This is a genomic window from Nonomuraea marmarensis (genome assembly GCF_043197025.1).
In the GTDB taxonomy this organism is placed as follows: Bacteria; Actinomycetota; Actinomycetes; order Streptosporangiales; family Streptosporangiaceae; genus Nonomuraea; species Nonomuraea marmarensis.
The window spans coordinates 1-97,344 of sequence record NZ_JBICRM010000039.1 but is presented as its reverse complement, the minus strand read 5'-3'; the positions used below and the strand labels follow the sequence as shown (position 1 = coordinate 97,344).

The 97,344-nt window shown below is 69.6% G+C and carries 90 protein-coding genes, 1 tRNA gene and 8 pseudogenes; 43 read left to right on the top strand and 56 right to left on the bottom strand.

Features of this window, described 5'->3' with window-relative positions; translation table 11 throughout:
* Positions 1 to 180: 180 nt before the first annotated feature.
* The 8 genes from ACFLIM_RS42040 to ACFLIM_RS42005 all read right to left on the bottom strand — a co-directional run bounded on the left by ACFLIM_RS42040 (position 181) and on the right by ACFLIM_RS42005 (position 6,211).
* Positions 181 to 867, bottom strand: coding sequence for a tyrosine-type recombinase/integrase (locus tag ACFLIM_RS42040; RefSeq protein WP_393174877.1), 687 nt, complete (start codon positions 865 to 867; stop codon positions 181 to 183).
* Positions 864 to 1,865, bottom strand: a complete 1,002-nt coding sequence (locus ACFLIM_RS42035; RefSeq protein WP_393174875.1) for an IS3 family transposase — start codon at positions 1,863 to 1,865, stop codon at positions 864 to 866. Before ACFLIM_RS42035 ends, ACFLIM_RS42040 begins: the two co-directional genes overlap by 4 nt.
* On the bottom strand, positions 1,862 to 2,158 hold the full coding sequence (locus ACFLIM_RS42030) for a transposase (protein WP_393174872.1): 297 nt from the start codon (positions 2,156 to 2,158) through the stop codon (positions 1,862 to 1,864). The genes ACFLIM_RS42035 and ACFLIM_RS42030 overlap by 4 nt, the downstream gene beginning before the upstream one ends.
* 12 nt (positions 2,159 to 2,170) lie before the next feature.
* On the bottom strand, positions 2,171 to 2,818 hold the full coding sequence (locus ACFLIM_RS42025) for a tyrosine-type recombinase/integrase (protein WP_393174870.1): 648 nt from the start codon (positions 2,816 to 2,818) through the stop codon (positions 2,171 to 2,173).
* Positions 2,819 to 2,978: 160 nt separating this feature from the next.
* Positions 2,979 to 3,380: a tRNA (N6-threonylcarbamoyladenosine(37)-N6)-methyltransferase TrmO gene (gene tsaA / locus ACFLIM_RS42020; protein WP_393174867.1), complete on the bottom strand. Its 402-nt coding sequence runs from the start codon at positions 3,378 to 3,380 to the stop codon at positions 2,979 to 2,981.
* 577 nt (positions 3,381 to 3,957) lie between these two features.
* The gene (locus ACFLIM_RS42015) at positions 3,958 to 4,194 is read right to left on the bottom strand and encodes a hypothetical protein (protein WP_393174865.1); all 237 of its coding nucleotides are present in this window, start codon (positions 4,192 to 4,194) and stop codon (positions 3,958 to 3,960) included.
* Positions 4,191 to 4,532: a hypothetical protein gene (locus ACFLIM_RS42010; protein ID WP_393174863.1), complete on the bottom strand. Its 342-nt coding sequence runs from the start codon at positions 4,530 to 4,532 to the stop codon at positions 4,191 to 4,193. The genes ACFLIM_RS42015 and ACFLIM_RS42010 overlap by 4 nt, the downstream gene beginning before the upstream one ends.
* Positions 4,529 to 6,211, bottom strand: coding sequence for an MDR family MFS transporter (locus ACFLIM_RS42005; protein WP_393174861.1), 1,683 nt, complete (start codon positions 6,209 to 6,211; stop codon positions 4,529 to 4,531). The genes ACFLIM_RS42010 and ACFLIM_RS42005 overlap by 4 nt, the downstream gene beginning before the upstream one ends.
* A gap of 216 nt (positions 6,212 to 6,427) precedes the next feature.
* Here ACFLIM_RS42005 and ACFLIM_RS42000 point away from each other — a divergent pair, with 216 nt between their 5' ends.
* Complete coding sequence (locus ACFLIM_RS42000) at positions 6,428 to 6,892, top strand: hypothetical protein (RefSeq protein ID WP_393174859.1); 465 nt, start codon at positions 6,428 to 6,430, stop codon at positions 6,890 to 6,892.
* A 241-nt stretch (positions 6,893 to 7,133) separates the two neighbouring features.
* Here the strand turns inward: ACFLIM_RS42000 and ACFLIM_RS41995 are convergent.
* Positions 7,134 to 7,703, bottom strand: a pseudogene (locus tag ACFLIM_RS41995) (transposase); the annotation flags it as partial.
* Positions 7,704 to 7,906: 203 nt separating this feature from the next.
* Here ACFLIM_RS41995 and ACFLIM_RS41990 point away from each other — a divergent pair.
* Positions 7,907 to 8,407 (top strand): DinB family protein, encoded by a 501-nt coding sequence (locus ACFLIM_RS41990; RefSeq protein WP_393174857.1) that lies wholly within the window; start codon positions 7,907 to 7,909, stop codon positions 8,405 to 8,407.
* A gap of 865 nt (positions 8,408 to 9,272) precedes the next feature.
* On the opposite strand, the gene ACFLIM_RS41985 is transcribed toward ACFLIM_RS41990, so the two are convergent.
* Positions 9,273 to 10,133, bottom strand: a complete 861-nt coding sequence (locus tag ACFLIM_RS41985; protein WP_393174855.1) for a phosphotransferase enzyme family protein — start codon at positions 10,131 to 10,133, stop codon at positions 9,273 to 9,275.
* Between the two features lie 339 nt (positions 10,134 to 10,472).
* On the opposite strand from ACFLIM_RS41985, the pseudogene ACFLIM_RS50395 reads away from it, so the two are divergent.
* A pseudogene (locus tag ACFLIM_RS50395) lies at positions 10,473 to 11,052 on the top strand (Tn3 family transposase); the annotation flags it as partial.
* A gap of 513 nt (positions 11,053 to 11,565) precedes the next feature.
* Here the strand turns inward: ACFLIM_RS50395 and ACFLIM_RS41970 are convergent.
* From ACFLIM_RS41970 to ACFLIM_RS41960, 3 genes are all read right to left on the bottom strand, one after another.
* Positions 11,566 to 12,435 (bottom strand): alpha/beta fold hydrolase, encoded by an 870-nt coding sequence (locus ACFLIM_RS41970; RefSeq protein WP_393174853.1) that lies wholly within the window; start codon positions 12,433 to 12,435, stop codon positions 11,566 to 11,568.
* Between the two features lie 127 nt (positions 12,436 to 12,562).
* Entirely contained in the window at positions 12,563 to 13,036 is a 474-nt protein-coding gene (locus tag ACFLIM_RS41965) for a cupin domain-containing protein (protein WP_393174851.1), read from the bottom strand.
* A 26-nt stretch (positions 13,037 to 13,062) separates the two neighbouring features.
* On the bottom strand, positions 13,063 to 14,103 hold the full coding sequence (locus tag ACFLIM_RS41960; RefSeq protein ID WP_393174849.1) for an alpha/beta fold hydrolase: 1,041 nt from the start codon (positions 14,101 to 14,103) through the stop codon (positions 13,063 to 13,065).
* A 290-nt stretch (positions 14,104 to 14,393) separates the two neighbouring features.
* Here ACFLIM_RS41960 and ACFLIM_RS41955 point away from each other — a divergent pair, with 290 nt between their 5' ends.
* From ACFLIM_RS41955 to ACFLIM_RS41925, 7 genes and pseudogenes are all read left to right on the top strand, one after another.
* A complete protein-coding gene (locus ACFLIM_RS41955) occupies positions 14,394 to 16,625 on the top strand; it encodes an ATP-binding protein (protein WP_393174847.1) in 2,232 nt (743 codons plus the stop codon).
* Positions 16,626 to 16,739: 114 nt separating this feature from the next.
* Positions 16,740 to 17,420, top strand: coding sequence for an alpha/beta fold hydrolase (locus ACFLIM_RS41950; RefSeq protein ID WP_393174845.1), 681 nt, complete (start codon positions 16,740 to 16,742; stop codon positions 17,418 to 17,420).
* Positions 17,421 to 17,447: 27 nt separating this feature from the next.
* A pseudogene (locus ACFLIM_RS41945) lies at positions 17,448 to 17,630 on the top strand (WhiB family transcriptional regulator); the annotation flags it as partial.
* Positions 17,631 to 17,875: 245 nt separating this feature from the next.
* Positions 17,876 to 20,623, top strand: coding sequence for a helix-turn-helix transcriptional regulator (locus ACFLIM_RS41940; RefSeq protein WP_393174842.1), 2,748 nt, complete (start codon positions 17,876 to 17,878; stop codon positions 20,621 to 20,623).
* A gap of 84 nt (positions 20,624 to 20,707) precedes the next feature.
* Positions 20,708 to 21,472 carry an alpha/beta fold hydrolase gene (locus tag ACFLIM_RS41935; RefSeq protein WP_393174840.1) on the top strand — a complete coding sequence of 255 codons (765 nt, stop codon included), beginning with the start codon at positions 20,708 to 20,710 and terminating at the stop codon, positions 21,470 to 21,472.
* A 25-nt stretch (positions 21,473 to 21,497) separates the two neighbouring features.
* On the top strand, positions 21,498 to 22,298 hold the full coding sequence (locus ACFLIM_RS41930) for an alpha/beta hydrolase (protein ID WP_393174837.1): 801 nt from the start codon (positions 21,498 to 21,500) through the stop codon (positions 22,296 to 22,298).
* 76 nt (positions 22,299 to 22,374) lie between these two features.
* Positions 22,375 to 23,160, top strand: a complete 786-nt coding sequence (locus ACFLIM_RS41925; RefSeq protein ID WP_393174887.1) for an oxidoreductase — start codon at positions 22,375 to 22,377, stop codon at positions 23,158 to 23,160.
* A 252-nt stretch (positions 23,161 to 23,412) separates the two neighbouring features.
* Here ACFLIM_RS41925 and ACFLIM_RS41920 read toward each other — a convergent pair.
* From ACFLIM_RS41920 to ACFLIM_RS41910, 3 genes and pseudogenes are all read right to left on the bottom strand, one after another.
* Positions 23,413 to 24,378 (bottom strand): annotated as a pseudogene (locus ACFLIM_RS41920) (recombinase family protein); the annotation flags it as partial.
* Positions 24,260 to 24,958, bottom strand: coding sequence for an alpha/beta hydrolase (locus ACFLIM_RS41915; RefSeq protein ID WP_393174835.1), 699 nt, complete (start codon positions 24,956 to 24,958; stop codon positions 24,260 to 24,262). The gene ACFLIM_RS41915 and the pseudogene ACFLIM_RS41920, both read right to left, overlap by 119 nt.
* Before the next feature lie 42 nt (positions 24,959 to 25,000).
* Positions 25,001 to 25,945 carry an NADP-dependent oxidoreductase gene (locus tag ACFLIM_RS41910; protein ID WP_393174833.1) on the bottom strand — a complete coding sequence of 315 codons (945 nt, stop codon included), beginning with the start codon at positions 25,943 to 25,945 and terminating at the stop codon, positions 25,001 to 25,003.
* A gap of 103 nt (positions 25,946 to 26,048) precedes the next feature.
* Between ACFLIM_RS41910 and ACFLIM_RS41905 the strand changes: the two genes are divergently transcribed.
* Entirely contained in the window at positions 26,049 to 26,582 is a 534-nt protein-coding gene (locus tag ACFLIM_RS41905; protein WP_393174831.1) for a MarR family winged helix-turn-helix transcriptional regulator, read from the top strand.
* A gap of 42 nt (positions 26,583 to 26,624) precedes the next feature.
* Here the strand turns inward: ACFLIM_RS41905 and ACFLIM_RS41900 are convergent, their stop codons facing one another.
* Complete coding sequence (locus ACFLIM_RS41900; protein ID WP_393174829.1) at positions 26,625 to 27,824, bottom strand: FAD-binding oxidoreductase; 1,200 nt, start codon at positions 27,822 to 27,824, stop codon at positions 26,625 to 26,627.
* A 198-nt stretch (positions 27,825 to 28,022) separates the two neighbouring features.
* Here ACFLIM_RS41900 and ACFLIM_RS41895 point away from each other — a divergent pair, with 198 nt between their 5' ends.
* Positions 28,023 to 28,904: an NmrA/HSCARG family protein gene (locus tag ACFLIM_RS41895; protein ID WP_393174827.1), complete on the top strand. Its 882-nt coding sequence runs from the start codon at positions 28,023 to 28,025 to the stop codon at positions 28,902 to 28,904.
* Here ACFLIM_RS41895 and ACFLIM_RS41890 read toward each other — a convergent pair.
* Positions 28,901 to 29,473, bottom strand: coding sequence for a TetR/AcrR family transcriptional regulator (locus tag ACFLIM_RS41890; protein WP_393174825.1), 573 nt, complete (start codon positions 29,471 to 29,473; stop codon positions 28,901 to 28,903). The genes ACFLIM_RS41895 and ACFLIM_RS41890 overlap by 4 nt on opposite strands.
* A gap of 218 nt (positions 29,474 to 29,691) precedes the next feature.
* On the opposite strand from ACFLIM_RS41890, the pseudogene ACFLIM_RS41885 reads away from it, so the two are divergent.
* From ACFLIM_RS41885 to ACFLIM_RS41870, 4 genes and pseudogenes are all read left to right on the top strand, one after another.
* A pseudogene (locus tag ACFLIM_RS41885) lies at positions 29,692 to 29,961 on the top strand (IS3 family transposase); the annotation flags it as partial.
* Between the two features lie 173 nt (positions 29,962 to 30,134).
* The gene (locus ACFLIM_RS41880; protein ID WP_393174885.1) at positions 30,135 to 30,572 is read left to right on the top strand and encodes a 3-keto-5-aminohexanoate cleavage protein; all 438 of its coding nucleotides are present in this window, start codon (positions 30,135 to 30,137) and stop codon (positions 30,570 to 30,572) included.
* A 106-nt stretch (positions 30,573 to 30,678) separates the two neighbouring features.
* Positions 30,679 to 31,092: an ATP-binding protein gene (locus tag ACFLIM_RS41875; protein WP_393174823.1), complete on the top strand. Its 414-nt coding sequence runs from the start codon at positions 30,679 to 30,681 to the stop codon at positions 31,090 to 31,092.
* 185 nt (positions 31,093 to 31,277) lie between these two features.
* Complete coding sequence (locus tag ACFLIM_RS41870; protein WP_393174821.1) at positions 31,278 to 31,751, top strand: hypothetical protein; 474 nt, start codon at positions 31,278 to 31,280, stop codon at positions 31,749 to 31,751.
* Between the two features lie 78 nt (positions 31,752 to 31,829).
* Here the strand turns inward: ACFLIM_RS41870 and ACFLIM_RS41865 are convergent, their stop codons facing one another.
* Positions 31,830 to 32,429, bottom strand: coding sequence for a TetR/AcrR family transcriptional regulator (locus tag ACFLIM_RS41865; RefSeq protein ID WP_393174819.1), 600 nt, complete (start codon positions 32,427 to 32,429; stop codon positions 31,830 to 31,832).
* 81 nt (positions 32,430 to 32,510) lie between these two features.
* Between ACFLIM_RS41865 and ACFLIM_RS41860 the strand changes: the two genes are divergently transcribed.
* From ACFLIM_RS41860 to ACFLIM_RS41850, 3 genes are read left to right on the top strand one after another with little or no spacing between them, the layout of a single operon-like run.
* Positions 32,511 to 33,335 (top strand): alpha/beta hydrolase family protein, encoded by an 825-nt coding sequence (locus ACFLIM_RS41860; protein ID WP_393174817.1) that lies wholly within the window; start codon positions 32,511 to 32,513, stop codon positions 33,333 to 33,335.
* On the top strand, positions 33,332 to 34,507 hold the full coding sequence (locus ACFLIM_RS41855; RefSeq protein WP_393174815.1) for a YbfB/YjiJ family MFS transporter: 1,176 nt from the start codon (positions 33,332 to 33,334) through the stop codon (positions 34,505 to 34,507). Before ACFLIM_RS41860 ends, ACFLIM_RS41855 begins: the two co-directional genes overlap by 4 nt.
* A gap of 11 nt (positions 34,508 to 34,518) precedes the next feature.
* Positions 34,519 to 35,193 (top strand): alpha/beta fold hydrolase, encoded by a 675-nt coding sequence (locus ACFLIM_RS41850; RefSeq protein ID WP_393174813.1) that lies wholly within the window; start codon positions 34,519 to 34,521, stop codon positions 35,191 to 35,193.
* 315 nt (positions 35,194 to 35,508) lie between these two features.
* On the opposite strand, the gene ACFLIM_RS41845 is transcribed toward ACFLIM_RS41850, so the two are convergent.
* Positions 35,509 to 35,934 carry a tetratricopeptide repeat protein gene (locus ACFLIM_RS41845; protein ID WP_393174811.1) on the bottom strand — a complete coding sequence of 142 codons (426 nt, stop codon included), beginning with the start codon at positions 35,932 to 35,934 and terminating at the stop codon, positions 35,509 to 35,511.
* Between the two features lie 37 nt (positions 35,935 to 35,971).
* On the opposite strand from ACFLIM_RS41845, the gene ACFLIM_RS41840 reads away from it, so the two are divergent.
* A complete protein-coding gene (locus ACFLIM_RS41840; protein ID WP_393174809.1) occupies positions 35,972 to 36,115 on the top strand; it encodes a hypothetical protein in 144 nt (47 codons plus the stop codon).
* Between the two features lie 52 nt (positions 36,116 to 36,167).
* Here the strand turns inward: ACFLIM_RS41840 and ACFLIM_RS41835 are convergent, their stop codons facing one another.
* Both ACFLIM_RS41835 and ACFLIM_RS41830 read right to left on the bottom strand, forming a co-directional pair.
* Complete coding sequence (locus tag ACFLIM_RS41835; RefSeq protein ID WP_393174807.1) at positions 36,168 to 36,959, bottom strand: ArsR/SmtB family transcription factor; 792 nt, start codon at positions 36,957 to 36,959, stop codon at positions 36,168 to 36,170.
* A gap of 271 nt (positions 36,960 to 37,230) precedes the next feature.
* Positions 37,231 to 37,365: a hypothetical protein gene (locus tag ACFLIM_RS41830; protein ID WP_393174805.1), complete on the bottom strand. Its 135-nt coding sequence runs from the start codon at positions 37,363 to 37,365 to the stop codon at positions 37,231 to 37,233.
* A gap of 162 nt (positions 37,366 to 37,527) precedes the next feature.
* Between ACFLIM_RS41830 and ACFLIM_RS41825 the strand changes: the two genes are divergently transcribed.
* From ACFLIM_RS41825 to ACFLIM_RS41815, 3 genes are all read left to right on the top strand, one after another.
* On the top strand, positions 37,528 to 39,033 hold the full coding sequence (locus ACFLIM_RS41825) for a carboxylesterase/lipase family protein (RefSeq protein WP_393174803.1): 1,506 nt from the start codon (positions 37,528 to 37,530) through the stop codon (positions 39,031 to 39,033).
* Between the two features lie 84 nt (positions 39,034 to 39,117).
* Entirely contained in the window at positions 39,118 to 39,246 is a 129-nt protein-coding gene (locus ACFLIM_RS41820; protein WP_393174801.1) for a hypothetical protein, read from the top strand.
* A 68-nt stretch (positions 39,247 to 39,314) separates the two neighbouring features.
* Entirely contained in the window at positions 39,315 to 39,644 is a 330-nt protein-coding gene (locus tag ACFLIM_RS41815) for a hypothetical protein (protein ID WP_393174799.1), read from the top strand.
* Between the two features lie 300 nt (positions 39,645 to 39,944).
* On the opposite strand, the gene ACFLIM_RS41810 is transcribed toward ACFLIM_RS41815, so the two are convergent.
* Positions 39,945 to 40,823: an alpha/beta fold hydrolase gene (locus ACFLIM_RS41810; RefSeq protein WP_393174881.1), complete on the bottom strand. Its 879-nt coding sequence runs from the start codon at positions 40,821 to 40,823 to the stop codon at positions 39,945 to 39,947.
* 231 nt (positions 40,824 to 41,054) lie between these two features.
* Complete coding sequence (locus ACFLIM_RS41805; RefSeq protein ID WP_393174797.1) at positions 41,055 to 41,459, bottom strand: hypothetical protein; 405 nt, start codon at positions 41,457 to 41,459, stop codon at positions 41,055 to 41,057.
* Between ACFLIM_RS41805 and ACFLIM_RS41800 the strand changes: the two genes are divergently transcribed.
* Positions 41,436 to 41,738 carry a hypothetical protein gene (locus ACFLIM_RS41800; protein WP_393174795.1) on the top strand — a complete coding sequence of 101 codons (303 nt, stop codon included), beginning with the start codon at positions 41,436 to 41,438 and terminating at the stop codon, positions 41,736 to 41,738. The genes ACFLIM_RS41805 and ACFLIM_RS41800 overlap by 24 nt on opposite strands.
* Positions 41,739 to 42,330: 592 nt before the next feature.
* Here ACFLIM_RS41800 and ACFLIM_RS41795 read toward each other — a convergent pair.
* Positions 42,331 to 42,642: a MarR family winged helix-turn-helix transcriptional regulator gene (locus ACFLIM_RS41795; RefSeq protein WP_393174793.1), complete on the bottom strand. Its 312-nt coding sequence runs from the start codon at positions 42,640 to 42,642 to the stop codon at positions 42,331 to 42,333.
* Positions 42,643 to 42,946: 304 nt separating this feature from the next.
* Between ACFLIM_RS41795 and ACFLIM_RS41790 the strand changes: the two genes are divergently transcribed.
* Both ACFLIM_RS41790 and ACFLIM_RS41785 read left to right on the top strand, forming a co-directional pair.
* Positions 42,947 to 44,308: an MFS transporter gene (locus ACFLIM_RS41790; RefSeq protein ID WP_393174791.1), complete on the top strand. Its 1,362-nt coding sequence runs from the start codon at positions 42,947 to 42,949 to the stop codon at positions 44,306 to 44,308.
* Positions 44,309 to 44,324: 16 nt separating this feature from the next.
* On the top strand, positions 44,325 to 44,972 hold the full coding sequence (locus ACFLIM_RS41785) for a nitroreductase family protein (RefSeq protein ID WP_393174789.1): 648 nt from the start codon (positions 44,325 to 44,327) through the stop codon (positions 44,970 to 44,972).
* Between the two features lie 224 nt (positions 44,973 to 45,196).
* Here the strand turns inward: ACFLIM_RS41785 and ACFLIM_RS41780 are convergent, their stop codons facing one another.
* Entirely contained in the window at positions 45,197 to 47,764 is a 2,568-nt protein-coding gene (locus ACFLIM_RS41780; protein ID WP_393174787.1) for a helix-turn-helix transcriptional regulator, read from the bottom strand.
* 67 nt (positions 47,765 to 47,831) lie between these two features.
* Here ACFLIM_RS41780 and ACFLIM_RS41775 point away from each other — a divergent pair, with 67 nt between their 5' ends.
* The gene (locus ACFLIM_RS41775; protein ID WP_393174785.1) at positions 47,832 to 48,917 is read left to right on the top strand and encodes a phosphotransferase; all 1,086 of its coding nucleotides are present in this window, start codon (positions 47,832 to 47,834) and stop codon (positions 48,915 to 48,917) included.
* Positions 48,918 to 49,168: 251 nt separating this feature from the next.
* Here ACFLIM_RS41775 and ACFLIM_RS41770 read toward each other — a convergent pair whose 3' ends face one another.
* Positions 49,169 to 49,645 carry a hypothetical protein gene (locus tag ACFLIM_RS41770; RefSeq protein ID WP_393174783.1) on the bottom strand — a complete coding sequence of 159 codons (477 nt, stop codon included), beginning with the start codon at positions 49,643 to 49,645 and terminating at the stop codon, positions 49,169 to 49,171.
* 462 nt (positions 49,646 to 50,107) lie between these two features.
* Between ACFLIM_RS41770 and ACFLIM_RS41765 the strand changes: the two genes are divergently transcribed.
* Complete coding sequence (locus ACFLIM_RS41765) at positions 50,108 to 50,911, top strand: SAM-dependent methyltransferase (protein ID WP_393174781.1); 804 nt, start codon at positions 50,108 to 50,110, stop codon at positions 50,909 to 50,911.
* A gap of 140 nt (positions 50,912 to 51,051) precedes the next feature.
* On the opposite strand, the gene ACFLIM_RS41760 is transcribed toward ACFLIM_RS41765, so the two are convergent.
* The 6 genes from ACFLIM_RS41760 to ACFLIM_RS41735 all read right to left on the bottom strand — a co-directional run bounded on the left by ACFLIM_RS41760 (position 51,052) and on the right by ACFLIM_RS41735 (position 57,299).
* Complete coding sequence (locus ACFLIM_RS41760) at positions 51,052 to 53,172, bottom strand: xanthine dehydrogenase family protein molybdopterin-binding subunit (RefSeq protein WP_393174779.1); 2,121 nt, start codon at positions 53,170 to 53,172, stop codon at positions 51,052 to 51,054.
* Positions 53,169 to 54,158 carry an FAD binding domain-containing protein gene (locus ACFLIM_RS41755; RefSeq protein WP_393174777.1) on the bottom strand — a complete coding sequence of 330 codons (990 nt, stop codon included), beginning with the start codon at positions 54,156 to 54,158 and terminating at the stop codon, positions 53,169 to 53,171. Before ACFLIM_RS41755 ends, ACFLIM_RS41760 begins: the two co-directional genes overlap by 4 nt.
* Positions 54,155 to 54,664 carry a (2Fe-2S)-binding protein gene (locus ACFLIM_RS41750; protein WP_393174775.1) on the bottom strand — a complete coding sequence of 170 codons (510 nt, stop codon included), beginning with the start codon at positions 54,662 to 54,664 and terminating at the stop codon, positions 54,155 to 54,157. Before ACFLIM_RS41750 ends, ACFLIM_RS41755 begins: the two co-directional genes overlap by 4 nt.
* 27 nt (positions 54,665 to 54,691) lie before the next feature.
* A complete protein-coding gene (locus ACFLIM_RS41745) occupies positions 54,692 to 55,015 on the bottom strand; it encodes a nuclear transport factor 2 family protein (RefSeq protein WP_393174773.1) in 324 nt (107 codons plus the stop codon).
* Entirely contained in the window at positions 55,012 to 56,193 is a 1,182-nt protein-coding gene (locus tag ACFLIM_RS41740) for a hypothetical protein (protein WP_393174771.1), read from the bottom strand. Before ACFLIM_RS41740 ends, ACFLIM_RS41745 begins: the two co-directional genes overlap by 4 nt.
* Before the next feature lie 161 nt (positions 56,194 to 56,354).
* Positions 56,355 to 57,299: a helix-turn-helix domain-containing protein gene (locus ACFLIM_RS41735; protein ID WP_393174769.1), complete on the bottom strand. Its 945-nt coding sequence runs from the start codon at positions 57,297 to 57,299 to the stop codon at positions 56,355 to 56,357.
* A gap of 146 nt (positions 57,300 to 57,445) precedes the next feature.
* On the opposite strand from ACFLIM_RS41735, the gene ACFLIM_RS41730 reads away from it, so the two are divergent.
* Complete coding sequence (locus ACFLIM_RS41730; RefSeq protein ID WP_393174767.1) at positions 57,446 to 58,315, top strand: helix-turn-helix transcriptional regulator; 870 nt, start codon at positions 57,446 to 57,448, stop codon at positions 58,313 to 58,315.
* Positions 58,316 to 58,424: 109 nt separating this feature from the next.
* On the top strand, positions 58,425 to 59,435 hold the full coding sequence (locus ACFLIM_RS41725) for an alcohol dehydrogenase catalytic domain-containing protein (protein WP_393174765.1): 1,011 nt from the start codon (positions 58,425 to 58,427) through the stop codon (positions 59,433 to 59,435).
* Between the two features lie 38 nt (positions 59,436 to 59,473).
* Here the strand turns inward: ACFLIM_RS41725 and ACFLIM_RS41720 are convergent, their stop codons facing one another.
* Positions 59,474 to 60,526: a LacI family DNA-binding transcriptional regulator gene (locus ACFLIM_RS41720; RefSeq protein WP_393174763.1), complete on the bottom strand. Its 1,053-nt coding sequence runs from the start codon at positions 60,524 to 60,526 to the stop codon at positions 59,474 to 59,476.
* Between the two features lie 71 nt (positions 60,527 to 60,597).
* Between ACFLIM_RS41720 and ACFLIM_RS41715 the strand changes: the two are divergent.
* Positions 60,598 to 60,954 (top strand): annotated as a pseudogene (locus tag ACFLIM_RS41715) (enolase C-terminal domain-like protein); the annotation flags it as partial.
* 67 nt (positions 60,955 to 61,021) lie between these two features.
* Here ACFLIM_RS41715 and ACFLIM_RS41710 read toward each other — a convergent pair.
* Genes ACFLIM_RS41710 through ACFLIM_RS41680 form a run of 7 tightly spaced genes read right to left on the bottom strand, consistent with a single transcriptional unit; the run spans position 61,022 to position 73,040 of the window.
* Positions 61,022 to 62,296, bottom strand: coding sequence for a S8 family serine peptidase (locus ACFLIM_RS41710; RefSeq protein ID WP_393174761.1), 1,275 nt, complete (start codon positions 62,294 to 62,296; stop codon positions 61,022 to 61,024).
* On the bottom strand, positions 62,232 to 63,992 hold the full coding sequence (locus ACFLIM_RS41705; RefSeq protein ID WP_393174759.1) for a copper resistance CopC/CopD family protein: 1,761 nt from the start codon (positions 63,990 to 63,992) through the stop codon (positions 62,232 to 62,234). Before ACFLIM_RS41705 ends, ACFLIM_RS41710 begins: the two co-directional genes overlap by 65 nt.
* A complete protein-coding gene (locus ACFLIM_RS41700) occupies positions 63,976 to 64,401 on the bottom strand; it encodes a hypothetical protein (protein ID WP_393174757.1) in 426 nt (141 codons plus the stop codon). Before ACFLIM_RS41700 ends, ACFLIM_RS41705 begins: the two co-directional genes overlap by 17 nt.
* Positions 64,401 to 65,408, bottom strand: a complete 1,008-nt coding sequence (locus ACFLIM_RS41695; protein WP_393174755.1) for a multicopper oxidase domain-containing protein — start codon at positions 65,406 to 65,408, stop codon at positions 64,401 to 64,403. The genes ACFLIM_RS41700 and ACFLIM_RS41695 overlap by 1 nt, the downstream gene beginning before the upstream one ends.
* Entirely contained in the window at positions 65,408 to 66,649 is a 1,242-nt protein-coding gene (locus ACFLIM_RS41690) for a multicopper oxidase domain-containing protein (RefSeq protein WP_393174753.1), read from the bottom strand. Before ACFLIM_RS41690 ends, ACFLIM_RS41695 begins: the two co-directional genes overlap by 1 nt.
* A gap of 7 nt (positions 66,650 to 66,656) precedes the next feature.
* Entirely contained in the window at positions 66,657 to 67,892 is a 1,236-nt protein-coding gene (locus tag ACFLIM_RS41685) for a multicopper oxidase domain-containing protein (protein ID WP_393174751.1), read from the bottom strand.
* Positions 67,893 to 67,898: 6 nt separating this feature from the next.
* Positions 67,899 to 73,040 (bottom strand): IPT/TIG domain-containing protein, encoded by a 5,142-nt coding sequence (locus ACFLIM_RS41680; protein ID WP_393174749.1) that lies wholly within the window; start codon positions 73,038 to 73,040, stop codon positions 67,899 to 67,901.
* 238 nt (positions 73,041 to 73,278) lie between these two features.
* Between ACFLIM_RS41680 and ACFLIM_RS41675 the strand changes: the two genes are divergently transcribed.
* Positions 73,279 to 73,944, top strand: coding sequence for a response regulator transcription factor (locus ACFLIM_RS41675; protein WP_393174747.1), 666 nt, complete (start codon positions 73,279 to 73,281; stop codon positions 73,942 to 73,944).
* Positions 73,931 to 74,974 (top strand): sensor histidine kinase, encoded by a 1,044-nt coding sequence (locus ACFLIM_RS41670; RefSeq protein WP_393174745.1) that lies wholly within the window; start codon positions 73,931 to 73,933, stop codon positions 74,972 to 74,974. Before ACFLIM_RS41675 ends, ACFLIM_RS41670 begins: the two co-directional genes overlap by 14 nt.
* On the opposite strand, the gene ACFLIM_RS41665 is transcribed toward ACFLIM_RS41670, so the two are convergent.
* Positions 74,967 to 75,836 carry an SDR family oxidoreductase gene (locus tag ACFLIM_RS41665; RefSeq protein WP_393174743.1) on the bottom strand — a complete coding sequence of 290 codons (870 nt, stop codon included), beginning with the start codon at positions 75,834 to 75,836 and terminating at the stop codon, positions 74,967 to 74,969. The two genes, ACFLIM_RS41670 and ACFLIM_RS41665, sit on opposite strands and share 8 nt — an antisense overlap.
* Positions 75,837 to 75,936: 100 nt before the next feature.
* Here ACFLIM_RS41665 and ACFLIM_RS41660 point away from each other — a divergent pair, with 100 nt between their 5' ends.
* A complete protein-coding gene (locus ACFLIM_RS41660) occupies positions 75,937 to 76,674 on the top strand; it encodes an SDR family oxidoreductase (RefSeq protein WP_393174879.1) in 738 nt (245 codons plus the stop codon).
* Between the two features lie 331 nt (positions 76,675 to 77,005).
* On the opposite strand, the gene ACFLIM_RS41655 is transcribed toward ACFLIM_RS41660, so the two are convergent.
* From ACFLIM_RS41655 to ACFLIM_RS41645, 3 genes are all read right to left on the bottom strand, one after another.
* Positions 77,006 to 78,253: an MFS transporter gene (locus ACFLIM_RS41655; RefSeq protein WP_393174741.1), complete on the bottom strand. Its 1,248-nt coding sequence runs from the start codon at positions 78,251 to 78,253 to the stop codon at positions 77,006 to 77,008.
* Positions 78,254 to 78,265: 12 nt separating this feature from the next.
* Positions 78,266 to 79,639 carry an AlkA N-terminal domain-containing protein gene (locus tag ACFLIM_RS41650; protein ID WP_393174739.1) on the bottom strand — a complete coding sequence of 458 codons (1,374 nt, stop codon included), beginning with the start codon at positions 79,637 to 79,639 and terminating at the stop codon, positions 78,266 to 78,268.
* Between the two features lie 137 nt (positions 79,640 to 79,776).
* On the bottom strand, positions 79,777 to 80,232 hold the full coding sequence (locus tag ACFLIM_RS41645; protein ID WP_393174737.1) for a GbsR/MarR family transcriptional regulator: 456 nt from the start codon (positions 80,230 to 80,232) through the stop codon (positions 79,777 to 79,779).
* Between the two features lie 114 nt (positions 80,233 to 80,346).
* Between ACFLIM_RS41645 and ACFLIM_RS41640 the strand changes: the two genes are divergently transcribed.
* Positions 80,347 to 80,931 (top strand): HNH endonuclease family protein, encoded by a 585-nt coding sequence (locus ACFLIM_RS41640; protein WP_393174735.1) that lies wholly within the window; start codon positions 80,347 to 80,349, stop codon positions 80,929 to 80,931.
* On the opposite strand, the gene ACFLIM_RS41635 is transcribed toward ACFLIM_RS41640, so the two are convergent.
* Complete coding sequence (locus ACFLIM_RS41635; protein WP_393174733.1) at positions 80,928 to 81,554, bottom strand: FMN-binding negative transcriptional regulator; 627 nt, start codon at positions 81,552 to 81,554, stop codon at positions 80,928 to 80,930. The two genes, ACFLIM_RS41640 and ACFLIM_RS41635, sit on opposite strands and share 4 nt — an antisense overlap.
* Positions 81,555 to 81,588: 34 nt before the next feature.
* On the opposite strand from ACFLIM_RS41635, the gene ACFLIM_RS41630 reads away from it, so the two are divergent.
* Together ACFLIM_RS41630 and ACFLIM_RS41625 are read left to right on the top strand one after the other, a co-directional pair.
* Positions 81,589 to 82,917: an aminotransferase class I/II-fold pyridoxal phosphate-dependent enzyme gene (locus ACFLIM_RS41630; protein WP_393174731.1), complete on the top strand. Its 1,329-nt coding sequence runs from the start codon at positions 81,589 to 81,591 to the stop codon at positions 82,915 to 82,917.
* An 88-nt stretch (positions 82,918 to 83,005) separates the two neighbouring features.
* Positions 83,006 to 83,716, top strand: coding sequence for a hypothetical protein (locus tag ACFLIM_RS41625; protein ID WP_393174729.1), 711 nt, complete (start codon positions 83,006 to 83,008; stop codon positions 83,714 to 83,716).
* On the opposite strand, the gene ACFLIM_RS41620 is transcribed toward ACFLIM_RS41625, so the two are convergent.
* From ACFLIM_RS41620 to ACFLIM_RS41610, 3 genes are all read right to left on the bottom strand, one after another.
* The gene (locus ACFLIM_RS41620) at positions 83,713 to 86,331 is read right to left on the bottom strand and encodes a LuxR C-terminal-related transcriptional regulator (protein ID WP_393174727.1); all 2,619 of its coding nucleotides are present in this window, start codon (positions 86,329 to 86,331) and stop codon (positions 83,713 to 83,715) included. The two genes, ACFLIM_RS41625 and ACFLIM_RS41620, sit on opposite strands and share 4 nt — an antisense overlap.
* A gap of 49 nt (positions 86,332 to 86,380) precedes the next feature.
* The gene (locus ACFLIM_RS41615) at positions 86,381 to 86,542 is read right to left on the bottom strand and encodes a hypothetical protein (RefSeq protein WP_393174725.1); all 162 of its coding nucleotides are present in this window, start codon (positions 86,540 to 86,542) and stop codon (positions 86,381 to 86,383) included.
* A gap of 70 nt (positions 86,543 to 86,612) precedes the next feature.
* A complete protein-coding gene (locus tag ACFLIM_RS41610) occupies positions 86,613 to 89,810 on the bottom strand; it encodes a BTAD domain-containing putative transcriptional regulator (protein ID WP_393174723.1) in 3,198 nt (1,065 codons plus the stop codon).
* A 111-nt stretch (positions 89,811 to 89,921) separates the two neighbouring features.
* On the opposite strand from ACFLIM_RS41610, the gene ACFLIM_RS41605 reads away from it, so the two are divergent.
* Positions 89,922 to 90,440: a universal stress protein gene (locus ACFLIM_RS41605; protein WP_393174721.1), complete on the top strand. Its 519-nt coding sequence runs from the start codon at positions 89,922 to 89,924 to the stop codon at positions 90,438 to 90,440.
* A gap of 207 nt (positions 90,441 to 90,647) precedes the next feature.
* On the opposite strand, the gene ACFLIM_RS41600 is transcribed toward ACFLIM_RS41605, so the two are convergent.
* Both ACFLIM_RS41600 and ACFLIM_RS41595 read right to left on the bottom strand, forming a co-directional pair.
* Entirely contained in the window at positions 90,648 to 91,571 is a 924-nt protein-coding gene (locus tag ACFLIM_RS41600; protein ID WP_393174719.1) for a hypothetical protein, read from the bottom strand.
* Entirely contained in the window at positions 91,568 to 91,708 is a 141-nt protein-coding gene (locus tag ACFLIM_RS41595; RefSeq protein ID WP_393174717.1) for a hypothetical protein, read from the bottom strand. The genes ACFLIM_RS41600 and ACFLIM_RS41595 overlap by 4 nt, the downstream gene beginning before the upstream one ends.
* 334 nt (positions 91,709 to 92,042) lie before the next feature.
* Between ACFLIM_RS41595 and ACFLIM_RS41590 the strand changes: the two genes are divergently transcribed.
* The 5 genes from ACFLIM_RS41590 (at position 92,043) to ACFLIM_RS41570 (ending at position 94,363) form a co-directional block, all read left to right on the top strand.
* The gene (locus ACFLIM_RS41590) at positions 92,043 to 92,162 is read left to right on the top strand and encodes a DLW-39 family protein (protein WP_020542320.1); all 120 of its coding nucleotides are present in this window, start codon (positions 92,043 to 92,045) and stop codon (positions 92,160 to 92,162) included.
* Between the two features lie 15 nt (positions 92,163 to 92,177).
* Positions 92,178 to 92,906 carry an HAD-IA family hydrolase gene (locus ACFLIM_RS41585; RefSeq protein ID WP_393174715.1) on the top strand — a complete coding sequence of 243 codons (729 nt, stop codon included), beginning with the start codon at positions 92,178 to 92,180 and terminating at the stop codon, positions 92,904 to 92,906.
* A 15-nt stretch (positions 92,907 to 92,921) separates the two neighbouring features.
* Positions 92,922 to 92,997 (top strand) — tRNA-Ala (locus tag ACFLIM_RS41580).
* Between the two features lie 692 nt (positions 92,998 to 93,689).
* Positions 93,690 to 94,049, top strand: coding sequence for a type II toxin-antitoxin system RelE/ParE family toxin (locus ACFLIM_RS41575; protein ID WP_393174713.1), 360 nt, complete (start codon positions 93,690 to 93,692; stop codon positions 94,047 to 94,049).
* A complete protein-coding gene (locus ACFLIM_RS41570; protein WP_393174711.1) occupies positions 94,046 to 94,363 on the top strand; it encodes a helix-turn-helix domain-containing protein in 318 nt (105 codons plus the stop codon). Before ACFLIM_RS41575 ends, ACFLIM_RS41570 begins: the two co-directional genes overlap by 4 nt.
* Before the next feature lie 309 nt (positions 94,364 to 94,672).
* On the opposite strand, the pseudogene ACFLIM_RS41565 reads toward ACFLIM_RS41570, so the two are convergent.
* The 5 genes and pseudogenes from ACFLIM_RS41565 to ACFLIM_RS41545 all read right to left on the bottom strand — a co-directional run.
* Positions 94,673 to 94,882, bottom strand: a pseudogene (locus ACFLIM_RS41565) (IS256 family transposase); the annotation flags it as partial.
* Between the two features lie 156 nt (positions 94,883 to 95,038).
* A complete protein-coding gene (locus tag ACFLIM_RS41560; protein ID WP_393174709.1) occupies positions 95,039 to 95,659 on the bottom strand; it encodes a dihydrofolate reductase family protein in 621 nt (206 codons plus the stop codon).
* Positions 95,659 to 96,165, bottom strand: coding sequence for an SRPBCC family protein (locus tag ACFLIM_RS41555; RefSeq protein WP_393174707.1), 507 nt, complete (start codon positions 96,163 to 96,165; stop codon positions 95,659 to 95,661). Before ACFLIM_RS41555 ends, ACFLIM_RS41560 begins: the two co-directional genes overlap by 1 nt.
* Before the next feature lie 3 nt (positions 96,166 to 96,168).
* Entirely contained in the window at positions 96,169 to 96,510 is a 342-nt protein-coding gene (locus ACFLIM_RS41550; protein ID WP_075033765.1) for an ArsR/SmtB family transcription factor, read from the bottom strand.
* 623 nt (positions 96,511 to 97,133) lie between these two features.
* Positions 97,134 to 97,344 (bottom strand): annotated as a pseudogene (locus ACFLIM_RS41545) (class I SAM-dependent methyltransferase); the annotation flags it as partial.

Genomic DNA, 97,344 nt, shown 5'->3' with positions numbered 1-97,344 from the left:
AAGATCAAGAACTCGCCCAGCACCGCGCGCCTGATCGAGGGGCAGCGCACCATCGGCTGGCGCGAGGCACTCATCGAACTTGATATCGCCTACCCAGGACGGATCAGGTAAAGAGGGTTCTCCATCATTCAGAAAGGATCTTTACACACTTCAGGTGACAAGCTCGATAAGTCGTGGCAGTCAATGTCCGGCGGCGAGGTTGTCGAGGAAGGCCAGCACGGTGTCGGTCGGCTGGTAGATGCCGGTCGGTCCGTCGCCGGGGATGCTCCGCTCGAGGGTGGCTTGCTTGAGTTTCATGTCGGCGTGCAGGTACTTCATCGTCGAGGAGATGTCCTCGTGCCCGAGCCAGAGCGCGATGATGCTGATGTCGTGGCCCGCCGCCCGCATGCTCATGGCCTTGGTGTGACGGAAGACGTGCGGGGTGAGCGTGACGTCGGCCAGCGATGGTTGGTCGGTGAGCGCGTGATGCCAGTAGCGGGTGAGTCGTGCCTGGAATCCGTCCCGGCTGATCATGTGGTGGCTCTGGTGTCCTTGAGCAGGGAAGAGCGGATCGCGGTCGTTGCCGGCATCCAGCCAGTCCTGGAGGACTCCTGTGACAATCCCCTCGAACCGTAGATGCCTCTGTTGTAGTGATCTTGCGTTTTCAGGATCTTGCTCGTGCGTCGCGCGCGCTCGCCGGGGCAGGCCTTGGCCTGCCCGCTCCGCTGTCTCGAGGGCCGCAGAGGTCTCCGGGGTCCAGGGCGGCCGAAGGCCGTCGCGCAGCGATCGCGGTAGCGACCCTTGAGGCCGGAGTGAGCGGCCCGTACGCTGCGCGGCGCATCCCCAGCCCGGCACCAGGGGTTTGATCGAGAAATCGGGGCGGCTCATGCCGCCTCCTTCTCGTCCTTGGTGTTGTTCTTGGTCTGGTCCTTGCTCTTGTGCCGCGCAGCGGCCCGGCGGTTGCGCCGCTGCTCCTTCCGCTCCGCGATGGCCTGCTGAATCTCCGCCTGCAGGACGGGGTCAAGACGTTCGAACTCCACCGGCGGCAGCAGGCCGGCGGCCGAGTGCAACCGCTCGGTATTGAAGTCGTCGACCCAAGCGGCGATCGCAGGGCGGGCCTGCGCACGAGTGGCGAACGGTCCCTGGGCACGCAGCAGTTCGAACTCCATGGAGGAGAACAGCGATTCGGCCGCGGCGTTGTCCAGCGCCGACCCGGTCCTGCCCATCGACTGGCTGATCTCCAGCCGCTCACACGCCATCCGAAACAGCCGGGCGGTGTACTCGCTGCCCTGGTCGGTGTGCATGACCACCCCAGCCACCATCCCACCGCGGACCGCCACGGCCATCTGCAGCGACGCCAACGCCACAGCGGCGTCATGGTGCTCGCTCATCGCATAGCCGAGGATGCGGCGCGAAAACAGGTCCGAGACAGCCGCCATATACAGCTTGCCCTCACCGGTGGGAATCTCCGTGCCGTCGCCCACCCAGCGCACGTTCGGCGCCGGCGCGGTGAAGTCCCGCCGCACCTGGTCTTGCGCGCGCCAGCGGCCCTTACCCGGCCGGGTGGTGCTCTTACGCTTGCGGCCCGGGCGGGCCACCAGGCCGTGCTCGCGCATGATCTGCGCGACCGTGTTGGTCGAGACCCGCCAGCCCCGCGCCCGTAGCCGCTCGGCGACCCGAGGCGACCCATCCCGGCCCTCCCGCGCATGAAACACCGAGATCACCGCCTCGACCAGCCGTAACCGGCGCCGTTCCCGCTCACTCGGCCCGTCCCGCCGCGACCACTTGTAAAACCACGCCGGTGACACCCCCAGCGCCCGGCAGCTGGTCACGTGCGGGATGCCGTACTCGGTCCTCTGGGCGGCGATGAACCTGGCTTTGATCACCGGGTCGTCGAGTCCTGCACCCAGAGGACCAGACTGCGCTTGAGCACATCACACCGCATCTGCAGCTCGACGTTCTCCCGGCGCAGCCGGACCAGCTCGGCCCGCTCATCCTCGCCCAGATGCCCGTTGCCGGCCTCACGCCGCCGCCGGGCCATGCTCACCCAGTTCGCCAGGGTGCCCGCCTTGATACCCAACTCCCGGGCCACCTGCGCGATCGGCTTGCCGGTCTCCTCGACGATCCGCACCGCGCCGTCCCGGAAGTCCTGATCGAACTTCCGCCGTGTCTCCGCCATCGCCCGTCCTCCTTATAGGCGATGCATCCACGATACGAGGGGAAGCCCACCTGCGGTGGCTGGGTCCAGCGGGGTGCATCTGTCTTTGCGGCCCTTGCCTGTGCAGTGCAGATATGGGCCGACTTTCTGCAGGTGAACGTCGGTGCGGGCGAGGCCGAGCAGTTCGGAGATCCGGAACCCGGTAGCGAGCAGGATGGCCATCATCGTGTGGTCGCGCTGCCCGACCCAGCGGCGGCGGTCGGGGGCAGCGAGTATGGCAGTGGCTTGGTCGGGGGTGAGCCAGTCGAATTCGCGGTCGTGGGTGCGGGCGCCTTCGATGGCCAGGACGCGGGAGATCACCTCGGCATCGTCGGGGGCTTGGAGCTGGGCGTAACGGAACAGCGAGTGGATCGCGGCCAGCCGGTTGTTTCGGGTCGCCGCGCTGTTGCGCCGTGCACTCTGCAGATGGCCCAGGAAACCGACAACCAGCTCGTCATCGAGTTGCCCGAGCCGCATGCGTGCCGGCACGGTGCCGGTGACCTGCTGGGCGTAGGTGAGTAGCAGTCGCCAAGCGTCGCGGTAGGAGGCGATCGTGGACGGGCTGGCGTTCTTGAGGTCCATCAGCTTGACGCGGAAGAAGCCTTGCAGGATCGGGGCCAGATCACTCCCCGCCACCGCCACCGGCCCACCCCAGGTCCTCATCCCCGACCCGCTCCAGCACCAACTCCTGAACCTGCTGAACGTCGACCCCACCCGCCCCCGCTGGCTGACCCTATGATCCACACACCATGATCCACACGACCCGTCAGCGACAGCGTTCACCTACATGCGAAGAACCGGGCTAGCGCGTTGCGTCCAGGACCGGTTTCACGTCGACGATCGGGGTGCCGTCGATGGCCTCGAGATCGACTACCTGCACCCGAAGCCCGTCGATCGCGAGCACCCGAACTCGGTGCAGACCGATGGGATTGGGCCGGTCGGAGGAACGGGTACTGAAGACACCGGTCAGCGGGTTCCGCAGATCATCGCGCGGATGTACGGCCACCACGGATCGGTCGGCGAGGTGCAGCCACGTGAGGACGAACACCTCATCGCCGACCGTAAGATCACGGATACCATCGGCCATTGCGGGATCGAACGCCAGCCAAGCCTCGGGACTGCCCTCCACACCCTGCTTCGGAGCGCTCGCGCGATCCACCAAGGGCGACTCGACGACTCCGATTGGACGAATCTCGTACGTCATGACTGTTGCATACCGTGGGTCGACCGGATGTGCTCGCGGGTTTGATCTCGTACGGCCACCGTGGCTGGGTTCTGTCTGGACCAAGGGAAACAGCCTCTTCGCCTGGCCGTTGACACCGGGGCGGAAACGCGGATCCCAGGTGTGCTCGGTCATACCACACCTCCCACCACGAAGAAGACGGACAACCGGCGCAGAGTGATGGTGTCATCGTGAACAAATCACAGGCCAGCGTGCTCGCAGTGTGGGCGCGGAGTCACCAACCGGTGGGCACGCAGCACCGCCGGCAGTCCCCGGACCAGCGCGGACAGCACCGCTCGATCCGCCCACGGCAGCCTCGGACGGCCCACCTGACGACGCAACATGGCTACCTCGTGCCGCAGCACAAGGATCTCCATGGTCATCGACACGTCGCTACGAGCCAGAAGCGTCCGCCAGCCCACAATCCGACAAAGATCATAGAGAAGAGACGGAGCGCCACGAGCCTCAAGGATGCCCGACACCGACCAGTGCTTCCGCCCGGAAGCCGGGACAAACCAGCAGCTCACAACGCAAACAGAGTATTGACACCCTTCACGTCTCAGGGCTGCTGGTGACCCGGTGAGCTCCGGTAGAGGTCAGCGACGTGCCCGGCCAGGGCGGTGAAGAAGCCGGCGAAGCCCAGGACGGCCAGCACCGCACCGACGATCACGTCGTCCCTGGTGGCAGCCGTCCACGGCTCGCGCATCTGCTGCTGCCCGGTGATGAAGGGCGCGGCGACCAGCCCGACGCCGGCCAGGAAGATGAGCGCCAAGCCGACCATGCCGAGCTTCCTCACGCCCGCACCTCCCCTCGGTCGGCCTGGTCGGCGGCCAGCGCGGCGACCAAGGGCTTGAGCAGGGCGTGGAGCTCCTCGGCCGAGGGCACAGCCGGCGGCTCGGGAGCGAGGGCCGGGCGGCGCTGGGCCAGCACCCCGTCCGCGCGCAGCCGGGCGCGCCAGGCGGTGGCCCAGGCCATCGCCGTGACCATGGCGATCAGGCAGACGCCCGCTCCGGTCGCGAGGTCGATCGTACGCTGATCGCCCTCGTGGCCCAGCGCGAAGGGGGCCAGCAATAACCACCCTCCGGCGACCAGGGCGGCGGCCGAGGCGACGAGTCCGGCAAGGTAACGGATCATGAATTTCCCTTCGACTGGATGGCGGCCAGCAGCAGCCGCCCGGCCAGCGGCCGCAGCACCTGACGCGCGGCGCTCCTCGCCCGCGCGGCCTGGTCCCCCGTCTGTTCCGCCGGGACCAGCGCGGAGGCGGCGGTGACGAGCCGGGGCGAGGCGTCGCGCTCGATGCGCTCGGCAAGCCAGGTGAGCGCCACCCCAGCCAACGCCAGGACGAGCGGCGGCAGCGGCGGTTCGGCGGCGCCGCGCAGCCGGACCTCGCGAAGCACGAGCGCGAGCAGCAGGCTGGCCACGGCGAACGGCACGGCCCACAGGTAGACCGCCTGCACGGCGTCGGTGAACGCCTCCAGCAACCGATGCAACTCCGCGCGCGGGATCCGCTCCAGCACCGCGGGATCCGTAGGCACGGTGCGCACCCCCGCGCCCTCCAGCGAGCGCGCCTGCACGGTGCCGAACAGCGCGGTGCCCATCGCCCCGCCCAGCGTGCGGAAGAACGCGATCGCGCTGGAGGCGACGCCGATGTCGCCCGGCCGTACGGCGTTCTGGGTGGCGATCATGGGGATCTGGATGAACAGGCCCATTCCCAGCCCGACCACCACTGTGAAGGCCAGGAGAACCGGCATGGAGGTGTCGGCCTCGACCCGGCTCAGCAGCCAGAGCCCGACCGCCAGCACCACGGCGCCCGCGATCGGATAAACCTTGTAGCGTCCGGTGCGGGATACGAGCTGGCCCGAGAGGGCGGAGGAGACGATGATGCCGATGGTGAGAGGGACCAGCGCGAGGCCGGATTCCGTGGCGCTCTGGCCCTTGACGATCTGCAGGTAGCCCGGCAGGTAGACGACGGCGCCGAACATCGCCACGCCGCTCAGCAAGGCCAGACAGGAGGAGACGGCGACCACTGGGTCGGCCATCAGCCGTGGCGGCAGGATCGGCTCCGACGCCCCGCGCTCCCAGGCCACGAACGCGGCGGTCAGCACCAGACCGGCCACCGCGAGGCCCGCGATCTGCGGCGAGTTCCAGTCGTAGGTCTGACCCCCCCATACGGTTACGAGGAGCACGCAGCAGACCGCCGCGACCAGCAGCGCCGCGCCGAGGTAGTCGATGCGGTGCTGTAGCCGCCGGACTGGCACGCGCAGCGCGATGACGATGACCGCCATGGCGACCACACCCAACGGCAGGTTGATCCAGAAGATCCAGCGCCAACTCGCATGGTCGGTGAAGAATCCGCCCACCAACGGCCCGGCGACGCTGGCCAGGCCGAAGACGCCGCCGAACATGCCCTGGTAGCGGCCGATCTCCCGGGGCGGCACCACGTCCGCGATCACCGCCATGGCAAGCGCCATCAGCCCGCCACCGCCCAGGCCCTGCACCCCGCGAAAGGCGATCAGCTGGGCCATGTCCTGCGCGACGCCGCAGAGCACCGAGCCAATCAGGAAGATGATCACCGCGCTCTGGAAGACCCGCTTGCGGCCATAGAGGTCGGAGAGCTTGCCGTACAGCGGGGTGCCCGCCGTCGAGGCCAGCAAGTAGGCGGTGACCACCCAGGAGAGGTGATCGATGCCGCCCAGTTCGCCGACGATCCGCGGCAGCGCGGTGGCCACGATCATCTGGTCCAACGCCGCGAGCAGCATGGCGAGCACCAGGCCCGTCATCACCAGACGGACCTGCCCCTTGGTCAAGCTCACCGAACTCCTCCCCTTGCGGATACGTACGGTGACGACGACCTTACGAAGAGATGCGGCGCGATGTATGGAGAACTCACATATTGATGCTCCGATCAAGGCGGGGTCCATGCCCGGCTTGGACTCGACGCATGGGAGGGCGGGCGCAGCGCAGGCGCGACATGGACCGACAGCGCATGCAGCCGTGGGAACACGTGGTGGACGGCGGTCAAGGACAGCGTGCTGACCGACCTGGGCCTACCGGAAGACCTCACGGAACTGCTGGCCGAGCGGCTCGATCGCGCCTACCGGGTGGTGCGCGCCGGACTGGCCGCCAACACCGCCGTCACCATCGACGACGACGGCAAGATCCACGTGGCCAGCGTTAAGGCCATCGAGGAACCGCCCTCCCTGATCGACCTGCGTAAGCGGGTCGAGGCGATGATGCCGCAGGTGGACATCTCCGAGGCGATCGTGGAGGTGCTGGGCTGGTGCCCGAAGTTCATGGAGGCTTTCACCTCGATCGCCGGCACCGGCCCCCCACCTGATGGCCGAGTGCGAGGACCGGCAACCCGCCGCAGCGAACGACGCTTCCGCGCCGCCGGTTCTCCTGCTCGCCCGGGCCGACCACAGCCAGATCTTGGACGCTGCCTACCGGAAGGTCGGTGGGCGCTTGGCGGCCAACACCGAGGTCCGTATCGATGACCCATCGACTTCGCCGTCGTGCCGAAATCACCTGGCCTGTCCGGAGTTCCCGCGGAGTGGTTCACCGAGCTCAGCATCACCGGATCATGACCGCCGAAAGTTTGGGAAAGCCTTGGACCTTCTACGTCACGGTCCGGACATAGCATCGACAGGTAAACTCGAAGATTTTTCTATTGATCGAATGCATTCATGTCTGCCCGTACTGTGGGCTTCGAGCAAGCCCGGTCACCGAAGGCCGTCGGTCGGTGGCCTCGGCGTCGGCCAGCAGAGCGGCGGCCATTGCCTCGAGCTCGGCGATCTCCGCCTCGATCCGTTCCTCCTTGCCGATGAGCCGGCCGTAGCTCATCGCCTTGTGCTTGGAGGCGTTGGCCTCGAGCTTGGTGCCGTCCAGGGCGACGCGGCCCATCTTGACCATGCCGAGCTGCTGCGCGAGGTGCAGCGACTGGGTGAACAGATCTGCGAGGGCGTCCAGATGGCGGCGGCGGAAGCGCGAGATGGAGCGGTAGTCCGGGGCTTGGTCGGCGGCCAGGAACCGGAACGCGACATCGTCCACGCAACGACGCTCGATCGCCCGGGAGGAGCGCACCCCAGTGGTGTAGCCGTAGATCAGCAGGCGCACCATCAGCCGCGGGTCGTACGGCGGGAAGCCGCGCTTCTCGGTGTAGTCGGCCAGGATCGATCCCAGGTCCAGCACGTCGTCGACCAGGTCGGCGACAAACCGGGCCAGGTGGCCCTCGGCCAGCCAGTCATCCAGCGACGGCGGCAGCAGCAGGACCTGCTGCGGGTCGAACACCCGGAACCGCTTGCCCACCCCCGCCGCATGCTCCCGCGACTGCTTCTTCTCGACCGGTTCGACCTTGAACAGCCCATCCTCTCCATGCATACCGTGATCATCCCGCATGAATGATCAGGAAACATGGGGCGGTCGGTGATGACAAGGGCCTCGGAAACGCCGGGAGGGGGCAGGAGCTCCCAGTCGACGAGATCGCCGCAGCATGCCAGCATCGTCCCCCTATGAACAGAACCGATTACCCCACATCCTGGGACGAACGCACGATGCTCCTGACCTTCCTCGACTACACCCGCGCGACAGCTCGGGCGAAGTGCGAGGGGGTCTGCGAAGACGATGCCCGAAGCGCCCCACTTCCCGGATCGCCGCTAACCACGATCTCGGGCCTGATCAGCCACCTGCGCTGGGTGGAGTACTACTGGATCGAGGTCATGCTGCTGGACGGTGAGGACGAAGGCCCGTGGACGGAGGAAGATCCAGACCGGGAGATGCGCATCGCCCTTGACATCCCCATCGCCACCCTGCTCGAGGAGTACGAAGCCCAAGCCGAGAAGAATCGGCAGCTCATCGCAGACATCGAGCTGGACACGCCCTCGAAGAGAGAAGGGAAGAGCGGGACAGTCACCCTCCGCTGGATCCTGCACCACCTCATCGAGGAGACGGCCCGGCATAACGGTCACCTCGACATTCTGCGCGAACTGGCCGACGGCACCACCGGCAGCTGACCGCCTCACTCCCTACAGACGCGGGTCCGGCACCGATCGTCCGCGCAGCCAGTCGGTTCCTATGGCTGCACAGAGCCACAGTGCCTCTCTTTACTGACCCACGCTCCTAGGGCTAGAGGCTTCCAAGGAGCCTGGCGGAGATCGGGAGGGGGCGGTCAAACAGCGGGGCCGGTGCCTAGCGCGCCATCGAGCTTCCGTGGCGCCTCAAACGTGGCTTCGTCCGTGGCCTCGGTGTAGACCTCCACCATGACCTTTGATGTTGCTGTGCCGGAGGTCGTGGCCCACTTGCCGGAGGAATACAGCGAGGGTCTGCGTGACGTTCTGCGTGACAACCGGCAAGGACCATCACGAACTTTGACGTACGTTCCCATACGATCAACGCAGGTCACAGGGCCCCGTCGCACTATACGAACTGGCGTCCGAGTTGCCTGATAAGGAAGAGATCCCAGGTTCAAGTCCTGGTAGCCCCACAGAGTTTCACCTGTTCAGAGGCTAGATCCCAAGATTGTGGATCTGGCCTCTTGATTGTTTGACCGTCATTTGACCGTGATCCCGGACCTCGTGACCGGGCAGGGGCGTGTTCAAGTAAGTTCCCCAGGGTCTTGGGGGATGTTGAGCGGGCAGTCCGTACAGCCGCCGCTGCGGGAGCCTTCAAACCGGATGAGGCACCATGCCCTATGACGTCGTCCTGCCGCGCGAAATCTGATCTGCTGCGTCGGGACGCCGACCGCGCGGATGGCGCTGACCTGGCGGGCCCACCTGCTCAGCGACGAACTCGAACACCCGCCAGCGGAATGAGCCGACCCAGAACCGTGATCCGGCGTCGATCGCGCCGCAATCTCGTCGATCGACGCATCGGGTGACCTCAGCGATCGCAAAAAGGTCGGGAGAGCACGAGATCGGCGTCCACTCGGCGCAACCCGTCGAAACCCCAGGTGTTGACGCCCTCCAGGTCGACCTCGTTGTAGATGCGAACTGCAAGGTCGCGCAGCGAGCGGGCGAGCCGGGCGTACTCGAGGTGGGTGAGGTCGAGTCGCTCCGCGCCGTAGGCGCGCAGGAAGCGCACAGGGTCGGGCCCGCACAAGGCGGCGAAAACATCGTGCTCGCGCGGCGCCAGCATCGCGTGACCCCAGTCGAGCAGCGTCGCGATGCGACCGTCGCGGTCAACGAGGACGTTGTGAGGGAACAGATCGTGGTGGCACACGACGTGGGGCACGTCGATCGCGCGTGCCCGTTCGATCACCGCTTCGAGCCGGTCAACGTTGGCCATGACCTCGTCGCGGCGGTCGACAATCCAAGGGTGGTCGTGCCGGTCGCGCAGCACCTCGATGCACCACTCGTCCATATCGGTGCGGGGCAGGACGAGGTCGGTGATCTCGTGCACGGCGCGCATCGCCCGCGCGATCGCGTCAGCGTCGTTCCACGTTCCCTGGCGGCCGTCGACGAACGGGAACAGCGCGTAGCGCCGGCCATGGTGCTCGGAGGTGTACGAGCCGTCAAGTGATCGCTCCGCCGCGGGAACGGGGATGCCCCGAGCTGCCAACTCAGCGGTCAGCGCCAGACCGGCGTCGCTGTCGGGCTGCTGACGCCAAAGTTTCACGAACCAGCGCCCGTCGGTGAACGCATCCGCTTCGAACCCGCCCGGATGCGGCCGCAGCTCGCCCACCTCGACACCGAAGGCGTCGCGGACCTGAGTCGTCGTCGGCGGTCGTACTTCGCTCCACATCGACCCAGGACGCTACCGCTGCCGAGGGCAGCCGGTCGACGTCTTTTTGCGAGCACCGGCTCGACGTGGCCGACCCGCCGGTGTTGAACGCCCGGCCCGCCGCGCGCAGCCCCGCCAGGTACGCGCAGACGTCATGATCTATGACAACCCACAGGCGTTCGTGCTCTGCCACTACAAACGCGCTCAGGCGCTCTGCCACCGCGACGGCGTGAAAGAAACCCCCAGCCTTGACCATTGCGTTCCCGGCTGCGGGAACATCGTCCGCACCGACCGGCACGCCGCCGGCCTGCGCGACCGCGCCGACGTTCTCGACGCCTGTTTCGCGGTGAGGGCGGCAACCGCAACGTCCTTGACTGGGAGCTGGTGGAGAAGATGTGGCCCGACCTCATGCGGGTGGCGATCTCCATCCGCGAGGGCAGGCTCAACTCTGTCACCCTGCTGCGCCGGCTCGGCTCCCACTCGCGCAAGAACGAGATCTACCGGGCGTTCCGGGAGGTCGGCCGCAGCGTGCGCACCGCCGCGCTGCTGCGATTCCTCGCCGACCCCGCGCTGCGGCGGCGCATCACCGCGGTCACCAACAAGGTCGAGGGGTTCAACGGGTTCTCCGGCTGGCTGCGCTTCGGCAACCACGGCGTCATCGCCGACAACGACCCGGCCGAAGAAGATGATCAAATTCAATTCTTTGCTGGCCAATTGCGTGATCTTCCATACTGCGCTGGACATGATGGCGGTGATGCGCCAGCTGCTGGTCGAAGGCTAGGAGATCAGCGCCGAGGACGTCGCGCAGCTCTCGCCCTACCTGACCGCGCACATCAGCCGGTTCGGCCTGTACGCCACCGACGTGCTGCGGCTGCGCCCCGACGACTTCGACCCCGACCTGCCCGAGATCGACTTCACCACCCTGGCCGAGGCGGCGTAGTACTCCACCTTGCTTCCACTTTGCTCACGCGAGTCCCCGGTCCGCCTGAGGCGGCCCTGGAGTCCCGTACCCACCATGAACTAGGTCGTGTCGATCACCAGCCCACCGGGAGTACGGGGTACCGGAGGCTGGGCGTGGCCTGGGCAGGCTGGATGGACTCGTCACTGGTATGGCGCGGCTGGCGAGGCGGACGGTGCCGGTGTTGACGGCAACCCACGAAGCGGTGTCCAACGCGGCCGTCCTCCTGATCGGTGTGGGGGTGGTGTTCGTGGGATCACGACTTCTGGCTCTTCGCTGGCAATCGGGCGTGTTGGTCAGGGACGGATGCTGCCAGGCGAACGTAGGACGGGCGGAGCGGTTCGAAGGGTCCGGTGGTGGGGTGGTCAGCCGGTGTCCTGGACAGTCACGATCCGGCCGAGTCCGCGGGTGAGCATTTGGGTAGCCAGGGCCGGAACCGCGGCGGGCGCGGGGATCGCGCCTGCCGCGGTCCAGACCGATGCGTCTCGTGTGGGATCAGCTGGTGGTGCGGGCTGCCGCTGTGATGAGGGCGGTGGTGGTGTCGGGTCGGGAGATCATGACCACGTGTGAGGCTTCCCTGACTTCGCTGGTGTGCGCGCCGGCGCGCTTGGCCATGAACCGCTGGGCTGCGGCTGGGATGGCCTGGTCGGCGCCGGCGACCAGGTACCAGGAGGGGATCGTCTTCCAGGCGGGCGCTCCGCTCGGGGAGGCGAGCGCGGCCAGGGCGGCCGGGCGCTGGGTGGCGGCCATCAGCGCGGTGTCGCGGGCGGGCAGGTCGGCGGCGAAGGCGGCGCGGAACTTGGCCGGATCGACGTAGGCGTCGGTGCCGGTGCCGCCGCCGGGCAGCGGGTACTGGCGGGTGATCAGGCTGGTGGGCAGCTGGCTGCCGGGGAACTTGCCGGTCAGGTCGAGCGCTGACTCGGCCTCCTCGGGTGCGAATGCGGCGATGAAGACCAGCGCCTTGACGTTGGGGTGGCCGGTGGCGGCGTTGGAGATGACCGCTCCGCCGTAGGAGTGGCCGACCAGGATGACCGGTCCGTCGATGGTGGAGACGATGCTCGACAGGTAGGCCGAATCGCCTGCCAGGTCGCGTAGGGGGTTGGCGGGGGCGATCACCGGGTAGCCGGCCCCTTGGAGCCGGGCGACGACCTTGTTCCAGCTCGAGGCGTCGGCGAACGCGCCGTGGACCAGCACCACGGTGGGTTTGGCCGTATGCCGGCTCGCCGCGGTGGCGGCGGCGGCCGACGAGGAGAGAGCCGTGACCAGGATGGCCAGCATGGCCAGGACGGCCAGCGTCACGGGCAGCAGGATTCGGATTCCCGGCCGGGAGAGCGGAGAGGTCTGTGGGGACGCGTGCGCGGACATGGCGGATCTCCTTGGTAGGGGTGAAGGTGTCAAGCGAGGCGCTGAGGCAGCGGGAGGCTTAAGCCGTCGTCCGCCCGTCGGACAGGGCAGGGCCGGGGCGCGGGGTGGCGTGGTGGGAGCGGTGCGCTCAGGCCACCGGCGGAGGACCCGCCACGCGCAGGCGGTACGCCTCGGCCGAGGCGAGGATGGCTTCGATGTCGAAGGAGGCCGGCGCGTCGTTCAGGTCGGAGATGGGTGAGCTGTTGGCGGCGAACCAGTCCTCGATGCCGGCGGGGCCGAAGGCGGCGACCATGCGGGCGTTCGGTGAGCGGACCAGGTAGCTGTGCGGGACGCCGCGGGGGCCGTGCGCGACGGCACCGGCGTGCAGGTCGTAGCGGTCGTCCCCGACGAAGAAGGTGATCTCACCATCGAGCACGATCCAGATCTCGTCCTCTGCTTCGTGAATGTGCAGGGGTGGCGCGTGGCCCTTGGGGTCGGTGAACTCCATCACGCTCAGGGTGCCGCCGGTCGCCGTGCCGGGCACCAGGATCTGGACCCGGCCGCCGAGGAACCAGAAGGGGTTCTGCGTGTCGCCGGTATGGGGTGGACGTTCCTTGTTCATGTGGGTGCTCCTGTTTCGGCGTCGGGTCAGTTCTTCTTGAGGAAGCGCAGGAGTGTGCGGGTGAGCTGTTCGGGCTGTTCCTCGAAGATCCAGTGACCGGAGTCCTCGATGACGATCCCGGTCACATGGCTGGCGTATCGGCGGACCTGGGTGGGGACGAAGTCACCGAGGCTGCCGCGGGCGCCGATGGCGAGCACGGGCATGGTGAGCTTCTTCGCCCTGTATGCGCGGTTGTCGGCGACGTCCTTGGGGAAGGCGCGGAACCATTCGAAACTCGCCCGCAGGTGAGCGTCATCGCGCAGGTAGCGGGCGTACTCGCGGACCTGTTTGTCGCTGACACCGTTCTTCTTGACTTCGAGGGAGTCGATGAAGCGTTCCACCCACTGCTCTTCCCTGCCGTTCACCATGCGCTCGGGCAGGCCGTTGGTGAGGCTGAAGTAGCCGAAGTTCCAAAAGCCCGGTCCCTTCGCGGTGAGGGAGGGGAAGGTGTAGAGGGTCTTGTCGGGGATGGGGGCCTCGCTGAGGACCAGCTTGGTGACGTCGCCGGGGTGGGCGGCGGCGTAGGCGTAGGCGACCATCGTGCCGATGTCATGCCCCACGAGCCTGATGTCCCGCTTGAGGCCGAGCGTGGTCAGCAACCCGCGCAGGTCAGCGGCGAGGGTCTTCTTGTCGTAGCCACTGGCGGGTGCGTCGCTCTTACCTGCTCCGCGTAGATCCGGCGCGATGACCGTGTAGTGCTTGGCGAGTTCGGGCAGGATTTCGCGCCAGGTGTACCAGGTTTGCGGGTATCCGTGCAGCAGGACCAGCGTCGGCCCGTGTCCACCGCGCACGTAGTTGATCGCGACGTTGCCGACCCGGACTCTCTTCTCGCGGAAACCTGCCGGAATGCGCGGCTCATGGCCGGTCTTCGACGGCGTCTTGGAGGCGATGGCTGTGATGGGCGCCGGTGTGGCCTGGGCGGAGGCGGCAGGGGCGAGGTAGGTGAGCATGCCGATCATCGCGATCGGGATGACGACGCCGGGGCGTCGCAGGCGGTTGGCCGGGAGCCCCGGCATCGCTGCGTTCATGGCGCAAACCGTAGAAACCGGCTCGCTTGCCGGGCGAGCGTCACCTGACTGCGTCACCGAGCGCTACGTGACTGCAGGCCGGGTTCCGCACGCTCAACGCTCTGCGCGGAACCCATGCCGTCCAGGCGGCGATCGACCAGGCCGGAGGCTGCTAGTGGCGGGCGCGCGGCACTGACAACAGGAGACCGATGGCTTAAGGTTGCTGCCGCCGATCTTCGCCGTAAGCTTTGGGTGATCTCCACCAGATCGCGGAGAAGGAGCACTCGATTACCACACCCAGCTTCGCGGAGGTGCTGCGTCGCCATCGGCACGCGGCACGTCTGACGCTGGAGCAGCTCGCCGAGGCCTCGGGGGTCAGCGCCCGGACGCTGTCGGACATGGAACGCGGCCGCAGCAAGGGCCCCCAGCATCGGACCGTCACCGCGCTGGCCGACGCCCTGGGCCTGGCCGATGCAGACCGTAAACAGCTCGTCGAGCTGGCGCGAGAGGGCCGCCTGCGCGATCACTGGGCCCGCCCGACCGGGCTGTGCGAGCTGCCGCGCTCGGTCGACGACTTCACCGGTCGAGTCGCGGGACTGGCCTGGACCCGCGAGCTCTTACGCGCTGGGGACGCGCCGGGTGCCGCGGGTGTGGGGCTCATCACCGGTTCTGCCGGGCTGGGCAAGACCACGTTGGCCATCCACGCCGCCCACGCCCTGCGGCCGGACTTCCCCGACGGGGTGTTCTTCCTCGACCTGTTCGGTATGTCTCCGCGGCCCCTGCCCGTCGACGACGCCTTGGGCATGCTGCTTCGCGCACTCGGCATCGCGGATCAGCAGATCCCGGGCGACGTCACCGAGCGTGCGTCCTTGTACCGGTCCCTGTTGCGCGACCGGCGCGTGCTGATCGTGCTCGACAATGCCGCCTTCGAGGAGCAGGTCCGGCCGCTGCTGCCGGGCGGCGGCGCGGGAAAGGCCCTGGTGAGCAGTCGCCGCCTGCTGGCCGGTCTGGAAGGCGTGCGCAGACTCGCCCTCGGGCCCTTGCCCCTGCTGGAAGCCACCGAGCTGCTGACCGGAATCCTGAAAGACCGCGGCGCCCCGGACGAAGGATCGGCCGTCGGGCAGCTCGCGCAGCTGTGCGGCGGTCTGCCCCTCGCGCTCAGGATCGCCGGAAATCGGCTGGTCAGCCGGCCCAGCTGGAACGCCGCCGACCTCGCCGCCCGGCTGACGAACGAGGAGCGCCGCCTGGACCAGCTCAGCGCCGGCGATCTCAAGATCGCCACCGCGTTCGGGTTGTCCTACGAGCAGCTGGCCACCTCGACGCGACGGCTCTTCCGCCGGCTCGCCCTGGTGCCGGGCCGCAACTTCGACGCCGCTCTGGCCGCCGTGGTGGGCGGCACGTCGATCGAGGAGGCATGGAACGCCCTCGATGAACTCGTCGACCTCGGTCTGCTGCAGGACAGAACGTCGGAACGCTACCGCTTCCACGACCTGGTCCGGCTGTTCGCCCGCGATCGGCTTCAGCAGGAGGAGCCTGCGGCCGAGCGCGACGCGCTCACCGTGACGATGACGTCATGGCTGCTACGGATGGCCACGACCGCCGGGCGGTGGTTCGAGCCCGGGTACGGCGATCCTGGCCAAGCTGACCCCGATGCCGCTGAGCTGTCCTCCGCGGAGAAGGCCGACCACTGGCTACGCGTGAATGCGGACAACTGGCTGGGCGCGTTACGCCACGGGGCGAGCATCGGCCGGTTCACCGCCGTCCTCGACTGCGCCGAGTCGATGGACTGGTTCTCCGATCGGTGGATGCACGCGCCGCACTGGTACGAGGTCTTCACCCTCGGTGCCGAGGCCGCCGCCGCCCTGGGCGATCCGGCCCGGCAGGCCGCGCAGCTGAACATGCTGGCCTGGGTCCATCTGCTGCCGCGAGAAGACCCGGAGACCACACTGCGCTACACGGCCCAGGCGATAGACCTGGCAACCCGCAGTGGTGCCACGACGCAGATCGCCTTGGCCCACCACCATGCGGGGGGTGCGCTTCGACGGCTCGGGCGGCTCGATGAGGCCATTGCGGCGGAAACCCAGGCGGCGCAGATCCACCTGGCCAACGGCGACATCGATCGGTACTGCCACTCTCTCGGCGCCCTCGGCACCTGCCTTCGCGATGCCGGACACCACACCAAGGCACTGGAGCAGTACCTCGACTTGTTGGCTCTGCTGAACGACGACCGCTCGGGGATGACGCCGAGCGTCGCGGCGATCATCCGGCCGATCGCGCTGGCCCGCGTCGGCGAATGTCTGGGACTGCTCGGCCACCGGGCTGAGGCGATCATCAAGCTCACCGAGGCGATCAGCCTCATGGAGCAGGTCCAGTTGCCCGTCCCGCAGGCCCACTCCCTGGAGACACTGGCGGTCTTGCTGGCCGAGGAGGACCGGACCGGCGAGAGCTGCCACGCCTATGCGCGGGCAGCCGAGGTGTACGAGGCCATCGGCGACGCCGACGCGAGCAGCCGCTGCCGCGACCTGGCGAACGCTGCGCCCTGACAGTTTCCGCGCTACTTCTGCGTCCTGTTCTGCGTGGCCGGGCCGCGTGCGCGCGACTTGGATGGAGAGCACCAGGACAGGCGCCGGGCCTGTCCGTCCAGCTCAGGAGCGACCATGACCCCAGTCAGGAACATCGTGCTCGTGCACGGTGGCTTCGTGGACGGATCCGGCTGGCAGGGCGTCTACGACGAGCTGACCAGGGACGGGCTCCGCGTCTACATCGTGCAGAACCCTACGCTGTCGCTGGCGGATGACGCCGCGGTGACCCGCCGGGTTCTGGACGGCCTCGACGGCCCGGCCGTCCTGGTCGGCCACTCCTACGGCGGGGTCGTCATCAGCGAGGCCGGCATCCACCCCAACGTCGCGTCGCTGGTGTACATCGCCGCGTTCGCCCCTGACAAGGGCGAATCGGTCAACACCCTCACCGCCGACCCGCCTCCGGGCGCGCCGGCGCCGCCCATCCTCCCTCCCAGGGAGGGCTTCCTCTTCCTTGACCGCGACAGGTTCGCCGCCTCGTTCGCTGCCGACCTGCCCGACCAGGTGGCCGCGTTCATGGCAGACTCCCAAGTCCCGTGGGGCGTGGACGCCCTCGGCGGGTCGGTCACCGAACCGGCCTGGCGGCACAAGCCAAGCTGGTACCTCGTCGCGACCGAGGACCGGATGATCCCACCGTCGGCTCAGCGCATGATGGCCGAGCGCGCCGGAGCGATGGTCGTCGAGGTTATCGGCAGCCACGCCGTCTACGTCTCCCAGCACGCCGCGGTCGCCGACCTCATCCGCGAGGCCGCCGCCTGACGACGTCCGCCCTCGCGGGGATCGGATACCCGACGGATCTGCGCCGCCTGCGTCGTTCGGCACCCGTGCCTGGAGTGGGCGCTGGCCACCGGTGAAGCGGACGGCATGTGGGGCGGTGTCACCTCCAAAGAGCGCCGCCGCCTGCGAGCCGCCCAGAACACGCGCACCCGCAGAACTGAGCGCATCAGTGAAAGGCCGGAATCCTCATGACTCGCGTTCCCGACGAAGGCATGGTGCTCGTCCCCGGCGGCTCCCTCATCACCGCCACCCCCGAAGAAGGCGCGACATCCGACCACAGGAACGCCACACCCTCAGATTCCGCCACAGCGCAAGACCGGCCTGGTCAGAAGCGATCTGTCAACAGACGTGACAGTAACCACGGCTCACCGGTCCGCTCCTACCCGGAGGCCACGTTCGCTGGACGGGACCCCGAGAGCAAGCGATCCTGGCTTCATATGCCAGAAAACCAGCCAGTAAGAGCACTTTTCGGGCGGGAGTCCGAACAGCGGCGTCTCGGCGAGTGCGTGGACGGCGTCCGCATGCGCGGCGGGGCGATGCTGGTGCGCGGCGAGGCGGGGATCGGGAAGTCGGCCCTGTTGCTGGACACGGCGGAGATCGCGGCCGCGGGGGGCATGCGGATCCTGCGGACGGCCGGCGTGGAATCAGAGACGCACATGCCCTTCGCCGGTCTGCATCAGGTGCTGCTTCCGCTTCGTACCGAGATCGGGGAACTGCCCGCCCCGCAGCGCGCCGCGCTGGGAGCGGCGTTCGGGCTGACCGACGCCCGGGTACCGGACCCGTTCCTCATCGCCCTGGCGGCGCTGAACCTGCTGGGCGAGGCCGCCGCCCGCTCGCCCGTCCTGCTCCTTGTCGAGGACGCCCACTGGCTGGACCGCGCCAGCGCCGACGTGCTCGCGTTCGTCGCGCGGCGGCTGGAGTCCGAACCGATCGTGCTGCTGGCCGCGATACGCGACGGCTTCCAGAGCCCCCTTGACGGGGCAGGGCTGCAGGAGTTGCTCCTCGATCGGCTCGATGACTCCGCCGCGACCGCCTTGCTGGACGCCTACAGCCCCACCTTGACACGGGCGGTGCGCGCACGGTTGCTGCGGGAGGCGGCGGGAAACCCGTTGGCCCTCGTCGAGCTGCCGATCGCCGCGGAAACGCAGGACGGAAAGGGACCCCTGCCGCCGGGGTGGCTCCCGCTGACCACGCGTCTGGAACAGACCTTCACCGCTCGCATGTCGGGGTTGCCGTCGACCACTCGGACCATGCTGCTGGTGGCCGCGCTCAACGACAGCACCGCCCTTTCTGAGACCCTCGACGCCACCGCGCTGATCACCGGCGTACCCGTCACGGCAGACGATCTGGCGCCCGCGGCCACCGTACGGCTGGTCGACGTGCACGAAGCCGGAGTGTCGTTCCGGCACCCGCTCATGCGCTCGGCGATCTATCAGGGGGCGAGCATCTCCCAGCGGCACGCGGTGCACGCCGGATTGGCCGACGTCCTCACCGGCCGGCCGGACCGTCGCCTCTGGCACCGCGCGGCATCCACTCCCAGGCCGGATGAGAGCATCGCCGCCGAGCTGGAGACCGCGGCCAAAAGCGCGCGACGCCGGGGCGACCTGTTGTCGGCCGTCGCGGCGCTGGAGCACGCGGTCAGGCTCAGCGAGAATCACGCTCACCGATGTGAACGGCTGGTGCGGGCCGCCGAATACGCCGCTGAGATGGGACGGCGCGACATCGTCGTGCGACTGCTGGGCGAAGGCGAGCGGCTGCGGCTGTCGGCCCAGCAGCGGGCCCGTATCGTGTGGATCCGCGAGAGCTTCGAAGACGGCATCCGCGACGACAGCGCGGCAGCGCACTCACTGGCCGACCTCGCCGAGAACATGGCGGCACAGGGGGACGTCGATCTCGCGCTGAAACTCCTGTCCAGCGCGTCCTTGCGATGTTTCTGGGCCCATGCCGACGACCGATCGCGGCAACACGTCGTCGCCGTGGCCGAGAGCCTGCCCGTCGACGACCTGGACGGGCGACTGCTGACGGTCTTGGCGTTCGCGGCTCCGATCGAACGTGGCAAGGTCGTGATCGAGCGATTACGCCAGCTGGCCGCCCACCCGACCGGCGGCCGGCTGGCGGCCCGCCTGCTAGGCAGCTCGGCATTGATGGTAGGGGCCTTCGATCTGTCGGAGGAATTCTGCGCCGCGTCGCTGCCGCCTCTGCGCGCGCAGGGGCGGCTCAGCCACCTGGCCCGAGACCTCGGGGCACAAGCTTGGAGCGCGGCCCGGCTGGCCGACCTCAGCGTGGCCATCCCCGCGGCCGAGGAGGCCGCCCGTCTGGCGCACGAGACATCCCAGCCGCTGATGCACGCCATCGCTCAGGCCTCAGGCGCGGTGCTCGCCGCGCTACGCGGCGAGCAGGATCGCGTGGAGAGCCTCGCGGCGGCGGCCGAGCAAGTGGCCCTGCCCATCGGAGCCCGCCCCGTGCTGGCCACAGTGCAGCTCGCGCGCGGGCTCGCCGCGCTGGGCGAAGGACGTTACGCCGACGCCTTCGACCACCTGCGACGCATGCACGACCCCGCCGATCCGGCCTTCCACCTGGCGCTACGCTGCTTTTCCCTGGCCGAACTCGCCGATGCCGCGGCGCACAGCGGTCAAGGCCATGCGGTCGCCGGCATCATCGAGGAACTGGAGACGGTGGCGCTCACCACACCGTCGCCGTCCTTGCACGCCGACCTGCGCTACGCCCGGGCCGTCCTGGCCGATGAGGCCGCGGCAGAGCCCTTCTTCGACGCCGCGCTCGGGGCCGACCTGCGGCGATGGCCCTTCGTACGGGCCCGGACGCAGCTGGCGTACGGTGAATGGCTGCGGCGCCAGCGGCGCACGGCCGAGTCGCGGGCGCCTTTGCGCATGGCTCGCGAGACGTTCGACGCCTTGGGGGTCATCCCCTGGAGCGAGCGAGCGCGCCAGGAGTTGCGGGCCTCCGGCGAGAGCAGCCGCAGTCGCACCAGTGAAGCGCGCGACGTGCTGACCGCGCAGGAACTCCAGATCGCCCAGATGGCGGCCGACGGCCTGACGAACCGGGAGATCGGAGAGAAGCTCTACCTGTCTCATCGAACCGTCAGCTCCCACCTCTACAGGATCTTCCCCAAGCTGGGGATCACCTCGCGATCGGCTTTGAGCACAGCCCTGCGCGTATCGGCCTGACCTCATCGCTTGGCTCGGGTGACGCTCGGTGACGCAGTCATGTGACGCTCGCGAGGTGCGCATGGGGCTTCCTACGGTGAGGCCATGACAGCAGTGAGATCCTTCAAGAACGGCAGCACGCCGACCGTCGTCCTGGTCCACGGCGCCTTCGCAGACGCGTCGAGCTGGGCGGGCGTGATCGCCGAACTCCAGGCTTCCGGGATCCCCGTGACCGCGGTGGCCAACCCGCTGCGCGGACTGGCCACTGACGCCGCCTACCTCGCCAGCGTCGTCGCCGCGATCGACGGCCCGGTCCTGCTGGTGGGTCACTCCTACGGCGGTGCGGTCATCACCTGGGCCGGAGCCCAGCCGGGCAACGTGGTCGGGCTGGTCTACGTGACCGCTTTCGCCCTGGACGCAGGGGAGAGCGTGCTGGACGTCACGGGCCGCTTCCCCGACAGCCTGCTGGGCCCGGCGCTGCGGCCGGCGGTCTACCGCACCGGCGATGGGCAGGAGGCCGTCGAGCTGTTCCTCAAAAACGACCAGTTCCCCGCGGTGTTTGCCGCCGACCTGCCCGAGCGCCTCACCTCGGTGGCGGCCGCCGCCCAACGCCGCATCGCGCCTGTGGCCTTCGAGGACAGCTTTCCCGCCGCGAGCTGGAAGACCCTGCCGTCCTGGTACGTCGTGGCGACCGCCGACCAGGCGATCCATCCCGACGCCCAGCGTTTCATGGCCAAGCGCGCCGGGGCCGACACCATCGAGGTCGACGCCTCACACGCGATCGCGCTGTCGCAACCGGCAGCCGTGGCCGGCCACATCCGCACCGCCGCGACCGCGACCCAGGCGGTCAAGCACACCCATCCGGCATGACAGCCGTGTTCCTGAGGAGCATCCGATGACCGCACCGACCATTCCCGTCATCTTCATCCACGGCCTTTGGCTGCACGCCACCTCCTGGTCCTCCTGGACCGAGCTGTTCACGACCGCCGGCTACGACGCGACGGCCCCCGGCTGGCCGGGCGACGGCGAAAGCGTCGAACTGTCCCGCAAGGACCCCGACAGCATCGCCGACCATGGCATCGACGACGTCGTCGCCCACTACACGGAGATCATCAACGCTCTGGACGTCAAGCCGATCCTGATCGGCCACTCCTTCGGCGGCATGATCGCCGAGAAGCTGCTCGGGCAGGACCTGGCCAGAGCCGCGATCGCGATCGACGCCGCACAGATCAAAGGGGTGCTGCCGCTGCCGTTGTCGGCGCTGCGCTCGACCCTGCCGGTGTTCAAGAACCCGGCCAACAAGCACCGGGCCGTCTCCCTCACCCTCGACCAGTTCACCTACGCGTTCGGCAACGCCATCCCGGCTCAGGAAGCCGCCGAACTGTACGAACGCTGGACCATCCCCGCGCCGGGCAAGCCGCTGTTCGAAGCCGCCGCCGCCAACTTCTCCCCCCACTCGCCCGCCAAGGTCGACACCGGCAACAACGCCCGAGGACCGCTGCTCCTGATCGCCGGCGGCAAGGACCACACCGTCCCCGAGACCGTCACCAAAGCGACCCTCAAGCAGTACCGGGACTCCACCGCGATCACCGAGATCCAGGAGTTCCCCGACCGCGGCCACTCCCTGACCATCGACCACGGCTGGCGTGAAGTGGCGGACGCCTGCCTGACCTGGCTCACCGGGAACGACCTGTAGACGAGCTGAAAGCGATCCGCAGCGTTGAGCGCCATCACCGGTCAGCGCTGCGGACTGTGCCGCAGAAAGGGATGCCATGGACTTGGAACTGCAGGGCAAGGTCGCGGTGGTGACCGGTGCCGGCAAGGGAATCGGACTAGCCATCACCCAGGCCCTGGTAAAGGAGGGAGTCCACGTCGTCGCCGGATCACGCCGACGCACACCTGAACTGAAAGAACTGGACGAAAGGGGAAGTGTGCAGGCGATCGAGGTCGATCTGGCCACCACCGCAGGCCCGGCCCACCTCATCGCCGCCGCGCTGGCACACGGGCGCCTCGACATCCTGGTCAACAACGTCGGCGCGGTCGCGCCGCGCCTGACAGGGTTTATGAACGTCACCGACGAACAATGGCTTCACTGCCTGACGCTCAACCTGATGGCGGCGATACGCACCACGCGCGCCGCGCTGCCGACCATGCTCGCGGCCGGGCATGGCAACGTCGTTACGATCAGTTCGGTCAACGCCTTCCTGCCCGACCCAGCAGTGATCGACTACAGCGCCGCCAAAGCCGCCCTCACCAACTTCTCCAAAGCCCTGTCGAAAGAAGTCGGGGCCCAAGGCATCCGAGTCAACACCATCAGTCCCGGCCCGGTCACCACGGACCTGTGGCTCGGAGACGAAGGCGTCGCCGCGACCGTTGCCCGCGCCAATGGCGGTGACCCCGCAGCGGTGGCCAAACAGACCGCCGCCCAAGCCGAGACCGGCAGATTCACTCACCCACACGAAATCGCCGACCTGGTACTGCTCCTGTCCAGCGACCGGGCGGGGAACGTCACCGGCACCGACTTCGTCATCGACGGAGGACTCACCAAAACCCTGTGAACCTCTCGCCTTCAGGATGAGCGATGGTTGGGGCTGAGCGCGGAAATTGGCCGTGGAGCATTCTTCGGGAAGCCTGCACGAACTGGTCTCAGCCAACGGCTTCGCCAGCCCCTTGCAGCCAATCTCAGCAGCCGATGCCCTGGTCAAGGTAGATGTTCTACAGCGACGATGGCGCGCGTCAACTTGGAGGTGACCCGGGCCGCCGGCCAGTCGGTGAAGGCCAGTGGTGCCAGCCAACGCGTACTTGTAGATCGTGGAGCGGCTGACGTTCAGCAGCCCGGCGATCGAGGACACGGTGGCGTCGGGCTGAGCGAGCAAGGCGCGGGCGTGCCGGACCTGTTCGGGCGTCATCGCGGGCGGACGCCCGAGACGAACGCCGCGAGCCTTGGCGGCCAGGCCCTCCTGGGTACCTTCCACGATCAGCTCACGGATGAACTCGGCGAGCGCGGCGAAGACGTGGAAGACGAGGCGGCCGCCGGGGGTGGTGGTGTCGAGGGCTTCCTTCAGGGACTGGAAGCCGACGCCGCAGCGGCGCAGATCGGCGACGATCGTGGTGAGGTCCTGCAGGGAGCGGACGAGCCGGTCGAGCGAGGGGACGACGAAGGTGTCGCCGGGGCGCAGGTAGTCCAGAGCCTTGGTGAGCTCTTCGTGGTCGGTGTTCTTGCCGCTCAGCTTGTCGGCGAAGATCCGGATGCAGCCGGCGGCTTCGAGCGCGCGGGTCTGCCGGTCCAGGCGCTGATTACGGGTGGAGCGTTGAGCGATCCCTATCGAACAGGCAATTTGTGCGCCAAGGGCAGAACAGGAACCCTTCGGAGCACGCTCGCGGGGCGAGGGCGAGCGTGCTCCGAAGGGTTCAGATTGACTCAGGACGCGGTCGGCGATCGCGCGCCGGGAGACGTCCGCGTTGAAGGCGATGGAGTCGAATTCGTGCGGGACTCCGGGGTGGAGGTGGAACTCGACCGGGACGCCGGCGCGGCTGAGCGTGATGGCGTAGGCGCTGGCTTCGTCGCGGAAGGCGTCGATCTGCCCGATTTCGATGTAGGCCGGCCGCAGGTCGGTCGCGTTCTCGAGGCGAGCCGGGGCGGCGGTGGCCGGGACGTCAGGCCCGCCGGCCGCGTCGCCGAGGAGTGCGGGCCAGGCAGTGCGGCTGTCGTCGTAGGTCCACACGGCGAGGGGTGCGATGTGCGGGTCCGGGGTGGTGTTCCGGTCGTCGAGCATCGGCATCAGGAGGATCTGCCCGGGCGATCTGCGGGCCGCGGCGGTCGCGGCTGAGGATCGAGAGTGCGGCCGCCATACCCCCACCGGCGCTGTCGCCCATGACGCCGATCCGGTCGGGGTCGACGCCGAGCTCGGCGGCGTGCCCGTTGAGCCACTTCAGGGCGGTGTAGGCGTCCTCGAGCGGGGTGGGGTAGGGGTGTTCGGGTGCTCGGCGGTACTCGACGGAGAGCATGGGCACGCCGCTCGTCGAGACGTACCGGGTGACGGGGCCGTCGAAGTGCTCGATGTGGCCGAAAAGGTAGCCGCCGCCGTGGAAGAACAGCACGGCCGAGCCGGGGGTGCTCTCGTTCTTGGCGTACCAGCGCATCGTGATCTGGGCGCCGTCCTCCGTGGCGGCGACGTAGTCGTGTGTGGTGACGTCCTCCGGGATCGGCTGGGCCTTCCCTGACGCGTCAAGGATCGGTTCCCACATGGCGCGTCGTCCGCCGACGTCGCCGACGACCGGCGGGGTCATGCCGGCCATCGCTTCGCCCATTGGGGCCATGGCTTCGGCGACTTCGGGATCCAGGATGAGGGACATGTTCGGTTCCGTTCGATTCAAGTCCAGTGAGGGATGAGAGGGTTAGGCGGTCGGCGCAAGGACGACGACCTTGCCGGACACGGCACCGGCGGCGACTTCCGCATGGAAGGCCGGGAGGTCCTTGAGCTGGATACGGCGGCTGATGTCGATGTGAAGTTCGCCTCGGTCGATCGCCGCCACGAGGCCGGCGAGCTGCTTGGCGTCGCTCCGGACGAAGACGTTGAGCCCGCGCACATGGCGCGCTTCGTCGCTCGGCGCCTGCATCCACACCGTGGTGTTGACCACGGCCCCGCCGGACCGCACGAGAGCGGCCTGGTCGGCGAGCTGCGAGGGCTCGATCGGTGCGAGGTTGAGCAGGAGGTCGACCGGCTGGGTCACCGCATCCACCACGTCGGTCGCGGTGTGGTCGAGGACCTCGTCGGCACCGGCGGCCCGGACCCGGTCCGCGCTGCGCGGGCTCGCCGTGGCGATGACGTGCGCGCCGGCGTTCTTTGCCAGCTGCACCGCGTAGGCACCGACAGCGCCTCCGGCGCCGGTGATGAGCACGCGTTGCCCGGCGGTGAGCTCGCCGAGTTCGAACAGTGCCTGCCATGCGGTCAGGCCCACCAGTGGCAGGGCCGCCGCGTCAGCGAGCGGCACGCTCGAAGGCGCGGCCGCCAGGACCTCGGCGGGCGCGATGACGTACTCAGCAGCTGCGCCGTCGCCGATCATCGGGAGGAATCCGACGACCTCGTCACCGACCGCCACCGCATCGACGCCGTCACCGAGCGCGTCGACCGTTCCGGCGACGTCGATGCCAGGCGTGTGCGGGAGCGTCACCGGGAACGGGCCCTGGAGACCACCGCTGCGGATACCGGCGTCGACCGGGTTGAACGACGTCGCCGCGACCCGGATGCGAACCTCACCAGCGCTGGGGACGGGCAGCGCCACGTCCTGGTAGCGCAGGACATCAGCATCGCCGTACTCGTCGAATCGCACTGCCTTCATGACGAACTTCTTTCTTCGAGAGAGTCAACGTGCTTCGAGTTCGAAGCATTTCAGTGAAATGAAGCTAGCACCGCTTCGAACTCGAAGCAAGTACGATTGCGGCATGACCGAAGAAGCGTCCCCTCCGCCGCTCGATCCCGCCGAACTCGGCGCGTACTTCGCGCTGATCGAGGTGAGCAGCCTCCTGCGCCACACGGTGGAGCAGCAGCTGCGCGACGCCGGCGACCTCAGCTACGTCCAGTTCCAGCTCTTGGCCAGACTCGGGGACACGGCAGACGGCAGCCAGCGCATGACCGAGCTGGCAGACGGGGTTGTGTACAGCCGCAGCGGCCTGACCTACCAGGTGGGCCTGCTGGAGAAGGCCGGACTCGTCGCCCGCAGCCCGTCCGCGGAGGACGACCGAGGCGTGACGGTGACCATCACCGAGGCGGGACGGGACGTGCTCGCCAGGGTGTTCCCCGGTCACATCGACGTCCTGCGGCAACTCTTCCTCGAACCGCTCGCGCGCGCGGACATCGACAGCCTCGCTCGTGTCCTCACCGTCGTCCGCGATCACATGCGCTCCATCCCGCCTCGGTCGGCGAAGCGGCGCCGGAAGAGCGCCGCACGCCAGAGCCCCAATGGCGGCGGAGCCTGATCGCGCCCCGGCCCCATCGCTGGGTCAACGAGCGCCGCGGGATCATCCGAGCAGGCGCGAGCGGCGGATTCGGGCGTCCGGGTCTACAGCGTCGGCGATCGCCGCGGACCGCTTCCGGACATCCGCTGGCAGCGCATCCGGCACGCTAGCCGCGCCCTCGACCCACGAGCCCGGCCTCGAGCCGGCGTCGGCAATCGACCAGACAGATCGTGCCCGAGCGAACCCTGCTTCGATCCGTTCACGGGGGAACAGGTTGAGCGGCGCAACCGCGTGGTAGATGAAGTCGCCCGGCGGGGCCACAACGGCCCCGGTGCGCCTGACCGGTGCGCCCGCCACGTGGCGGATCTCCATCATCACGATCGGGGCGTCGTCTGCCGCGGCTGTCGAGAGGAGCGCTTCGGCGATGACAGGGGTCGATGCGTCGAGCCACCGCGCGTCACCGATGGCCGGGGTTGCCGTAGGTGGATCGAGGTGGATCCGAGCAAGTCCCGCCGCGTCGGTCGGGCCCCAGCTGTCGGAGACAGGCTCCGCTGCCGCCCGCATCGCGTCAAGCAGCGGAGTTGCCGCGACGGGCCCGTCAGGATCGGCGATCGCGAGGTGAACTGCGACCCTCCCGTGCAGCTCCTCCGGGAACGGGGGCAGAGGCGGCACGTGGAGCACCGCGATGCTGGAGGAAACGCTGCTACCGACTGTTCCGATGGTGCTCGACCATGCTGCGACGAGTTTCGGTAGCGCGTCGGCATGCCACAGCAGTGCTCCGGCATGGAGGTCCGCCACTGGGACGAGGTCGAACTCCAGCGTATGAGCGATCCCGACTCCCCCCGCTCCGCGGAAGGCCCAAATCGCCGCCCGATCGACCTCGTCGGTGGAGTCGTCCGCAGCGGTGCGGGAGCGACCGCTGCCGTCGACGTAGCGGACGGCACGAAGTGCTCCACTGGCAAGTCCATCCCGCCGGACAAGCCAACCGATGCCGCCGCCGAAGGTGTAACCGGACACGGACACACTCGGGGCTGAGCCAGCTAATCCGAGCAAGCCGTGCTGTTCGGCGGCGGCGTTCACCGCAGACCAGGTTGCGCCGGCCCCAACCACGGCGACGCGCAACTCGGGGTCGATCGACACGTCGGTGAGCCTCGACGTGTCGAGGAGGACCGCCCCCTTGCCCACCGGCGCGCCGGCTCCGTGGCCGGTCGCCTGCGGCACGATCTCGAGTGGCGTGCCCGACGACTGCGCAAGCGCAGCCACCTCATCGAGCGTGGGCGCGATGTCCTCCGGACGGGAGACGACTGCGACCCGCGCAGGTCGCTGCTTGATGGACGAGTTGTGGGGTCGGGTGGCGGCGGCGTAACCGTCTGAGTCCGCGTCAACGAGCAGCGCTCATCGTACGGGAATAGCGGAGGTTTTCCTCCGGTTTAAATGTCACCTACTCAGATTGGATGACTCATGACTCATCTTCAGCAGCCCATCGCCGTGATCGGTGCGACCGGACAGCAGGGCGGCAGCGTGGTGGATGCCCTGCTCGCGCGGAAGCAAGCGGTTCGCGCCCTGGTTCGCGACGCCGAAGCCGCGGGCGCACGTGCTCTCCGAGCCCGCGGGGTGGAGGTCGTCGCCGCCGACCAGGAGAACAGCGAATCGCTCCAGCGAGCACTCACCGAGGTCGCAGCACTGTTCTTCATGACGACGTTCGAGGGAGCAGACGGCACGGAGGGCGAGGCGCGCCGCGGTGTGAGCGTCGCGGATGCCGCAGCACGCGCGGGCGTGCCGCACGTCGTGTACTCGTCGGTCGGCGGGGCAGAGCGAGCGACAGGGATCCCGCACTTCGAGAGCAAGCACCGGGTCGAACAGCGGCTTAGCGAGGTCGTACCGACGAAGTTCATCCGCCCGACGTTCTTCATGGAAAACCTGGCGCCGCAGCTCGCCGACGGCGGGAGGGGGGAGCTGGTGCTTCGCCTGCCGGTTGCAGGTGACGTTCCGCTCCAGATGATCGCCGTTCGCGACATCGGCGCCGCCGCCGCGCGTCTCTTGATCGCCCCTGATGTAATCGATGGTGATGCGGTCGAACTCGCCGGCGATGAGCTCACAATGGCTCAGGTGGCCGACCGGATCGCATCCGAGCTCGGCCGACCGACGCGGTACGAAGGGCTGCCGATCGATGTGCTCCGTGATGACGAGGACATGCGAGCGATGTTCCAGTGGTTCACCACCGTCCCCGCCTACCAGGCCGACTTCGACGTCACGCGCCACCTCGTCCCCGACGTGCGCGACTTCGCAGCATGGGTATCCGACCAGGGTCCCGCGCGCGCCGGAACTGACGCGTCGAACTAACCGCGATCGGGTGCGATCCCGCGCAGGAACACCGCGCGCAGCTCGGCGGCCGCCTCGGCCCAGCCGGGCACGTTCGACATCGGCTGCGCGAGCATCGCCCCGAAACGCACCACGGTCCCCGCATTCACATCCGTGCGGACCGAACCGTCCTGATGGCCGCGCTCGAGGATGGCGCCCATGGTTTGCTGCATGCGCGCGCGCAGCTCCGCGGACTCGGTGCCCTCGGTCATGGGCGCTCCGTGGAGCGGAAGCACCAGTTCGTCTCGATGAGCGAAGGTTTGATGGAGGAACCGGCTGATCGAGTCATGACCGGTATCGCCGGACGTCAGCGCGTCCTCGGCCTCGGCCAGGATCAGACGATAGGCGCGGACCGCCATCGCCTCAAGCAGCGCCTCCCGGTTCGGGTAGCGACGGTAGAGCGTCCCGATCCCGACTCCCGCCTCAGCAGCGATCTGCTCCAGCGGAACGAACTTACCCTCGGCCAGCCCCGCACGCACAGCTGCAGCAATCAGCCGCTCAGTGTTCTCCGCCGCATCCTTCCGGAGCTTGCGCGTTCGCGTGGAGGTCATGAACAACACATCCTACGCGAGCGGGAGTGTCTCATGCACGGCGGATCCGACGATCAAGGAGACGCCTGATGGCCGACACCGTGCGTGCTCCACCTGCTGCGCGGCAGCTTCCATCGTGGCCTGCGCGAGCCAGTCGCGCCGCCGTCGAACTCCTGCATCAGCGACACGGCGTGCGGTGGCTGTTCGCGGACGAGCAAGATCAGCGGCTGAGCCCGCGACTGTCGGCCGAGATCATCCGGCTGTGGAGGGACAACTTCGAGGTGTATGGGGTGCGCAAGATATGGAAGGCCCTCAACCGCCACGGCGTGGCCGTGGCCCGCTGCACGGTGGCCCGGCTGATGCGCCAGCCCGGGCTGTCCGGCGCGGTCCGCGGCGATCACAAACGGCGCACCACCATCGCCGAGCCACAAAGCCCGCGTCCGGCCGACCTGGTCGAGCGCGACTTCGCCGCGAGCGCGCCGAATCGGTTGTGGATGGCGGACTTGACCTAATGAGAGCCTCGAAGACCCCCGATAGCCGGGGAGTCCTCGCTGCCGGTCGAGCTCTGGCAGGATCTGCTGCCGGTCCTTGATCGCCGCTTCGGCCTGGGCGCTGGGCCGCGTCGGTCGGCACCAATGTGGCTACGACCTTGCCGTTCTTGGTCCTCGCCGAGCACAGCCTGATGATCAGCTCGGGGAATGTGTCCGGGCTGTGGTCAGGTCAGCCGGTCAGAGCCGGAGATCTACGACACTGGGCACCTGGACGCCTGCCTTCGGCTGGTGACGAGGGACTGCTCATGGGGACGCTCCAGTTCAGCTTTGTCCTGGGTGTCCGGGGCGGCATGGCGGCCACCGCGGGCAACCTGGGCACCATGCTCCGCTGCCTGCCCTCGGACGCCGTCTGGCAGGTCATCGCGATCGGACGGGCAACCTGCCGCTTACCGCGATGGGCCTCGCCCTCGGTGGCAATGCCCCGCCGGTCTGGAGGGCGCCCTCCACCTCGCAAAGGAGAGCTGGCCCTGGGCAACAGGCCGCTGGTGGAGTGGGCGCTGCGGCTCGCTCGCGAGCTGGACAGGCCCGTCCCCGATGTGGACCAGGCTGAGGGGCTCCTGGGCCCTTGAGCCACCGACAGCCGACCGAAAGCGAACGACAGGTGACCGACAAGCCGAATCGGCAGGATTAGAGGTGTTAAGAGGAACGAGCCATCCACCCGCGGAGGCGGTCCAAATGACTGACATGGAGACACGGGAATTTCCGGCCCTGCTGGAGGAGCTCGGACACGTGCGTCATTTCGTGATCGGCTTTGTGACCGGCCATCCCTCTGCGGACGACGTGGTTCTGGCGGTCTCCGAACTGGCCGCCAACGCTGTCGAACACTCCGCCTGCAGTCGTGACGACAACATCGAGGTGCGGATCACCCATCTGGCCGACGCTGTCCGCATCGAGGTGCACGACCACGGTGGCACGAGTACGCCGCGGCTCGGCCGCGCCGATGAGGAGGCCACCCGCGGACGCGGCCTGTTCCTTGTTGATCATCTCTCCCGCAACTGGGGCGTCACCCACAACCGTGATCACACCGGTGTGTGGTGTGAGATCGGCTGCACCTGCATGGACTCATCGGGACTCGGAAAGGCCGCCTGATCATGAAGCAGATCAGAATCCGCAAGCCCAGGACGCGGATGACCAGGACACCCTTGGACCTGCGTACCCCGTCAGGGCGGCGGCTGCCGTACTGAGCGGCGATCATGACCTCCTAGGTATTTCATTCATTGAACCTACTCGCGCCAACCTGGCATCAGTTCAATAAATGAACCATTGAAGATCTCGTGACTCGCACCACACCACTGCCGACCGTGCTGCGTACGTCGGGGACAGTGGCCATGGCGGCCTGCGCCGCCGCACTGCTCGCATTGATCAACTACACGGTGCCCATGGTCACGGTATCCGAGCCGGCGCCAACCTCGGCTCGGGTCGCACCGGTCCCTGCCTGGATACTGAACGCGATCGCGCTCGGTTTGTCCGCACTTCTGCTGATCGCCAGTGGGCTCGCCGACGACCACGGGCGCAAGCGCGACTACGTCATCGGAACGTGGGTGCTCGCCACCGGAGCCCTGATGGCGGGGCTCTCGGTGAACACCCTGATGTTCGTGACCGCCAGGCTCCTGCAAGGGCGACTTCGGGGACGTGCAGGCGGTCTTGGTCATTTATGCGAGCACGCACAGTCACCCCGATCATGCACAGCTACTTTGGAACTCATCGCGCGTTCCCATACCGCCACCGTCCGGCCCAGACACGGGTGAGGTGGGGGCATCCGCAGCAGGCGGGGGCTTCCTCAACGGTGGTCACCAGTGTGGCAGGCAGGTGCCGGCAGGAGGCTCCTAGCCGCAAGGGCTGCTTGCGGTGGCGGCGGACAGCAAGGTGAGTGCGGCGTGGCGGGCTTGCTCGCCCGCGCCGACTGTGTCGTGATGTGCGGCCACGACGGTCGCACCCTCGACCAGCATGAGCAACTGCCGCCCCAGGACCTGGGGATCGGCGGCTCCGGCGCGATTGGCGATGCCGGCCAGCAGCTCGAGGTAGCGGTCGAGATGACGCGCGGTGAGGGCGCGTACGGTCTCGACGTGGTGCTGGGCGGCCGCGTTCAGCATCGCGCAGCCGCGGAAGGCCGGGTCGTCGTACCACTGCTGGAGGGCGTCGAACACGGCGGCGAGCTGGTCGCGGGGGTCGTCGCCGGCGGCTTCGGCGGCCGCGGTCAGCCATTGCGTGACCCGTTCGCTGCGCTGACGGAGCATGGCGTCGACCAGGCCCTCCTTGGTGCCGAAGTGCCGGTAGAGCGTCTCCTTGGAGACGCCGACGCGGGTGCACAGCTCGGCGACGCCGATGCCGTCGAGCCCGCGCTCGTACAGCACCGTGGTGGCTGCTTCGAGGATGGTGGCGCGGGTGCGTGCGGGGTCGATTGTCGAGCCTTTGGCGACTGGCATGCGATAGATGGTACCGGCCGGTTCGATCTGCTGCTAACGTCTCGGATCGTACCGATCGGTTCGACCTTGGGGAGTTCTTCCATGTTTGACCCGCTTGCCGCCGACCCTCCGCGCGACCCTGACTACCCGGCCACCACGCCGGCGTTGACGTTCGACAGCGGGGGCGCGTCCTTGCTCGGTGTGTTGCATGTGCCGGCAGGCCGAGGGCCGCATCCTGTCGTCGTGCTGCTGCACGGCTTCCCCGGCAACGAACGCAACTTCGATCTCGCGCAGGTGCTGCGCCGTGCGGGCTACGCGTCCTTGGTGTTCCACTATCGCGGTTCGTGGGGCGTCGGCGGTTCGTGGTCATGGGGACACGTGCTGGAGGACACGGCAGCGGTCGTGGCCGGACTGCGCGGCTTCGCCGCCGCTCACCGCCTTGATCTGCGGCGGTTGGTGTTGATCGGCCATAGCCTGGGCGGTTTCGCCGCGCTGATGACCGCGGCGGCCGAACCGTCCGTCGTCGCCGTCGCCTCGGTGGCCGCATTCGACTTCGGTACGGTAGCGGCGCTCTGCCGTGCCGACCCGAGTGTCCGGGCGAGCTATGTCGAGGTGTTCACCGGCGAACTAGGTCCCCTTCGAGGCACCAGCGGGGAGGCACTCGTCAGCGAGATGGAGGCGGCCGGCGACTCGTGGCGGCTGGCCGGGCTCGCGCCACTGCTGGCGGACCGCCCGGTGCTCCTGATCGGCAGCGGCCTCGACACCGTCACCCCATACCGCGTGCATCACGAACCAGTCGTCACGGCGTACCAGGCGCAGCCCGTCAAGCAGCTCCAACACCACCTCTTCGCGACCGACCACGCGTTGTCGGACCATCGCGTGACCCTGACCCGTACGATCTTGAGCTTCCTGACGCGCTGCCCATGAGGCCGGCACAGTGGCAGGCGCTGCGGTTGGCTCTCGGCACCGCTTCGGCGCTCGGGCTGGCGCGCTTTGCGTACGGGCTGCTCCTGCCGGCCATGCGGGACGACCTGCACTGGACCCTGGCCGAAGCCGGGACGATGAGCGCCGCCAACGGGCTCGGCTACCTCGTGGGCGCGCTGGTGACCCCCGTCGTCCGGCGCCGGCTGGGCACCGCCGCCACCTTCCGCTGGGGGATGGTCCTCACCGCGGTGGCACTCGCCGTGACCCCCGGCAGCGGTGACTACCTGGCACTGCTGACCGCACGGTCCGTCGCCGGGGCGGCGGGGGCATCGGTGTTCATCACCGGCGGCGTTGTCGCGGCGCGCATCGCCACCGACATCTCCTCCGGCATGCCGATCGCCGTCTACTTCGCCGGCACCGGGCTGGGCATCGTGTTCAGCGGCGCGACCATCCCGGCGCTGGGCGATCGCTGGCAACTCGCCTGGGCCGGCCTGAGCGTCGCCGCCGGACTGGCGGCACTGGCCAGCTGGTCCGCCGCGCGCACCGATGACAACAGGGACACATCGGCCGCCACCGCCGGACGGGCGCCGGTGCGTGCGCTGTGGCGGACGGCCCTGGCCTATCTGCTCTTCGCCGTCGGCTACATCACCTACATCACCTTCCTGTCCGCCTACCTCGCAGACCGGAACGCGCCGGTCTCGCAGGTGACGTTCACCTGGACGGTTCTAGGGCTGGCCGTCATGGCGGCGCCCTTCCTGTGGAGCCGACCCATCACCCACTGGCCCGGCAGCAGAGCCCTGGCCGCACTGCTCGCCATCCTCGCCGGCGGAGCGGCGCTCCCCCTCATATCCCCGGCACCGCCGATCATCCTCGCCTCCGCCATCGTGTACGGGGCGACGTTCATGGGCGTCCCCGCCGCCGTCACCGCGCTCATCAAGGCGAGCACCCCGCCCGCCGGCTGGACCGCCACACTGGCGGCCTTCACCACGCTGTTCGCCGCCGGACAGACCGTCGGCCCGTGGCTGGCCGGGCTCCTCGCCGATCACACCTCGACCAACGCGACCCTGGCGTGGACCGCGATCCTGTGCGCCGCGGCGGCCCTGATCGCCACGATCGGGAACCGTTCACGCCCCTCCACAGCGCCCTGGCCTGAGACACACGGTCACCAACGATAAGGAACACGGTTATGGCAACTTTCGTTCTGATTCCCGGCATGTGCCACGGCGGCTGGTGTTTCGACGAGCTCACCGAACAACTCCGCGACCACGGGCACCGCGCCTACCCGCTGACGCTGACCGGGCTCAGCGAACGCGGTCACCTGCTGCACGGCGGAGTGAACCTCGACACGCACCTCCAGGACGTGACCGGGGTCCTGGCGTCCGAGAACATCCACGACGCCGTACTGGTCGGCCACAGCTACGGCGGAATGGTGATCACGGGCGTCGCCGACCGCATGCCCGGCCGCGTGGCCGCTCTGGTGTACCTGGACGCCGTGGTACCGGGTGACGGCGACTCCTGCTGGAGCCTGGTCTCCGAGCGGGAGCGGCAGTGGTACACGGACGTGATGGAGACCGGGTACGCGGTGCGGCCCCTGCCGTTCTTCGACGGCCGGGCCACACCCCACCCGCTCGCCTCGCTCCTCCAGCCCCTGCGCCTCACCGGCGATCCAGCGCGGGTCCGACGCCGGGTCTACGTGTACGCGGCGGGCTGGGACGGCGAGTCCCCCTTCACGCCCGTCTACCAGCGGCTGCGCGAGGACCCCGCGTGGAAGACGTACGCGCTGGAAGGCGGGCACAACCTCATGCGGGACGCACCGCAGGACCTGCTGAAGATCCTTCTCGAAGCCGTAGAATCTCGCTGATTGCCAAGGATCGGCAGCTCAGACCGGCCTAGCACAGCGGTTGTCGGGGGATAACGGGGCACCGAACAGCCTTGACGCCGACGAGTATGCGGTTGCCGCCAACGTCCCGCTGCCGCGCTCACCCTGCAACCAACCTCCGGGTCTCGCATCGGGACGCGGAGGCGAGCGCCGCCAGCCGGAATCACGACCGCCGCAGAGCCGGAGCGGTATCGGCGGACGGCTAACCAGGCTTCGGCAAGAATGCCGGCCGCTGGACACACGTTTGATGCAACGTACCTTAAGGACCAGCCAACGTGCCTCACGTGCCAAAAAAGATCATCTTGCTCCGGCGCCGCCGGCCTTGTCACGGCCCAGTCGGGCCAGCAGCCGGTCGGCGTGGGGGAAGTCGATCTCGGTGACGATCGCCAGGGCTTGCCGCCAGATGTCCTGGCTCGCGTCGGCGTCCCCGCCGGCGTGGAGGGCCTCGCCGAGCCGGATGAGCGTCTCGGCTTCGTTGTACTGGTCGCCGATCTCCCTGAACAGGCCGAGGGAGCTGTGGTAGCGGCGTACCGCCCGCTGGTGCCGGCCGAGTTGGTGGTGGATGTAGCCCAGGCTGGCCAGAGTGTGCGCTCGGCCGCGGTGGTCGCCGAGCTCCAGGAACGGCAGAACTGAGCGGCAGGGAGAGGAACGAGGACTCAGACTCCTCGCTACGCGACGAACGAGGCGAGGAGTCTGCAGACGCTTTGCTGGTGGCAGAAGCAAAGGCGCGGGCGTTTCTGCCTTAGAACCTCTAACACATATGGCCCGGGTGGCGCGCGGCCTCGAGGAGGCGCACCGGCGCAACTCCGTGCGCGCGTACCGCAGGCACGGGGGCTTCTGGATGGCGCTCGGCGCGACCGCGGGGCTCTTCGGGCTGCTCGCCTTCCTCTGGGCGGTCGCCTAGGCGGGCCGGCCCGGCGGCACCTCGCGACGTCGTCGAGCCCTGATCGGGGAGGTCACGCATCGTCCGGCAGCGGTTCGCCGGTCTCCAGCAGCGACTTCAGGCTCGCCACCACGTTCGGCCAGCCGTAGCTGACCATCTCGGCCAGGCTCGATCCGGGCTCGAAGCCGTCGTGCACGACGGTGAGCTTCACGACCTGCGCGGCCTCCTCAATCGTGAAGGTGACCTTCGAGCGGGCCTCGCCGGACAGCCGGGCGAGCAGTTCCTCGTCCCAGCCGAAGCGCTTGGCGAGCTCCGGGGTGATGGCGTGCCAGGTGTAGGAGAGCCGACTGTAGGGTTCGGCCTCCAGCACGACCTGCTCCGGGTCGCTGATCAGCACGCCGTGGTTGTCCCAGGTCATCGGCGAGCCGACGGACCAGTCCGTAGTGAACTCCGTGGCCCAGTAGCGGCGGGTGAAGGCGGGCTCGGTCAGCGCCTGCCAGAGCTTCTGCGGGGTGGTGCGGATGTAGGTGGTGTAGACGAAGGTCGGCGCGTCCATCGGGGTCTCCTCCAGGGCGAGTTTCAGGTCCGCCAGGGCTTGGACCCTGGCCCGGTCGTAGCGGCTGATCCACCGGTGGGCGATCTCGTGCACGGGCGCGGCGTTGAGGTAGTGCAGCTTCTCCCGGCCCCGCCGCACGGTGGCGACGAGCCCGGCCTCCTCCAACACCGCGAGGTGCTTGCTGACGGACTGCCTGGCCATGTCGAGTCCGGCGCACAGCTCGCGCAGCGTCTGCCCGTTGCGGGCGTTGAGCGAGTCGAGCAGCGCGCGCCGGCTCGGATCGGCCAGTGCCTTGAACACCTCGTCCATGCCCGCCCTCGTACCCAGGTTGCCGCCTGTCGATATGCAGCCTTTCGGCTGCCTTTAATTTAGGCAGCCGGATGGCTGCCTGTCAAGACGCGCGGCTACGATGGGCGGATGCGGGAGCTGATCATCCTCGGCACGGCCTCGCAGGTGCCGACGCGCACGCACACACCCAACGGCCGGTCATCGAACTTCGGTCGATACAGTTCGCCCCGACTTCGTTCACGGGCGTTCCATGCGCTTCACTCGGTATCTCTTCGAACAGCAATCGTCCCCCTCACGTGTAGAAGTGACCGACGCACACGCCCGCACGTGTGGCCATCACCTCGTTCAGGTGGCTGCCCTCGGGCGGGCCGTTGACGACCACGTAGCGCGGCTGATCGAGGCCCATCAGGTCGAGCTCACACGACACACGCTTAACAACCTCTAACAAAGATGGATGACGTGGCGTATGGGTCTGGAGACCTTCCGCTACTCCGGCCCGCTCGATATCGAGGTGCGGCGAGCCCGCGGTTTGGGCGAAGATGGCCGCGCCTGGCCATGGGAGCCGGCACCCCTGGAAGAGGAGTGTGCCATGAGCGCCATCGGATCCGCAGACCCGGAGGTCCGGGTGAGCACGGGAAAGCTGCGCGGGCGGATGGAGGACGGCGTGACCGTCTTCCGCGGCGTGCCATTCGCGCGCCCGCCGGTGGGCGCCCTGCGACTGGCCGCACCGGTGCCGGCCGAGCCGTGGGACGGGGTGCGCGAGGCCGGCGCGTTCGGTCCGCCGCCGCCGCAGTCCAGGCTGCTGGGCGCGTCCGGCGCGGACAGCGCGGACGGCGACTGGTTGACCGTCAATGTCTGGTCCCCCGACCTGGGCGCCGCCCGGCTGCCGGTGATGGTGTGGATCCATGGCGGAGGTTACATGTACGGGTGGTCCGGCGACCCGGTCTTCGACGGCCGCGTGCTCGCCCGGGACGGCGTCATCGTGGTCACCTTCAACTACCGGGTCTCCGCCGAGGGCTTCGGACACTTCCAGGGAGCACCGGCCAACCGCGGGTTACTGGACCAGGTGGCCGCCCTCCGCTGGGTGCACGACAACATCGCGGCTTTCGGCGGAGATCCGGACCGGGTCACCGTTTTCGGGGAGTCCGCCGGAGCCGGGACCATCGCGGCGCTGATGGCGATGCCCCAAGCCGCCGGTCTGTTCCGCAGGGCGATCGCGCAGAGCGTGCCGGGCCTGTTCTTCTCCGTTGAGCTGGCCGCCGACATCGCCGCCGCTCTAGCCGGTGAGCTGGGCCTGGCCCCGCTCGCGGGCGAACTCGCCCGCCTGTCGCCGGAGCGGCTGATCGACGCCGGGGACGCGCTGGCAGACAAGATGGGCGGCTGCCCGCAGTGGGGCCGGGCCGCGTACGTCCAGACGCCGTTCGCGCCGGTCGTGGACGGCGAGGTGCTGCCCGCGGTGCCGTGGCGGTCACTGGCGGACGGGGCGGCGCGCGATGTGGAACTGATCGTGGGGCACACCCGCGACGAGTATCGGCTGTTCATGGCCATCAGGGGCGACACCGGCCAGATCACCGCCGAACGGGCGGCCACCGCGCTGCGGGAGCTCGCCCCGGACCCGGAGGCCTACCGGGCCGCCTACCCCGGGGCCGACGAAGAGCGGCTGTACGAGCTGGTGCACTCCGACTGGATGTTCCGGATGCCTTCCGTCCAGCTGGCCGAGACCCACCAAAGGCGCGGCCGGGCCCACCTGTACGAGCTGACCTGGCCGGCCCCCGGCATGGGCGGCGATGCCCTCGGCGCCTGTCACGGGCTCGGCCTGCCACTGACGTTCGGCAACCTGACCGCTGGAGCGGCAGGACTGCTGCTCGGACAGGAGCCGCCACCAGCAGCGGCCGAGCTGTCGGCCCGGGTCCGCGCGGCATGGATCGCCTTCGCCACGACCGGGGATCCGGGCTGGCCGGCGTACGAGCCGCAAAACAGGCATACCTGGGTCATCGACACCGAGCCGGGCATAACGGCGTATCCGGAGGAGACCTCCCGTGAGTTGTGGGCCGGGCACGCCTTGGCCCCCCTCACGTTGCGGATGCGGCCGTAGCCGGTCCAGCCCGCCACCACCCAGGGAGATGAGAGTAGGTGGCGTGGCGAGGACCCTCGCCAGGCAGTCGAAGGGAGACAGGTCATGAGGAAGCGCGTAACTCGGGCGGTCGTCACGGTAGGTGCGGCGCTGGTCGTCGGCGGTGTCGCCCTGGGTGCCGCGGCGGGCGTGGTGGCTCCCGGTCGCGAAGCGGTCAAGATGTTCGGCGCATGACAGTGCGACAGGTTTCGACAGCCCCAAACCCCGCAGGTGAAGGTTCCCTTGTCCGAGCGGACGCGCCGGTGGTCGGCCAGGACCTGCACGCCGTCATGGAGCCGGTCGAGTTCGCCGAGGGCTTCATCGCACTGCTGGCGGGTCTGGCCGAGTTCGTCGGTGAGATCGCGGATCAGTGCGGCGTAGGTGTCCAGGAGGTTCTTGAGGCGTCTGTTGTCCGCGCGGACCTTGGCCACGTCGTCCTCGAGCTTGGCGGCCTTGTCCAGGGCGGTCTGGACGGGGATCGGGAGGTTGCCCAGGTTCTTGAATTCGGCCTGGTAGGCGCCGCCTTCGCCAACACGCGGGCGCACGAACCTGGACAGGACTCGCGATCTTCGCCTACAACCTCCAGCGGATGACGGTCATCAGCGGGTGACCCGGGCCCATGGGCCAAGCCCGGCCCACCGCATCCACGCTTCGCCGACATCCACAGCCGGTTGATCAAGGCTCAGCAGTTTTCAGGGGCAAGTAGCTAGTGGCCTGTCACACAACGTTGGTCGGGTAATAGTCCCGGCGACCCGTCGCCGACTGGGAGATCAGGAAGAACAGAACGTGCTTTCAGAGACCGTAGGCTGTGCGATCAAGCCTGTTTGACGGGGGATCCTTGCCGTTCTGCTTAGCCACGATCTCACGGACCCGTTTGGGCGGTGACAGGTCTGTTACCTGGTGAGGAGGGTGCGTAGTGCTTTGGCGGTCTCGCCGGGTGCTTCCTCGGCCATAAGGTGTCCGCAGTCCAGGGTGGCGAGCTCCGCTTGCGGAGCCCATGCCTGCCAGGCGTTGGCGGCGAGGCGCGCGAACTCCGGTCCCAGGTCCTGGTGCAGGACTGTTATCGGCATTTGCAGCTGGTTCCCGGCCTGCTGGTCCGCTTGGTCGTGTTCGACGTCGGTGGTGGCTGAGGCTCGGTAGTCGGCGACGATCGAGGGGATCGCCCGACGGGAGGCCTCCAGGTAGGCGGCGCGAATGTGGGCGGGGACCGCGTCCGGATCGCGGGTCCAGATGTTCAGGAAGTGGCCGAAGAAGGCGTCTGAGGTGGCGGAGATCATCTGTTCGGGCAGTCCGGGCGGCTGGGCCATCAGGAACAGGTGGAAGCCGCGGATGGCAGCGCTGCCCCGCAGTGTCTCCCAGACATCCAGGGTCGGTAGGACGTCCAAGCAGGCGAGGTGGGTGATCACGTCGGGGTGATCGAGTCCGGCACGGAAGGCGACCAGGGCGCCTCGGTCATGTCCGGCCAGCGCGAAGCGCTCATGGCCGAGGGCGTGTGCGAGGGCGACAATGTCGGCGGCCATGGTGCGTTTGGAATAGGTGCGTCCGTCGGTGTCGATCGGCTTGTCGCTGTCGCCGTATCCGCGTAGATCAGGGCATATGACGGTGTGGTCGACGGCCAGATCCACGGCGACGTGCCGCCAGATCAGATGCGTCTGCGGGAAGCCGTGCAGCAGCACGATCGGGCTGCCCCAGCCGCCCACGGCGACCTTCAGCGTAACGCCGTCGGCGACGGTGACGCGCTGGTATTCGAAACTCGCGATCTTCGGTTCCATCATCGATCCTCTCGCCGCCTGGCTGAGTGCAGGCGACCGGCTGTGGGGGGGTGTATGACTGGCGGCGCGATGGGCGTGACCGGATGCCTCATCGAGAGCGCGGCCTCCGCCTCACCCCGCCGGACGATGGTCAGACAGCGGGAGAGAATCTTTACGGAGACGCAATAGTCCTGGTTGCCGACGTCATCTGGCTGAGCGGCTGACGGCAACGCAGTTGATGTTAGTGGTCCATCATGCGGCCCGGCAATCGGGGTAACTCGTCCATGATCGGATGGGGGAGCTGGCGGTGAGGGCGGCTTGGGCTGCTTCGAGTTGCCGGGCGATGAGGTGGGCGTGGGCTAGGCCGATGTGGATCTGCGCCCAGGTGCCGTACGCCTGTTCCTCTCCTTGCCGGTAAGCGTCCAGGGCCAGCTCGGCGACGGCGATGGCCTTGCCGGCGTCTGCGGCGCGTAGGTGGACCGTCATCGTGTAGTTGCATTGGCGCGCTGTACCGCAGGAGAACAGGACGCCCAAATCGTCGGGGCGGCTGATGGCCGCGCGGGCGCGCTCGGCGTCGCGGAGTGTCTGCAGGGCGCGGGGGACATCCCCCAGTTCCTGCCAGGCGTCGGCCTCTTGCAGGGCGAGGAACACCTTCATGGTGTCGTCGGGCGAGCACTCGAAACCCTGCCGGGCCAGAGCGGCGGCCTGGCGCTGATGACGATCCCAGAAGGCCGTCTTGGACTGGGCGCACAACGCCAGAGCTCGGGCTGCTGGGATTTCAGCCTGATCGGCCAGGATAAGGGCGGTACGGGCGTGGGCTTCCGCATCGCGAATCCGGCCAAGGTCGCCGGCGGCCCAGGCGATGAAGGCGAACAGCTTGGCGGCTGTGGCGCCTTCGTCACGATGCCACTAGCGGCACCGCAGGACACGACCTGAGTCGATCTTGAGGTGACATGGGTGCCAGGATTGTCCTGGTCAGCGGTCGGTGGTGAGCAGGTTGAGGGCGGCGGCCTCGTCGCGTTCGACGACGGCTTTGCCTGGGCCGCGGCGAATGTAGAAGTCGTCCAGGGCTGTGAGCGCGGAGTTGGCGTAGACGACGCTGCGCTTGACCGGGCCGTCGCGCGGCAGCCAGCGCCGTAGTCGCGTACTGCACCGTTGCGGGCATGGGCATCGCTGAGCGGGTCCCCGGAGAAGGGCCGGGGCGTGTGCGTGTGGAGCCAGACCAGGTACATGCGCACCCGGGAAAGGTAGGTGCGGCGGGATTCGGCCGACAGCGGGGCGTCGGTGAGCCCCGCGGTGTAATCGTCCAGGACGGCCGCGAGATCGGCGGGCAGCGCAGTGGGGCGGGCCCCCGGGCCGCGCTTCGTAATATCGGAAGCGGATCCGGCCTCCTGTGGAGGATCGCTTGGCGCGATCTCGGAACTACGGGATCGTCCAGCGCGGAGGAGAACGCTTGCTGGTTGAGAGCCGGCGATAGCAACAGATTGGACGGGCCCACATCCTGCGAATGGGCGACAGGCATGGGCTCTCAGCGAGGGCCACCGGCGCTGGCCTGCAGGAGTTTGGCGAGGATTGCGCTCAGTTGGCCGCGCTCGTCGAGGGTGAGGGCGTTGAAGGTGTCCTCGAGGAAGGCCGGGATTGATGCCTGGGCCTCGGCGAGCCGCCGGCGGCCTGGGTCGGTGATGGTGACGGCGTAGGAGCGCCGGTCGCGGGGGTTGCGCTCCCTATGAACGTGGCCCGCCTGCTCCAGGTCGTCGCAGATGCCGACCATGACGCTGCGGTCGATCCGGAGTTCCTCGCTGAGCGTCTGCTGGGAGCAGGGGCCGACGGCGTCGAGCATCTGGAGCACGAGGTGGTGCCCCGACTCCGAGCCCTTCTCCGGCGGCGTGCACGTCGGCGGCGCGGGCTACGGCGGCCGAGGCCCGGCACAGCGCGATGTCCAGCCGCTCGGCTGCGAGTTGCGGAAAGTAGGCCGTCCCGCGGTCCGTCGTTCTGGTCGTTGTCGCCATCACTCTCCTCTTGCGTCCAACCGTCAGCCTACCGCAGGTCCATCTCCACGCAGACTGTTTGACAGCAGATGATTTGCAGGAATACGGTTCAAATCGTCTGTCCGCCAATTGTTTGCATGCAGATGGAGAGTGATCGTGACCCGAACCGACGGCCGCCAACAGGCGGCCCTGGTGTTGCTGTGCGCCGCGGTGTTCCTGGACTCGATGGACCTGTCGTTGATGGGTGTCGCGCTGCCCGCCATCGGGCGTGATCTGTCGCTGCCGGAGAGCACCCTGCAGTGGCTGATGTCCGGCTACGCGGTCGCCTATGGCGGCTTCCTGCTGCTCGGCGGCCGCATCGCCGACCTGTTCGGCCGCCGCCGGGTGTTCGTGCTATCGCTGGCGGTGTTCGCGGCGGCGAGCCTGGTCGGCGGGCTCCTGTCGGCCGGATGGCCGCTGGTGGCCACCCGGGTGATCAAGGGGGTGGCGGCCGCGCTCACCGCCCCGGCGGCGCTGTCGCTCATCACCACCACCTTCGCCGAGGGACCGCAGCGCAACCGGGCGCTGGGGGTCTACTCGCTGGCCGGGGCGACCGGATACACCGCCGGGCTGATCGCCTCCGGCTTGCTGACCGAGATCAGCTGGCGGCTGGTGTTCTTCCTGCCGGTCCCGATCGCCCTGCTCGTGCTGGCCGCAGCGCCGCTGGTGCTGCCACGCGGCGTTCGGCCGCCCGGGGCGCGTGAGGGGTTCGACGGCGCCGGCGCGGTCGCGGTCACCGGCGGCGTGCTGATGGCGGTGTTCGCGCTGACGGAGAGGAACTGGCCGGCCGGTGTCGTGGCCGCGCTGCTGCTGGGCGCCTTCATCGTCATCGAGCGCCGGCGGTCCGCGCCGCTCGTCCCGCTGGAGGTGTTCAGGTCCGGCACCGTGGCCGCGGCCAATCTCGCGGCGCTGGCCTGGGCGTGTGCGACGATCGGCTGGCAGTTCGTCGCCGTCCTGTATCTGCAGCAGGTGCTCGGCTACACCGCGCTGGCTACCGGGCTCGGGATCGTCCCGATGGGCCTGGCCATCGTCATCGCCGCCAACCTGGCCGGCAGGCTGATCAGCCGGTGGGGCCTGGGGCGGGTGGCCGCCGCCGGGATGCTGGTCCAGGGCGCGGGCATCCTGTTGTTCCTGCGGGCCGGGGCCACCGGCGACTACGTCACGATGCTGTTGCCCGCGCTGGTCGTCCACGGCATCGGCAACGGGCTGGCCTTCCCCAGCCTCAACATCGCCGCCGTCGCCGGCCTGCCCGACGAGCGGCAGGGGCTGGCCTCGGGACTGGTCACCTCCGCCGTCCAGATCGGCGCCGGAATCGGCGTGGCGGTGCTGGCGGCGATGATGACGCTCGGCGGCTCCACGCTGGCCGGATACCGGATCGCCTTCCTGATGGCGGGCGGCTTCTCCCTGCTCGGCGCCCTCGTCGCTGCCTTCGGCCTGCGCCCCCGCCGCCTCGCACCCGTACCCGCCCCCACCGCCTGAAGGAGACACACACATCATGACGCTGGATCTCACACCCGACGAACTGCTGAGCACGACCCGCGCCGTGCGCAAGCGCCTTGATCTCACCCGCCCGGTGCCGCGCGAGCTGATCGAGGAGTGCGTGGACCTGGCCGTGCAGGCACCGACCGGGCGCAACCGGCAGCGCTGGCACTTCATGGTCGTGACCGAGCCCGAGCAGCGGCGGGCCGTGGCCGACATCTTCCTGCGCGCCCTGCCGCTGGCCTCCGGGCAGCCGCTGACCGAACGCGACGTGCGGCGGATGAACTACCATTCCGACTCCACCGAGCGGGTCTTCGACGGCCTGCGGCACCTGGCCGACAACATCCACCGGGTGCCTGCGTTCGTCATCCCGGGCGTGGAGGGACGCACCGACCGCGCCCCGGTGGCCGTGCAGGCGGGGGCGTGGGGATCGATCCTTCCGGCCGTGTGGAGTTTCATGCTGGCCGCCAGGGCGCGCGGCCTGGGCACGGTGTGGACCACCGCGCAGGGACCGCTCGAACGCGAGCTGGCCAAGGTGCTCGGCGTGCCGTACGAGGAGGTCATGCTGGCGGCGTTCATCCCGCTGGCCTTCACCCTCGGCACCGACTTCAAGCCCGCTCCCCGCATCCCGCGCAAGGAGGTCCTGCACTGGGAACGGTGGTGAGCCCGCTTGCCAGGCCGCCCCGGCCCCTGGGGCGGCCTGGCAGGCGGCACCGGACCGCGGGCACGATTCACGTCCGGCAGCCGCAAGAGGCTTTCGCTTCCGGAGGCGCCATCTCAGCCCTCATGCTTTACACGTTACGAACGCACGCGTCAGGAAGGGAGGGGGTGATGTACCCAGGATTACCCGGTACGCGATCCACGAGTATGCGCAGGTCGCATCGGCACTCAAAAGATCGGCGGCGGTGGTCTGGTGGCCGCGGGCGACGCCGGCCGGTTCAGGAAGGTGGCCAGGGCGGTGCGGTCGTTGACGCCGATCTTGTCGTAAACGGCGTACAAGGTGTTGGCGACGGTGCGTACGGAGACGACGAGTCGCTCGGCGATCTCGCGGTTGGTCAGCCCCTGGGCTGCCAGCATCGCGATCTCGCGCTGCCTGGGGGTCAGCTCGGGGACGTCGAGGTCCATCAGCGCGACCGTGCGGGCCCCCTGGCAGTGCTGGGCGAGCCCCCAGGCTCGGGTCTCGGCGGCCCGCGCGCCGCGGTGCAAGCCCTCGTCCCGGTAGCGCGCGGCCGCCTGGGCTGCCGCCTCGGCCGCGTACAGCAGCAGGCCGAGCCGTTCGAAGCCCTCAGAGACCGCGTCCAGCTCGGCGCCGTCCCGGGCGGCGGCGTGGCGCGCGAACAGCGCCACCAGCGGGCCCTCCACGTCGACCTCGGCGAGCCGCGCGGCGACCAGCTCGGGATGGCCGAGCCGGACGACGTCGTGCAGCGCGAACGACAGGTCGCAGGAAAACGCGCTCTTGGCGATCTCGAGGCAGAGCTCGACGGCCCCCGCCACGTTGCCGCGTCCTGCCATGGTCCAGGCTCGGGCGAAGCGCAGGGGCACGACGGCGGCGGGACCGATCGGCAGGCCGGTGGCCTCCGCCTGTGCCAGCGCCTGCTCCGCGGCGTCGAGGTCGCCGAGGAGCGCGTGCGCGTGCGCCAGCTCGCCGAGGCAGGATCCCGCCAAGGTGCTGGGGGCAGGTAGCCGGGCCACGGTGTCTCGGGCTCCAGCCAGGGCGTCGCCGAGTCGTCCGCGCAGCCGCCGAACGTGGGCCTTGAGCGTGCCGAACTGCAGGATCGCCCGGGTCCAGGTGCCGAACTGGCCGTCCAGCCCGTACCCTTCCCCGGCGAGCCGCTCGGCGGTGTCCAGGTCGCCGAGCAGCAGCGCGGCCGTGGTGGCCTGCTCGATCAGCGCGGCGTTGAGGCTGCCCATGGCGTCCGGTTCCCTGTCCAGCCCGGCGCGGATCTTCGCTACGAGGGCCAGGCAGCCCGTGGGGCGGCCGCGCGCCACCATGAGGGCCGCGTCGGCGCCACTGATCGCGCGCTCGCCGTGCGGGCTGAGCGGCCCCAGGCGGCGCGCCCGCGCGAGCAGCTCATCGGCAACCGCGAGGTCGCCGGCGATCGTGGCCACGACGGCCCGCATGATGTACGTGGCCTGCCGCATCTCGACCGCGCTGACGAGCCGGGTGGTCTCCGCCAGTACGGCCAGCGCCTTCTCGACGTCCCCGAGCCCGACGGTCAGGTTCAGCGCCCGCTGGATGCCGAGATCGGTCCGGGCGAGCTCGTCCAGCTCCGCTTCCCAGACGGTCGCGAACATCTGCTCGGCCTCGCCGTACCGGTCGGTGTAGAACAGCACCGTGGCCAGCGCGGCGAGCGCGGGCGTCCCGCCGCCGGCGGCCACGGCCGCGCGCCCGAGCCGTACGGCCAGCTCCAGGTCCCGGACGACCCTCGCGCGCTCGCAGCCGGCCAGGAGCAGCCCGGGGTCGCCGGTCATGCCGGCATCCAGCCGCCATACGGCCACCCTGAGCACGTCCTCGCGCCGCCGCAGCCCGGCCTCGGCGACCGCCTGGGCCAGCCCGCGCATCAGCGAGCGCGCGCGCAGCACCCCGCAGCCGTCCCTGATGACCTCGCCGTGCAGGGGGTGTGCGAGCCGGACCTGGAGCCGCCGGCCGTCCGGTTGAACCGTCACGAGCTGCCGGTCCTCCAGGCGGTGGACGGCGTCGAAGGAGCCGAGCGCGACCAGCAGGTCCGCGCCGAGCGGCTCGCCGTACGCCAGGAGCTCGAGCACCTCCCGCTCCCGCGCGGTCAGCTCGCCGATGCGGCCCGCGATCGTCTCGCGCAGCGTGGGCGTGATCGTCAGCGGCCCGCGCCAGCGCCACAGCCCGCGGTCGTCGGTGAGCATTCCGGACAGCACGAGCTCGCGCAGGTAGAGCACGTTGCCCTGACTGGCGTGCCACAGCCGGGCCGCGGTCGCGGACTCTACCTGGCCGCCCAGGGCCGCCCGCAGGACGGCCATGGTCTCCTCCAGCGTGAACGGCTCGAGCTCCAGCAACGGCACCAGGTCGTCCTTCCACAGCGCGAGCACCGCGTCGGGCACCGGCGTCCGGCTGCGGAGCGTCGCGATCACCCGGGTTCCGCGCGTCGCGAGGTGGTGGACGAGTACGGCCGAGGCCGCGTCGAGCAGGTGGACGTCGTCCACGACCAGCACGGGCGCGCGTAACGCGGCGGCCGCCCAGCCCAGCGGGTTGCCCGCGGGCGGCGTTGCGGGGAGCAGCGGAGCGAAGGCGCCCAGCGGGAGCTCCGCGGCGGCCGCGGTGGCGCGCACCCACGCGACCCCGTCAAGATCGTGTACGGCCTGCGCCACCAGGCGGCTCTTGCCCGTCCCCGGCGGACCGGCGACGACTACGCCCCTGGAAGCCGATCTGATCTGCGCGAGTTGCGCCGCACGCCCGGTGAACGGCCAGGAGCCTAGTGTCACGACGAAGAGCGTATTTGAGTAGACCATGCTCATGCGAGGGCATTTCCCGACCGGGCATGCTGAGCCCATGATCACGACATTGACCGGCGACCTGACCGACCTCGTTCGCGAGAGCCTCGGCGACCCGCTGGCCGAGATCGGCGACCACCGGGTCGAACTGCTCGACCACGGGCCCGGGATGTTGTCGACGGCCTCGCTCCACCGCGTGCACGGCACCACGACCAGCGGCGTGACCTGGTCGTTCTTCGTCAAGTCCGTTCACTCGATCCGGCACTGGGCCGGATACGAGACGATTCCCGAGCAGGTGCGGGACCAACTGGTCGCGCACTTCCCCTGGCGGGCCGACGTGGACGTCTACCTGGCCGGCCGCGCGCTGCCCGGGGGGCTGCGGATGCCGCGGATGTATCGGCTGGCCGACCTGGGCGACGACCGGCTGGTCATGTGGCTGGAGGACGTCACGGTCGCGCCCGGCGGGTGGGACCTGGACCGCTACCGCTCGGCTGCCCGCCTGCTCGGCGAGCTGGCCGCCGCACACCCGGTGGCGGGGGCGCGTCAGCCGCTCAACCTGGGCCTTCGTTACTACCTGTCGGCCCCGGTCGCCAATCTGTTCTTGCCGATCTTGCGGGATCCTGAGACGTGGCGACACCCGCTGGTCGATCGGAACGCCGACCCGCTGCTCCGGGCCGACCTGCTGGCGCTCGCCGACCGGATCGACCCGCTGGTGCAGGCCCTGGACCGGCTCCCGCACACCCTCGTCCACGGTGACGCCAGCCCCGGGAACCTGCTGGTCCCCGCCGACGGCTCGGCGGAGTTCGTGGCCATCGACTGGAGCTGGCCGTACCCGGCGGCCGTGGGCTTCGACCTCGGCCAGCTGCTGATCGGCCGGGCCCACACCGGCGAGCTGGCCCCCGAGGACCTGCCCGCCGTACACGAGGCGATTGAGACGGCGTACGCCGCCTCGGTGGCCGGCCTGGCGAGCCCCGGCGAGATCTCCTTCGGCTACGTCGCCTCGCTCGTGCTGCGCAGCGCCTGGAACGCGATCCCCTTCGACCGGCTGGGCCAGGAGCCCACCCCCGAACTGCACGAGCTCTTCCGCAAGCGGGCCGGACTCGCGCGCTTCATCGTCGACCTCGGACGATCCCTGCCCACTTAGCGACCACGTTCGCGAGCGCACCCCGTGCCTGATCCGGCCTACATCCGGGGAGTCGGTGGCGCCCGGGATCGCGGGTATCGATCCCGGGCACATGGTCCGACTTCACCACAAGAAGACCCCGCCCCCCAAAGAGGGGTGCGGGGTCTTCTTGCTGCAGGTCGGGATCTACAACAGTTTCGAGTACGCGTCAGCGCCGCCACGGCCAGCGTGCCGGCCGATGCCTCCTCGTGGTCAGAGGGAGAAGTCTGAGGTCACCAGGAGCGGTTGTAGTAGGTGCCCCAGTCGAAGTGACCCGACTTGCCCTCGCCGATGTGGAGCTTGAAGCCGTCGAAGCCGCCGCGGGCGCTGTAGTTGAATCGGTACTCGTTGTGCCCGCCGGTGGTGAATCGGCGGCCCTGGTGCCAGCCGCGGTCGTCGTGGTACCAGAAGTCCACGTAGGTGTTCTCGCGGTCGCGGTCGCGGTCCCAGACGTCGATGTCGAAGTAGTAGCGGCCGTTGGAGAAGTAGTAGTAGCCCTTGTAGTAGGAGCGGTGGCCGCGGGACTCGCCCCGGCTGTAGCCGGAGTAGCCCTCGAACCAGTGCTTGGTGTACTGCGTCTGAGCCGCCGTGCTCGCGTTGGCCGTCGTGGTGGTGGTCGCGGTGGCGGCCTGGGCCGGGGCGGCCGCCACACCGGCCGCCAGAGCACCGGCCAGAACCGTGCCGGCGAGAACGTTGCGAAGCTTCAACATGACCTGTCCCTTGATATGAGAGTGCTGGGAATCTCGTTTCCACCGTCCGGGGCGATCCCGTTTCGGGTGCCTGATCGCTCCGGACGACACTCAATCTAGGCAGCGGCGATCTTCCGTTCTGCGTACAAAGGCACACATCATCACCAGCGTGCACAACGACACACAAAGACCCACCGGACTCAGGTGTCCAGATAGACCAGACCCATGCCGCCCTGTCCGGTAGCCGCTGGCCTCCTGCGGGTCGCCGGCCTCAAGCGGTCGGAACACGACGTCGAAGGGCTGCACGGATCGAATCCTCGAGATGTGATCGATCGTTGCGCTGATTGCCTCGTCTGTACCACGAGGCCCTGCAGAGAGCTCGATTCTGACAGCGGATACCGCAACAGGAGTCGTCGCCCAAGACCAGGTGATCGGCTGACGGCACTATGATCCTTTTAATCGACTCCGCGAGGAAGGGCACCCGTGGCCGAGAAGCCAGCCGAGTGGAACAGCGCGATCGACACGACCAGGCCCAGCATCGCCAGGGCCTACGACGTCGTCCTGCGCGGCAAGGACAACTTCGAGGTCGATCGTGCCTTCGTCGCGGAGATCGCCAAGGTCATTCCGGAGATCTACGACGTGGCGACCTACAACCGCCAGATGCTGGGCCGCGGCGTCCGGTTCCTTATCGACCAGGGCATCACGCAGTTCCTCGACCTCGGCTCGGGGCTGCCGACCGTGGAGAACACCCACCAGGTCGCGCAGCGCGCGAACCCGGAGTCACGGGTGGTCTACGTCGACAACGACCCCATGGTGCTGGCCCACGGCCGGGCTCTGCTGGCGGAGAACGAACGCACCGCGGTGGTCACCTCAGACCTGCGCGACCCGGCGGCGATTCTCGGTGACGAGGCCGTCAAGCGGCTCATCGACCGTGGCCGTCCAGTCGGCGTGATGCTGGTCGGCATCCTGCACCATCTGCATGACGACGAGGACCCACGGGGCATCGTCGAGGCATACATGGCCGCGGTCCCGTCCGGCAGCTACCTCTTCATCACCCACTTCTGCGCCTCGAGCCAGGAATCCCGCGACGCGGAGAAGAAGTACCTCGCGCTCCTCGGCACCGGCAGGTTCCGCACCGTTGCGGAGATCACCTCCTTCTTCCATGGGTTCGAGCTGGTGGAGCCGGGTGTCGTGCCGCTGCCCTTGTGGCGTCCGGAGGCGGCCGTCCCCGAAGAGCTGACCGTGGGCCAGCGCCTCATGTTCGGCGGTATCGCCCGAAAACCCTGAAGGGTGCCAATACAACCCGGCCACCTGCTCGGCGAACGTCATCGCGTAGCGTTTCGCAGAGCGCGGGACTGTACGGTTTTCGCGCGCTAAATGCTGTTGCGCATGCCTGCCCAAGCGTTTCCAGTGGGGTGTCTCCGAGATCAGCGAAGGAGCTTGTCGAGGGTGATCGGGAGGTCGCGGACGCGGATGCCGGTGGCGTGGTAGGCCGCGTTGGCGATGGCCGCGGCCGTGCCGACGATGCAGACCTCGCCTATGCCCTTGGAGCCCATCGGGTTGGTGTACGGGTCGCGCTCCTCCAGGTAGTGCACCTCGATGGAGCCGACGTCGGCGTTGGCCGCGAAGTGGTAGGTGCCCAGGTCGTTGTTGACCACGTGCCCGAAGCGTGGGTCGATCACGCTCGCCTCGTGCAGCGCCATCGACAGGCCCTGGGTCATTCCGCCGATGAGCTGCGAACGGGCCGTCTTCGGGTTGATGATCCGTCCCGCGTCGAACACGCCGAGCAGGCGCGGCACCCGGATCTCGCCGGTGTCCTCGTGCACCCGGACCTCGGCGAACTGGGCCCCGAAGCTGTACATCGCGAACTGCGCCATGTACGGGTTGTCGGGCATCTCGGCGCTGACCTCGATCCCCTCGGCCGGCACCGTGCCGCCGTGCTCGGACTCCAGGCGGGCGCGCAGTTCCGCCGCCGCCGCGTAGATGGTCGTACCCCAGCAGTTGATACCCGACGAGAAACCCGCGCTGGATGCGATCGGGAGCGTGGTGTCGCCGATCCGCAGGTTCACGTCCTCTACTGCGACGCCGAGCGCCTCGGCGGCGATCTGGGTGAGCGCCGTCCAGGTGCCGGTGCCGATGTCGGCGGCGCCGATCTCCACGGTGTAGCGGCCGTCGGCGTCCACGTGGATCGTCGCGGCGTTCCCGGGGAGTCGGGCCGAGGGGTAGATCGAGGCGGCCACGCCTGTCCCGGCCAGCCACCCGTTCTCCCGCCGCGACAGCGGGGCCGGATCGCGTTCCGGCCAGCCGAACCGCCGGGCGCCCTCGCGCAGGCAGGTCACCAGGTGCCGGCTGGAGAACGGCAGGCCGGACTCGGGGTGGACCTCGGGTTCGTTGCGGATGCGGAACTCGACCGGGTCGAGCCCGGCGGCGTACGCCAGCTCGTCCATGGCCGACTCCAGCGCGAACATGCCCGTGGCCTCGCCGGGCCCGCGCATGATGGTGGGCACTGGCACGTCCAGGGCGGTCACCCGGGTCGTCGTGCTCCGGTTGGGCGCGGCGTACATCGTCCGGGTGGCGCCCACCGTCTGCTCGGCGTACTCCTTGACCCTGGCGGTCTGCTGGATGACGTCGTGCGCGATCGCGGTGAGCCGGCCACCGGAGTCGGCGCCGAGCCGGACCCGCTGGATCGTGGCGGGACGATAGCCGACCAGGGAGAACATCTGCTGCCGGGTGAGCGGGAACTTCACCGGCCGCCCCGGCACGAGCTGCGCGCCCATCAGGGCGAGGGTGGCCCATGTGACCGGATACACCTTCGACCCGAACGCGCCGCCGACGTGCGGTGAGATGGCGCGGATCCGCGCCGCGTCGACCCCGAACGCCCCGGCCAGCAGGCTCCGGGTCAGGTGCACACCCTGGGTGGAGCAGTAGAGCGTGATCTCGTCGTCGGTCCAGATCGCGATGCTGGTGTGCGGCTCCAGCGGGTTGTGGTGGTTCATCGCCGTCGTGTACGTCGCGTCCACGGTGACGGCCGCGCCGGCGAGCCCGGCGCCGACGTCGCCGGCGGCGCTGTCGGCGGGGGAGCCGTCCTGGAGGTCCCCGGGCATCGAGCCGAAGATGGCGGCGTGTTGCGGCTTGTGCAGGTCGTCGCGGTCGGCCCGCAGGTCGGTGTCGTGCGGCCGCTGCTCGTATGTCAGCCGGACCAGGCTGGCGGCGTGCCGGGCGATCTCCGGGGTCTCGGCGATCACGGCGCCGACGATCTGGCCGCGGAAGGCGACCTCGTCGGACTGCAGGACCGCCACCTCCGGGTCGGTGGCCCAGGCCAGCTTGGGGGCGTTCAGGTGGGTGAGCACGGCCAGCACGCCGGGCTGGGCCATCGCGGCGCTGGTGTTGACGGCGGTGACGCGCCCGGCGGCGATCGTCGCCTGCAGCGGATACAGGTGGGCGGGGTTCTCCACCGGCCACTCACCCGCGTACGTCGCGGCGCCCCGGACCTTGAGGGGGCCGTCCACGCGGTCGAGCGGAGCGCCCACGGCACTGGTGACGGTCATCGTGTCTCCCGGGTGAGGGCGCGAAGCATGCTGACGATGGTGTTGCGGGCGAGCGGGACCTTGAAGGCGTTGCCCGGCAGCGGCTGGGCCGCGGCCAGCTCGGCCTCGGCGGCAGCGCGGAAGCTCTCCTCGGTCGCGGGCGCGCCGCGCAGCGCCCGCTCGGCGGTGAGCGCTCGCCAGGGCTTGTGCGCCACGCCGCCGAGGGCCAGGCGCACGTCGCGGATCAGGCCGTCGCCGACCTCGACCGCGGCGGCCACCGAGACCAGCGCGAACGCGTACGACGCGCGGTCGCGTACCTTGCGGTAGCGGGAAGCGGCCGCGATCGGAAGGGGCGGCAGGTCGACGGCCGTGATCAGCTCCCCGCGTTCGAGCACGGTGTCGCGCTCGGGCGCGTCGCCAGGGAGCCGGTGCAACTCGGTCACCGGGATCGTCCGCTCCCCGGCCGGTCCGCGCGTGCGGACCACCGCGTCGAGCGCGGCCATGGCCACGGCCATGTCGGATGGGTGGGTGGCCGCGCACGCCTCGGAGGCGCCGAGGATCGCCAGGTCGCGCTCGTGGCCGCCGCGTGCGGAGCAGCCCGATCCCGGCTCGCGCTTGTTGCACGGAGTGGTGACGTCGCGGAAGTACACGCAACGGGTGCGCTGCAGGAAGTTCCCGCCGGTGGTGGCGAGGTTGCGCAGCTGGTAGGAGGCGCCGGCCAGGATCGCCTGGGAGAGCATCGGGTAGCGGTGCCTGATCCGCCGGTCGGCGGCGAGCTCGCTGTTGAGCATGCCCGCGCCGATCCGCAGGCCGCCGTCCGGCAACTCCTCGATCCGGTCGGAGACCAGGTGGCGGACGTCGATCAGCACGTCGGGGGTGGCCACCTCCATCTTCATCAGGTCCACCAGGTTCGTCCCACCCGCGAGGAAGGACGCGCCCAGTTCCCCGGCGACGGTGGCGACGGCGGTCGCCACGTCGTCGGCGCGCTGGTAGCGGAAGGGCTTCATGACCGCGCCACCTCCGCGATGGCGGGCACGATGTTGGCGTACGCGGCGCACCGGCACAGGTTGCCGCTCATCCGCTCCGCGATCTCCCTGTCGTCGAGCGTGACCTCCTCGGCGTCCAGGTCCTCGGTCACGACGCTCGGCCAGCCGGCCTCCGCCTCGCGCAGCATGCCCACGGCCGAGACGACCTGGCCGGGAGTGCAGTAGCCGCACTGGAAGGCGTCGTGCGTGACGAAGGCGCGCTGCACCGGGTGCAGTTCGTCGCCGTCGGCGAGCCCTTCCGCCGTGACGATCTCCGCGCCCTCGCTCGCGACCGCCAGCACCAGGCAGCTCGTCACGCGACGCCCGTCGAGCAGGACGGTGCAGGCGCCGCACTGCCCGTGGTCACAGCCCTTCTTGGGGCTGGTGTTCCCGAGCCGCTCGCGCAGGGCGTCCAGCAGCGTCGTGCGAGTGTCGACGGCGAGCCGGTGCTCGTTCCCGTCCACCCGCAACACGATTTCCACATCCATGGTTCTCTTCCTTGATATCGAACGCGTCTAGGCGCGGATGGTCATGCGGGAGACGAGGTCGCCGTCGACGAGGAAGGCGAAGTGGCTCGGGCCGTTGAACCCGTTGCCGCCGACCTGCGCGGTGACCACCGTCTCGCCGCCCCGCCGCTGCACGGCGCCCACGTCGAGGGCCACCTGCTTGCCGATGAACTCGGCGTCGCTCCAGGCCCGGATCCGGTCCGCGCCGCGGAAGTCTCTGCCCCAGTCGTCCACCACGCCGCCGGTGGTGAACCCGGCCAGGAAGGCGTCGATGTCGCCGTCGTTCGCGGCGTCGAGCAGCCTCTGAACCGCCGCGGACACCTGCTCGGTCATTGCGGTCTCCTTCCTCTCGTTCCTGTGGCCAGGGGCCAGCGTTTCCAGACCGCCACGTGCAGGATCACGCTCATGCCGAGCGCGTTCAGCGCCGCGTAGCCGACCCAGTCGTCGGGGGCCGCGTGCACCCACTCCACCTGCCGTGCGTACGCCGACAGCCCGCCGTACAGCAGCCCCGCGACGGCCAGCGCCGAGATCAGCACGCAGGTCCGGCCGGGCAGTGGGGACAGCAGCCGGATCCACGGCCAGGCCTCGAACAGCATCGCCACGACCAGGACGGCGGCGACGACACAGCCGCAGACCGCCAGGACCCGGTTGGGCGTCCAGCCCAGCGTGTGGCGCAGGATCAGGTACGTCGTCCAGCCGCAGGCGATCACCACGGCGTTGCCCGCCAGCAGGCGGGGGCCGCGCCGGCGGATCGTGGAGAACGGCCAGCCCCGCAGCGCGAGGAAGAACACGAGCTGCCAGACCCCCACCGCGGTCAGCCAGGCTCCGTACGCCCCGGGCGAGACGGGCCCGCCGAGGTCGCGCAGGCCGCCCGGCATGGCCGTCGGCTCGTCGTGCACGCCGACCAGGGCCAGATAGGCCAGTACGCCGGCCGTCCAGCTCACCACCAGGGCCGCGACGCCTGACCGCACCCGGCCGAGCCCGCGCAGCGGCCAGCCCTCCGACACCATCGTGAGCTGCAGCATCGCCGTGAACGCCCCTGCGGCCAGCGGCATCGTGTGCGGGAACGTCGCCACGTGGCCGGCCCCCGGGTCGGGGTCGAAGAGGGCTCGCACGTCGGCGCTCGCCACCACGGCCTGCCCGGCGATGGTGAGTACCACGGCGGCCACCGCGATGAGCAGCGTGTCGGTGAGCCCGGCCCAGCCCGCGCGCAGGGAACTGCCGGGCCAGTCCTCCCACCAGAACGCGATCATCGCGATCGCGGGCAGCGCGAACGTCGTCAGTGGCGCGAGCACGCGCAGCGACGTCTCCGCGCCACCGGCTCCGAAGGCGAGCAGGAAGAACAGCGGTACGACGAAGGTCAGCCCGGCACTTAGCAACGGGTGTGCCCGCCCGGGCGCGGGCTCTGCGGCGGCCACTCCCGGCGCGCTCAGCACCGGGCGCGCGGGCAGCGGAGGTGTCCGCCGGTAGCCGCGCCGCCCAGGGGCCGCACTGAGGTCGGTGCCGATCATGAGGCGACGGCGACCGTATTCGTGGCAGGGACGAACGGTGTGGACGGCAAGCGATGCACGCATTCCAGGATGTCGAGCGCGGCCGGCCCATACCGTCCCGGAATTGCCGAATATTGGCCCACGATTGCGATGTGTGGCCAGGCCGCCGCCGCCCACCGCGATCACTCCTGGAACTGGCGGCGGAACTCCCTGGGGGACGCGCCGAAGCGACGCCGGAAGGCGGCCGTGAACTGTCCGTGGCTGCGGTAGCCGCAGGCCATGGAGATGTGCAGCACCGGCTGGGCGGTATCCCGGAGCAGGTCGGCGGCCCGGCTCATCCGCAGGCGCACGAGGTAGCGGTGCGGCGTGAACCCGGTCGCCTTGGCGAACGCACGCAGGAGGTGGTACTTGCTGATGTTCGCCACGGCGGCGAGGTCATCGAGACTCACGTCCTCGTGCAGGTGCTCGTGCATGTACGCGGTGACGAGCCGCAGCGTGGACTCGCCGAGCGCGGCAGGGCGGATCTCGGCCGCGATCTCCGGCTCCGAGCCGTACAGCAGGTGTGTGGCGATCAACTGCGCGATCGAGTCGGCGTACAGGGTCGGTGCGCGTCCCTGCAGCGCCCGCCCGACCGCCTGGCCCGCCGCCGTGACGAGGGGGTCATCGAGCAGCAGAGAGTCCGGCAGCCGCCGCTGCCACGAGCCCTTCTCGCCGAGCGCGTCGGAGGTCTGCTTGAGCAGGTCCGCGCCCAAATGCATGTGCAACGACTCCAGCCGCTGCCCGGACGTGGTCCGCCAGCGCAACACGCTCACGTTGCCGGGCGCGGTCACCCCCACGGAGCCGGGACGGTAGTTCGCGCGCCCCCAGCAGCGGCCCTTGCGGCTCTCGATGGTGTACGCGCCGCCGGTGATCAGCACGACCAGCAGGTCGCCCGACTGCGCGGTGGTGAACTGCTCCGCGCACGGGGGATCGACGTAGGTACGGGCGAGCATCGTCCGCCAGCCCAGTTCGCCGCTGCACAGTAGCCGCTCACCCGGAAGCGAGAGCTCGGCCAGCACGCTGCGCGCGAAGGGATCCTCCGGCTGCCGACGCTCCCGTGGTTCGTGATCAGCGTTGCCGAATATCATCGCTACCAAATCTACGTCACCGCTGATAATGCCAGGTCGCCGGGGGTTACTTCCCGAGCGCACCTCTCGTGTCCGGTGGTTCCGCTATCTCGCACGTGGTAGCACCTAGAGTTGGCAGAGGGACCAGGAGCAACGGGGAGGACGCTGTGGACCTCGACGAACTGGGGTCGTTCCTGAAGTCGCGCAGGGACCGGCTGAGCCCGGAGGCCGTCGGCCTGCCGCCCGGCACCAGGCGACGGGTGCCCGGCCTGCGCCGGGACGAGGTGGCGTACCTGGCGAACATGTCCGCCGACTACTGCACCGAGCTGGAACAGGGCCGCGGGCAGTGCCCGTCAGAGCCGGTCCTGCACGCGCTGGCCCGTGCCCTGCGCCTGGACCCGGACGAGACCGACCACCTGTTCCATCTGGCGGGGTATCCGGCGCCGCTCGGCGCGGAGCCGGTCCAGATGCAGGCCGCGCTGCGCCAGCTCATGCAGCGCCTGGAGGACACCCCCGCCATGGTGATCACCGACATGCACGAGGTGGTGGTGCAGAACCACGCCGCACAGGTCCTGGTCGGGCCGCAGTCGGGGCTGACCGGGATCCGGGCCAGCTTCCTCTACCACTGGTTCACCGTCCCGGCCACCCGCGATCTCTACCCGCCGGAGGACCACGACTACCACTCCCGGCTGCTCGTCTCCGACCTGCGCGCCGCGGTCGCCCGCCACGGTCCCGCCGACCGGACCAGCGCCGGACTGATCCGCCACCTGCTGACCTCCAGCGCCGAGTTCGCCCAGCTGTGGCGGGCGCGGGAGGTCAAGGTGCGTCACGAAGAGTACAAGCGGGTCGTCAACCCGGCTCTCGGCACCCTCAAGGTCACCTGCAACAACATCGTCACGGCCGACGCCGTCCAGCGGCTGCTCTGGTTCGTCCCCGACGACCCCGGTGTCGTGCCGGCGCTGCACGCCCTCGACCCCGCCGAAGTATGGCGTGACACGCCGGGCCCGGCGTTCGGGCTCCGCCGAAGCTGGGGTTGACCACCCCAGGCTACGCGGGCCTGGTCCGGGCACTCTGAAAGAGGCGGTGCGGGGGCGTCATCCCTGAGGTGAGCACCTCCGCTCGAGTTCCGCCAAGGAGGAAACCGTTATGCGCGCAGCACTCGCCACCGGGGTGAACGCCCCGCTGTCCCTGATAGAACGCCAGATCCCGGAGCCGGGCCCGGGTGAGGTCCTGGTGAAGATCACCGCCTGCGGCGTGTGCTTCACGGACCTGAACCTGGTGCGCGGGCACTTCCCGTTCGCCCGCTTCCCGGTCGTCCCCGGACACGAGATCACCGGCACGGTCGCCGCGCTCGGCAGCGGCGTGCCCGGCCTGTCCGTGGGCGACCCCGTCGGGGCCCAGTTCCTGTACGACTCGTGCGGCCACTGCGACTACTGCGTGTCCGGCGACCAGATCCTCTGCCCGTCCAAGCGCATCACCGGCATCGTCACCGACGGCGGGTACGCCGAATACGCCCTGTTCAAAGGCGGATACGTGACCCCGCTGCCGGCCGGGCTGGACCCGGTGGCCGCGGCGCCGCTGATGTGCGCGGGCCTGACCGCGTTCAACGGCCTGCGGCGGGCCGGCGCCACCCCTAGCTCCCGGGTGGCGATCATCGGCAGCGGCGGCGTCGGCGCGCTCGCCATCCAGTACGCCGTGGCCATGGGCGCGCGGGTCGCGGTGATCGGCCGGTCGGCCGGCGGCGCGGCGAGCGCCAAGGAACTCGGCGCGGAGCTGTTCGTGGCCAGCCGCGACACCGACCCTGCCGCCGCGCTCAAGGCATGGGACGGCGGTGCGGACATCATCCTGAACGCCGCCCCGTCCAACGAGGCCGCCGCCGCCGTTCTCACCGGGCTCGCCCCGGACGGCACGCTGGTGCTCTGCGGCTACGACAACACGCCGCTCACCCTCGCCGCCCAGCCGATGGTGCTCAACCGGCTGCGGGTCATGGCCTCGCCGTCCGGATCACCCCACGACCTGCGCGACACGCTGGCCTTCTCAGCACAGCACCACATCCTGCCCAAGGTCACGCCGATCACCCTCGACCAGGCCCCGGCGACGCTGGAGGCCATGGGCAGCGGGTCCGGCGGCGGTCGCCGCGTCATCACCTTCGAATAACCGGGCCCCTGCCCGGCTGTAGCCGGAACGGGGCGACCCTACGACCGGGGCTGGGCGGGCAGGCGGGCGTTTTCCGCTCGCTTCGGCAGGTGGGGGGCGCACGAGGCGCGGGCGATCAGGCGAGTGGGCAGGCGCACGTGCCGCTGGGCCGGCCCGCGGCCGGCCAGCATGTCCAGCAGCATCTCGACCGCGAGGCGGCCCATGAGCTGGATCGGCTGCTCGATGGTGGTGAGGGCCGGTTCGGTCATCATGCTCTCGGGGACGTTGTCGAAGCCGATGACCGAGAGGTCGCCGGGCACCCGGAGGCCCAGCTCCACGGCGACCTCCATGGTGGCGATGGCCGTCACGTCGTTGGCGGCGAAGATCGCGGTGGGCCGCTCAGGCAGGTCGAGCAGGTCGCGGACCGCGTTGCGCACGTCGCTCTCGTCGTAGCCGGCGGCCTGTACGAGCAGGGGGTCGACCGGGATGCCGGCGTCGGCCAGCGCGGACCGGTAGCCCGCCTCGCGCAGGGGACCGGACTCCAGGTCGCGGGGCGGCCGGCCGAGGAACCCGATCCGCCGGTGGCCGAGGCCGATGAGGTGCTCGGTGGCGAGCCGGCCGCCCTGCAGGTTGTCTGCGTCGACCGTCGGCACGGCCTCGCGCCCGCTGTGCGGGTCGACGGCGACGACGGGGGAGCCGCTGTCGACGTCGAGGACCGTGGGCGTGACCAGCACCGCCCCGTCGATCAGCGTGCCGGACAGGCGTGACAGGTAGCGGCGCTCCCAGCCGAGCCGGCCCGAGCCCTTACCGCCGCCCGCGTAGACCACCAGCTCGTAGTCGGTGCCCCTGATCGCGCGGGCGGCGCCTTTGAGCAGCTCGGCGCTGAACGGCTCGATGTCCCAGACGAGGATCCCGATCACGTTCGTACGCTGGTTGCGCAGGCTCCGCGCGACAAGGCTGGACTCGTAACCCAGCTCGGCGATGACCTCGCGGACCCGATCGACGGTGGCCGCCGCCACGCCGTAGCGGTCGTTGAGCACCTTGGACACCGTCGCCACCGAGACGCCGGCTTGCGCGGCGACGTCGCGGATGGTCACGCGGCCATTGTTCACAGCAAGGATCGTACCGCATGTAAAACGTTATCGATAACGATTGACACGAGCACAGTGATCCGCAGTTCAACCGCATGATCGCCACCCGATCGGTCGACATCGTGCAGCCCGACATCGGCTACATCGGAGGCGTTTCCCGGGCCCGAAAGGTGGCTGTCCTCGCCGAGGCGGCCGGCATCCCGTGCACTCCCCACTGCGCTAACGACTCGCTGCTGCGCGTGTTCAGCCTGCACCTCGCCGCGGCGATGCCCGCCTGCGTCCACCCCCAGGAGTGGAGCATCGAGACCACCCCGTGGACCCGGGACGTCTACGAGCCGATGCCGCAGGTGACCAACGGCACCGTACCGGCCCCCACCGCCCCCGGCTGGGGCGTCGAACTCCTCCCGTCCTTCGTCCACGGCTCCGAACGCGCCCTGTCACGCCTGTAGCCACTCCCGCTCGCGGCCCTCACCCCTGGCGCCCGGAGACCGTGCACCTCGTGCATGCCGCAAGTAGTCAGGGCAAGGCATTCCAGGCGGCCAGTGCGTCGAGGCGGCCCCCACCGTAAATGTTGTCGGGGCCCGCGGCGCCGAGGTCGTGGGCCCCGGCGACGAGCGCCGCCGCCTGCTGATCGGCGGTGCGGCTTGGCTTGCCCGAGAGCAGGAGCGCCAGGACGCCGCCCACGTGCGGCGCGGCCATCGACGTTCCCGTCGCGGTTGTCCACAGGCCGTACAGGTCACTGGTCCAGATGTCCTTGCCGGACGCGACCAGGCTGGGGAACACTCCGGTGCGGCCGCCGCACGTCGACGGACCGCGGCTGGACATGGAAAGGATCACGTCGTTGCCGTTGACCACCCCGACCGAGAAGGCGGACGGGTTGTTGGCGGGGCTGTAGGAACTGCTCGCGTACGGGCCGCCGTTGCCGGCCGAGAAGACCGGGAGCACCCCGATCGCGCGCAACGCCGCCAGGTCGGGCTCGAAGGCCAGGTTGCAGCCCTTGGCGGAGAACGTCCACGAGTTGTTGACCACGTCGGGGGCGTCGTCGGTCGCCGGGTCGCCGTCGGGGTCGAGCAGCCACTGGAAGCTGGCGTGCAGTCCGGAGGTCGTGGCTGTTCCGCCGTCGTCGAAGGCCTTGGCCGCGATCCACGTGGCGTCCGGCGCGACGCCGATCGCCGTGCCGCCCGTATCGCCGCCGACCATGACACCCATGGTCCAGGTACCGTGCCCGGAGACGTCGGCGGGCGTCGGGTGCTCGCCGTACGGGTCGTACCAGGAGTCGGAACCGCCTCGCCATCGTGCGGCGAGGTCGGGGTGGGTGACGTCGACGCCGGTGTCCACGTTCGCCACCACGACACCCGTGCCGCGCAGGCCCAGCGACCAGAGCCTGGGTGCGCCGGACTGCGTCAGGTTGTTCTCGATCTCCGCCGCGGGAGCGAACGCGGTCTCGTCGGGTGCCACGGACGCCACCTCGGGGCGGTGGGCGATGAGGTCGGCGAGTTGCCGGGTGGTCGTCAGCGCGATCGCGTTCACGTTCCACAGGCGGCGGAGGCCGGTGACGGCGCCTCGCCGGCGCTCGGCTTCGAGCACGCGCAGCAACGGCGCCTGGGTGCGGTCCGCGACCCGGTGCAGCTCCTCCACGACCCTCTGCCTGTGCAGCCGACGTTCCACTGGTGGCAACCTGCCGAGGTCCGCCCGTTCCTTGAGATAGACGATGACCGCGACCCGGTCAGGCGCCGGTGCGTGCACGAGCGGGGTCAGCAGCAGGGCCAGTGCGATTGTCAGGGTCCTCACTGTGTCGCCTCCTCCTCCAGACGAGGGCCAGGACGGCTCCCGCGGCGGCGAACGCCAATGCCGCGGCGTTCGTGATCGGAGCCAAGGGTTGATCGGCCAGCGGGCCCCGCGGCACGTCCCCGCGTACGGTCCAGTCCAGCTTCGTCCCGGTGGTCGGCAGACCGTTCCTGGCGACATCGATCTGGATCGGCACGCCTCCGGCGGGCGGCAGGTCCGCGACGGCCTGCCATCGCCGCTCGGCCACGGACACCGCCGCGACGGAGGAGCCCGCCAAACCCAGCCGCACCGCGCTCACCGGGCCGGGCCGCGGTCGCCGGGTGTCGTGGATCTCGACGGTGACCAGGTTCCGGCCGGGGGTGCCGGGCCGTACGGCCACCTCCAGCACCAGGTCGTCCAGCCGGACGCTGCGCTGCAGCGGCACGGCGGCGGGCGCCGGGTCCAGGCCCGGTCCCCTGGCGGGCGGCGTGACGGTCAGTACCGCCGCGCAACAGGCCACCCCACCCAGCAGCACCGCTTCCACGATCAGCAGCCGGCCGCCCGACCGTCCCCTGGCGGAGTGGATGGCGATGGCGGCCACGCCACCCAGGATCAGCAGCTTCGTCACGAGGATGAGCCCGTACGGCGTGGCCATGGCGGCGTGCGGCGTGGCGATCTGGCGTCCGGCGAGCACGGGGCCTGTCACAGCCAGGGTCACGACCGAAACCACGGCGGGCAGCGCGTAGGCGCCCAGCAGCGCACCGGCCGACCTCTTCCGGGACGCCGTGGGGTGGAACGAGGAGCTGGTGCCGTCGGCGAGCAGCGGCCGGCCGGCGACCACGAGGGCGATCACCCCGCCGATCCATACGGCCGCCGCCACGGCGTGCGCGGCCGCCGCGACCGCCTCTCCGGCGGCGGCGGCGTGACCGTCGAGGGCCCCCACCCCGACCGCGAGCGCGGCGGCGACCAGCCCGGCGGTGACCGGTCCGGCGGTGATCGGGCCGCGGTCGGTGGCGAGGGTGCGACGGCTGATGACCAGAGCCGTGAGCAGCAGCGCCAGTTGCTCGATCAGTCGCCTGCCGTGCGCAGCGGCGGCGAACTGCCAGGCCGAACTGGCGACGGCGATGGCGAGCACCGCGAGCAGCCCGATGCCCGCCCCGATCGAGGCGACCCACAGGGCGCGGCGGGTGACGAGGGGCCACGGCCCCGACGGCCGGCGTCGCCGGGCGAGCGGCACCAGGAGAGCGGCGACGAGGAAGCCTCCGACCGCGAGGGAGGCGCCCACCACGCGGGCCAGCGCCAGAGCCGAATCCCGCGGTTGCGGGCCGCCGCTGTCCCCGCGCGCCGCCGCCGCGACGGCGCGTCGGACGCCGAACACCAGGCTCCCGCTCAGGGCATGGCCGTCCTCGCTGGAGATCGCCGCCCATCGGACCTCGTAGACGTCGTCGCCGAGGTGGGGTAAGGGAGCCACGAAACGCTCCGCGGTCTCCGCCGAGGCGGTCAGATCACGTGTCGCACCGGCGGAGGGGTGCAGCGACAGCCGTACGGAGGAGACGAGGACTGGCTCGCTGAACTCGAGCAGCAGCCGGTCGGGAGCCGTCGCGAGCGTCTGACCGTCGGCGGGCTCGGAGCCGGTCAGGATCGGGTGGGCGGCGGCCGGGCCCGCCATGAAGAAGAGCAGCAGGAGGGCGGCCGCCGCCGCCTTACAGAACCGGGACATGCCGCAGGCTCGCCTGGTCGAAGGCCAGTGTCACGGTGTCTCCCACCCGGACGACGCCTCCGGAGTTGCGGTAGAGCACGTAGTACGTGCGCCCGGCCACCGGATCGTGGATCATCGGCGTCAGCGCGGGCGACGGCAGCGCCTTGCCCTTGCTCTCCACCACGACGTCCGGGAGCCGGGCGGGATCCGACAACATGTCCGTCGCGCGATCCGGATCCAGCACGATGAAGCGCACGTCGAGGAGGCCGTGGTCGGCGGTGACGCCCACCATGGTGAAGCGCACGCCGTACTGCTGCTCGACCTCGTGGCTGGCCGGCATCTCCGCGCGCCGCTCCGTACGGTCCGGCAGGGCGAACAGGACGACGAGCCCCGCCGCGACCGCCAGCGCCGCGACCGCCGGCCAGCGCATCACGGCCCCGCCGTGGTGATGAACGTCAGCATGCCGCCGAAGTCGACCGACCCGCCGGTCGTGTGCCCGGCGTTGTCGATGTGGCGAGCCGCCTCGAACAGCGGTATTCGCGAGACCGCCGGAACGGAGACGATCGCGTCCATCGTGCCGCCGGCGACCACGGTGTCGGAGAGGACGGTGTACGGATGCCCGAGTGCGCGGCCGTCGGCACCGACCACCTGCTGGAACGCCCCGGCCAGGGACATCGGATGATCCTCGAGTCCGGCGTTGACGTACCTCAGCAGCAACCGATGGCCCGCCGCGGTCGGGATCTCCGCCGTACCCGGGTAGGCCGCGCCGTTGATCAGCCAGTAGCGAGGACGGTACTTCGCCGTCGGATACGTGGCGGGGGCGGCGTTGAACGCGGGATCGACCCCCTGCAGGACGACCAGCGCCTCATCGTCGAAGGCGGTCGCGGCCGTGCCGTACGCGCTGTTCCCCGAGACGGGACGGACGACGAGCGCTCCGGCGAGGCCCATGGCCACCTGGCGGGGACCACCGCCGGTCAGCCCGGCCTCATAGCGGAACGTGCCCGGCCGGGTCGCGGTGAACTCGTAGGTCCTGGTTCCCCCTGGGGGCGCGCCCGCCGTGTCGGGAGGCAGTTCCTGCTCGGGCAGCCCGAGGCTGGTCGCGTCGGCGAGCGTGTTGTGCAGCGTGATGCTCACCGTCTCGCCCACGGTCGCCAGCAGCAGCGGTCCCGGCAGCGTCGGCGGGTCGGCGGCGGTCGCCGCGTAGCCCCAGATCGGCACGGTGGTCCCGCCGGGCAGCGCGAGCGTCCCGGTCTTGGCCCACAATTCGCAGCTCCGCGTGCCGCCGCTCAGGGTGCACGGCGACGGGGGCAGGACCGCCGCCGCCCCTGAGTCGTGCGCGCGGGTGGGAGCGCGCAGGGCGGCGGCGGCCGGCTGGGTGAGCAGTGCGGTCGCCGCGATGATCGCGCCGCATGCCGTCAAGAAACCGCGGCTTCCCATCAGGAACACCCCCCGGGTGGGTCGATGCGCTCGAGCGTCATCATGCCGCCGAAGCCCGCCTCGTAGTTGGCGGCCTCGTTGAGCGCGTGGCTGTGCCACATCTGGTAGTACTCGCCGCATTCGTTGTAGGAGGTGACGCCGACCGGGAGACTGTCGGTCACGCCGAGATAGGGGCTGCCGCCGTACCAGGTCGCGTCGTCCTTGTAGACGAGGTTCTGCTGCTGGGGCAGCGGCACCGGGATCGGGTTGGTGCCCGGCCTCCACTGCTCGACGTCGGTCCAGTCGTAGGTGACGTCCCAGGTCTGGCCGGGCCCGATGTCGGCGAGGAAGTTCTCGAAAGACTGGTCGGAGCCGTTCACCAGGGCGTGGGCGTCACGTCCGATCACCCGGCCGTGGTTGCCGTGCGGGTGGAACGGATGGATGCGGTCGCCGACGTTGAGGTAGCGCACGAGAGCGGGGTGGGGGTTGGTGACCGGGTCCTTGGGCTGGATGTGGACCAGCGCTCCGTACGGTTGGTTCGGCAGCCAACCGGCGTTGTTGGGGGCGATGGTGTCGGGGAAGCTCCGGCCGTTGATCATCCAGTAGCGCGGGTGGAGCTTGGTGACGTCGTACGGCTTGGCGTTCTCGACCGCGGCGTGCAGGGCGGGGTCGATCTCGGAGAGCAGGGCGACGTGCTCCGCCTGCGGGTTGAACCGGCTGGCGGCCGTGCCGTACGCCCAGTCGGTGTGGCCGGCGGGCCGCACCACCAGCGCGCCGTAGAGGCCCATCTGGACCTGCTTGGCGGGGTCGGTCCCGCTGGCGTAGAGGTAGGTGCCGGGGGTGGTCGCGACGAACTGGTACGTCACGGTGCCGCCGACCGGTGCGGCCGGCACCAGCGAGGTCAGGGTGGCGCCGCTGAACTGGGGCTGCGCGGGCGAGCCGGCGGCGGTCATCCCGATGATTCCGGGGATGAGGATCGATACCGGCTCCGGCAGCGTGTTGTGCAGGGCGATGGTGACCGTGTCGCCCTCGGTGACGCACAACACGGGCCCGGGCAGTTGGAAGCCGCTTCCGTTGACGGTGTAGCTCCACATGAAGACCGTGTTGCCGTCCGGGAACCCGGCGAAGCCGTCGGCCGTGGCCAGGTCGAAGGACGGGCCCGCGGTACAGGAGAGGCCGGATTCCGGTGGCTGGGCATAAGCCGGAGTCACCGTGAGGGCGACGAGGAGCGCCACGGCGAGGGCCGCTTTGAGAGCACGCATGATGTCCTCAGGTGTTGGGCTTGGTCTGGGGCGGCAGGCCGCTGCCGGCGGGGAGCACGCGCACCTGGGTCACCTGGCCGCCGAGCCCGGCGAGCCCGGGGTTCGAGAGCGTGGCGTACGCGCGGTTGTACAGCAGGTAGACGGTCTCGTCGGTCACCGGGGGAGCTGTGAAGATCGCATCCACACTCTCTCCTGGCCCGATATGGATCGCGTTGGTGACGTAGGAGTTGTCGGTGCCGTCCCGGCCGCGCAGGAGGGTGGCGTCCTTGCCGACCACGCGCATCGGGATGCCGGCGAGCGTCATGGTGTGCTGCTGGAACCCGAGGTTGACCAGGCGCAGGAGCACCTTCTCGCCGGACATGCAGCGAACAAGAGACGACAAAGGCTGATATTTCAGCTTTGGGTATCCGGCGGGTGCTATCAGGTCCCCGTTGGCGGCGTTGCCGCCCCCGTTGGGCGCCAGCGTGTCCGGGTAGGACCGGCCGTTGAGCAGCCAGACGTCGGCGTCGTATTCGCTCCAGTCGTGTTCCTGGATGTGCGCCCCCTCGAAGCGCTCCTTGGTCCAGGCCTCGGTCAGGAGCATGCCCCACTCGCGGTCGTAGGCGGTCGACCCGTCGCCGTCGTTGTAGACGTACTTGCCGGCCGGGATCCCTGTTGCCCCGGCGTTCTGCTTCGGCCGGACGAAGACGATCCCGGTCATCCCCATCGAGACGTGCTCGACGTCCTCGAAGTGGCAGTGGTACATGTACGTGCCAGGATCACGCGGCCGGTAGAAGTAGGTGAACGCCCGGCCGGGCGGCACCGCGATGGACAACTCCGGCACCCCGTCGAAGAGCGGGATGGCGTTGCGGAAACCGTGCCAGTGGATCGTGTGCGAGTCGAGCAGGTCCGGCCGGAGGGCCAGGCCCAGGTTGGTGAGCTGTACCCGGGTGTCCTGCAGCTCGTTCACCCACCACATCGGGGCGGGCGACTCGAACCTGCCCTTCTGCGCCTTCACCTGCGTGGCGGTGAGCGCGGTCACGTCCCGGAAGCCGATGCCCCAGGTGGTGAATGGCGCCGGGGCCAGCGGGTCGGGATGCACGCCGGGCACGTTCCCCGGCAGCGAGATGAACCCGTCCGTCGCCGCCAGATGGATGGTCGGGGGTGCGGCCGCCTGGGCCGCCGCGTCCCGCAGCAGCCATCCGCCCGCCACGGTCCCGGCGGCCAGGAGGAGGCCGCGCCGGCTGATCTGGTATCCGTTCATCCCGCCCTACCTGATCGTGATCGTCGTCGTCTTGACCGCGGTCCAGTTGCCGTTCGCGTCCTTGGCGCGGGCGTTGACGGTCCGTGGGCCCTTCGGCCAGCCCTTGGTGTCGACCGTGCCGGTGATCAGCTCGGTGGCGCTGCTGAACGAGCCGTCGAGGGCCTTCATGGCGGTGCCGCGTCCCTTGCCGGGGTCCGCGCCGACGAACCACTCGGCGGCCGCGATCTTCGAGTTCCCTGTGGTCGCGTCCGTGACGAGCGCGCCGACGGCTACCTTGATGCCGATCGGCCCGGTGGCCGGGAGGGCGGCCAGGTTGGTCATCAGCGGCGCCAGCGCATCCGTCGGGTCCTCGTCGGCGCCGAGGTCGTACAGGCCCACCGGCCGCGGCTGGTCGTCGATGTCGAACGTCGGTGCGGTGACTCCCGCCTTCGCGGTGGTCCCCGCCTCCAGCGCGGGGGAGCCGTTCACCCTCGGCTGCAGGTGGTAGTCGCCGGCGACCTGCGCGGGCTGGTCCAAGGAGACGATGATGCTCTGCACGAACTGGGGAGCACCCCGCCACACCAGCGGATCCACGATCGTGTCGTACGGCTGGCGCACCTTGGGATCCTGGCCGACCACGTTGGACGGCGCGGCGTTGACGTACGCGGGATGGTCCTTGGTCAGCAGGGTGTTGGTCGGCGACAGCTTGCCGCTGAGGTCCCCCGCCCCGAGGTCCCACACGTTGACCGGAGTGGCGTCTCCGGGCAGCCCGAGGCCCGTGAGCTCGGCGGCGGCGCCATCCCAGGTGCCCGCCCTGTTGTCGTGGAAGATGTCGTTGAACAACAGCGGCTCGCTGAACACCGGTGCGCCCGGCGGCAACGTGGCCTGCAGCTGCGTGCTGTTGGCGCCGGTGGACAGGCCCGCGGGAACGGGGTTGCCGTCGCTGGTGGCGGCGGTCGACGTGGTGATGTTCTTCGTCACGGTCGTGTTGTAGACGCGCACCTTGGTGGCGTCGTCGAGCGCGATCCCGGCGCCTTCGTGGGCCGAGACGTTGTTGACGATGACGTCGTCGTAGACGTTGATCGTCCAGTTCCCCGCCTGCAGCAGGCGCAGGCCGCCGCCGTCGTCGTCCGCCAGGTTGGACTGGATCGTGTTGGCGTAGATGTCGACCGGCCCCGATCCGGGTGAGACCGGTGGATCTGGTACGGCGGGCGGCGCCTCGCCGGCCAGCATGATCCCGCCACCCTCGTCGTAGGAGGCGTTGGCCCAGATCAGGTTGTGGTGGATCGAGTTGGCCGGGCCGGTCGCCCCGGACAGGCCGTAGTGGCTGATGCCGCCGCCGTACTCGGCGGAGAAGTTGCCGCAGATCTCGTTGTGGTCGATCTCATAGCCGTTGGTGCCGTTGAACAGTGCCACGCCGCCGGCCAGGTTGGAGCCGCCGTTGTGCAGGATCCGGTTGTAGCCGATGCGGACGCCGTCGTTGTGGTTGCTGCCGATGTCCGGGGTGCCGAGGCGGATGGCTCCGCCGTACGCGCCGCCGTTGCTCCTGATCACGTTGTTGGTGATCTGCAGGTTGCGGGCGTAGCCGTTGACGTGGATCCCGCCGCCCTGCACCGGGTAGAAGGGTGTCTGGAAGGTGCCCTCCAGGCCGAACTCGTCGCCGCCCTGGATGGTGAAGCCGTCGATCCCCGCCTTGTAGCCGCTGGTGAACTGGCCGTCCCTGGCCAGCACGTACACGACCTGGCCCTCGGAGATCTGCTGGTTGCCGCTCCAGCCGGGCGACGCCTTGATCCCTTCGACCAGCGTGCTCCACTGGACGGCGTTCGTGGTCGTGAAACCGAGGCCGTTGATGATCGAACCGGCGACCGAGCTGCCGTCCGGGCGCACTCCGCCCGGTCCGACGCCCTGGAGCTTCACCGGCGAGTGGACGACGACGTCCTCGAAGTAGTCGCCGAGCGGTGCGAACTGCGACGGCGTATTCGGGAACACCACGAGCAGCGCCTGGGCCGTGCCGGCCGCGGCCTCGAGACCTGCCTGGATCTTCGTGTGTGCCCGGCCCGGGCCGACCTCGATCACGGTGGGCGTGTAGGTCCCACCCCGAACGTGGAAGGTGAGCGTGTTGCGGGCCTCACGGCCGTCGGACCGGACTATCCGCAGCCGGTGCGGCCCCGGTGGAGCCCCCGCCGGCACGGATGCCGCAATCGTGCGATCGCCCCAGCTCGTCACCGATATCTGGGTGCCGTCGAGCAACACCTTGCCCGCGGTCGTGCCGAAACCCTGACCGTTGACGGTGAACGTGCCGGAGCCGTTCACGTACGGTGTGGACACCGCGAACAGCTCGGGAGTCGCGTCGGGCAGCAGGCAGCGCGGCGGATGCGTGGTCTGCGAGCCGGGGAACTCCACCACCGGCCCGGTCGGCAGCAGCGCCACGTCGGCGAGCAGGGTGACTCCCGGCCAGATCTGCCACTGGGACGCCATCGTCCGGTAGGCCGGGTTGTAGTTCGGGTTCGGCCGGCCGGGTGCGCCCGGATCGTTGCCGACCAGCCGGAAGACGTTCGGGCAGGGCCCCGCGGGGAGCGGGCAGTTGAACGTCCTCGTGGACGGCAGCAGCACCTCGAAGAAGCCGTTCGGGTCCGCGTTGATCGTGTGCACCAGGCGCCCGGTGAAGTCGTAGACGCCGACCGGCGCGTTCGGGATGCCGGCCTTCTCGCCGTAGTAGAACTCCTTGGGATCGGTGCCGAGCGCCAGGTCCTCCACCACCGCGCCGAACAGGCGGCCCGGCTGCGGCACGTCGGTGAAGAAGTGGAAGCCCGGCGCGGTGGATCGCATGTCGCTGACCGTGACGAGCTTGAGGTCGCACAGCGGCCGCTGTTCACCCTCGTACGGGCTGCCGCCCGCCTCGGCGAAGGTCGCGTTCTGGGTCGCGTCAGGACCGTCGGTGCCGACGCCCGCAACGTCGACCGGGTGCATGGCCCCCGCGCACGGCGGCGGCGGGACCTGGGGCTCGTAGTCGTCGCCGTCGAAGACGTTGACGTCCTCCTCCCTGGTCACCTTGTACTTCGGCTTGCCCCACGCGTCCTTCGGGACCTCGACCTTGACCAGGTAGTCGCCCTTGGGCATGGGCGCCTCGACCGGGTCGCCGTCCGCGTCCTTGATCAGGTTGCCGCCGGCGTCGTACTGCCAGACGGTCGTGAAGCCGTAGTTGCCGTTGACCGTGGCGAACCCGGTCTGGATCTGGTTGCCCATGAGAGGCGACTCGACGCATTCGTAGCCGCCGGTGGCCGGGGGAGCGAACAGCAGGTTCACGGCGGCGCCGCCCGCGTTGCGCGCCTGGCAGTCGGTGGGCCGCTCGAACGTCTCGCTGGTGTAGGTGCCGACCTGCCGGCCGAGTTTGTAGGAGCCGTCGGCGTCGGCGACGTACTCGCCGTCGGGCCCGGTCACGGGTTCGTAGAGGTTGACCGTGAGGTCGGGGATGCCGGGCTCGTAGTCCTCGGTGGCGGCCAGGTGGGGGTCCAGCTCGTTACGGGTCTCGTTGTAGACGACCGTGCCCACGATTCCGCCGTTGGTGCCGCGGGCGTACGGTTGCACGCCGATGTCGATCCGCGCGTTCAGGCCGTCCTGGTTGAGCGTGGCGATGTCGACGCCGCCGCCCAGGACGGTCGTCGCGGTCGGTTGGTTGTCCGCCTGGTAGGTGACGCCTGTGGTGTAGAACCGGTCGTTGTAGACCTCGAGCACCGTCCAGTAGCCGTACGGGTAGACCTGCTTGAGCGTCCAGTTGCCCTGCACGTTGGTCGTGGCGATCTTGCTGCCCGCGTCGACGATCGAGTTGTCCCGTGACTTGAGGACGACGGGCTGGCCCTGCAGGCCGGTCTCGCCCGCGTCGCGCTTGCCGTTCTTGTTGGTGTCGAAGAACACCGAGCCGTGCAGCTCGCTGAACCAGTGCGGCAGCGCCAGGTCGCCGAGGTCCGACGTCTGGCCGTCCGCGACGTTGGTGTTGGTGAGCTGGAGCAGCAGGTTCTGGTCGTAGTCCCAGTAGGCCACCTGGTAGTCGCCCGGCTTGAGGTCGGGGACGGTGAAGGTGCCATCGGCGTTCCCCTGGGCGGCGTACACGAGGGTGTCGTTGTCGAGCAGGTCCGTGACGGAGATCCACGGTTTGGACACCGGTCCTTCGAAGGTGTCACCACCCGCGGGCGGCAGGTACGACTTCACGCTCACGACCCTGCCCTTGATCGTCGCGTTGCCCGAGTGTGCGGCGTCCAGCGAGGTGGGCTTGACGTAGCCGAACTGGGCCTCGGGGATCGGGGCGCCGTTGACGATCAGCTCGGGGTCGAAGCCCTTGTGCCCCTCCTCGGCCCAGGTGTCCCAGTCGTGACCGCCTTCGAGGGACGAGGTCTGGATCCAGGTCTCGCCGTCCGGGGGCACGATGGTCATGCTGTACCGGTTGGAGCCCAGGTTCGGGATGACGAGTTCACCCTGGGCGTTGCTCTTGCACTCGCCTCCGGTGCCCTCGATCGGATTGTGGTCGGCGTCGTACTGGGTGCAGAGCGGGTTGCCGTACCAGTCGGTGGTGACCTCGCCGAGCACGTCGGCGATGTGCCCGACCCACCCCTCCAGCCCGCGCTCGATGCCGGGGTCGAACTGGCCGTTGGTGGCGTTGTCCTCGAACACCTGGGCCTTGAGCTGGGCCAGTGGCAGCGGATCCGGCTGGAGCCCGACCTTTACCAGTCCTGGATCGGGCGCGGGTACGGTCACCCACCCACCGTCGATCTTGAAGCCGTCGGCGACCACCGAGATCAGGTACTTCCCGTCCGGCAGCTCCAGCCCCGTCGTCTCGGACAGATCGGTCTGCGTGCCCTGGGTGATCAGGTTGTCCGCACCGCCCGCACCGCCGGTGAACGTATGAGTGGAGGGCCAGTCGCACGTCTTGGGATAGGACGTCGCTGGATCGTTCCCATTGCCGGGCATGCAGCCGGCGTCGCGAAGCTGGGCGGGATCGCCCGTGTCGTCCTTGGTGACGAGGAACTTGTAGGAGGTGACCGGATCCCCGGTACGCGCGGACTCGACACGGAGCCGGACCGTGCTCGTGACCTGGGCCTGCGCCGGCCCCGCCGCTGCCGGAACCGCCGCCACCACCATCACCAGCGCGGTGAGCAATCGACGAACGCGCATGGCCGTCCCCTCCCATAGCGAGATCCTCAAGGTGCGCGCGCTGTTGGCGGCCGGTGCCGTAGATGACAACTCCGTCATCCGACTGTCAGCTCGACGTCATCTCCGGCCAGGTCAGACCGGGTGCCGCTTTCGGACACCGGATGCCCCTTGCCGGGGGTGATCGCCGGAGGTACACACAGGGCATAGACACCGATGGGCGTCGCGGGTGGGGCGCCGCTTACTCGTGCGGAGCACCCTCATGCCCCGGATCCTTGTCGTCGACGACGAACCCAAGATCTGCCGGTTCGTCTCGCGGGCGCTGGAAAGAGACGGCCATTCGGTCGTGACGACGGGCGGCGGCACGGACGCCTTGCAGCTCGCGCAGGAGGGCGAGTTCGCGCTGGTCGTGCTCGATCTCATGCTGCCCGGAATGAATGGCTTCGACGTGCTACGCCGGATGCTCGCCCACCATCCCGGCCAGCGGGTCCTGGTGTTGTCCGCGGTCGGGGACGTGTCCGCCAAGATCGAGTGCTTCGCCTCCGGCGCCATCGACTATCTGGCCAAGCCGTTCGCGGTCGCCGAACTCGTCGCGCGCGTCCGGCTCCGTGCCTCGGACCCCAGCCGCCCCCCCTCCCACCGCTGGCTTCGGGTGGGCGCGTTCTCACTCGACCTCGACCGGCGGACGGTCACCCTCCGGGGCCGCGTCATTCACCTCCCGCATCGCGAATTCGCCCTGCTCAGCCAGCTGATGAGACGGGCCGGGGAGGTGTGCGGCCGCGACGAGCTGCTCGCCAACGTCTGGGGCTTCACCTTCGACACCTCGAGCAACGTCGTGGACGTGTACGTGCGCCGCCTGCGAACCAAGCTGGGTGCCGACTCGATCGAAACGGTGCGCAATGTGGGCTACAGCTTTGTCGCGGGTTGACCGCTGGGCGCTCCCGCTCTGGGCGGTCTTCGCCACGCTCAACGTCGTCCTCATGTGGGTGCTGCCCGGAGCGGAGACGATCCCCTTCCACCTCGTCTGGATCTCGCTCGCACTGGTCTACGGGGTACGGCCGTGGCCGTTGCCGGCCACCTACGCCGTGTGCCTGTGCGTGGCCGTGGTCACCGGGATTCCCCTCATCCGGCACGCCCACTCCGAGGTCATCGCGTTGGAGGAGACAGCGGAGATCCCGCTGATGTCCTTGCTCTTCCTCGTGATGGTCTGGCACGTGCGCCGGCGCACGGCCGCGGTGGCGGAGGCCCGATCGGCCGCCTCACGGGAGCGCGTGGCCCATGAGATGACGGAGCGGTTCGTCCGGATCGCCACCCACGAGCTGCGTACCCCCCTCACCGTCGCGCGCGGGTACGCCGAGATGCTCCAGGTGGATACCACCGACCCCGAACTGGCCGCCGACGCGGGCGTCGTCGTCGACGAACTCGCCAAGCTCTCCCGCATCAGCGGGCGCCTCGCCGCGCTCGCCTGGGCACACCAGGACACCAGCGGAGACGCCCGCATCCTGGACCTCGGCGCTCTGCTGCAACGGGTCGCCCGGCGCTGGGCTCCCGTGGCGGACGAGGCGATCCGCGTGGAAGCGAGCCCGACGCCGGTGCCGGGTGACGAGGAGCGGCTGGAGACGGCCCTCGACTGCCTGGTGGAGAACGCGGTGCTCCACGGTCGCGCCCCGATCGTGCTGCGCGCCGAGCAGGGCGCCACGAGCGTGGTCATCGAAGTGGAGGACGACGGTCCCGGGATCTCGGCCGGCCGCGCCGCCGAGCTCCTCCACGGGTCCGACTCGCCCTCCTCCGCCGGCTCAGGGCTGGGGCTGATGATCGTTCGGGGGATCGTGGAGGCGCACGGGGGGCGTATCGCCCTCGATCCCACTCCGGCGGGCGGACTCAAGGTCACCATCAGTCTTCCCGGCGCGCTCCGCCTCACCACCGCGCAGGCAGGCGCTGGACCAGCGGTTATTTGAACTGGTCCACGTGTTCCGCCGCCCACTCCGCGAACGTGTGCGGTGGCCGGCCGGTGATCTTCTCCACGTTGTCGGTCAGGGTGGTGGCGAAGTCGTTGGGCGTGCCGTACATCCGGATGAGGATCTCCACCAGGTCCCCCTCGCTGACCCCGGGCGTCTGGGTGAAGGCGCGGAAGAGGGAGAGGTTCGGCCGCCGGCCCGGTGCTCCCCACTCCCGCCGGGCCTGGTCGGGGGTGAGCTCCTCGAAGCGGAGGTCGCGGCCGGTGGCTTCGCCGATGATGCGGATCATGTCGCGGGCGGTCAGCACCTCAGGGCCGGTGAGGTGGTAGCTCTGCCCGTGGTGGCCGTCCTGGGTCAGGGCCACCGCCGCTACCGCGGCGATGTCCGACTCGTGGATGGGCGGGCTCTTGCGGTCACCGTACGGCTCGCGCACGACCCCGGTGGTACGCAGCGGCTCGCCCCAGTCCGTCACGAAGTTGGCCATGAACTGCACCGGGTTCAGGAAGGTCCACTCGAGGGCGCCGGCCCTGACGGCGGGCTCCAGGGTGCCCTCCTGCCAGCCGTTCAGGATGGTGACCTTGCGTACCCCGGCCTGCAGGGCCAGGTCGACGATCTGCTGCCCGTTCGCCAACAGCCGGTAGTCGCCGCCGAAATTGATCAGATGGGCGGCGGTGACGCCGTCGAATGCCGCGCTCAGGGTGCGGGCGTCGGTGAGGTCGCCGGCGATCACCTCGACGCCTTCCGGCAGGTTCGTGGTGGCGGGGTCGCGGGTCAGCGCGCGCACTTTCTGATCGCGGACCAGCAGGTGGTGTACGAGGTGGCGGCCGACGGTTCCGGTGGCCCCGGTGACGAGAATGGTCATGCCGATTGCTCCCTTGCGATAGGTCTGTTCCTGAGAGCAGTCCCGGCGCCCGGAGTGTGACATCGCCCGAGGAAAGGACAGCACTGTGCAGGACACCTCCATGGACGGCCGCGTCGTCGTGATCACGGGAGCGGGCTCCGGGATCGGCAGGCACGCCGCGCTCGCCCTCCACCGCGCCGGGTACCGGTTGGTGCTGGCCGGCCGGCGGGCGGGGGCACTCCAGGAGACCGCGGAGGCGGCCGGAGGCAACGCGCTCGTCGTGCCGTGCGACGTGACGGAGCCCGGATCGGTACGGGAGTTGTTCGACCGCAGCCGCGACCGCTTCGGCCGGGTCGACGTGCTCGTCAACAACGCGGGGATCTTCGGGCCGTCCGCGCCCTTCGACGAGATCGGCCACGAGCAGTGGTCCGACGTCGTACAAACCAACCTGACCGGCGCGTTCCTGTGCGCGCAGGAGGCGTTCCGGCAGATGAAGGCGCAGGGTGGCGGCCGGATCATCAACAACGGATCGTTGTCCGCGCACTCGCCGCGCCCGCACGCCGCCGCGTACACCGCCACCAAGCACGCGATCACCGGCCTCACGAAGGCGATCTCGCTCGAAGGGCGGGCGTACGGCATCGCGTGCGGGCAGATCGACGTCGGCAACGCCGCGACGGACATGACCGAGGCCATGTCCCGCGGCGTCCTGCAGGCCGACGGCTCCGTCGCGCCCGAGCCGACCATGGACGTCCGGAACGTCGCCGACGCCATCGTCTTCATGGCCGGCCTGCCGCTCGACGCGAACGTGCAGTTCATGACCGTCATGGCGACGGCGATGCCGTTCATCGGACGGGGCTGACCCGGATGGGTGAGCGAGTACTTGCGGTCGCCGTCCGTCCACAGGCAGCGGGCACGCCGGTGCAGGGGCTGGGGACGCCCATGCGATGCTTTCTGGGCTACTGATATCAAGCTGTGATACGGACGCGGCATGTTGTGACGCGGCGGTTCCGAAGTGTGATATGGCCACGTCAGGGCCTGCTCGGGCGGGCTTCGGGTGTGTGTTTCGCTGTGTTGCGAGGGACGTGCGGTCTGGTGCGACGTGCAGGTCGCTGGACTGCAGGTGGTGCGGTTCGGGACTTTGAGATCGCGACGTTATCCACAGGGTCTGGCGGTTATCCACAGGTTGTGGGTCACCGGTCGCCGGGGGTTTCCGGTACGGCGATGATGGCGTCCTGAGGTGCCTCGGAGATCGTCAAGTGGTTCTCTCGTAGGAACAGCAGGGCGAACGCTGGAAGGGCGGCCAGGGCGGTCATCAGGATCACGGCTCCCGTCAGGTTGCCGGTTACCAGCATCGGGGTGACCAGGGCGGCGCCAATGGGCGGGGTGGCCTGCATCATCGTGCGGAAGACGCTGAAGACGCGGCCGCGCTGGGACGGGGGGATACGTTCCATGCGCAGCGACTGCGCCCAGACCGTCATGGGGGCGCTGAACGTGCCTATGAGCAGGAAACCTGCGGCCACCGGGATCCAATTGGGGGTGCCCAGGACCGCCAGGAAACCTGCCGCCGCTACCAGTTCGACCATGGCGATGGCGACCAGTCTGTCGATTCTGGGGCGCCAGGCTCCGGCTGCGAATCCGCCCAGGAGTTCACCGGCTGACAGGGCGGCCATGAGGAGAGACAGGGTGGCGCCGTTGCCTGGGAGTTGTTCCTTGGCCAGCCAGGGGGCGACGACCATGGTCATCGCGCCTTCGGCGATGTTGAAGGCCATGAAGGCCAGGGTCGTGCCGATGAGGATTCTGTCGCGGAAGACCGTTCTGGGCGGGGTTGGGGATTCCGGCTTCTCGCGTGGGCGTAGCGGGTGGCGGATCAGGGTTACGGCTATCGCGAAGCAGGCGTAGGTGGCGGCGTCCAGGGCCAGCAGGTTCGCCGGGCCCACGGCTCCGAGGAGGGGCGCGGCCAGGGTGAATCCGATGATTCCGGACAAGGAGTAGCTGACGGATTCCAGGGCGTTGGCGGCGTCGCGTTCCTCGGGGGCGACGAGGTCGGGGATGGCGGCGGGGACGGCGGCCATCGGGACCATTTTCAGCAGGCCGTACAGGGCCGCGACCAGGAAGGGGAGCCAGGTCGGCACCGTCGCGACGGCTGCCGTGAACGGGACGGACGCGACCGCGAGCCCGCGCAGGACGCTGTCGGCGATCAGGGCTGCCCGTTTGTCGAAGCGGTCGAGCAGCGGGCCCGCCGCCAGGCCGCCGATCAGCACGGGGGCGGTGTAGCAGACTGCCAGGATGCCGAGCTTGGCGGTGCCGTTCGGCTGGGCCAGGACGAGCCAGGACAGGGCGATGAAGGTCATGCTGTCGCCCATTACGGAAATGGACGCGCCCAGCCAGAGGCGGCGGAAATCACGCCTGGCTTTGAGGAGGGTCAGGTAGGTCGGCACGTAGCGGGTTCCTTATGCGGTCAAGTGCTGCATCGCGTACGACCGCCACGGACGCCACCGTCGCGCATCCTCCGCCGTCAGCCCGAGGCGGTGCAGACCCTCCTGTACGGCGGGGTCCGTGGGGAGGAAGACGTCGGGGTCGCCGAAGGCTCGCATGCGGACCCGTGCCACCGCTTCCGCTGCTATCCCCGGTAGGGCAAGGAGCTCGCGTTCCACCTGGTCGCGGTCGGTCTCTGGGCCCAGGTGGACGGTGCCGGCGGTCAGTGCCCGGGCCAGGGCGGCGACCGGAGCCGGCACGTCCGCATCTGCCAGGAGCTCTATGCGGGGGAAGGCATGGGTGAGGTTGCCAGGGTGGACTTGATGTGGTGTGCCGTAGCGCTGGATCAGGTGTGCGAGTCGGGCCCGGCCCGTGGGCGTTTCCTCGTTGAGGATCGCGCGTACGGCCATCTCGGCCGGGTCCACGTGACCAGGGACTCGTCTTCCTGAATGGGCCGTCACCGCGGGGGTCAGGAGGGGGTCGCGGGTGAGGTGGTCGGTGATGTCCCTGGGGTCGGCGTCGAGGTCGAGGAGGTGGCGGCAGCGTCGTACCGCTGCTGGTAGGTCCTTCAGGTCCGCTAGCCGCAGCTCGCAGGAGACGTGCGCTTGCGCGGGTCTCAGCGTGACGATGCCAAGGCCGTGCGGGAGGGTCAGGGAACGGCGGTAGTAGGTGTCGGTGGCGTCCTCCAGGCCGGGGATCGCTCGGGCGGCGAGGAAGGTGAACAGGTGCGTCAGGTCGAGGGGTGGGCGGTATGTGAGGTTCAGGTGGAGTGTTCCCGGTGGGCGGTGAGTACGGCGGGTGCCGCGCATGGCGGTGGGTGTGGTGCCGTAGACCTTGCGAAGAGTGTCGTTGAACTGGCGGATCGTGGAGAACCCGGCGGCGAAGGCTATCTCGCTCGCGGGGAGGTCGGTGGTTTCCAGGAGCGTTCTGGCGTTGGCCGCCCGCTGTGCTCGGGCGAGTGCCTGTGGGCCGGCCCCGAGGTCGGCGATGAGCTGGCGGCGGAGCTGGCGTTCGCTGTAGCCGAGGCGGGCTGCCAGGCCGGTGACTCCTTCGCGGTCCACCAGGCCGTCGGCGATCAACCGCATCGCGCGGCCGACCACGTCCGCTCGGACGTTCCACGCCGGGGAACCCGGGGTGGTGTCCGGGCGGCAACGTTTGCAGGCGCGGAAGCCCGCTTCCAGGGCGGCCGCGGAGGACGGGTAGAAGCGGACGTTCTCGCGTTTGGGCAGGGCGGCTGGGCAGCTCGGGCGGCAGTAGATGCCGGTCGTCACGACGGCGACGAAGAAGCGGCCGTCGAAGCGGCCGTCACGGCTCCTGAGCACGGAGTACGCGTCTTCGTCGGCGAGCATGTGCCCTACTCTTCCCGCCTTCCGACCGGTCCCACTAGTGACGATCGGACATCGAGTGACCTGTGGCCGGTCAGCCGAGGTCGCGGCTCCTGAGCCGGAGCAGGGTCGCGGTGCCGTCGCCGCGTCCGCTCGGGGGTTTAGTCGGCGGCCTGGTCGAGCACCTTGGCCAGGGCGGCGATGGAGGTCCTGGCCGAGCGGATGCGCGCGGTCTGCCTCTCGTCGGCCCAGCCCAGCCGCAGGCCATCGGCCGCCAGCTCGTCGAACGCGGCGAACGCGGCGAGCTTCTGCCGGATGACCTTGGACCAGGCGTCGTCCTCGATCTGGTAGTAGACGTTCCGCGCCCCGGGTTTGCGGAACCTGCGGATCAACCGGATGGACGTCAGGAGGTGCATGTTCGTGGTCAGCGACGCGCGGCTCGCGCCGATGGCCGCCGCGATGTCGCCCGCGGTCTGCTCGGGCGGGTCGCAGGCCATGAGCCAGCCCAGAACGCGGCCGGTGATGGGGGCGAGCCCCCACTCCTCGGAGACGAACGTCGCCACCCGCTCGACCCAGTCGAGCACCTGCTCGCGGTCGGGTCCGTCCTGCGCAGTCATGCGAACATCCTAACGCTAACCGTTCTAGCCAGTAATTTCAGCCTAGACTAAAATATGGCAACCCGCGCCCATGCATCGCCTACCTGTCGCTTGGTAGCTGCTACATTGCGTTCCGTGATTGCCTGGTCACTCATGCTCATCACGCTGCTCCTCCCCGAGCCCACCTCGGCAGCGAACGCCCGCAGCGAGCTGAAGGAGCTGACCGTCGCCCCGGCGGGCTCCCTGGACGGCTACTCCCACCTGCGCTTCATGCCCGAATGGGCCGAGGAGGTGGGAATGTGCGACTCGCGCGAGATCGTGCTGCACCGCGACGCCACCGAGATCACCACCGGCTGGGACTGCAGCGCGATCCAGGGCACCTGGTACAGCCGGTACGACGGCAAGACCCTGCACAGTGAGGCCGAGATCGACGTGGACCACCTCGTGCCGCTGTCCAATGCCTGGCGGTCGGGGGCGCGCGCCTGGACCGACGCCCAGCGCTACAGCTTCGCCAACGACCTGATCAGACCCGAGCTCATCGCCGTCAGCGAGTCCGCGAACCTCGACAAGGGCGGCCGCAGCCCGATCAGCTGGCGACCGCGCAAGGACTACTGGTGCACGTATGCTCGCGCCTGGATCACCGTCAAACACCACTACCGGTTGACCGTCACGGAGAACGAGAAAAGGGCGCTCGCCGAGATGCTCGGCGCCTGCGCCTAACCTCTTTGGGCCATGCGCCTGAGTTGCTGAGCCCTGGCGGCCGCGTCTCCAGGGAGATCCCGCTCGGCGAGCCCGTCCGCGATCCGCTCGCGGAACTCGACCGGCCGCTGGTCGTCGTACTTGAACTTGGCCCGCACCCCCACCACCTCCAGCCGCAGCCCTCTGATCGCCGACAACCTCTTGTGGTACGGCCCCGCGTCGGCGGCCACCTCGCCATGCCCGCCATCCGGCTGGTGGTGGGCCAGCTGGCGGCGCAGGATCTCCACCTTGCCCTCCTTGCCGTCCACGATCCGAGCCCGGCACGTGAGCTGCACCGAGGCGTAGTAGCTGGTCGGCACGCCGTCCTCGGGGGAGTCCGAACGCCACCCCGACGGGATGTAGGCGTAGTCGTCGTGCACGCTCACCACGGCCACCGGGTTGGCCTCCAGTGCCGCCCAGATCGGGTTGGGCCTGGCCAGATGCAGCACGACCTCCCGGTCCCCGTCGAACAGGAAATGCGTCGGCACCACGACCGGCGGGCCGCCGTCCACGCCGTTCGCGGTGAGCTGCCCGAAGTCACGTGTACGCAGCCAGGCCCGCCATTCGTCACTGTCGCGGGCCGCGTCCCAAGGATGAATGAGCACTCGAACCTCTTTGTATTAGTACATAATATGATTTGTGTCAGAAAAATACCTGATAACCGGCGGGACGGCCAGCGAGATAGCGGCCGGGGTGGAGGTCGCCGTGTCGGCCGGGCGGCTGCCACCAGGCACGATGCTGCCCCCGGTCCGTGAAGTGGCTGCCGGGGCGGGGGTCAGTCCCAACACGGCGGCGGCCGCGTACCGGCTGCTTCGGGAGCGTGGCGTCGTGGAGACCGCCGGGCGGCGCGGCACCCGGGTCAGGCCGCGCCCGGCCAGCACGTCGCGCGAGGAGATCCGGATCGAGGTGCCCCCGGGCGTACGCGACCTGTCCCAGGGCAACCCCGACCCGGCCCTGCTGCCGCCCCTGCACGAGGCGCTCGCCGCGGCGGCGCGGGCGTACGAAGAGCGGCCGACCATGTACGGGACGGGTGACGACGAGGAGTTCCTGGCCCTGGCCAGGGAACGCCTGCGCGCGGACGGCATCCCGCCCGGACCGCTGGCGATCACCTCGGGCACCCTCGACGCGGTCGAACGTGTGCTGACCGCCCACCTACGCCCCGGCGACGCGATCGCCGTGGAGGATCCGGGCTGGGCGGCACTGCTCGACCTGGTCGGCGTGCTGGGATTGCGTCCCGTGCCCATGCGGCTCGACGCCGACGGGCCGCTGCCGGACGAACTTGCGCGGGCCCTGCGGGCGGGCGTGCGGGCCGTGGTGGTCACGGCCCGCGTGCAGAACCCGACCGGGGCCGCCGTCTCCGCCGAACGCGCGGGGGAGCTGCGCGGGTTGCTGGCCGCGTACCCCGGGGTGTTGCTCATCGAGGACGATCACGGGTCGGGCCTGGTGGACCTCCCCTTGCACCTGCTGGCGGGCGTCACGGAGCGCTGGATCCTCGCCCGCTCGACGGCCAAGGCGTTCGGCCCTGACCTCCGGCTCGCGCTGATCACCGGCGACCAGGTCACGCTGGAACGACTGCGCGGCCGCCAGCGACTGGCCGCGGGCTGGGTCAGTCACCTGCTGCAACGTGCCGTCGCCCACCTCTGGCGTACGGAGGCGGTTGACACGGTGGCGGTGGCCTCGTCGTACGGGCTGCGCAGGAACGGGTTGGTGGCGGCGCTGGCCGCGCGCGGCATCCCCGCGTACGGCCGCACCGGCCTCAACGTATGGGTCCCCGTCGCGGACGAGGCCACCGCGATCACCCGTCTGCTGGCCCGCGGCTGGGCCGCCGCCCCCGGCGCCCGCAACCGCATCGCCACACCCCCCGCCCTGCGCCTCACCGTGTCCCCCCTACACCCGCACGACATCCCGCCACTGGCCGACGACCTCACCGCCGCCCTGCAACCCACAGCCGGCGGCCGATATGGCTAACCGAGCGCCGGACGCTGGCCTGGGCAACGGGCTGTGGGTGGCTCCTGGCCCACCTGTACAGAGGGGATTGGCGGCATAATGACGGCCGATGCCGAAATTTCAGGAGCTGTCCGGATATGCGGCGGCGATCGCCCCGGTCATCGACGCGGCCCACGTCAACGTGCACGCCGCCGCTCGCAGGTCGGCCATCGAACTGGCCGAGACCTCGGGCGTGACCCCTGGGTTCCTGGTCGATCTGCGGTTCGTGCTTCCCTTGCGCTCGCTGACCCGGCCGGAGCTGGGCACGATCTACCGGTACGGCGACGCCGAGCTCGGCCTCCAGGAGCACCTGCGCGAAGGCACGCTGACCGAGGATGGCGACGGGGTGCTGCGACTCACGGACAAAGGGCTGAAATTCATCCACGGTCTGTACGACCTCCATGCCGCCGCGGCCGAGCGGGTCTGGGCGGGCTACGACCTGCCGGAGCTCGCGGGCCTGGTGGGCAGGGTGCTCGACCGGGCCGAACGTGTGCCGGGTGGTGCCCTGGAGCTGATGGCGCCCCCGTACGAGCCGGAGGAGGGGCCGCCGGGGCTGCTGCTGTTCAACAGGATCGCCGCGCTCCGATACCACCGCGCCGACGCGCACGCCGTGGCCTGGCGGGAAGCGGGGCTGTCCGTGGCCGAGATCGTCGGGATGAAGGACGGCCCACTGCGCGCCAGGATCGAGGCGGAGACGAACGTGCGGGCCGCGGCGCCGTACCGGATCCTCTCTGAGGACGAGCGGAGGATCCTGTACGACGGCCTGATGGACCTCGTTTAGAGCGCGGCGAGCAGGCGGCCCACCTGCGTGCGGTCGTTCACGCCGAGCTTCTCGTACGCGGCCTGCAGGTGGTTCGCCGCGGTACGCGTGGACAGCGTCAGCCGGTTGGCGATCTCCCTGTTGGTCAGGCCGGCCGCGGCGAGCTGGACGATCTCCCGCTGCCGTGGCGTGAGCTCCGGCGTGGCCAGCTCGACCAGCGCCGGCGTCGAAACGCCCGGGCAGCGCTTGGCCAGCGCCCACGCCCTGGTCTGCGCGCCCCTGGCCAGCGTGCCGCGCCCGGAGTCCCGGTACGCGGCCGCCTCCTGTGCGGTGGCCTCGGCTGCGTAAAGGATCATCCCCATCCGCTCGAACTCGCCCGCCACCGCCCGCAGCTCGTCCGGATTCCCCACAGCGCGCGCGTGTCTGGCGAGCAGCGCCACCAGCGGCCCCTCCATCCGTTCCGCCAGCATGGAGAGCCGATCCGAGGCCGGACCCCCGAGCCGTACCAGGTCGTGCAGGGCGAACATGAGGTTGCCGCGCAGCTCGTGCCGCTCCGCGTGTTCCACCGCCGACCAGCACAGGCGCACCGCCTCGTCCAGGTCGCCGCCCGCCGCCGCCACCCAGACCGCGGCCTGCAGCACGTGCTGGCGGGTGAACGCCCACCGGGACGCCAGCTCCTCGGCCTCGGCCAGCGCGTCCCGAGCCTGCGCCGTCCTGCCCAGCAACGCGAGGGCGTGCGCCTGCTCCGCCACACACCGCCCCAGGTACGGCTCGCGAGCGGGCAGCCTGGCCATGTCGTCCCTGCACCAGCGCACCGCCCCCTCGGCGTCGCCGCGCAACCTGCTGACCAGCGCCCGGTAGGCCCCGAACCCCGACACCGACAATTCGGCCGCGGGCAGCTCCATGCCCTGCTCCGCAGTACGCGCGGCCGCTTCCAGCCGCCCCGAGAACGCCTGCGCCGCACAGAGCGCGTCCAGGAACGTCGGGAACGCGTGCGGCGCCTCGTCCTTCCAGCTCTCCACGCTCGCCATCGTCCGCTCGGCGACGGCGAGGCTGCGCTCGGTACGCCCCCAGTACGCCTCGACCCAGGCCTCCAGCGACGCCGCATGTGCCGCGCCGCGCACCGTCATGGGCTCGCACGCGCGGGCTCGGGCCAGCGACTGCGCCGCCCCGGCCAGCCGCCCGGCGAAACAGTCGGTCACGGCCCGGTAGACGTACGCCTCCTGCCGCCAGGCGGGATCGGTCAGCGTCTCCGCGGCCACGTCGAGCACCCGGCACGCCTCGGCGTCCGCACCCGCCCACGCCAGGTTGACCCCCAGGCTGTAGGCGTACTGGGCGCGCTCGCTCTCGGTGACCGCGTCCCGCGCCGCCAGCCGCAGCGCCGTCAGGGCCGAATCCGCGGCGCCGAGCACCATGAGCACCTCGCCGAGCAGCGCGACCGCGGCCACGCCCGCCCCCGCGTCGATCGCGGCCCTGGCCAGCCGGGCCGCCAGCCGCGGATCCTGCCTGCCCCAGGCCAGTCTCGCGGCCGCCGCCAGCATCTCCGGGTCGGTGACCGAGCCGCTGTCCAGGCGCCACACGGCCGCCCGCAGCCCGTCCTCGCGCCGCCGCAGCCCGCTGGCCTCCAGCGCCTCGGCCAGCATGCGCAGCCGCCGCCGGGTCCGCAACGTGCCGCAGTCGCCGCGTACCACCTCGCCGTAGAGCGGGTGACCGAGCCGCACGTGCTCCCGCCTCCCCTCGCCCTCGCTCAGCTTCTCAACTGAGCCGAGTGGCTCGCTCACGGCCACGATCAGCCCGCGCGCCTCGACCCGCTCGACCACCTGGGCCGAGGTCAGTGACACGAGCGACTCCGTCCCCAGCGGCTCCCCGAACGCCACCAGTTCCAGCACCTCCCGCTCGTCCTGGTCGAGATGCCCGATCCGGGCCCCGACCAGCTCGCGCAGCCGGGTCGTCATGGACAACTCGCCCCGCCAGCGCCACTGCCCGTCCCGCTCGGCCAGGCAGCCGACGGTGCGGCCGGCGTGCACGAGCTCGCGCAGGTAGAGCACGTTCCCGCCGCTGACCCTGACCAGATGCCGTACGGTCTCCGCCGCCACCTCGCCCCCGAGCGCCCCCGCGAGCACCTGCCCGACCTCGTCCCCGGTCAACGGCGCCAGCTCGATCCGGTCGAGCAGCTCGTCCTTCCACAGCGCGGCCACGGGAGCCGGCAGCGGCTCGCCCGACCGTACCGTCACCAGCACCCTGGCCATCCCGTTCTCCGCCAGGTAGTGCACCAGCGCCGCCGAGGCCGGGTCGAGCCGGTGCGCGTCGTCCACGCTCACCAGCGGCTCGGCCCGCCGCGCGCTGTCGCGCAGGTGGCGCGCGGCCCAGCGCAGCAGGTTCTCCCCGCCCTCCGGCGGCCCCGTCAGTACGTGCGCGAACGCGCCGAACGGGATCACCGACGCCGTCTCCGTGCCCAGCGCGCGCACCACCGCGTAACCGTCCAGCCCGGCCAGCGCCTGCGTGGCCAGCCTGCTCTTACCCACCCCCGCCTCACCGGCGATCATGATGCCCGCTCCCGACCGCAGCGCCTGGCGTACAGTCCTGAGCGGCCCCCGTCGCCCGACGAACGGCCATCCACTCCTGTGCTCGCCCATCGTGCCTCCCCTCTGTCGCCTATCGTGGCGACGGAGGTTCGTGCGAGGTTCAGGTCGGATCGCGCTTCAGCCCGGCTGCGTCCAGTAACAGGTCGATGACGGCATCGGTGCCGTTGAACGGCACCGGCTCGCCCCCCACCTCTTCGAGCAGCCCGCGGAGCTGGCCGCCGGCTTGCTCGGGTTCGACCAGTCGTACGATGACCGTCCTCATCTGGGGACCGCCCTCATGGGGGGGACCATCCTCATCTGTCAACAATCTCGTCAGGCGGTTCAGGTCTGGTTCAGGTGGGATAGGGGGCGGGCTCGACCTCCAGCTCACGCATGCGTTCCGTGTAGAGGTGATAGCGCCTGCGCGCGTCGCCGCGGCGGCCCGCCAGGTCCAGCACCCGCACCAGGCCGAGGAGGGCGCGCTCGTCGTAGCGGTCGCGCTCCAGCAGCCGCAGCCAGTAGCGGGCGGCCTCGTCGTAGCGCCGCTCTTCGGCCCGCGCCGTGGCGAGCCTGGCCGCCGCCTGCACGTACGCCAGCCGGGCCTGCTCGCGCAGTCCCACGGCCCAGTCCGCGTACGGGTCCTCCTCGCAGAACTCCCCGCCGTACCCGCTCTCGGCCGCCGCCCACCGCTCCAGCGCCTCGGCCGTACGACCTGCTTGATCGAGCCGTACGGCCTCAGCCACCAGATCCAGAAATTTCTCGACATCGACGTCGACGTGGGACAGGTCCACCCGCAACGCGCCCTCGTCGGAGACCACGATCTCGTCGGCCGGCCGTTCGTGCCCCGGGTCGAGCACGGCGCGCAGCGTGGACACCATGACGTTCAGCCGCCGCAACCCGACCGCCTCGTCCTCATGCTCCGGCCAGAGGATCTCGACCAGCCGTTCCCTGCTGATCCCGCTCCCGCGCCGGCTGATAAGGATCTTCAGCAGGTCACGGGCCTTGCGCGACTGCCAGTCCGTACGCGAGACGGGCACGGTCCCGCGCAACAGCCGGAACGTTCCCATCGTCTCGACGACCACCTTCGCCCCCGGCGCCGGCGCGGAGCGGGCGATCAGCGCGTCGATCCTGGCGTCGAGCGCCCGGCAGCCGATCGCGTGCATCCGCTCCCGCACTCTCGTGGCCGCGGCGCCACCGGCCTCGGGATCGGCCATGGCGGCCCTGGTCAGCTCGGCCCCGGCCTGCCCGATCGGGTCGCCGAGCATCGTCCACCTGCGTACCGCCTCATCGGCCAGCCGGACGTCGGCGTCGAGCGCGGCGCGCAGCTCGACGATGGCGGCCTGCGCGGCGTGGTCCCTGCGGCTCACCGCCACGGGCTCGGTCTCGTCGAGCAATGCCGTGGCGTCGTCGCGCCGCCCGGCCGCCAGCGCCACCCGGGCGCCGACGACCCTGGCGGCCACCCCCGCGATGCCTTCGGCGTGCTTGAGCGCCTGCTCGGCGACCCGTGCGGCCTCGTCGGGGTCCTCGTCGGCGAGCAGCTCGGCGAGCGCGTTGAGCGCGTTGGACAACGACTGCACCTCGCCCGACGGCGCCAGTTCCGCGATGACCCGCCGGTAGATCGCGGCCGCCGTCCTGCGGTCGCCGCGCAGCACGTGGATCTCGGCGAGCCTGTTCAGTCCGGTGCCGACCAGGCTGGAGCCCATCGCCTCCCACCTGGCCACCGCGTCGGCGGCCTCGGTGGCGGCCTCCTCCAGGCGGCCGAGACCGATCAGGGCCTTGGCGCGGTTGGAGACGTTCAGGGCGGCGTAGGGGGCGAACGACACCAGGTCGGACAGCCGGCCGGCGAGGTCCGTCTCGGCCAGCGCGTCGGCGTAGGAGCCCTCGTCCAGGTAGCGGGAGGCCCGGTTGGCGTGGATGCGGATGAGCTGGACGGCGTCGCCGGCCCGCTCGGCGTACTCCAGGGCGCGCAGGTAGTGGGCGTCGTTCGCGCGGCGGTCGCCGTCGAGGGAGGCGAGCATGGCCAGCACCGTGTGGGCCATCGCCAGCGCTCCCGGGTCGCCGAGGCTCCTGGCCTGCTCCAGGGCCTTGTCGGCGAGCTCGGCGCAGCCTGCCCGGTCGCCCTTCAGCCAGAGCACGGACGCCTTCGACGCGGCGCACATGGCGGCGTCGGCGGGCGGCAGGCCGTACTGGTGTCCCCGTTCGTACGTGGTCATGGCCGCGTCGAGGTCGCCGCGCAGGTGGTCGATGAAGCCGAGCCGCCTGGCCACGAACGCGTCGAACGCCGGGCCCTCGGCGGCCTGGGCGAGCAGGTCACGGGCGTGGTTCCAGTGGCCGCGGTTCTGCTCGGCGATGCCGGCCAGCTTGAGCATCGGGGGCAAGCGCCTGGCGGCCTCGGGTAACAGCTCCAGCGCGGCGACCACGTCACCGCGTTCGGCCAGGCGCAGGCCGTACGAGTCGAGGAGGGAGACCGCGAGCCCCGGGTGCGCGGTCGCGACGGCCGCGCGTAAGGCCAGCTCCGGCTGGTCGTGCTCGACGTACCAGCGGGACGCGACCGCCGCCACGTCGTGGGCCTCGTGCCGGTCGAGCGGGGCGTGCCTGGCCAGGACATGCCCGCTGGTCCTGGTCAGGCGGTGGCCGTCCTGAGCGGCTTCGAGGAAGAGGCCGCGGCTGGTCAGCGAGTCGAGCGTGTCGGGCGGCGCGCCGAGCGTCGCGGCCAGTCCGCCGGTCAGCACGGGCAGCACGGTGGCGGCTCGCAGCAACTCGCGCATGCTCGCGGGCAGGTCCTTGAACGCGTCCAGCGTGAGGCGTTCCAGCGTGGCGGAGTTGGCGGCCAGCCCGGCGGCCGTACGCGGCCAGGTGGCGGGGTCCTCCCGGGCCAGTGCCTCCAGCGCGGCCTGCACGGCGGCCGGCCAGCCGCCGCAGGCGTCGTGCAGCGTGGCGGCGATGGCCGTGCCGGCGTCGCCCAGCCGGTCGAGCGCCCAGGCGGCGGTCTCGGCCGGGGTGAGCGCGAGGTCGGTCGCGTCGAGGTCGAGCACCTCGTGGTCCTGGCGCAGCCGGGCGGTCGGGAACGGCAGCGGCGCCCGCGAGGCCGTGACCAGGTGCAACTGCCTGGGGGCGGCCCTGACCAGCGTCTCCACGTAACGTGCCGAGCCGGGGGCGGTCGCGATGGCGTCGATGCCGTCGAACACCAGCGCCAGCGCCCGCCGCAGCCGCCTGGCCAGCGCCTCGGCCAGCGCGCCCGCCAGCGCCGCGGCCCTGGACAACTCGTCGGCGTCGGGACCGAGCGGGGCCTGCGCCGCCGTGACCAGGTCGGCGGGCAACCCGGGCACCTGGCTCGACAGCGCCGCCGCCACCGCTCCAGCCAGCGTCGGAAGGTCGCGGTCGGCGGGCCCGAGCCGGTGCAGCACCGCGCCGACGGCCTGGCTCCAACCGGCCAGCGCGGTCGACTTCCCGTAGCCGGTGGCGGCTACGAGCGAGGTGAGCCTGTGCGTAAGGGCCCCGTCGAGCCGCCGGTCGAGGGCGGGACGGGGTCGCACCCACCCGCGTTCCACCCCCGCATGCTACGCCCGGGTTTGCGGCGGACTCCAGAGTTCGCAAAGTGCCACCTCCCGGTAACCAGCGGGGTGGCGCACTATGGTCGTACTTCTTAAGCAGGAGGCACCGTGGAACAGGAACTGCCCGGCGGTGCGAGGCTGATCGTGGGGGTGGACGAGTCCCCGGCCTCGCGCTGGGCGCTCGCCTGGGCCATCGGCGCGGCCAGGCTGCACCGGATGGCTCTGGTGGCCGTGCATGTCAGCCGCGCGCCCGTCCATCCCTTCCCCGAGGCGCTGCCCGTCCAGCACGCCGTCAGGCTGGGCGAGGAGGCGCGCTGCACCGAGGTGATCGCCGGCGTGTTCGACGACGTGGCGGGCGGCGTGCCCGACGACCTCACGACGGTGGCGGTCGGCCGGGTCGGCGACCCCGGCTACCACCTCGTCGACCTGGCCCGCGAGGGCGACCTGCTGGTGCTCGGCAGGGGACGGCGCGGCCTGCTCAGCCGCGTCTTCCTGCCCTCCACCAGCATGTACTGCGCCCGGCACGCGCGGACCACCGTCGTGATCGTGCAGCAGCCGTCGCCGCCCGACGATCCCGAGATGTCAGGGGAGCGGGCGCGCCGGTTCTGGAGCCGTCGACATCCTTAGCCGCCGCAGTCCCTCGGGGATGGCGTCTGTGGCGATCGCGCCGTAGCCCAGGACGAGCGCCGGCACCTCGCCGTGCCAGTCGGACAGGCGCTTGGCTACGCGCAGGAGCTGGCCGCGTTCCTGGTGGCCGTGGCCGCCATCAACGCCTGGGACCGGATGGGGCCGCCACCCGGATGACGCCGAAGTCTTACAAGTCGTGAAATATCGTCAGTGGCTGTGGTCGTGGGTGGCGGAGGGCGCGTGCCCGTCGGAGAGGGTGGCCGTGGCGGTGAAGCTCGCCGTACGAACCTTGCCGTCGTGCTGGAAGTCGAGGAACAGCCGGTAGTCGCCGCCGCTGGGCACCTCGGCGTAGAAGGTGATCTCCGGTCCCGCCTTGTCGCCGTCCTCCGGGTGCACGTGCAGGTAGGCGAGGTCACCGGCGCGAAGTGCGACCAGGTGGCCGTAGGCACCCAGGTAGGGCTGCAGGTCGGTGACCGGCTCGCCGTCCTTGTTGACCGTGAGGGTGAGCTTGCTCGACCGGCCGGGGACCAGGTCTCCCGCGAGGTTCACGGTGTAGTCGTCGACGGCCGCCGTACGGCTGACGTGGGGGAGGGGCTCGGGCTGATAGTCGCCCGCGGCCTGCAGATCCGCGCCGAGCGTGAGCTTCTCGCCCCCCGTGGGCGCGAAGTCAGCGAAGGCACGGTACGGGCCTGCCTCCGGCAGCGTCAGCTTGACCGACCAGGTGCCTTCGGGGCTCATATCTGGATGTACGTGCTGAAAGTTCCCCAGATCGCGGGATACGACGATGAAGTGCAACTTCTTGTCGTGCTCGACCTGGTAATCGGTCACCGGCTTGCCGTCGGGACCGGTCACGGTGAACTTGAAGTCCGTGGGCTCGCCGGTCCTGATCGAGGTGATCGGGTTGAGCGTGTAGCCGTTCTGCGACACCTGTAATCCCCCAGGGGTGTCGCTGTTCGCTTGCCGCGTACCGTGCTCGTCGCCATGGGGGGCCATGGGGGTGTGGTCTTGTGTCGCATCGGTCATGTCGGCCGTGTTGCCTGTTGGACCCACGACCCGGCCGATGCCCAAGGCGCCGCCGAAGACGACGGCCAGGCCCAGGGCGTACGTACCGAGTTTGGCGGCGGTGTTCATGGGCGGCCCTCCTTCACCGAGCTCACGCAGTGGCCGCAGGTCATGCCTTTGACGGTGTAGCCGGCGGAGCTCAGAACGATCTCCTCTCGTACGGCGGACTTGCGCATCCCTTCCTCCTCCGGGCGTGCGCCGGACATAGCCGACATCATTGCGGTGATGCAGGCCCGAGACATGCCGATTGCCGCGATCAGCAGCCTGACCCCGCGCCCGCCCCAGCACCCCCGACCACCCACCAAAGCCGCTTCAACCCACTCTGCGCGTCGGGACGGGAAATTTGGCATGATCGGGATGTTGTCCAAGATGAGAACGGGCATAACGGCCCCCACCTGGGGCTGAACACTCGTTCTTCGCACATTCCACACATCTGGTCCGTGCGCAACACAGGGACCGCAGCCATCCCTTGCTAGGCTGCTTGTCAACCGTTGGGTCTCACCCCGGCAGGTGAGGCCGTCGAAGAAGTGGGGTCACACCGTGAAGAAGCTGCTCGTTCTGGCGCTGATCGCCCTTGGGGGGTTGCTGATCTGGCGTAAGGTGCAGGCCGACCGCGCAGAGCTCGATCTCTGGACCGAGGCGACCGGCAGCGAGAACTAACCGACCGGCGAGGCGATGAGTGACGTCGTCCCCATCAAGCTGGCGTGCCTGGACCTGGCGGGCACCACAGTCCGTGACATCGCCATGGTCGAGCGCGCCTTCGCCGAGGCGATCGCGACTCAGGGCATAGTGCCCGGGACCGGAGCGTACGCGCGTGCCATGGTTCACGTGCACCGGTCCCGGGGCTGCCCCAAGATCGATGTCTTCCGCGGGATCTTCCCCGGAAACGAGGCCCAGGCGCAGGCGGCGAACCTGACGTTCGAGCGCTCCTATGAGGGCGCGCTGGACCGGGCAGGTCTCACACCCATGCCCGGAGTCCTGGAGGTCCTCGACAAACTCCGCGGCACCGGCATCAAGCTGGCCCTGATCACCGGCTTCAGCCGAGCCACCCTGAGCCGCGTCCTGAGCATGCTCGGCTGGCACGACAAGATCGACCTCGCCATCTCCCCAGAAGACGCCGGCGGCCGCGGCCGCCCCTGGCCGGACATGGTGCTCCACGCCGTGCTCCGGTTGGAGGTGGAGGACGTACGCCAGGTGGCGGTCATAGGGGACTCGGAAAGCGACATGCTGTGCGGCAAACGAGCCGGGGCCTCGATCGTGGCGGGGGTGATGACGGGCGTCCACAGCAGGGAACGACTGCTGAAGGGCGGAGCGACCCACATCTTGGACTCGATCGCGGATTTTCCGAGCTTGGTGCTGAGCGACGACCTTGGGACGACGCAGGTGGCTTCGTCCGCCCGGTAAGCTATCTTCGTCGAAGGGGCCTTAGCTCAGTTGGCAGAGCGCCTGCTTTGCAAGCAGGAAGTCAGGAGTTCGAATCTCCTAGGCTCCACCAGCCAAAACGCACCCTCGCCGAAGATCGTTGGCGAGGGTGCGTGACTAACTGAGTGACTACGGCGTCTGCTTACGACGGACGATCTCCGTGAGCGCCCGGACGAGCAGACGAAGAACCACCATTGCGTGACGGTGCTTCCGGTCGGAGAAGACCGCCACGAAGGCGGCGACGGGGATCGGGAGAAGCACCAAGAGGACCGTGAGGGATCCAAGGGGTGACGAGCGACATTTGCGTACTCCAAGCACGACAAGGACGCTCATCGCGTCCAAGTCGCGGAGCTTCACGTCAGCTCACACAGAGTCCGAATTGCCTAGAGGCAGGCATGCCATGCGATGAGCAAGATCAATGGTAGCGTGCATGGGCTCGACGGTAGTACAAGCAGCACCTTCGGCTCCGCGCCGTCGCACAGCATGAGAAGTTCCCGGGCCTACGTGCCTGTTGGCGGGTAGGTCCTTGCCGGGTGGACAGACCGTCGGGCCATCAACGGGCCAGCAAGAGGGCCAACATCGGTCACTCACGGGTATTCACGGAGCGTCCAACACGCAGGTCGAGGCGCGTCTATTAAGAATCTTGCCCGCACGCTGACGGGGAGCGTGCTGAAGCAGCCGATGAGCTGTCGTGCGGCGCAGGACGGGAGCCCCGGTGCGCTGATTTCCGGTTAGAGAGGTATACCATTCGCTATACTGCGGTACGTGGCCGACGAGTGGGACGTCTACATCGTCGACGAGGTGCGCGAATGGATCGAGCAACTCGACGACGCAACGCATAAGCGTGTCGTGCAAGCGATCGACCTGCTTGCCGAAGGAGGGCCAGGTCTGGGGCGGCCGCTGGTCGATACGATCACCGCTTCACGTCTGCAGAACTTGAAGGAGCTGCGGCCGGGGACGGTGCGGATCTTGTTTGCCTTCGATCCGTGGCGGTCCAGCATCCTGCTGGTCGCGGGTGATAAGGCCGGGCGGTGGAACGCCTGGTACAGGCAGGCCATCCCGCTCGCCGAACAGCGCTACGAGATCTACATGAAGGAACGTCAGGCGGAGGAGGGCGGATCGTGACGGGATATGCGCGCTGGAAGGACATCCGTGCTGAGCACGTCGAACGTGCCGGCGGCGAGGAAGCCGTGGAGGCGGGCAAGCAGGAACTCCTCGCCAAGGTGCAAGGACACCGGCTTGCCGAGATCCGCCGTAGTCGGGGGATGACCCAGCAGGACATCGCACAGCGCATGGGGGTCACCAAGGGCCGCGTTTCGCAGATCGAGCAAGGCAAGATCTCCGGGCAGGACATTCTCGCCCGGTACGCCACTGCTCTCGGCGGTCAGCTCCATCAGTCGATCTACTTCGACGATGGGGACATCGCAGCCATTGCCTGAGATGTGGGCGAGACGCCGAGAAGTCCTGCGGTAGCAGTTCACGCGTCCTCGGAATGACAGGGTGGGCCGTCGGCCGGGGGGCTGTGTACAGCAGCAGGTACAGCAACATCGGCTTACGTGATCACGTGCCATCAGCCCGTACCTGCCGCCTGACCAGGACGAAGACCTCTCCACGGGGTAACTGGCTCCCGTTTGCAAGCAGGAAGTCAGGAGTTCGAATCTCCTGCTCCACCAGGGAAGACTCTCCCTCGCTGATCACTGTGAGGCGAGGGTGAGTGACAAACTGCGTGACTATCGTGGATCGGCGTGTCACGCGACTTGCTGATCAACACCCTCTGATTCGTCGGGTCGTTCGATGAGCTTGCCGTTCTTGAGTACCGCGCCGGCACGGATCAGCGCGACGAGGTGGTGCGTTGACGGCCCGCCACCGGGTCTGTGCTGATTCGATGAGCTTGGACGCCATCGCGACACGGCGGCGCGGGAGCCGGGGCCCTTGGTGACTCGCTGGCGAAGCCTGAGCTGGCGAGGAAGTTCCACGACAACGCCGTGAGGTCGCTCCCGGAGGAGCGCGCGGCCGAGATCGCGGCCCCGAACGCTCGCCCTTCCTGACGCTCAGAGCGTCGAGGATCTCACCGCGCTGCTGACCTCGGCGGGGGAGCGCTGAGGTCGAGACAGTTACCGCTCCCGGACTTTGTAGGTCAGGTGGGTCGCCCGCTGCGTCGGCTCCGCGCGGACCGGCTCCAGGGCCACGCGGCCCGCGTCCACGCCCTCGAACAGGCGGATTCCGGAGCCGAACAGCACGGGTGACAGCGCGATCGAGAACTCGTCGATCAGGCCGGCGTTCACGTACTCCAGGATCGTTGCGCCGCCGCCCGCGATGCGGACGTCTCGGTCGCCGGCGGCCTCGCGGGCCTGGTCGAGCGCGGTCTCGATGCCGTCGTTGACGAAGTGGAAGGTGGTCCCACCCGGCCGCTCCCAGGGGTCACGCTTCTCGTGCGTCACGACGAAGACCGGCGTGTGGAACGGCGCCTCCTCCGGCCACATCTGCTCGCCGGCGTCGAACATGCGCTTGCCCATCACGCTCGCGCCGGTGCGCTCGAACGTCTCCCGCGCGATGTCGTTGTCGCGCCCCTCCTCGCCGCCCTCGCCGAGCTTCAGGTTCTCCCGGAAGAACCGCTGCGGGAAGATCCACGCATGCAGTTCCATCCACTGCTGCCCCATCAAGTCCCTGAGGGACCCGGGCGCGATGAACCCGTCCAGCGACATGGACACGCTGAAGAACACCTTTCCGGCCATCAGTCCTCAACTCCCTTCCGAACGATCTCGGTGACGTAGGCAGCCAGGTTGCTCAGGGTCTGCCGGCCGCCCTCGATCGCGTGGTACTTCTCGACCGCCTCGTCGTGCAGCTCCTTGGTGGGGAACACCGTGCGCATCTCGATCTGGGTCGCCGCGCCGTCGGGCGCGAATGTGAGGACCGACTCGAAGGCGTTCGGGTCGCCGCGGGACTCACCGTGCAGCAGCGCGATCCGCTCCGGCGGGGCGATCTCGGTCCAGGAGATCCACTCCTGGTAGTCCGTCCCGTCCGGTCCGTGCATCACGAAGTCCCACTCCCCGCCGACGCGGAACTCGAACGCCCGCGTGGTGGTGGTGAACCCCTCCGGACCCCACCATCGCGACAGGTGCCGGACTTCGGTGAACGCCTCGAACACCAGCTCCCGTGGGGCACTGATGACCCGGGAGATCACGATCTCGCGGTCGGCCGTCGCTGACTGCGCTGGCGTGTCCCGTCCTGTTGCTGCCATCGGTCACTCCTCCTGCCTTGCCTGCTTGAGGTCCTGCACGTACGCGTCCAGCCGGTCGAAGCTCTCGTTCCAGAACCGCTCGAACCCGCCGGTCCACTCGTGGACCGGTCGCAGCCCGCGGGCGTCAAGGCCGTACAGGCGCTGCTTGCCTGCCTTGCGGTCCCGCACCAGCCCGACCTCCCGGAGCACCCGCAGGTGTTTGGACGCTCCCGGCTGGGTCATCCCCAGCTCCTGGGCCAACTCGGTCACCGGCCGCTCACCCGCCCGCAGCAGCACCAGGATCTCCCGGCGCTGCGGCTCGGCGATCGCGTTGAAGACGTCCGACGTCGTCGCTGCTCGTGCCATGGCAGCGATCATATACCCATATCGGCATGCGTCAAGCTGGAGGAATCAGGCGGGTCTTGTCAGATGACGATCGTGCAGCCTCGTGCGCGGTCTCAGTCCTGACGCTCTCAGGCGCTCTCGACAGACGGGGGGCGACTGGGTGACTAAGTGGGTGACAATCGCGGCGGACGGACGTAAGCGGACTCTCGTGGATGCCTGGTCCCTGGTGGATGGTGTCGGCGGCCATATGAGAACGAGTGTTTGATTTGATTTGCAAGCAGGAAGTCAGGAGTTCGAATCTCCTAGGCTCCACAGCAGGTCAAAGGCCACTACCCGTGATCGGGAAGTGGCCTTTTCGATCTGGTACAGCTGCAAAGTACGGTTACAGCGTCAACCGTTCTCCACACTCTGGCTTGGACGTGGTTGATAGTGACGGGCCCCTGAGATCGAGGGATTACTCGAAGAGATGGCGGTGGGCCCGGCTCCAGGCCGGCTTTAGCCGGTCACGCTAGTGACCGAGATTGTCGCACCGCCTGACGCGGGCACCTCCCTGCCCAGCAGCCCGCTGAGCGTGTCGGCATGATCAAGCATCGTCTGGGGTAGTTCGTCGCAACGCAGGTCAACGCAGGTCAACGTTGGCATTACTAGCACCGTTCGAGCGTGAGCAGCGGCTCAGAAAACACAGGCGCTGGTGCGCCGGGATCTGCGGCAACAGCCTGCTCCAGGCAGCGGAAGCCGGCCTCCAGCTCGTCGGGACTGAGGTGAGCGAAGAACGAAAGGGTGCGCAGGCGCAGCCGTTCGAGCATGTCACCGCGGGTGCCGGAGGACGGCTCGGTAACCGTGCCGAAGCTGGCA

Bases quoted from the DNA above. Each gene is read 5' to 3' on its own strand.
- ACFLIM_RS42040 (WP_393174877.1), bottom strand. From the start codon at position 867: ATGAGCCGCCCCGATTTCTCGATCAAACCCCTGGTGCCGGGCTGGGGA.
- ACFLIM_RS42030 (WP_393174872.1), bottom strand. From the start codon at position 2,158: ATGGCGGAGACACGGCGGAAGTTCGATCAGGACTTCCGGGACGGCGCG.
- tsaA (WP_393174867.1), bottom strand. From the start codon at position 3,380: ATGACGTACGAGATTCGTCCAATCGGAGTCGTCGAGTCGCCCTTGGTG.
- ACFLIM_RS42010 (WP_393174863.1), bottom strand. From the start codon at position 4,532: ATGATCCGTTACCTTGCCGGACTCGTCGCCTCGGCCGCCGCCCTGGTC.
- ACFLIM_RS41990 (WP_393174857.1), top strand. From the start codon at position 7,907: ATGAACAGAACCGATTACCCCACATCCTGGGACGAACGCACGATGCTC.
- ACFLIM_RS41985 (WP_393174855.1), bottom strand. From the start codon at position 10,133: ATGTGGAGCGAAGTACGACCGCCGACGACGACTCAGGTCCGCGACGCC.
- ACFLIM_RS41970 (WP_393174853.1), bottom strand. From the start codon at position 12,435: ATGTCCGCGCACGCGTCCCCACAGACCTCTCCGCTCTCCCGGCCGGGA.
- ACFLIM_RS41965 (WP_393174851.1), bottom strand. From the start codon at position 13,036: ATGAACAAGGAACGTCCACCCCATACCGGCGACACGCAGAACCCCTTC.
- ACFLIM_RS41960 (WP_393174849.1), bottom strand. From the start codon at position 14,103: ATGAACGCAGCGATGCCGGGGCTCCCGGCCAACCGCCTGCGACGCCCC.
- ACFLIM_RS41950 (WP_393174845.1), top strand. From the start codon at position 16,740: ATGACCCCAGTCAGGAACATCGTGCTCGTGCACGGTGGCTTCGTGGAC.
- ACFLIM_RS41940 (WP_393174842.1), top strand. From the start codon at position 17,876: ATGCCAGAAAACCAGCCAGTAAGAGCACTTTTCGGGCGGGAGTCCGAA.
- ACFLIM_RS41935 (WP_393174840.1), top strand. From the start codon at position 20,708: ATGACAGCAGTGAGATCCTTCAAGAACGGCAGCACGCCGACCGTCGTC.
- ACFLIM_RS41930 (WP_393174837.1), top strand. From the start codon at position 21,498: ATGACCGCACCGACCATTCCCGTCATCTTCATCCACGGCCTTTGGCTG.
- ACFLIM_RS41925 (WP_393174887.1), top strand. From the start codon at position 22,375: ATGGACTTGGAACTGCAGGGCAAGGTCGCGGTGGTGACCGGTGCCGGC.
- ACFLIM_RS41915 (WP_393174835.1), bottom strand. From the start codon at position 24,958: ATGTCCCTCATCCTGGATCCCGAAGTCGCCGAAGCCATGGCCCCAATG.
- ACFLIM_RS41910 (WP_393174833.1), bottom strand. From the start codon at position 25,945: ATGAAGGCAGTGCGATTCGACGAGTACGGCGATGCTGATGTCCTGCGC.
- ACFLIM_RS41905 (WP_393174831.1), top strand. From the start codon at position 26,049: ATGACCGAAGAAGCGTCCCCTCCGCCGCTCGATCCCGCCGAACTCGGC.
- ACFLIM_RS41895 (WP_393174827.1), top strand. From the start codon at position 28,023: ATGACTCATCTTCAGCAGCCCATCGCCGTGATCGGTGCGACCGGACAG.
- ACFLIM_RS41890 (WP_393174825.1), bottom strand. From the start codon at position 29,473: ATGACCTCCACGCGAACGCGCAAGCTCCGGAAGGATGCGGCGGAGAAC.
- ACFLIM_RS41880 (WP_393174885.1), top strand. From the start codon at position 30,135: ATGATCAGCTCGGGGAATGTGTCCGGGCTGTGGTCAGGTCAGCCGGTC.
- ACFLIM_RS41875 (WP_393174823.1), top strand. From the start codon at position 30,679: ATGACTGACATGGAGACACGGGAATTTCCGGCCCTGCTGGAGGAGCTC.
- ACFLIM_RS41865 (WP_393174819.1), bottom strand. From the start codon at position 32,429: ATGCCAGTCGCCAAAGGCTCGACAATCGACCCCGCACGCACCCGCGCC.
- ACFLIM_RS41860 (WP_393174817.1), top strand. From the start codon at position 32,511: ATGTTTGACCCGCTTGCCGCCGACCCTCCGCGCGACCCTGACTACCCG.
- ACFLIM_RS41855 (WP_393174815.1), top strand. From the start codon at position 33,332: ATGAGGCCGGCACAGTGGCAGGCGCTGCGGTTGGCTCTCGGCACCGCT.
- ACFLIM_RS41850 (WP_393174813.1), top strand. From the start codon at position 34,519: ATGGCAACTTTCGTTCTGATTCCCGGCATGTGCCACGGCGGCTGGTGT.
- ACFLIM_RS41840 (WP_393174809.1), top strand. From the start codon at position 35,972: ATGGCCCGGGTGGCGCGCGGCCTCGAGGAGGCGCACCGGCGCAACTCC.
- ACFLIM_RS41835 (WP_393174807.1), bottom strand. From the start codon at position 36,959: ATGGACGAGGTGTTCAAGGCACTGGCCGATCCGAGCCGGCGCGCGCTG.
- ACFLIM_RS41825 (WP_393174803.1), top strand. From the start codon at position 37,528: ATGAGCGCCATCGGATCCGCAGACCCGGAGGTCCGGGTGAGCACGGGA.
- ACFLIM_RS41820 (WP_393174801.1), top strand. From the start codon at position 39,118: ATGAGGAAGCGCGTAACTCGGGCGGTCGTCACGGTAGGTGCGGCGCTG.
- ACFLIM_RS41810 (WP_393174881.1), bottom strand. From the start codon at position 40,823: ATGGAACCGAAGATCGCGAGTTTCGAATACCAGCGCGTCACCGTCGCC.
- ACFLIM_RS41805 (WP_393174797.1), bottom strand. From the start codon at position 41,459: ATGAAGGTGTTCCTCGCCCTGCAAGAGGCCGACGCCTGGCAGGAACTG.
- ACFLIM_RS41795 (WP_393174793.1), bottom strand. From the start codon at position 42,642: ATGCTCGACGCCGTCGGCCCCTGCTCCCAGCAGACGCTCAGCGAGGAA.
- ACFLIM_RS41785 (WP_393174789.1), top strand. From the start codon at position 44,325: ATGACGCTGGATCTCACACCCGACGAACTGCTGAGCACGACCCGCGCC.
- ACFLIM_RS41775 (WP_393174785.1), top strand. From the start codon at position 47,832: ATGATCACGACATTGACCGGCGACCTGACCGACCTCGTTCGCGAGAGC.
- ACFLIM_RS41770 (WP_393174783.1), bottom strand. From the start codon at position 49,645: ATGTTGAAGCTTCGCAACGTTCTCGCCGGCACGGTTCTGGCCGGTGCT.
- ACFLIM_RS41760 (WP_393174779.1), bottom strand. From the start codon at position 53,172: ATGACCGTCACCAGTGCCGTGGGCGCTCCGCTCGACCGCGTGGACGGC.
- ACFLIM_RS41755 (WP_393174777.1), bottom strand. From the start codon at position 54,158: ATGAAGCCCTTCCGCTACCAGCGCGCCGACGACGTGGCGACCGCCGTC.
- ACFLIM_RS41750 (WP_393174775.1), bottom strand. From the start codon at position 54,664: ATGGATGTGGAAATCGTGTTGCGGGTGGACGGGAACGAGCACCGGCTC.
- ACFLIM_RS41745 (WP_393174773.1), bottom strand. From the start codon at position 55,015: ATGACCGAGCAGGTGTCCGCGGCGGTTCAGAGGCTGCTCGACGCCGCG.
- ACFLIM_RS41740 (WP_393174771.1), bottom strand. From the start codon at position 56,193: ATGATCGGCACCGACCTCAGTGCGGCCCCTGGGCGGCGCGGCTACCGG.
- ACFLIM_RS41735 (WP_393174769.1), bottom strand. From the start codon at position 57,299: ATGATATTCGGCAACGCTGATCACGAACCACGGGAGCGTCGGCAGCCG.
- ACFLIM_RS41725 (WP_393174765.1), top strand. From the start codon at position 58,425: ATGCGCGCAGCACTCGCCACCGGGGTGAACGCCCCGCTGTCCCTGATA.
- ACFLIM_RS41705 (WP_393174759.1), bottom strand. From the start codon at position 63,992: ATGTCCCGGTTCTGTAAGGCGGCGGCGGCCGCCCTCCTGCTGCTCTTC.
- ACFLIM_RS41700 (WP_393174757.1), bottom strand. From the start codon at position 64,401: ATGCGCTGGCCGGCGGTCGCGGCGCTGGCGGTCGCGGCGGGGCTCGTC.
- ACFLIM_RS41695 (WP_393174755.1), bottom strand. From the start codon at position 65,408: ATGGGAAGCCGCGGTTTCTTGACGGCATGCGGCGCGATCATCGCGGCG.
- ACFLIM_RS41690 (WP_393174753.1), bottom strand. From the start codon at position 66,649: ATGCGTGCTCTCAAAGCGGCCCTCGCCGTGGCGCTCCTCGTCGCCCTC.
- ACFLIM_RS41685 (WP_393174751.1), bottom strand. From the start codon at position 67,892: ATGAACGGATACCAGATCAGCCGGCGCGGCCTCCTCCTGGCCGCCGGG.
- ACFLIM_RS41680 (WP_393174749.1), bottom strand. From the start codon at position 73,040: ATGCGCGTTCGTCGATTGCTCACCGCGCTGGTGATGGTGGTGGCGGCG.
- ACFLIM_RS41675 (WP_393174747.1), top strand. From the start codon at position 73,279: ATGCCCCGGATCCTTGTCGTCGACGACGAACCCAAGATCTGCCGGTTC.
- ACFLIM_RS41665 (WP_393174743.1), bottom strand. From the start codon at position 75,836: ATGACCATTCTCGTCACCGGGGCCACCGGAACCGTCGGCCGCCACCTC.
- ACFLIM_RS41660 (WP_393174879.1), top strand. From the start codon at position 75,937: ATGGACGGCCGCGTCGTCGTGATCACGGGAGCGGGCTCCGGGATCGGC.
- ACFLIM_RS41650 (WP_393174739.1), bottom strand. From the start codon at position 79,639: ATGCTCGCCGACGAAGACGCGTACTCCGTGCTCAGGAGCCGTGACGGC.
- ACFLIM_RS41645 (WP_393174737.1), bottom strand. From the start codon at position 80,232: ATGACTGCGCAGGACGGACCCGACCGCGAGCAGGTGCTCGACTGGGTC.
- ACFLIM_RS41625 (WP_393174729.1), top strand. From the start codon at position 83,006: ATGCCGAAATTTCAGGAGCTGTCCGGATATGCGGCGGCGATCGCCCCG.
- ACFLIM_RS41620 (WP_393174727.1), bottom strand. From the start codon at position 86,331: ATGGGCGAGCACAGGAGTGGATGGCCGTTCGTCGGGCGACGGGGGCCG.
- ACFLIM_RS41615 (WP_393174725.1), bottom strand. From the start codon at position 86,542: ATGAGGACGGTCATCGTACGACTGGTCGAACCCGAGCAAGCCGGCGGC.
- ACFLIM_RS41600 (WP_393174719.1), bottom strand. From the start codon at position 91,571: ATGAACACCGCCGCCAAACTCGGTACGTACGCCCTGGGCCTGGCCGTC.
- ACFLIM_RS41595 (WP_393174717.1), bottom strand. From the start codon at position 91,708: ATGTCCGGCGCACGCCCGGAGGAGGAAGGGATGCGCAAGTCCGCCGTA.
- ACFLIM_RS41585 (WP_393174715.1), top strand. From the start codon at position 92,178: ATGAGTGACGTCGTCCCCATCAAGCTGGCGTGCCTGGACCTGGCGGGC.
- ACFLIM_RS41560 (WP_393174709.1), bottom strand. From the start codon at position 95,659: ATGGCCGGAAAGGTGTTCTTCAGCGTGTCCATGTCGCTGGACGGGTTC.
- ACFLIM_RS41555 (WP_393174707.1), bottom strand. From the start codon at position 96,165: ATGGCAGCAACAGGACGGGACACGCCAGCGCAGTCAGCGACGGCCGAC.
- ACFLIM_RS41550 (WP_075033765.1), bottom strand. From the start codon at position 96,510: ATGGCACGAGCAGCGACGACGTCGGACGTCTTCAACGCGATCGCCGAG.